Origin of the sequence: Leptospira biflexa serovar Patoc strain 'Patoc 1 (Paris)', from assembly GCF_000017685.1 — a bacterium.
Taxonomy (GTDB): Bacteria; Spirochaetota; Leptospiria; order Leptospirales; family Leptospiraceae; genus Leptospira_A; species Leptospira_A biflexa.
Window position 1 is genome coordinate 115,344 of sequence record NC_010602.1, and the last position, 113,633, is coordinate 228,976.

120 protein-coding genes, 1 tRNA gene and 1 other RNA gene (2 of these 122 cut by a window edge) are annotated in these 113,633 nt (G+C 39.2%); 56 read left to right on the plus strand and 66 right to left on the minus strand.

From position 1 onward, the window contains the following. The 4 genes from LEPBI_RS00565 to LEPBI_RS00580 form a co-directional block, all read right to left on the minus strand. Positions 1-1,356: the 5' portion of a Vgb family protein gene (locus LEPBI_RS00565; protein WP_012476064.1), read on the minus strand. Its footprint begins 438 nt before the window's first position; 1,356 of the gene's 1,794 nt are visible here — the first part of the coding sequence; it begins with the start codon at positions 1,354-1,356; the stop codon falls past the left edge of the window. Beyond that, positions 1,343-2,308: an NAD-dependent epimerase/dehydratase family protein gene (locus tag LEPBI_RS00570; protein ID WP_012387150.1), complete on the minus strand. Its 966-nt coding sequence runs from the start codon at positions 2,306-2,308 to the stop codon at positions 1,343-1,345. Before LEPBI_RS00570 ends, LEPBI_RS00565 begins: the two co-directional genes overlap by 14 nt. A 1-nt stretch (position 2,309) precedes the next feature. Continuing rightward, complete coding sequence (locus tag LEPBI_RS00575) at positions 2,310-3,203, minus strand: bile acid:sodium symporter family protein (protein WP_012387151.1); 894 nt, start codon at positions 3,201-3,203, stop codon at positions 2,310-2,312. Positions 3,204-3,560: 357 nt separating this feature from the next. Further along, the gene (locus LEPBI_RS00580; RefSeq protein WP_012387152.1) at positions 3,561-3,980 is read right to left on the minus strand and encodes a DUF3052 family protein; all 420 of its coding nucleotides are present in this window, start codon (positions 3,978-3,980) and stop codon (positions 3,561-3,563) included. 187 nt (positions 3,981-4,167) lie between these two features. On the opposite strand from LEPBI_RS00580, the gene LEPBI_RS00585 reads away from it, so the two are divergent. Further along, complete coding sequence (locus LEPBI_RS00585) at positions 4,168-5,733, plus strand: methyl-accepting chemotaxis protein (protein WP_012387153.1); 1,566 nt, start codon at positions 4,168-4,170, stop codon at positions 5,731-5,733. A 1-nt stretch (position 5,734) separates the two neighbouring features. Here LEPBI_RS00585 and LEPBI_RS00590 read toward each other — a convergent pair whose 3' ends face one another. Continuing rightward, positions 5,735-6,598, minus strand: a complete 864-nt coding sequence (locus LEPBI_RS00590; protein WP_041769551.1) for an alpha/beta hydrolase — start codon at positions 6,596-6,598, stop codon at positions 5,735-5,737. Between the two features lie 47 nt (positions 6,599-6,645). After that, positions 6,646-7,242, minus strand: a complete 597-nt coding sequence (locus tag LEPBI_RS00595; RefSeq protein ID WP_012387155.1) for a TetR/AcrR family transcriptional regulator — start codon at positions 7,240-7,242, stop codon at positions 6,646-6,648. Between the two features lie 124 nt (positions 7,243-7,366). On the opposite strand from LEPBI_RS00595, the gene LEPBI_RS00600 reads away from it, so the two are divergent. After that, on the plus strand, positions 7,367-7,945 hold the full coding sequence (locus LEPBI_RS00600; protein WP_041769553.1) for an LURP-one-related family protein: 579 nt from the start codon (positions 7,367-7,369) through the stop codon (positions 7,943-7,945). Positions 7,946-8,081: 136 nt separating this feature from the next. Here LEPBI_RS00600 and LEPBI_RS00605 read toward each other — a convergent pair whose 3' ends face one another. Beyond that, positions 8,082-8,645: a dihydrofolate reductase family protein gene (locus LEPBI_RS00605; RefSeq protein ID WP_012387157.1), complete on the minus strand. Its 564-nt coding sequence runs from the start codon at positions 8,643-8,645 to the stop codon at positions 8,082-8,084. A 48-nt stretch (positions 8,646-8,693) separates the two neighbouring features. Next, on the minus strand, positions 8,694-9,131 hold the full coding sequence (gene yiaA / locus LEPBI_RS00610; protein WP_012387158.1) for an inner membrane protein YiaA: 438 nt from the start codon (positions 9,129-9,131) through the stop codon (positions 8,694-8,696). A 126-nt stretch (positions 9,132-9,257) separates the two neighbouring features. Here yiaA and LEPBI_RS00615 point away from each other — a divergent pair, with 126 nt between their 5' ends. From LEPBI_RS00615 to LEPBI_RS00630, 3 genes are all read left to right on the plus strand, one after another. Continuing rightward, positions 9,258-9,734 carry a GyrI-like domain-containing protein gene (locus LEPBI_RS00615; RefSeq protein ID WP_012476066.1) on the plus strand — a complete coding sequence of 159 codons (477 nt, stop codon included), beginning with the start codon at positions 9,258-9,260 and terminating at the stop codon, positions 9,732-9,734. Between the two features lie 368 nt (positions 9,735-10,102). Further along, on the plus strand, positions 10,103-10,762 hold the full coding sequence (locus tag LEPBI_RS00625) for a DUF1554 domain-containing protein (protein WP_012387161.1): 660 nt from the start codon (positions 10,103-10,105) through the stop codon (positions 10,760-10,762). Positions 10,763-10,835: 73 nt separating this feature from the next. Further along, entirely contained in the window at positions 10,836-11,156 is a 321-nt protein-coding gene (locus LEPBI_RS00630; protein WP_012387162.1) for a hypothetical protein, read from the plus strand. A 50-nt stretch (positions 11,157-11,206) separates the two neighbouring features. Here LEPBI_RS00630 and LEPBI_RS00635 read toward each other — a convergent pair whose 3' ends face one another. Continuing rightward, on the minus strand, positions 11,207-11,962 hold the full coding sequence (locus tag LEPBI_RS00635) for an SDR family NAD(P)-dependent oxidoreductase (protein WP_012387163.1): 756 nt from the start codon (positions 11,960-11,962) through the stop codon (positions 11,207-11,209). Positions 11,963-12,229: 267 nt separating this feature from the next. Here LEPBI_RS00635 and LEPBI_RS00640 point away from each other — a divergent pair, with 267 nt between their 5' ends. The 3 genes from LEPBI_RS00640 to LEPBI_RS00650 all read left to right on the plus strand — a co-directional run bounded on the left by LEPBI_RS00640 (position 12,230) and on the right by LEPBI_RS00650 (position 15,191). Then, positions 12,230-13,117, plus strand: a complete 888-nt coding sequence (locus tag LEPBI_RS00640) for an AraC family transcriptional regulator (protein ID WP_012387164.1) — start codon at positions 12,230-12,232, stop codon at positions 13,115-13,117. Between the two features lie 151 nt (positions 13,118-13,268). Continuing rightward, positions 13,269-14,663 (plus strand): zinc metalloprotease, encoded by a 1,395-nt coding sequence (locus tag LEPBI_RS00645; protein WP_012387165.1) that lies wholly within the window; start codon positions 13,269-13,271, stop codon positions 14,661-14,663. A 3-nt stretch (positions 14,664-14,666) separates the two neighbouring features. Next, on the plus strand, positions 14,667-15,191 hold the full coding sequence (locus LEPBI_RS00650) for a hypothetical protein (RefSeq protein WP_012387166.1): 525 nt from the start codon (positions 14,667-14,669) through the stop codon (positions 15,189-15,191). 239 nt (positions 15,192-15,430) lie between these two features. Here the strand turns inward: LEPBI_RS00650 and LEPBI_RS00655 are convergent, their stop codons facing one another. Further along, on the minus strand, positions 15,431-15,859 hold the full coding sequence (locus tag LEPBI_RS00655; protein ID WP_012387167.1) for a hypothetical protein: 429 nt from the start codon (positions 15,857-15,859) through the stop codon (positions 15,431-15,433). Between the two features lie 181 nt (positions 15,860-16,040). Here LEPBI_RS00655 and LEPBI_RS00660 point away from each other — a divergent pair, with 181 nt between their 5' ends. After that, positions 16,041-16,430 carry a hypothetical protein gene (locus tag LEPBI_RS00660; RefSeq protein WP_012387168.1) on the plus strand — a complete coding sequence of 130 codons (390 nt, stop codon included), beginning with the start codon at positions 16,041-16,043 and terminating at the stop codon, positions 16,428-16,430. 13 nt (positions 16,431-16,443) lie between these two features. On the opposite strand, the gene LEPBI_RS00665 is transcribed toward LEPBI_RS00660, so the two are convergent. Together LEPBI_RS00665 and ssrA are read right to left on the minus strand one after the other, a co-directional pair. Further along, on the minus strand, positions 16,444-16,821 hold the full coding sequence (locus LEPBI_RS00665) for an MliC family protein (protein WP_012387169.1): 378 nt from the start codon (positions 16,819-16,821) through the stop codon (positions 16,444-16,446). Positions 16,822-17,320: 499 nt separating this feature from the next. Further along, positions 17,321-17,672: a transfer-messenger RNA gene (gene ssrA, locus LEPBI_RS18790) on the minus strand. A 96-nt stretch (positions 17,673-17,768) separates the two neighbouring features. Between ssrA and LEPBI_RS00670 the strand changes: the two genes are divergently transcribed. The 5 genes from LEPBI_RS00670 (at position 17,769) to LEPBI_RS00690 (ending at position 21,625) form a co-directional block, all read left to right on the plus strand. Next, positions 17,769-18,917: an LIC13341 family surface-exposed protein gene (locus tag LEPBI_RS00670; protein ID WP_012476068.1), complete on the plus strand. Its 1,149-nt coding sequence runs from the start codon at positions 17,769-17,771 to the stop codon at positions 18,915-18,917. A gap of 91 nt (positions 18,918-19,008) precedes the next feature. Further along, a complete protein-coding gene (locus LEPBI_RS00675; protein WP_012387171.1) occupies positions 19,009-19,662 on the plus strand; it encodes an FFLEELY motif protein in 654 nt (217 codons plus the stop codon). After that, the gene (locus LEPBI_RS00680) at positions 19,659-20,387 is read left to right on the plus strand and encodes a flagellar motor protein MotB (RefSeq protein WP_012387172.1); all 729 of its coding nucleotides are present in this window, start codon (positions 19,659-19,661) and stop codon (positions 20,385-20,387) included. Before LEPBI_RS00675 ends, LEPBI_RS00680 begins: the two co-directional genes overlap by 4 nt. A gap of 70 nt (positions 20,388-20,457) precedes the next feature. Beyond that, a complete protein-coding gene (locus tag LEPBI_RS00685) occupies positions 20,458-21,069 on the plus strand; it encodes a hypothetical protein (RefSeq protein ID WP_012387173.1) in 612 nt (203 codons plus the stop codon). Between the two features lie 118 nt (positions 21,070-21,187). Further along, positions 21,188-21,625, plus strand: coding sequence for an LA_2478/LA_2722/LA_4182 family protein (locus LEPBI_RS00690; protein ID WP_012387174.1), 438 nt, complete (start codon positions 21,188-21,190; stop codon positions 21,623-21,625). Here LEPBI_RS00690 and LEPBI_RS00695 read toward each other — a convergent pair. Together LEPBI_RS00695 and LEPBI_RS00700 are read right to left on the minus strand one after the other, a co-directional pair. Beyond that, positions 21,622-22,965 (minus strand): PAS domain S-box protein, encoded by a 1,344-nt coding sequence (locus LEPBI_RS00695; RefSeq protein ID WP_012387175.1) that lies wholly within the window; start codon positions 22,963-22,965, stop codon positions 21,622-21,624. The genes LEPBI_RS00690 and LEPBI_RS00695 overlap by 4 nt on opposite strands. Before the next feature lie 128 nt (positions 22,966-23,093). After that, complete coding sequence (locus LEPBI_RS00700; protein WP_012387177.1) at positions 23,094-23,810, minus strand: MIP/aquaporin family protein; 717 nt, start codon at positions 23,808-23,810, stop codon at positions 23,094-23,096. 134 nt (positions 23,811-23,944) lie between these two features. On the opposite strand from LEPBI_RS00700, the gene LEPBI_RS00705 reads away from it, so the two are divergent. From LEPBI_RS00705 to LEPBI_RS00715, 3 genes are all read left to right on the plus strand, one after another. Then, positions 23,945-25,246: a malic enzyme-like NAD(P)-binding protein gene (locus LEPBI_RS00705; RefSeq protein WP_012387178.1), complete on the plus strand. Its 1,302-nt coding sequence runs from the start codon at positions 23,945-23,947 to the stop codon at positions 25,244-25,246. Positions 25,247-25,387: 141 nt separating this feature from the next. Then, positions 25,388-25,759, plus strand: a complete 372-nt coding sequence (locus LEPBI_RS00710) for a phasin-related domain-containing protein (RefSeq protein WP_004785689.1) — start codon at positions 25,388-25,390, stop codon at positions 25,757-25,759. A 255-nt stretch (positions 25,760-26,014) separates the two neighbouring features. After that, complete coding sequence (locus tag LEPBI_RS00715) at positions 26,015-26,860, plus strand: LBF_0142 family lipoprotein (RefSeq protein ID WP_012476069.1); 846 nt, start codon at positions 26,015-26,017, stop codon at positions 26,858-26,860. A 57-nt stretch (positions 26,861-26,917) separates the two neighbouring features. Here LEPBI_RS00715 and LEPBI_RS00720 read toward each other — a convergent pair whose 3' ends face one another. The 9 genes from LEPBI_RS00720 to LEPBI_RS00760 form a co-directional block, all read right to left on the minus strand. Continuing rightward, positions 26,918-27,514, minus strand: coding sequence for an energy transducer TonB (locus tag LEPBI_RS00720; protein ID WP_012387180.1), 597 nt, complete (start codon positions 27,512-27,514; stop codon positions 26,918-26,920). A gap of 1 nt (position 27,515) precedes the next feature. Beyond that, positions 27,516-27,938, minus strand: a complete 423-nt coding sequence (locus tag LEPBI_RS00725; protein WP_012387181.1) for an ExbD/TolR family protein — start codon at positions 27,936-27,938, stop codon at positions 27,516-27,518. A 1-nt stretch (position 27,939) separates the two neighbouring features. After that, entirely contained in the window at positions 27,940-28,359 is a 420-nt protein-coding gene (locus LEPBI_RS00730; RefSeq protein WP_012387182.1) for an ExbD/TolR family protein, read from the minus strand. Positions 28,360-28,381: 22 nt separating this feature from the next. Continuing rightward, the gene (locus tag LEPBI_RS00735; RefSeq protein ID WP_012387183.1) at positions 28,382-29,221 is read right to left on the minus strand and encodes a MotA/TolQ/ExbB proton channel family protein; all 840 of its coding nucleotides are present in this window, start codon (positions 29,219-29,221) and stop codon (positions 28,382-28,384) included. An 85-nt stretch (positions 29,222-29,306) separates the two neighbouring features. After that, positions 29,307-30,083, minus strand: a complete 777-nt coding sequence (locus LEPBI_RS00740) for a cobalamin-binding protein (RefSeq protein WP_012387184.1) — start codon at positions 30,081-30,083, stop codon at positions 29,307-29,309. A gap of 7 nt (positions 30,084-30,090) precedes the next feature. Next, positions 30,091-30,786 (minus strand): potassium channel family protein, encoded by a 696-nt coding sequence (locus tag LEPBI_RS00745; RefSeq protein ID WP_012387185.1) that lies wholly within the window; start codon positions 30,784-30,786, stop codon positions 30,091-30,093. A gap of 2 nt (positions 30,787-30,788) precedes the next feature. Beyond that, positions 30,789-32,606 (minus strand): TrkH family potassium uptake protein, encoded by a 1,818-nt coding sequence (locus tag LEPBI_RS00750; protein ID WP_012387186.1) that lies wholly within the window; start codon positions 32,604-32,606, stop codon positions 30,789-30,791. Further along, complete coding sequence (locus LEPBI_RS00755; protein WP_012476070.1) at positions 32,603-33,289, minus strand: hypothetical protein; 687 nt, start codon at positions 33,287-33,289, stop codon at positions 32,603-32,605. The genes LEPBI_RS00750 and LEPBI_RS00755 overlap by 4 nt, the downstream gene beginning before the upstream one ends. A gap of 30 nt (positions 33,290-33,319) precedes the next feature. Continuing rightward, positions 33,320-34,630, minus strand: a complete 1,311-nt coding sequence (locus tag LEPBI_RS00760) for an amidohydrolase family protein (protein ID WP_012476071.1) — start codon at positions 34,628-34,630, stop codon at positions 33,320-33,322. 41 nt (positions 34,631-34,671) lie between these two features. On the opposite strand from LEPBI_RS00760, the gene LEPBI_RS00765 reads away from it, so the two are divergent. Both LEPBI_RS00765 and LEPBI_RS00770 read left to right on the plus strand, forming a co-directional pair. Beyond that, a complete protein-coding gene (locus LEPBI_RS00765) occupies positions 34,672-36,003 on the plus strand; it encodes an MATE family efflux transporter (RefSeq protein ID WP_226992837.1) in 1,332 nt (443 codons plus the stop codon). 15 nt (positions 36,004-36,018) lie between these two features. After that, positions 36,019-37,770: a patatin-like phospholipase family protein gene (locus LEPBI_RS00770; protein ID WP_012387190.1), complete on the plus strand. Its 1,752-nt coding sequence runs from the start codon at positions 36,019-36,021 to the stop codon at positions 37,768-37,770. 84 nt (positions 37,771-37,854) lie between these two features. Here the strand turns inward: LEPBI_RS00770 and LEPBI_RS00775 are convergent, their stop codons facing one another. The 3 genes from LEPBI_RS00775 to LEPBI_RS00785 are packed head-to-tail and all read right to left on the minus strand — an operon-like array spanning position 37,855 to position 40,477. After that, positions 37,855-38,859, minus strand: a complete 1,005-nt coding sequence (locus tag LEPBI_RS00775; protein WP_012387191.1) for an SPFH domain-containing protein — start codon at positions 38,857-38,859, stop codon at positions 37,855-37,857. Between the two features lie 15 nt (positions 38,860-38,874). Continuing rightward, positions 38,875-39,405 (minus strand): LIMLP_15305 family protein, encoded by a 531-nt coding sequence (locus tag LEPBI_RS00780; RefSeq protein ID WP_012387192.1) that lies wholly within the window; start codon positions 39,403-39,405, stop codon positions 38,875-38,877. A gap of 1 nt (position 39,406) precedes the next feature. Next, positions 39,407-40,477, minus strand: a complete 1,071-nt coding sequence (locus tag LEPBI_RS00785; RefSeq protein WP_041769557.1) for a hypothetical protein — start codon at positions 40,475-40,477, stop codon at positions 39,407-39,409. Positions 40,478-40,553: 76 nt separating this feature from the next. Between LEPBI_RS00785 and LEPBI_RS00790 the strand changes: the two genes are divergently transcribed. Both LEPBI_RS00790 and LEPBI_RS00795 read left to right on the plus strand, forming a co-directional pair. Next, complete coding sequence (locus LEPBI_RS00790) at positions 40,554-42,389, plus strand: DUF1553 domain-containing protein (protein WP_012387194.1); 1,836 nt, start codon at positions 40,554-40,556, stop codon at positions 42,387-42,389. Between the two features lie 9 nt (positions 42,390-42,398). Further along, a complete protein-coding gene (locus LEPBI_RS00795) occupies positions 42,399-43,694 on the plus strand; it encodes a DUF1501 domain-containing protein (protein WP_012387195.1) in 1,296 nt (431 codons plus the stop codon). Positions 43,695-43,774: 80 nt separating this feature from the next. On the opposite strand, the gene LEPBI_RS00800 is transcribed toward LEPBI_RS00795, so the two are convergent. Next, on the minus strand, positions 43,775-44,299 hold the full coding sequence (locus LEPBI_RS00800; protein WP_012387196.1) for a hypothetical protein: 525 nt from the start codon (positions 44,297-44,299) through the stop codon (positions 43,775-43,777). A 1-nt stretch (position 44,300) separates the two neighbouring features. Next, entirely contained in the window at positions 44,301-45,656 is a 1,356-nt protein-coding gene (locus LEPBI_RS00805) for a porin (protein ID WP_012476074.1), read from the minus strand. A 146-nt stretch (positions 45,657-45,802) separates the two neighbouring features. Between LEPBI_RS00805 and gmd the strand changes: the two genes are divergently transcribed. Next, on the plus strand, positions 45,803-46,819 hold the full coding sequence (gene gmd / locus LEPBI_RS00810; RefSeq protein WP_012387198.1) for a GDP-mannose 4,6-dehydratase: 1,017 nt from the start codon (positions 45,803-45,805) through the stop codon (positions 46,817-46,819). Between the two features lie 121 nt (positions 46,820-46,940). Here gmd and LEPBI_RS19175 read toward each other — a convergent pair whose 3' ends face one another. The 7 genes from LEPBI_RS19175 to LEPBI_RS00845 form a co-directional block, all read right to left on the minus strand. Then, on the minus strand, positions 46,941-47,171 hold the full coding sequence (locus LEPBI_RS19175; protein WP_041769559.1) for a hypothetical protein: 231 nt from the start codon (positions 47,169-47,171) through the stop codon (positions 46,941-46,943). 366 nt (positions 47,172-47,537) lie between these two features. Further along, positions 47,538-47,843, minus strand: coding sequence for an STAS domain-containing protein (locus LEPBI_RS00820; protein WP_012387201.1), 306 nt, complete (start codon positions 47,841-47,843; stop codon positions 47,538-47,540). Positions 47,844-47,891: 48 nt separating this feature from the next. Beyond that, entirely contained in the window at positions 47,892-49,103 is a 1,212-nt protein-coding gene (locus LEPBI_RS00825; RefSeq protein WP_012387202.1) for a Crp/Fnr family transcriptional regulator, read from the minus strand. A 78-nt stretch (positions 49,104-49,181) separates the two neighbouring features. After that, a complete protein-coding gene (locus LEPBI_RS00830; protein WP_012387203.1) occupies positions 49,182-49,712 on the minus strand; it encodes a tetratricopeptide repeat protein in 531 nt (176 codons plus the stop codon). Further along, positions 49,712-50,833: a vWA domain-containing protein gene (locus tag LEPBI_RS00835; protein ID WP_012476076.1), complete on the minus strand. Its 1,122-nt coding sequence runs from the start codon at positions 50,831-50,833 to the stop codon at positions 49,712-49,714. Before LEPBI_RS00835 ends, LEPBI_RS00830 begins: the two co-directional genes overlap by 1 nt. Before the next feature lie 44 nt (positions 50,834-50,877). Beyond that, positions 50,878-51,504, minus strand: a complete 627-nt coding sequence (locus LEPBI_RS00840; RefSeq protein WP_012387205.1) for an NUDIX hydrolase — start codon at positions 51,502-51,504, stop codon at positions 50,878-50,880. Continuing rightward, positions 51,504-52,724 carry a ribonuclease D gene (locus LEPBI_RS00845; RefSeq protein ID WP_012387206.1) on the minus strand — a complete coding sequence of 407 codons (1,221 nt, stop codon included), beginning with the start codon at positions 52,722-52,724 and terminating at the stop codon, positions 51,504-51,506. Before LEPBI_RS00845 ends, LEPBI_RS00840 begins: the two co-directional genes overlap by 1 nt. A 41-nt stretch (positions 52,725-52,765) precedes the next feature. Between LEPBI_RS00845 and purF the strand changes: the two genes are divergently transcribed. The 10 genes from purF (at position 52,766) to LEPBI_RS00895 (ending at position 62,166) form a co-directional block, all read left to right on the plus strand. Further along, on the plus strand, positions 52,766-54,193 hold the full coding sequence (purF, locus tag LEPBI_RS00850) for an amidophosphoribosyltransferase (RefSeq protein ID WP_012387207.1): 1,428 nt from the start codon (positions 52,766-52,768) through the stop codon (positions 54,191-54,193). Beyond that, positions 54,193-54,567 (plus strand): 6-carboxytetrahydropterin synthase QueD, encoded by a 375-nt coding sequence (queD, locus tag LEPBI_RS00855; protein WP_012387208.1) that lies wholly within the window; start codon positions 54,193-54,195, stop codon positions 54,565-54,567. The genes purF and queD overlap by 1 nt, the downstream gene beginning before the upstream one ends. Then, the gene (gene queC, locus LEPBI_RS00860; RefSeq protein WP_012387209.1) at positions 54,568-55,314 is read left to right on the plus strand and encodes a 7-cyano-7-deazaguanine synthase QueC; all 747 of its coding nucleotides are present in this window, start codon (positions 54,568-54,570) and stop codon (positions 55,312-55,314) included. Positions 55,315-55,330: 16 nt separating this feature from the next. Then, positions 55,331-55,945, plus strand: a complete 615-nt coding sequence (locus tag LEPBI_RS00865) for an SGNH/GDSL hydrolase family protein (RefSeq protein WP_012387210.1) — start codon at positions 55,331-55,333, stop codon at positions 55,943-55,945. A gap of 61 nt (positions 55,946-56,006) precedes the next feature. Beyond that, positions 56,007-57,389, plus strand: a complete 1,383-nt coding sequence (locus LEPBI_RS00870) for an MBOAT family O-acyltransferase (protein ID WP_012387211.1) — start codon at positions 56,007-56,009, stop codon at positions 57,387-57,389. A gap of 8 nt (positions 57,390-57,397) precedes the next feature. Further along, positions 57,398-58,525, plus strand: coding sequence for a DUF1574 family protein (locus tag LEPBI_RS00875; protein ID WP_012387212.1), 1,128 nt, complete (start codon positions 57,398-57,400; stop codon positions 58,523-58,525). 193 nt (positions 58,526-58,718) lie between these two features. After that, positions 58,719-59,507 carry a PA domain-containing protein gene (locus LEPBI_RS19355; RefSeq protein WP_012387213.1) on the plus strand — a complete coding sequence of 263 codons (789 nt, stop codon included), beginning with the start codon at positions 58,719-58,721 and terminating at the stop codon, positions 59,505-59,507. Between the two features lie 288 nt (positions 59,508-59,795). Further along, the gene (locus tag LEPBI_RS00885) at positions 59,796-60,086 is read left to right on the plus strand and encodes an NAD(P) transhydrogenase subunit alpha part 2 (protein WP_012387214.1); all 291 of its coding nucleotides are present in this window, start codon (positions 59,796-59,798) and stop codon (positions 60,084-60,086) included. Continuing rightward, on the plus strand, positions 60,086-61,483 hold the full coding sequence (locus LEPBI_RS00890) for an NAD(P)(+) transhydrogenase (Re/Si-specific) subunit beta (protein WP_012387215.1): 1,398 nt from the start codon (positions 60,086-60,088) through the stop codon (positions 61,481-61,483). The genes LEPBI_RS00885 and LEPBI_RS00890 overlap by 1 nt, the downstream gene beginning before the upstream one ends. Positions 61,484-61,494: 11 nt before the next feature. Beyond that, positions 61,495-62,166 (plus strand): response regulator transcription factor, encoded by a 672-nt coding sequence (locus LEPBI_RS00895; RefSeq protein WP_012387216.1) that lies wholly within the window; start codon positions 61,495-61,497, stop codon positions 62,164-62,166. Between the two features lie 185 nt (positions 62,167-62,351). On the opposite strand, the gene LEPBI_RS00900 is transcribed toward LEPBI_RS00895, so the two are convergent. Genes LEPBI_RS00900 through LEPBI_RS00920 form a run of 5 tightly spaced genes read right to left on the minus strand, consistent with a single transcriptional unit; the run spans position 62,352 to position 68,796 of the window. Then, on the minus strand, positions 62,352-63,365 hold the full coding sequence (locus tag LEPBI_RS00900) for a tetratricopeptide repeat protein (protein ID WP_012387217.1): 1,014 nt from the start codon (positions 63,363-63,365) through the stop codon (positions 62,352-62,354). Between the two features lies 1 nt (position 63,366). Next, positions 63,367-64,995 (minus strand): cytidylyltransferase domain-containing protein, encoded by a 1,629-nt coding sequence (locus LEPBI_RS00905; RefSeq protein WP_012476077.1) that lies wholly within the window; start codon positions 64,993-64,995, stop codon positions 63,367-63,369. Next, entirely contained in the window at positions 64,970-66,520 is a 1,551-nt protein-coding gene (locus LEPBI_RS00910) for a spiro-SPASM protein (RefSeq protein WP_012387219.1), read from the minus strand. The genes LEPBI_RS00905 and LEPBI_RS00910 overlap by 26 nt, the downstream gene beginning before the upstream one ends. Next, the gene (locus tag LEPBI_RS00915) at positions 66,520-67,569 is read right to left on the minus strand and encodes a putative peptidyl-prolyl cis-trans isomerase (RefSeq protein WP_012387220.1); all 1,050 of its coding nucleotides are present in this window, start codon (positions 67,567-67,569) and stop codon (positions 66,520-66,522) included. Before LEPBI_RS00915 ends, LEPBI_RS00910 begins: the two co-directional genes overlap by 1 nt. A gap of 12 nt (positions 67,570-67,581) precedes the next feature. Then, positions 67,582-68,796, minus strand: coding sequence for an aspartate kinase (locus LEPBI_RS00920; RefSeq protein WP_012387221.1), 1,215 nt, complete (start codon positions 68,794-68,796; stop codon positions 67,582-67,584). Positions 68,797-68,898: 102 nt separating this feature from the next. Between LEPBI_RS00920 and LEPBI_RS00925 the strand changes: the two genes are divergently transcribed. After that, positions 68,899-69,834: an acyl-CoA desaturase gene (locus LEPBI_RS00925; protein ID WP_012387222.1), complete on the plus strand. Its 936-nt coding sequence runs from the start codon at positions 68,899-68,901 to the stop codon at positions 69,832-69,834. Between the two features lie 8 nt (positions 69,835-69,842). On the opposite strand, the gene LEPBI_RS00930 is transcribed toward LEPBI_RS00925, so the two are convergent. The 4 genes from LEPBI_RS00930 to LEPBI_RS00945 are packed head-to-tail and all read right to left on the minus strand — an operon-like array spanning position 69,843 to position 72,184. Continuing rightward, a complete protein-coding gene (locus LEPBI_RS00930; protein ID WP_012387223.1) occupies positions 69,843-70,352 on the minus strand; it encodes a hypothetical protein in 510 nt (169 codons plus the stop codon). A 2-nt stretch (positions 70,353-70,354) separates the two neighbouring features. Next, positions 70,355-70,663: an LIC13255 family lipoprotein gene (locus LEPBI_RS00935; protein WP_012387224.1), complete on the minus strand. Its 309-nt coding sequence runs from the start codon at positions 70,661-70,663 to the stop codon at positions 70,355-70,357. Beyond that, positions 70,660-71,196, minus strand: coding sequence for an LEA/WHy family protein (locus LEPBI_RS00940; protein ID WP_012387225.1), 537 nt, complete (start codon positions 71,194-71,196; stop codon positions 70,660-70,662). The genes LEPBI_RS00935 and LEPBI_RS00940 overlap by 4 nt, the downstream gene beginning before the upstream one ends. Further along, entirely contained in the window at positions 71,186-72,184 is a 999-nt protein-coding gene (locus LEPBI_RS00945; RefSeq protein ID WP_012387226.1) for a zinc-binding dehydrogenase, read from the minus strand. The genes LEPBI_RS00940 and LEPBI_RS00945 overlap by 11 nt, the downstream gene beginning before the upstream one ends. 53 nt (positions 72,185-72,237) lie before the next feature. Here LEPBI_RS00945 and LEPBI_RS00950 point away from each other — a divergent pair, with 53 nt between their 5' ends. Genes LEPBI_RS00950 through kdsB form a run of 7 tightly spaced genes read left to right on the plus strand, consistent with a single transcriptional unit; the run spans position 72,238 to position 77,252 of the window. Beyond that, entirely contained in the window at positions 72,238-73,032 is a 795-nt protein-coding gene (locus tag LEPBI_RS00950; protein ID WP_012387227.1) for an MlaD family protein, read from the plus strand. After that, positions 73,032-74,111 carry a glycosyltransferase gene (locus LEPBI_RS00955; protein ID WP_012387228.1) on the plus strand — a complete coding sequence of 360 codons (1,080 nt, stop codon included), beginning with the start codon at positions 73,032-73,034 and terminating at the stop codon, positions 74,109-74,111. The genes LEPBI_RS00950 and LEPBI_RS00955 overlap by 1 nt, the downstream gene beginning before the upstream one ends. Before the next feature lie 21 nt (positions 74,112-74,132). Beyond that, entirely contained in the window at positions 74,133-74,348 is a 216-nt protein-coding gene (locus tag LEPBI_RS00960) for a flagellar FlbD family protein (protein ID WP_012387229.1), read from the plus strand. Positions 74,349-74,351: 3 nt separating this feature from the next. Then, a complete protein-coding gene (locus LEPBI_RS00965) occupies positions 74,352-75,134 on the plus strand; it encodes a motility protein A (RefSeq protein ID WP_012387230.1) in 783 nt (260 codons plus the stop codon). A 9-nt stretch (positions 75,135-75,143) separates the two neighbouring features. Then, positions 75,144-75,977: a flagellar motor protein MotB gene (motB, locus tag LEPBI_RS00970; RefSeq protein ID WP_012387231.1), complete on the plus strand. Its 834-nt coding sequence runs from the start codon at positions 75,144-75,146 to the stop codon at positions 75,975-75,977. A gap of 1 nt (position 75,978) precedes the next feature. Further along, positions 75,979-76,506, plus strand: a complete 528-nt coding sequence (locus LEPBI_RS00975) for a flagellar basal body-associated FliL family protein (RefSeq protein WP_002972703.1) — start codon at positions 75,979-75,981, stop codon at positions 76,504-76,506. Positions 76,507-76,511: 5 nt separating this feature from the next. Continuing rightward, positions 76,512-77,252 carry a 3-deoxy-manno-octulosonate cytidylyltransferase gene (gene kdsB / locus LEPBI_RS00980; protein WP_012387232.1) on the plus strand — a complete coding sequence of 247 codons (741 nt, stop codon included), beginning with the start codon at positions 76,512-76,514 and terminating at the stop codon, positions 77,250-77,252. 288 nt (positions 77,253-77,540) lie between these two features. Here kdsB and LEPBI_RS00985 read toward each other — a convergent pair whose 3' ends face one another. The 5 genes from LEPBI_RS00985 to LEPBI_RS19195 all read right to left on the minus strand — a co-directional run bounded on the left by LEPBI_RS00985 (position 77,541) and on the right by LEPBI_RS19195 (position 84,407). After that, on the minus strand, positions 77,541-79,253 hold the full coding sequence (locus LEPBI_RS00985; RefSeq protein ID WP_012387233.1) for a cation:proton antiporter: 1,713 nt from the start codon (positions 79,251-79,253) through the stop codon (positions 77,541-77,543). Between the two features lie 77 nt (positions 79,254-79,330). Continuing rightward, the gene (locus tag LEPBI_RS00990) at positions 79,331-80,827 is read right to left on the minus strand and encodes a TolC family protein (protein ID WP_012387234.1); all 1,497 of its coding nucleotides are present in this window, start codon (positions 80,825-80,827) and stop codon (positions 79,331-79,333) included. Continuing rightward, positions 80,824-82,161, minus strand: a complete 1,338-nt coding sequence (locus LEPBI_RS00995; protein ID WP_187148077.1) for an HlyD family secretion protein — start codon at positions 82,159-82,161, stop codon at positions 80,824-80,826. Before LEPBI_RS00995 ends, LEPBI_RS00990 begins: the two co-directional genes overlap by 4 nt. 18 nt (positions 82,162-82,179) lie before the next feature. Beyond that, positions 82,180-83,490 (minus strand): ABC transporter transmembrane domain-containing protein, encoded by a 1,311-nt coding sequence (locus LEPBI_RS19190; protein WP_012387236.1) that lies wholly within the window; start codon positions 83,488-83,490, stop codon positions 82,180-82,182. 23 nt (positions 83,491-83,513) lie between these two features. Next, positions 83,514-84,407, minus strand: a complete 894-nt coding sequence (locus LEPBI_RS19195) for a 6TM ABC transporter family protein (protein WP_012387237.1) — start codon at positions 84,405-84,407, stop codon at positions 83,514-83,516. Between the two features lie 77 nt (positions 84,408-84,484). Here LEPBI_RS19195 and LEPBI_RS01010 point away from each other — a divergent pair, with 77 nt between their 5' ends. The 3 genes from LEPBI_RS01010 to LEPBI_RS01020 all read left to right on the plus strand — a co-directional run bounded on the left by LEPBI_RS01010 (position 84,485) and on the right by LEPBI_RS01020 (position 86,077). After that, the gene (locus tag LEPBI_RS01010) at positions 84,485-85,090 is read left to right on the plus strand and encodes a YceI family protein (protein ID WP_012387238.1); all 606 of its coding nucleotides are present in this window, start codon (positions 84,485-84,487) and stop codon (positions 85,088-85,090) included. Between the two features lie 73 nt (positions 85,091-85,163). Then, the gene (locus tag LEPBI_RS01015; protein ID WP_012387239.1) at positions 85,164-85,553 is read left to right on the plus strand and encodes a DUF1801 domain-containing protein; all 390 of its coding nucleotides are present in this window, start codon (positions 85,164-85,166) and stop codon (positions 85,551-85,553) included. A 77-nt stretch (positions 85,554-85,630) separates the two neighbouring features. Beyond that, positions 85,631-86,077 carry a GNAT family N-acetyltransferase gene (locus tag LEPBI_RS01020; protein WP_012387240.1) on the plus strand — a complete coding sequence of 149 codons (447 nt, stop codon included), beginning with the start codon at positions 85,631-85,633 and terminating at the stop codon, positions 86,075-86,077. Between the two features lie 93 nt (positions 86,078-86,170). Here the strand turns inward: LEPBI_RS01020 and LEPBI_RS01025 are convergent, their stop codons facing one another. Continuing rightward, positions 86,171-86,803 carry a TetR/AcrR family transcriptional regulator gene (locus LEPBI_RS01025; RefSeq protein ID WP_012387241.1) on the minus strand — a complete coding sequence of 211 codons (633 nt, stop codon included), beginning with the start codon at positions 86,801-86,803 and terminating at the stop codon, positions 86,171-86,173. 203 nt (positions 86,804-87,006) lie between these two features. On the opposite strand from LEPBI_RS01025, the gene LEPBI_RS01030 reads away from it, so the two are divergent. Further along, positions 87,007-87,774, plus strand: coding sequence for an SDR family NAD(P)-dependent oxidoreductase (locus tag LEPBI_RS01030; RefSeq protein WP_012387242.1), 768 nt, complete (start codon positions 87,007-87,009; stop codon positions 87,772-87,774). 96 nt (positions 87,775-87,870) lie between these two features. On the opposite strand, the gene LEPBI_RS01035 is transcribed toward LEPBI_RS01030, so the two are convergent. From LEPBI_RS01035 to LEPBI_RS01045, 3 genes are all read right to left on the minus strand, one after another. Then, a complete protein-coding gene (locus tag LEPBI_RS01035; RefSeq protein WP_012387243.1) occupies positions 87,871-88,521 on the minus strand; it encodes a CAP domain-containing protein in 651 nt (216 codons plus the stop codon). Positions 88,522-88,764: 243 nt separating this feature from the next. Then, positions 88,765-89,238 (minus strand): SRPBCC family protein, encoded by a 474-nt coding sequence (locus LEPBI_RS01040; protein WP_012387244.1) that lies wholly within the window; start codon positions 89,236-89,238, stop codon positions 88,765-88,767. Beyond that, positions 89,225-89,569 (minus strand): ArsR/SmtB family transcription factor, encoded by a 345-nt coding sequence (locus LEPBI_RS01045; RefSeq protein ID WP_012387245.1) that lies wholly within the window; start codon positions 89,567-89,569, stop codon positions 89,225-89,227. The genes LEPBI_RS01040 and LEPBI_RS01045 overlap by 14 nt, the downstream gene beginning before the upstream one ends. 434 nt (positions 89,570-90,003) lie before the next feature. On the opposite strand from LEPBI_RS01045, the gene LEPBI_RS01050 reads away from it, so the two are divergent. Then, a complete protein-coding gene (locus LEPBI_RS01050) occupies positions 90,004-90,495 on the plus strand; it encodes a DUF7738 domain-containing protein (protein ID WP_012387246.1) in 492 nt (163 codons plus the stop codon). Positions 90,496-90,740: 245 nt separating this feature from the next. Beyond that, positions 90,741-91,304, plus strand: a complete 564-nt coding sequence (locus tag LEPBI_RS01055) for a hypothetical protein (protein WP_012387248.1) — start codon at positions 90,741-90,743, stop codon at positions 91,302-91,304. Positions 91,305-91,340: 36 nt separating this feature from the next. On the opposite strand, the gene LEPBI_RS19200 is transcribed toward LEPBI_RS01055, so the two are convergent. From LEPBI_RS19200 to LEPBI_RS01070, 3 genes are all read right to left on the minus strand, one after another. After that, the gene (locus LEPBI_RS19200) at positions 91,341-91,655 is read right to left on the minus strand and encodes a hypothetical protein (protein WP_226992838.1); all 315 of its coding nucleotides are present in this window, start codon (positions 91,653-91,655) and stop codon (positions 91,341-91,343) included. A gap of 284 nt (positions 91,656-91,939) precedes the next feature. Next, positions 91,940-93,955 carry an NAD-dependent DNA ligase LigA gene (gene ligA, locus LEPBI_RS01065; protein ID WP_012387250.1) on the minus strand — a complete coding sequence of 672 codons (2,016 nt, stop codon included), beginning with the start codon at positions 93,953-93,955 and terminating at the stop codon, positions 91,940-91,942. After that, a complete protein-coding gene (locus LEPBI_RS01070; RefSeq protein WP_012387251.1) occupies positions 93,956-94,969 on the minus strand; it encodes a M23 family metallopeptidase in 1,014 nt (337 codons plus the stop codon). Here LEPBI_RS01070 and LEPBI_RS01075 point away from each other — a divergent pair. From LEPBI_RS01075 to LEPBI_RS01085, 3 genes are all read left to right on the plus strand, one after another. Beyond that, positions 94,968-95,705: a SanA/YdcF family protein gene (locus LEPBI_RS01075; protein ID WP_012387252.1), complete on the plus strand. Its 738-nt coding sequence runs from the start codon at positions 94,968-94,970 to the stop codon at positions 95,703-95,705. The genes LEPBI_RS01070 and LEPBI_RS01075 overlap by 2 nt on opposite strands. Then, a complete protein-coding gene (locus LEPBI_RS01080; RefSeq protein ID WP_226992839.1) occupies positions 95,669-96,748 on the plus strand; it encodes a hypothetical protein in 1,080 nt (359 codons plus the stop codon). The genes LEPBI_RS01075 and LEPBI_RS01080 overlap by 37 nt, the downstream gene beginning before the upstream one ends. 280 nt (positions 96,749-97,028) lie before the next feature. Then, positions 97,029-97,532, plus strand: coding sequence for a YceI family protein (locus tag LEPBI_RS01085; RefSeq protein ID WP_226992840.1), 504 nt, complete (start codon positions 97,029-97,031; stop codon positions 97,530-97,532). A 49-nt stretch (positions 97,533-97,581) separates the two neighbouring features. On the opposite strand, the gene LEPBI_RS01090 is transcribed toward LEPBI_RS01085, so the two are convergent. Further along, entirely contained in the window at positions 97,582-98,457 is an 876-nt protein-coding gene (locus LEPBI_RS01090; protein WP_012387255.1) for a molecular chaperone DnaJ, read from the minus strand. A gap of 78 nt (positions 98,458-98,535) precedes the next feature. On the opposite strand from LEPBI_RS01090, the gene LEPBI_RS01095 reads away from it, so the two are divergent. The 4 genes from LEPBI_RS01095 to LEPBI_RS01110 are packed head-to-tail and all read left to right on the plus strand — an operon-like array spanning position 98,536 to position 102,531. After that, entirely contained in the window at positions 98,536-100,251 is a 1,716-nt protein-coding gene (locus LEPBI_RS01095) for an acyl-CoA dehydrogenase family protein (protein WP_012387256.1), read from the plus strand. 2 nt (positions 100,252-100,253) lie between these two features. Beyond that, positions 100,254-101,162: an AEC family transporter gene (locus LEPBI_RS01100; RefSeq protein WP_012387257.1), complete on the plus strand. Its 909-nt coding sequence runs from the start codon at positions 100,254-100,256 to the stop codon at positions 101,160-101,162. After that, entirely contained in the window at positions 101,159-102,055 is an 897-nt protein-coding gene (locus LEPBI_RS01105; protein WP_012387258.1) for a DMT family transporter, read from the plus strand. The genes LEPBI_RS01100 and LEPBI_RS01105 overlap by 4 nt, the downstream gene beginning before the upstream one ends. After that, positions 102,052-102,531, plus strand: a complete 480-nt coding sequence (locus tag LEPBI_RS01110; protein WP_012387259.1) for a DUF4442 domain-containing protein — start codon at positions 102,052-102,054, stop codon at positions 102,529-102,531. The genes LEPBI_RS01105 and LEPBI_RS01110 overlap by 4 nt, the downstream gene beginning before the upstream one ends. Positions 102,532-102,610: 79 nt before the next feature. Here LEPBI_RS01110 and LEPBI_RS01115 read toward each other — a convergent pair whose 3' ends face one another. Then, positions 102,611-105,031, minus strand: a complete 2,421-nt coding sequence (locus tag LEPBI_RS01115) for a 1-acyl-sn-glycerol-3-phosphate acyltransferase (protein WP_012387260.1) — start codon at positions 105,029-105,031, stop codon at positions 102,611-102,613. Between the two features lie 108 nt (positions 105,032-105,139). Here LEPBI_RS01115 and LEPBI_RS01120 point away from each other — a divergent pair, with 108 nt between their 5' ends. The 3 genes from LEPBI_RS01120 to LEPBI_RS01130 are packed head-to-tail and all read left to right on the plus strand — an operon-like array spanning position 105,140 to position 108,084. Beyond that, complete coding sequence (locus LEPBI_RS01120; RefSeq protein WP_012476079.1) at positions 105,140-106,525, plus strand: SLC13 family permease; 1,386 nt, start codon at positions 105,140-105,142, stop codon at positions 106,523-106,525. Positions 106,526-106,573: 48 nt separating this feature from the next. Next, positions 106,574-107,146: a hypothetical protein gene (locus LEPBI_RS01125; RefSeq protein ID WP_012387262.1), complete on the plus strand. Its 573-nt coding sequence runs from the start codon at positions 106,574-106,576 to the stop codon at positions 107,144-107,146. Between the two features lie 8 nt (positions 107,147-107,154). Then, positions 107,155-108,084, plus strand: coding sequence for a CAP domain-containing protein (locus LEPBI_RS01130; protein ID WP_012476080.1), 930 nt, complete (start codon positions 107,155-107,157; stop codon positions 108,082-108,084). A 5-nt stretch (positions 108,085-108,089) separates the two neighbouring features. Here the strand turns inward: LEPBI_RS01130 and LEPBI_RS01135 are convergent, their stop codons facing one another. From LEPBI_RS01135 to LEPBI_RS01170, 8 genes are all read right to left on the minus strand, one after another. Then, on the minus strand, positions 108,090-108,557 hold the full coding sequence (locus LEPBI_RS01135; RefSeq protein ID WP_012387265.1) for an EVE domain-containing protein: 468 nt from the start codon (positions 108,555-108,557) through the stop codon (positions 108,090-108,092). After that, positions 108,557-110,509 carry an ATP-dependent zinc metalloprotease FtsH gene (ftsH, locus tag LEPBI_RS01140; RefSeq protein ID WP_012387266.1) on the minus strand — a complete coding sequence of 651 codons (1,953 nt, stop codon included), beginning with the start codon at positions 110,507-110,509 and terminating at the stop codon, positions 108,557-108,559. The genes LEPBI_RS01135 and ftsH overlap by 1 nt, the downstream gene beginning before the upstream one ends. Before the next feature lie 27 nt (positions 110,510-110,536). Continuing rightward, positions 110,537-111,100: an aminoacyl-tRNA hydrolase gene (gene pth / locus LEPBI_RS01145; protein ID WP_012387267.1), complete on the minus strand. Its 564-nt coding sequence runs from the start codon at positions 111,098-111,100 to the stop codon at positions 110,537-110,539. A 19-nt stretch (positions 111,101-111,119) separates the two neighbouring features. Continuing rightward, positions 111,120-111,755 carry a 50S ribosomal protein L25/general stress protein Ctc gene (locus LEPBI_RS01150; RefSeq protein ID WP_012387268.1) on the minus strand — a complete coding sequence of 212 codons (636 nt, stop codon included), beginning with the start codon at positions 111,753-111,755 and terminating at the stop codon, positions 111,120-111,122. A 17-nt stretch (positions 111,756-111,772) separates the two neighbouring features. Further along, entirely contained in the window at positions 111,773-112,714 is a 942-nt protein-coding gene (locus LEPBI_RS01155; protein WP_012387269.1) for a ribose-phosphate pyrophosphokinase, read from the minus strand. Continuing rightward, on the minus strand, positions 112,711-113,472 hold the full coding sequence (locus LEPBI_RS01160; protein WP_012387270.1) for a sugar phosphate nucleotidyltransferase: 762 nt from the start codon (positions 113,470-113,472) through the stop codon (positions 112,711-112,713). Before LEPBI_RS01160 ends, LEPBI_RS01155 begins: the two co-directional genes overlap by 4 nt. A gap of 27 nt (positions 113,473-113,499) precedes the next feature. Continuing rightward, positions 113,500-113,575, minus strand: a tRNA-Gln gene (locus tag LEPBI_RS01165). Positions 113,576-113,579: 4 nt separating this feature from the next. Continuing rightward, on the minus strand, positions 113,580-113,633 hold the final stretch of the coding sequence (locus LEPBI_RS01170; protein WP_012387271.1) for a 4-(cytidine 5'-diphospho)-2-C-methyl-D-erythritol kinase. It continues 867 nt past the right edge of the window; 54 of the gene's 921 nt are visible here — the last part of the coding sequence; the start codon falls outside the window, past its right edge; its stop codon occupies positions 113,580-113,582.

A 113,633-nucleotide genomic window follows, 5' to 3' on the forward strand; every position in this document is an offset into this window, starting at 1 on the left:
CACACCAATTGTATCCGCATGCAATCGGGTAAACCAAACTTTTCCATTCGGGGCAACATCAATCCCATAAGGAAGTGGCATTCCACTCACTCGTTCATCTACAGGCAATAAATGCATTGGGAAACCCCAGTTCATCAGTTTGATGATGAATCCACTGATCCATAAACTAAAACTTTCTTTTTTGGTTCGCGCGGGTAAATCATAATAATGAAATGTGTTATTTGTGCGATCAAACATCCCCACTTGATTGGAAAGAGCCAAGGTAAACCATACACGATCTTTTTCATCAATGCGGATGGTATGAGGATACAATCCATTTTGAAACATATGGTCTTTAAATTTTTTTGTAAAAGGATCAAACTCTGTAATGCGCTTTTGTAATGATGGTGTGATGAATATATGACCATCAATCGGTGATTCGGCAAGTGAATGTAACCCAACATAGGTTTCATGTTTTTGAAAGGAACGTAACCTACCTGGCAATAGTCCACCCAATTCATCTTCTGGTTGTTTGGGAACTTTATAAACTACCGTTTTACCAGTGTTAGGATTAATCTCCCAAAGTCTGTCTTGGATATTATCGCCGACATAGACCAATCCAGTTTTCTTATGAAATAATAGATCATGCATTTGGGAAAAACTATCTCCCATAGGCCATTCTCGAATCACAGCTCCATACAATTCTTTTCCCCAAGTTCGACCAGGTTTGACTCGTTCCGGGTGTTTGAGCAAATCAACATACGCATTTGCTAAAATACCCGGTAGTTTTTTCTTTGCTTTCCCGTGAGGCCTTGCTCCATATCCCATCATTCGGTTGATGATCTCTTCCCAGTCTCCCTCCGTGAAGGCACGTCTCATAAAAAAACTTCCTTGTTGGTGGCAAAAACCACACTGTTCCAAATAGGTTTTTCGAAGATCCTTATCTTCACCAAACTCAAGTGCGGCGACCCAACTATTTGATGGATACTGCCCTACCAATTGATTGGGATCAGTTATTTTCTCCATACGAAAAGAAACAGAACTACCATTGGAATATGACCTTAGATTCAGATCTTTATATCCAATTTTGCGAAGTCGAATGATTACCTGTGGAGCATAAGGAAACGGGATATTGACTTTCCCATTGGGACTTGTGAACATGGTCACTTCTGGTGTGATGAAAAATTCTAATCCTTCGGGAGGGTAACCATGGTCATCACGAGGTGGGACTTGTGGTTTTTCTGCTTTGATGGTTACCATCACGAGGTCCAAACTTTTACCCGTAATATCTTTTACATCCACTTGAATGGCAGATAACGAAGCATAGGTGCAAAAATAACTAAAAAATAAAACAAAAACAAATTTAGATTTCAACATAGGGAACTCCTTTGGCATTTAAGTAAGCAATGAATGTTTCTTTGGAAGTGTACTTGGGAATGTAACCAAACACGGATTTGAGTTGGTGGTTGGATAACACAGGCCTATAACGTAAAAAATCGATTTGGTCAGGTCCATATTGTGTCAATCGAAGGAGCCGAAGTACCCAAAGGATTGATTGTAAGAATAATGATGGGATAGGCACATAAGGTTTTCGGATCATCTGACTGATCTCCTTCAAACTAAGTGCTCCATCTCCCGCCAGGTTAAAAATTCCTTCTTTCTTTTCGGATATACCTTTTGCAATGATCGCAATCACGTCTTCGTCCCAAATGAATACAAAAGGACTTTTGTGTCCAAGAATTCCCATCACAAACGGTTTTTGGAACATATCAGTGATTAGGTTGTTCACAGTTTTTCCTAAAATCGTACCTGGGCGTAAGATCAATTGTTTGAGCTCTGGGAAAACGGTTCTATATTCGGCGAGTAATTCCTCTACTTCTCGTTTGTGCTTCGAATAAACAAAGGCAGAGTGGCCTCGAATCGGATCTGTTTCTTCGATCCATTCTTTATTTTCTTTATGATAGCCATAAGCAGCTCCCGAACTTGTGATTATGACTTGTTCCGTTTTAGAATAAACAGCACCATCTAACACGTTTTTGGTGCCATGAACATCAATTTTCCATTGGATTTCTTCACTCATTCCGGGTGGAGGATTCAGGATGGATGCTAAATGAACAATGGAATTTGGTTTCCATGATTGGATCAAATCGATGACCGCATTTCGGTCACTGATATCTAGAATTTGAAATTCAAACTGAGGAGATTTCAGCTCCACATTCATCGGTTTGATGTCCGTTGCCAAGATGGACCAATCGGGATGGATTTCTAATAAAGATTGGATGAGTGTGGATCCAATGTAACCTGCACCACCAGTGACTAAAACTTTCAAATTAATTTCCTTCTACTGGTGGGTGATTTTTCCAATACATCACCAAGATCAATCCAGAAATGATATGCCAAATCCCCCAAAAAGCAGCCACCAAAGCCATGTTTGGTTCCGCTTGAAACTGAGTGAGTATGAGTCCTAAAGCAAGTCCTGAGTTCTGCATTCCAACTTCAATTGTGATGGCACGTTTGTTTGATTCATTTTGTCGAAACAATCGGGCGATTAAATTTCCGATGATTAAAGCAATTAAATTATGAAAAACAACAATGATAAAAACAAATCCAAGATTCTCCAAAAAGATTTTCCAATTGCCACCAACGGCCACAATGAGAAAAACCAAAAAAGCAAATGAAGAAATTCTTTTAAAAAATGGAGTGATTTTATGAGCAAATTTGGTGAAAAAATTTCCAAGAATCATTCCGAGGAGAAGGGGAACGAGAAGTAAAACGATCATACTTTTGATGATCATCAAACTATCAATTCGTAATTCTCCTGATCCAGAGATCATCGCATGAGTGACTGGGTTTAAATTTGCCGTTAATGTAAAGTTAAGCGGTAACGTAATGATCGCAAATAAACTAGATACGGCTGTCATACTGACGGAGAGGGCAGTATTCCCTTTACCTAAATGTGTGATGATATTGGATAAGTTTCCACCAGGGCTTGCCGCAACTAATAACATCCCTAGTTCGATCCCTGCAGGAAGGTCTAACATGAGTGTGATGAGTAAAGTCATCCAAGGTAAAATAATCACTTGCCCAATGAGCCCAGACATTGCAGCAACAGGTCTTTGTAAGACGGCCTTAAACGCAATGAAACGAAGTTCCAATGCCACACCAAAAATCATCAGTGCCAACACCAAACCTAATACGATCTGATAATCATTGTTATAATTCATTATTAATTCTTCCTACAGTATCATGATAACCAAACATAAACCAGTTGTCTCGTGAATGATTGTTCATCGGAGTTATATTCTATGAAGGAAAGAAGAGATTCTATCTTTTTTTGTGATCGTAAGGGACCATTCCGAAGTTATTTCTGAACAGTTTGTTTTTATTTGGGGCGGATCCGCTTCTCGCGGACCGGGCTTTCCGTTCCAATCTTTCCTATCGGAAAGGATTTCCACTACAATCCCTTCCGCTTGTCGATTCAGACTCGATCGAATATGTATGGAACTGATTCCAAGAGTATTGATTTGAACTGAATTGAATTGAATTGAATTGAATTGAATTGAATTGAATCTAGATCCAACTCATCGATTGGATTTACGAATCACTAATTTGAGTCCAGACCAAATCTCATCAATGGCACAAACTTTAATGTCGACTAAACCTAATTCTAAAGCAAACTCACGGATCAAATTTTCGTTTAAGCCTGTAGGAACCTTTGAAGATTTTTTTGGCCACGAAACCCAAATCATTCCATTTCCCTTTAGATAAGGAATGAGAGTTGGCAATATGGTTTTGTATTCAGAGATTTGTTTGGTGAAAAAATGAATACAATCCAATTCCTTTTGTAATGATTTCACAATCCTTATGTTTCCAGGCATCTCTCCCCATTCCTTCAGATTTTGATCCTTCGGTAAATGGAGAAACAATAGAATCATATTTTCCTTAAATCCTAATTTTTGAATGACCGACTTTCCTGAGTAACCAACTTGTTGTGTTTTCATTCTAATAGGGATCCTTGGGGAAATTATGTAGGGTTTCATTCGAGAAGGACAAAATCCGATTCTTTGCTAAAAATTTCAAACTCGACAGTAAGAATCATTCGTTTTTTTTAGTAGACTATTGTTGGTCACTGAGAAATTTCTCATGACTGTCTTTTGGTTGAGTTAGTAGGAAATTTGAGGGTATAGAGTGTTAACAATCGCAGATCTTTGGAAACAAGGCAAAATCATCATCAACCGAATTCGATTCGGATTAGTTTTATTATTCCTACTTGCGATGATTGGCGCTAAAGACGAATTCCAACCTAAAATGTTCCTCATTCATATGATAGGGACAGGCACAATGGGATTTTATTGTGCAATTGCATACGTTCTCGAAAGAAAAACAAACCCACCCACTTGGTTTCACAAAATCCTCATCCTCATGGATACTCTTGTTCTCTCACTTACCATCATCTTGGATTGTTCCTTAAGTTTGCAAGAAGCGGAAGCGGCACTTGCCAACGCGGTTGTGTACTTTATCTTTTTCTTTAATGCAATCTATTCTGGGTTCTTAGGAGATCGTAAATTTGTTTTAATCAACTCATTTTTAGGATCCACATTAAGTGCAATTGCTTTGATCGTTGCTGTCAATATTGGTGGAGTCCAACTTTCCGTTGATCCTGAACAATCAAGACAGATCGGTTATGTTGGACTTGCTGGTGAAGTGATGAAACCAATATTTATCATGATCGCGGGATACATTGTAAGTTTACTTGTCCAGCTACTAACAAAGATTAGTTCACTTGCAGAAATCAAAGCAGACGAAGCAGAAGTTCTCTTAAATCAAACCAAAGAACGAAGTAAAGTTTCCGCAAACGCCGCCATCAAACTAGAAGGTTCCATCAGCAATTTTAGTAAATTTGTATCTGACACATCTGTAAAATTGGAATCACAAGCTGCTTCCTTAGAAGAAATCACTGCAGTCATTTCTGAACTATCTAGTTCTTTCGAATCCAATGGTGCCTCAATAGAAGAACAAAACAACAAAGTACAAAATATGGTCGCCGATACTGTGGAACTAAAGGAAACCGTTGATCAAATTTTGATCCAAAGTGAACAATTGGTGGAAATTGCAGAGATCAATAAAAAAGAAAGTATGTCAGTCACAGAAGTAGCAGACCAAACGGCATCCCATTTGGAATCCATCCAAGCATCTTTTGATCAAGTGAACGAAATCAATAACATTGTCGCAGAGATTGGCGAAAAGACCAACTTACTTGCATTAAATGCTTCGATTGAAGCCGCTCGTGCTGGAGATGTTGGGAAAGGATTCGCTGTTGTCGCCAATGAAGTGAGTAAACTAGCAGAATTTACAAAAAATAACGTAAAAAGAATTTCAACTGTTGTCAAAAGTTCAAAAGAAATTATCACCAATGCTCGGAATGCCTCCAAGAATACGGGTGAATTAGCAAAATCACAAATCGATAGACTGAATCAAACATTGGTCCAAATCCAAAATATGAACCAACTTTATATCGAACAAAGAAATACACTATCGTCCATTCTTACGGAACTTTCGCAAATCCGTGAATTATCGAATCAAATTGCCGGATCTACAAAAGAACAGTTGTTAGGTCAGAAAGAAGCATCCAAAGGGATCATCCAACTGGAAATGGAAGTCAATGAAATTAGTCGTGCTTCCAAAGACTTAGAAGAACACATCCAAATGATCAAAGACGAATCAAATAAACTGGCATCAATGAGCCAGAGTTAATTCAATCCCCTGCTTTCAGAAATTGAATGATCTCATCTTTGACACTCTCGGTTCGCAAGATCATTTTGTGGCCGAGGCCTTTTGTTTGCACTAGCTTAGAATGTTTCCATGCGTTCGAAACTGCAATCCCCATTTCCAATGGAATTTCCAAATCATCTTCATCGTGAATCACAAGGAGGGAATTGTGAAATTTTGGTCCCGATTTTCCTAAATCCAAACTACTCAGTGGTTTTTTCACTTTTCTTTCAATTAATAATCGCATCGACTCACTTTCTTCTTCACTCAGTTGGTAATACTCACTGAAATTTTCTCTAAGAATTTCCAATCGTAAGGGAGGGGCAATATAAACCAACTTCTCTGCAACAACACCTAATTCCTGTGCCACGGTTGATACTGCCGCTCCAAAAGAATGTGTGATGATATAATTTGGATTTCCAATGTCTTGGATGAGACGCCTCACCATCTTAGCAGACAATACAATATTGGAATACCTTCCTGAGGAAAATCCATGTCCCGGTAAATCAATGCCAAAAACATTATAACCTTCCGCGATGAGAGCGGGGATGATCCTTGAAAAATTTCCAGTATGTCCATTCCATCCATGTACAAGTAGGATCGTTTCTTTTTCTCCCTTCCAATGAAAGTATTGGATCCGGTGTTCCCTTTCTTGGAATTCTTTTTGTTCTGCAAGTGCCAAAACATCCATTTCCTTTCTGGAAGGTTTTTGCTTTTGGGTGGATAAGAAAACTTGAGCGGCCACATAACCAAAAAACATTGGTTTTTTTCTGGCAAATTCCCATTTTTCTTCCATCGTGATTGGATACGTTCTGTTAAAAGAACGAACGATCGTGCTATTTGATTCCATAGTAAAACCCTCTTTGTTTGATAAACATATTCTCATCTAACCTAATTTCAAAAATCGTATTTATGCCGTTTGATTAATTCGTTAAAACTTTGTTTGGTTCTTTTTTCAGAGTTTTTATCTTCTAATAGTCGATTGTAAAAATGAAAACCTAAAATAAGCCCCCAAATCTCTTGCACCATTTTATCGACATTTGTATTGGCATCTAACTCTAAACAGTCTTTCGCATCCTGGACAAATTGTTTTAATGTATTTTGCCAGGAGAGTTGGGTTTTTTTCAAATGGTCCCTGACAACTCCTGGACGATCGTCAAACTCCGAACTGGATGCCAAAAACAAACAACCACCAGGGAGACTTTCTGTGTTTGCCCAAGACAACCACATTTGGAATGCCATTTTGAGCCTAGCGAGTCCCGGTTTGGTTTTGAGAGCCGGATACACAACATTCCTTCGAAAGAGTTCACTTCCAACCCGAAGGACTTCGATTTGAAGGTTTTCTTTGGATGCGAATTTTGCAAAGAGACCACTTTTAGACATCCCTAATTCATCGGCAAGAGATCCAATGGTAAGCCCTTCCAAACCTTGGACACTTGCCATTTGGACTGCTTTGTCTAAAATCAGAGATTTTGTGTCCTCACCTTTGCCCATAAATAAAAGTACGATCGTTCGTTTAAATTTGTAAAGTATTTTTTTTTAACCTTTGGCCTCAATTCCATCTTTTTCAAATATTTTTTGACTTGAGTTTGGTGGGGTTTTGTTACAATCGTGCCCAATGCAACAGTACACATTTAACAAATATTTTGCTAAAAAAAGTTTTTTAAAAATTTTTGGCGGTGAAATTCGAATCTTTGATGAGAGTAAAAATAAACTTCTATTTTTTGTGAAACAAAAAGCCTTTAAGTTAAAAGAAGACATTACCGTTTATGCAGATGAATCCAAATCAAAAGAACTCTTAAAAATCAAAGCACGGAGTGTCATCGATTTTTCTGCCATCTATGATGTGGTGGATGTGACAACGAATGAGACACTTGGTTCCCTTCGTAGAAAAGGTTTTAAATCCATACTCAAAGATTCTTGGGAAATCCTAGATGTTAAAGATCAAGTGGTGGGTTCCATCGATGAAGATAGTATGTTCAAAGCAATTCTTCGCCGGTTTTTAACCAATTTAATCCCTCAAAAATTCTTCATTACATTCAACAAAAATCAAGTTGGCGTTTTGCAACAAACATTCAATCCATTTGTCCCTCAATTCAATATTGATTTTTCTTCTGATCCCTCCAATTCTCTTGATCGAAGGATGGGCATTGCGAGTGTGATTTTGTTACAAATCATTGAAGGAAGACAACAATAGGTTTAGGATTTGAACCATAGTAAACCAGACCTCCTAAAGGTTGTAATGGTTTATTCACCTGCCATCGTTAGATGGTAGGGATCAAAATCTTCTGCGGAATACATTCAGGTTTTATCGAGGGAGGGGATACTCGGATTTACTTTTTTTCTTGAGGTAGATAGGTTAGGAGTGCACCACCTGTCGAAAGGGGTTTTGATTCGATGAGTGTTAACTCTTGGTTTGGAATTCCTTCTAAAAACAATCGCCTTCCTTTTCCCAAAAAAACAGGAGCTATACAGAGACGGTATTCATCAAATAAACCTGCCTTCATGAACGAAGCTGAAAGGATCCCACTTCCAAACACATACAAATCTCCATTCCCTTCCTGTTTCAATTTAGAAACTTCACCGACTGCATCTTTTACAATGGTGGTATTGTTCCAGTCGGCGTTTTTGAGAGTGGTAGAACAGGCAAGTTTTGGAATTTGATTCATGTACTTCGCGACTTCCCCCTCATCCTCTGGTGCTTTGGTCCAATAAACAGCCATACCTTTGTAAGTTGTAGCACCAAATACCAAATAGTCGGCAGATTTAAGTTGTCTCAGACTGAACTCTTCCAGTTCTTTACCCCAGACAAGTCCATGAAAACTTAAGTCCCAGTTTGTTTGGCCTTCAAAGTATCCATCCAAAGTGATCACATTCCACATGATTAATTTTCTCATGGTTTTTCCTCTGTATTTGATTTTCCCAGTGAATGGACGTTCTGAAGATTAGTTTGGTTTTTTAGGAGATAATTCTGGTTTGATATCTCCTTCTGCCATTCGTAAATCACGGACATTTTTTTGGACAGCAACCGCTGCAAATAAACTTAAAACAAATGAAATTCCAAAGAATCCTTTTTCACTCAAGTTTAAAGTGGCATTCCATAACCCTATGAATAACAATAACAAGGTTAAGGCGACTGAAAACCAACAAAGACCGATGTAGATGTTTGTGACAAATAGTCCTTCTAATTGGTCCCTTACTGTTTTTTGTAAGGAAACGGCTGAAAACAATCCATACATTAAGATGGTGATGTAAAATCCTTTTTCGTTTAACATCATATCCGAATTCCAAATTCCAATGATGAAAGTGAACATTCCGATGAGAAGAGATAACCAAGAAGCTCCAATGAATGCTGCTGAGGGTTTTTGCGGTTGTGCGATCATTTCAGAAGTAGTAAGTATTATTTTAGATTCGTCAAGAATTTTGTATCACGATATTGAGTCTTTCTTTTGGATCATGTCACTTCTGATCATGATTGATTCAAAATACGAGTCTTGGAAACTTTGGTTATGGAATTTAACATCATCACATTGGAAAAAAAATGGATCATAGGAAAATCGGTGGAGATGTCATTGGTGGCAAATCAGACTCCCGATTTATGGAAATCGTTTTTACCAAATATCCAAGTCATACAAAATCGGACATCCCAGGAGTTTATATCAGCTTCAGTTTATCCGTTGGATTACTTTCAGCAATTTGATCCCAAATGCAAATTTCAAAAATGGGCGGGAGTGGAAGTGTCAGCTGTTACCAATGTCGATGGCTTCAACCAATTGGAGATTCCAAGTGGATTGTATAGTGTATTTCTCTACAAAGGATTGCCTAGTGAAGCAGGTGCTTTTTACCAGAATCTATTTATGAACTGGTTACCAAACTCAGGATACCAATTAGACAATCGTCCCCATTTTGAAGTGATGGGTGAACGGTATCGAAATGATGATCCAAGTTCTGAAGAGTTGGTATACATACCAATTAAACCGCGTTAAGGATACGGAGGGCTTGGTCACCTGCCCATGTTAGAGGGAAGGTGACGGGAGCGTGAGCGCACCCCGAAGTAGCCTGGCCCTTTTGGAAACCAATTTTGAAAGTGGATGGGATTGGGAACGCCAAAATCCGATTCTCTTTTTGAATCGAAACCAATGACTTAAGGAATTGATCATCAAACATTAAATGTCCACATAACATTACATAAATGATGAACAGTGATCATCTGAAATTTGCAGACGAGTGTCCACTTTCTTCTTTGGTTACATTCAAACTTTGTTTTCATTCCAAATTTTGAATTTACTAAAAATGATTCAGTACCAGCTGATTTATTGGTTGCTATGGATGCATAAGGGTTTATCATTCATGAATGCGTTTTCTGTTCTTTGCATTCGTTTTCCTTTGTTTCCAATGCTCACCTTCTGAACTCAATAATCCAAGTGATTTTAAATCCGACTCTTTCCGTGAAAGCGAAACGATCCTTTGCCTCACAGGGCAAACCTCTGCTTGCCAATTGGCGATTCCAGTTTGTACCACTTGTCGGTTTTTTTCCACAAGCATCGCCTATAATGGGAACCGAGGGGGGATTGTGGGAGCGGATGCCAAATGTATGAGTGATTCGAAAAAACCTACGGAGCCAGCAAGAGCCGTTTTCAAAGCATTCCTTGTGGATGATGTGAACCGGATTGCTTGTACGACATCGAATTGTAGTGGTGGCGTATCAGAACATACGGATTGGATTTTAAAGCCAAATACAACTTATAAAAGGGCAGTGGATGGAGTTACCATAGTGACTACGAATGGTGAGGGAATCTTTTCTACCCAACCAGGTGATGCAGAAGTTTCAACTGTTAATAATATCTTAACTGGATTCTTTGCAAGTGGTTGGACCACTCGTTCCAGTGGGCACTGTAGTCGATGGTCAGATGATTCAGTCGCAATCACGGGTCATTCTTCGAGTAATAATTTGTTTACCACTGGTGGTGGAGGTTGCAATATTTCTTCCGTCATCCTGTGTGTGGAACAGTAAAATCAGTTTTGTATTTCTTTTTTTAATTCTATTTTGTCTAACTTGGATTCTTTGTTTTATCCCCCAAATTCGAGTGTATCTTCCCAAGGGAAAACTTGTTACACTTCGTATTTTATATACAGAAGGAGCTAGTTTTCTCTGTTTTTGTTTTTTAAGTTGTTCTTATATCGATTACAAAAATAGAAAATACTGGCAAGGAATCGCCATACACGAGTTTGTTCATCAACGCCAACAAAGGTTGTATTCTCCTTTTGTCTTTGGAATTCTTTATTTTGGAGAATGGATGTTTCGAAAGATGTATGACAAACAAAGTTGGGGTGATGCCTATCGAAATCTTCGTTGGGAAAAAGAAGCAGAAGTGGCGCGCCGAGAGTTTGAAGAAAATATTTCTTAACAAATTTGCCCTCTATCACAATAGAGGGCAGTTATATTTTTTATCGAATCTTATAACAAATGTCCTCCTGACACTTCAATGTCTTGGGCTGTCATCCATCCAAAGTCATCAGAGAGTATATTTACGATCACCTTACCAATATCTTCTGGTAAACCAATACGACCAAAAGCAGTTTGGTCGACCAAAGGTTTGATGAATTCTGGGTATTTATCAAACGCTCCATCTCCAAAATTACTATGAGTTGGGCCAGGGGAAACAGCATTCACTCGAATTTTACGAGGTGCTAGCTCATTGGCAAGATAACGTGTCCATGAAGACAGCGCTGCTTTGAGGGATCCATAAATGGAATAACCCACAAAGGCTTTGGAACTGGAGGAACTGGAAGTGTTGACGATGGCACCATTATCTTCCATCAGAGTTACCAATTTTTGTGATAAGAAGATTGGGCCTTTGTAGTTGGTATTTAAAATTTGTTCAAAATACTCTTCCGTTAATTCAGTGAAAAGCATTGGACCACCAATTCCACCGTTATTCACTAAGTAATCAAAGCTTGATCGATTCCAAATTGTAGCGAGTTTGTTTTTGACTTCAGAGACAAAAGGTTCAAACGTTTCTTTTTTTGTGAGATCCAACTTCAGAGCGACTGCACGAACCCCTTTATTCTTTTCGATTTCATTCACAACTTTTTCTGCCCGGTCTTTGTAAGTATTGTAAGTGAGGATCACACCGATCCCTCGTTTGCCTAACTCCAGAGCCGTTGCTTTCCCAATACCATTGCTTCCACCTGTGATGATAGCTACTTTCATAAAATTCTCCTTGGACACTTGAGTGGCAGATGAATCGTCTTTTGAATCCAAACGAATGTTAGTTTTTTTACAAAAGTCGGTTCTTACCGTTTAAGTGACGTTAAAAAAAAATTTAACAGATTTACCTGTTTAGCACAAGATCCGATCTTACTTAATAATTGCCTAAAACTACCACATTGTATTTTTTTGATAATAAAATCGTTATAAAAAATGCATTTATTCTTTTTTTAAAGTGCTTAAAAGTATTATTTATGTTATCCTGGGAATATGCAAAAGTTGGTGAATGAGATCGCTGAATTATGTTGTAGTGCGACCACCAAACCTACATTAACGGGAATCCCACGTGTGTTAATGATCCAAGGTGAAGTTCCGGAACACCAACTTGCTGCTGTTTATGAACCTTTAGTTGGTCTTGTTGTCCAAGGTGGCAAAACGATTTCAATTGGCAGACAAATGGTTCCTATGGAAGGTCCATCTTATTTTGTGATCCCAACAGAAATGCCAGCCACTGGTTCTGTAAGACAGGCAAAGAATGGTCGTCCCTATTTATCTGTAGCACTCCAATTGGATCAAAAAGTGTTACTCGATTTGTTAAAAGATACACCAAACACAGTTGCTTTTAAAAATGATACGGATGAGTTTTCTGCCTGTCCGGCTACTCCAGAATTTTTGGAGGTTTGGTTACGAATGTTACGGTTGATGAAAACGCCAGAACACATTGCCGCATTAGCACCAGCTTATGAAAGGGAAATTTTATACCATGTATTGATTGGCCCAGAAGGATGGCGTCTTCGGCAATTGTTTCAATCCCACCAAAAAGGTTCGAGCATTCACCAATCGATCCAGTGGGTGAGACAACACTTTACTCATTCTTTTGAAATAGAGGATCTTGCAAACAAAGCTTGTATGGGAATCACTACGTTTCATCGACAATTCAAATCCATTACCGGACTTAGTCCCATCCAATTCCAAAAACAGCTAAGACTTCTCGAAGCACGCAAACTTCTAACTTATAGTGGTTATTCCGTCACCGATGCAGCGTTAGATGTTGGTTATGAAAGTACCTCACAATTCAACCGCGAATACACTCGGTTTTTTGGTGCCTCTCCTGCACGTGACACAAAAAGATTAAAAAATGATTCTAATTTCCATTGAAAATGGAAAAAATAAGTACAAATTCGCATCAAAAAGATTGAAGAAAAGTTATCGTTTCGTATGGTTCGCATTAGGTGTTTATAAGCATGCAAAATTTTGCATTTTTTAACATGTTCCTGCAATAAAAACACCAGTTGAGGAAATAGAAAATATGAAACGTAAGATAGCGATTCTCGCTACAATAGCAATTACATTTTTAACCATCGGATGTCCAGGCAAAGGTGGTGGTGGTGGGTTAGATACTAGCCTTCTGTTATTGGGTTTGGCAGTCGGGTCCAGTGCGAATAGCGGCAGTCAGCCGTGCATTCAAAAACGGGAATTAACGGTGCCTGTTGTCGGAAGTACACCCGATTTTTATGATGATGGAAAAACTTTATATTGGTCGGATATGTTGTCCTATACAGCGGGACCTAACAATCCAAATGCGATTGTTTATTTTGAACAGGATCATGGATTTACCGGCGCAGATTTTCGACCGACTCTCTATTTCTTTTATGGAAATGCGAGTTATTCGAATACTTTCAATAATCGAGAAGGCATTCTCGCTGGCCAACATGCGACTTCCATGCACTCTTATGGCTCCAACTCATTTTTTTACTTGGCTTCCGGATCTTTCATCACACCGAATCCTGCATTTTTGAACCAAAGAATCGGTTTGGATTTGAATGGTCCTGTGAATGCAAATTTTACCTATAAAGAAGCAATTTCGTGTAATGTGCCAGCGTCCGAGGATAGGAACTTTTTTACCAGTGGTGGGTCCAGTTCTACCAATGGGTTGAACAAAGTGTGGACCACTCGCAAGAAATTAAACGTAAACATTATCTTTTTACCGAATTCCTACGTAACACAAACTTTGGATGCCATCCAACCAGCCTTGGATCGATTTAAGGAAGTATATGCACAATCGACCGTTGGGATCGACTTGAATTTTAAGGTAACGATTTCCACGAACACAGAATTTTCTTCCATCACTGATGTTGCATCTGAAAATAAAAATCTCCCAGGAGGTTTGATTCGTTTGTACACATCTACTGGTGACTTACAAGATCCAAATGCTTTGAACATTTACTTTGCTTCTGAGGCTGATGGTATTGCTGGGCTTTTAGGGATTGCTGGTGGAATTCCAGGACTTCCTGGATTTGTGGGAACCAAAGCAAGTGGAATGGTTGTGTTTACAGAATCACATAGAAGTAGCGGTGCAGTAGGAACAGTGCTCTCAAATGCTGATTTAACGTTTATTGGAAACACGATTGCACATGAAGCTGGTCACTTTCTTGGTTTATTCCATGTGAATGAACGAACTGGAGCAACAAATGCCTCGGCAATCAACTATGTTGAAGATCCTTTAATTGAAACTCCAAAGTGTATGGCCGCTCATAATGTGAATGGGAATGGTGTCGTTGATATTTCAGAATGTTTAGGCACTGGATTTACAAATTCTGGAGCTTTAAACCTTATGTTTTGGGCTGGTGATGGAGTCACAAATCAAAGTCAATTGACTGGGGAACAAGGATGGGTATTGAGGAGAAACCCGTTAGCGTATTAAACTATGAAACGAATATTTATATTTCTATTAATTGTAACATCGATTGGAATCTACTCCGAAAGTTTGGATCCAATAAAACTGGAAAAAATCACTTCCTTTTTGACGCAAATACGTCATACGAATGATGTGGATTGGAAAAACGGATTGGAAAGTATTGATCCAAATCCAGTCCCTTATTTAGAAAATGTGATCGCATCCAATACTGTTAGAACATATGTCAAAGGGAATGCCATCGAAGCATTGAAAGCCCTACAATCGAATGAAGCCGATACTTTACTGATTAAAGTATTTGGAGATGCAAATGGATCGAAAAACCTTAGGAAGTCTGCGATTCGTGTGTATGCTGAAAAAAATGCAACAGTAAATGAATCAAAGACAAAAGCAGTTTTTTCTACTACCCTAAAGGAAAAAGAGTTTTTGGATTTTTCAACAAAACAGATCGATACTGCCAAAAGTAAAAAACAATTTCAAAAACAAGGGTCGCAACTTGGAAAAACAGATATGTTGTTAAAAAAGAAAACCGACTAAAATTCGTTCAATCGACTCAAAAGGCAAAACTAGAATAGAATTTATTCTAGTTTTGTCTCTATCATTCCTCCCTCTAAACTCACTTCACCTACCAAACAAATCCAACCTTTCGCCTGGGTCTTAGTGAAGGTTATAAGTCCTTTCAAATTCAAATATCGTTCGAGAATGTTTGGGAAATAGACTTCCTCTTCAATCCTACATTCATAAAACGTATGCGCATTGCAAAGATGAGAAATGATTCAGCCTTTATTTTTCTGTAAATGATATAAATTATAAATACCAAGAAATGCAAATGCTCCTGGTATCAGAGGTGGTTTAATCTTAAGTGGAAGGACATCACTTGGTACGGCTGGTTGCAAATGTACGTAGGTAGCGACTAACATAATCATGATGATACTGACGGAAGCTAGACTTAGTATGGTGCGTTTGTGTGGACCAATGATTGGATTTCCTTTCAGAAGGAAGGGAATCAAAAATGCCAATCCAACTAAGATTTCGGAAACAATCCCAAACCAATAGGCTGGCGTTGGCAAACCACTGAATGTGATTTGAGCCGAATACCATCCCTTAAAAGGGTCTACAAATTTCAAAACTCCAAATAAAAATATAGAGATTCCGAGAATCATCGAAACTGGTTTGATTTTCTTTTCCAAGTTTTGTTCTGGCATAGTTTAAATTCCTTTAATATAAAGATTCAGCTAACAAACTGTAGTTTAGACGGTATTGCAAACAGAAATCGAATCAATCTTAAATCAAATTGAAAGTAAATGGATAAAAAAGTTCTAATTCGATCCTTGTTTTTTTAAAATCACAGTTGCAAGTTTCATTTGGATTTCTAAATTTTACTCCATGTCCGCTTCATCAAAACAATCTTTCTTTCATTGGTTTTTAGGATTTTATTTTCGCCTTCTTTGTATCCTTGCTGTTGATTTGGTTGTCACATTGATCAACGGACATGTATTGAGTTTGGCGAGTACGTATCAAAAATCCATTGCGACTTTGATAGGTATGGGTGTCGTTCTATTACTTTTTTTCTTTTTGTTCTCAATCATAGATAGGTTAACAAAGATTGTTTTGAAAATGACCGTGGATATTGGAAATTTTTTGGTCTTTCGTAAAACGGCCGTATTTCTTATCTTATGTGGGATTACTGTTGGAATCTATATGCTTTATTATCATACATGGTTCGGCGTTTGGCCAAAGATTAAAATTGAATCCTTTCTGTGGATGAATCATTGAAGAACAAAATCTATCATTGATTTTGATCATTGGTCATTTCTTTGTATCTATTGGTTATCTCCCAGTCGCCTTTGCCATCAGGCTCCATCAGTAATGCTTCTCCACTTTTTGTCCACCAAACCAATGTTTTGTCATCGGTGTAACGAACTCCTGATGCGGCCATACCTTGATTTAAAGTAACAGAATTCCCATGTTTGAATTTTAGAGTAACAGAGAAGATACCTTTGTCATCGAAAGGATTGTGATACACAGCTGTTATTTTTTGATTGTTTTGGTCTTCATACACTGTTTCAATTTCTTCGTATTCAGGTTTACAATGAAGAGAGATTAGGCAAATCAAAGCTACGATAGAACTCTTAGAAATGAATTTGAATCGATAAGATGTTTTCAATATGATTAACCCTATTCTTTATGTATCTAACGGTAAAGACCAAGTAAAAAAATGAATTTCCAATTTGTTACCAGCCCGTCCCGCTCGAGGTCTCAGGCATCCCGCCTTCGCCACCCGTCGTAAATCATTTGTTATACGAAAATCTTAAAAAAAACCAATCAAACATTTATAAACTTTAGCGTGGTTACCTTAGTGGAGGTGTTTGCTTCGAAAAGCACCCAGGGATGGGTGCGGGCGAGAGCTCTGGCCACGGAGGGCCAGTTGAGCGCGAGAAGCGAATGCCGAAACTGTGGAGACGCCGGGAGTCGGCTTCCACGGTTCTCCCATCCAGGTCGAACACGTTCCAGCCCGTCCCGCTCGAGGTCTCAGGCATCCTGCCTTCGACAGAAACAGCTTCACGCTCCCTATGGGTCGCTACTGTTTCTGATTCTCGCGGTCGTTCGACTCCCGTCGTAAATCATTTGTTATATGAAAATGGGATTGTGATGCTTAAAATAGATTTTGGAGACGCCGGGAGTCGAACCCGGGTCCTATCGTCCTCAAATGCAGCTTCTACACGTTTAGTTTGCAAATGAATTTCGGAAAGACTTACCCTACAAACGGGGGACTCATTCCTATCCTACTTAGAGTTCAATTCGGCCCGAAGCGGGCGACAGATCCGAAAGGTCCTTAGAGAGGTGTCGGTTTCTTGGCCACCTAAGGAAACAGCCATGGAAACCGTAGAGCTTAAAATTAAGCTGCTAGAGCAAATTCGTTATTTGCAGTTATTGTTTTGAAGGTTTTTAAGAGGTCCCTCACCCCTACGTGCCACTGAATCCAAGCCAACAACAGTCGAAACCAATGTCGTCCCCAATTCTTACTACTTAGACGATGATAATCAATCGAATGGTTACGAAAAGCAAAAAAGGTTGAATTGGAGTTTTAGTGTGCTGGAATGTTTTTATCTTATGAATCATTCCCTTCGTCCCTTCCTTTTTGCCGTATTTGCCCTTGTATGCCTAGAATCCTTCGTTTCCTGTTCCCAAAAAGAACATCCTTCTGAACTCGAGATTCGGCTTGCGGTGTATGGCAAAGAAGCTGGGGATCCCATCCGCATCCTTGGTCAAAAACAAATCAATTTGGATGAAACTCCAGAAATGGAAACTTTGGTTCTCTTTCAATCCGGACAAAGCGAGGTTTTATCGGCATTTCGGAAAGAAGGATCTAGTTGGACGTTTTTATGGAAGTTGGAATTTTTTCTCAAAAATTTGGGGCCGATGTATTATGACGGCAAACAAAATGTTTGGCTTCCAGGATCTGTGTCAGGAAAAGAAAAACCGTTGTTTGCTGGCGATTGTTTCAGACGTATCGTTCTTGCTGAACTTCCTGGAGATAATTTTAATTCCGTGTTTGTTGAAGTAATGTCCGAAGAACCACCGTTAGGTTTGTTTTCGGTTCCTATGGGATATAGAAAAGGTAAAAAAATTTGGGACGGTTTCCAACTAAAAGAACATGAAGAATTAAAACGAAGTAAACGTGTAGATTTTGAATACAGCGCGAAGGAAAAATCGTTTCGAATCTTTCCAACCAATCCTAACTATTCGCAGGAATTTGTGTTCAATGGATGGGAAATGATTGCAAACCTACCAATGCAACCTGTGCCATCCTTTATCTCTTTAGATGTGGAACCAAAATTTCAAATTGGAAAAGAATCGCTTGTGACTTTGCAATTAAAGAATAGAGGGAATTATGTGAGTTTAACTTACCTTTCCGTGTCTTTCCCGGAAGTTGGTTCTGTTCGTTTGGTTAACGAAACACAAGGTGTCCGTCTTTATAAAAAAGGTGATATTGTTTACAATGTCGTTCAAAATAAAAAAATCCCGGCCGAATATCCATTACTGGAAGTAACAAAAGAAGGATGGGCCAATCATTTTCGTTATGGAATCAAATTTTATTACACACCAAAATCCACTGATGCTCCAAAAATTTTATTTCGTTCTACGTATAAATTTTACCAAGAAATTATTTCCATTCCCAATCAATATTCCATAGCACCGTATGAAAGAGACCAACAAGGATTTCCTTCGTATATTTTGAATCAAGTGACAGAAAAATGAAATCAGTCTGCCAATCAAATGTCTCAATGAATCAATATGTACTCTCACAAAGATTCGTTTTATTTTATGACGAATGTAAGTTGAAATCGTAATGAAACAAAAATTATCTGAAGAAATCCTCGCGGCCAGACGTGAAATTGTTCGCGCGCAAGTGGAACGATTTCATATATATTATTATGATTTTTTCCATCGGGCTGAAACCATTGAAATGGCGAAATTTTTCTTTGAAACTGTGTATAATTTGGATGGGAAAGAAGAATGGGAAACATTGGCATTTCAAACCTATGACAAAGTAAAAAATATGTTAAAAGAAGGAACTCGGGAAAGTATCGAACGTCTTATGGAATTGAATTTCATCACCGACGATTTAGATATCCAAATGGCAAAACTACTCTTGGCAAAAGGTTGGGTGTATGGAAACGAAATCAACCAAGATGAATATTTTGAATTATTTTGTGAATTGGACAAACGAGACGTACGGAAAAAACAGTTAGAAGTGGTTCTCTTTAATTTAAAAAAGTTTTATGAATTGGCACATAAACCAGTGAGTGCCTATATCATCAAACCGGCAGCGATGATGTCAAGGTTACTTGGAGTGTATCCACTCTTTAAAAAAGTGGAACAAGGTTATTATGCCACGTTACCTGTTCACCAATCTTTGTTTGATGAATTTTATGCTTTGGTGCAAGAGAAAGAGTGGAATTTTTTATATAACGCATTTCCCACTTTAAAAGAGGAATCATGAGAAAACGATCACGTTTTGTTTCCAGAGAAGAAGAACATGTAGAATCACATGATCGTTGGTTACTCACTTATGCCGATATGATCACGCTTTTGTTGGGGTTATTTATCATTCTGTATGCAGTGAGCAAAGTAGACTCCAAACGATTGAATGAAGTGGCAAAAGATATCAAAAGAGGTTTTGGGTTGAATGTAAGTTCCATTGGAGTGATTCTTGATGGAGGTTCTGGGATTTTAGAAGATGATACGATGATACCGAAATCGGAAGTATTTCGACTTTGGGAACGAATTGGTTTTGCACTCAAGGCATTAAAAGAAAAGACAAAGTTAAAACTTGGTCTTGCCGAAACAGAAGAATTGAAATTAACCTTCGCAGGTTCCGATTTAGCCTCAGATGATGTATTAAAAACCGATCCGGATCTAAAATTCGCATTTGAACAATTGGCAATCTTATCCAAAGGAATGGAGATTGATATCGTAGTGCGTGTTCATATCCCCTATGAATCACAAATCGACAAATCGAAATTTCAAAACTCATGGGATTACCATTCGAACCGTGCCTCAATCCTTGCGGAGAAATTAGTAAACGATTACGGAATTCCAAAAGAACAAGTATCTGTGCAAGGTTATGCGATGTTTCAAAAATCAAAAACTTCAGATACACCAGAAAAAAAAGCGAATGAAGAACGAATTGAAATTCTGATACGGAAAAAAGAGACGAAAGAATGAGAAATAAGATTCGTATTGATTGTTACCTTGAATCGTTGAATGAATAGAAAATGAATTGAGAGAAGTTTGAATGAAAAAAGTTATCGTATTTATATTTTTAGTCATCAGTTGTAAGAGTTCAGATCAGATATATCTAAATCAGAATAAAGAAAACTTCACCTCTCTTTTAAATTCAAATTCAATGGAGATTCAGAATTTAATTCCGAAACAATATGAAATGGTATCTGTCAAAAAAGATGGTCCATTCCCTTACAATTATGCATTAAAGAATCAATCGAATGGGGTTGAAATTCGTTATTTTATAAAATCGTATAAAGAAAAATGGGAACATTACCAAGAATTTATTAAAAACAACCCAAATGCTGTTCTTGTGAAACCCAGTGATGAAGGTTATGTACAAGATTTTATACTCAATTTAATGAATTTAGCGGGAGAAAATCCCAAGATTCAATCAAATCCTTTACCAGAAAAAGTTTTGGCAAATACATTCAATGCAAATTGGGGGAGTAACAGTTTATTCGAATTTGATCCAAAACTGAAGTTTAACTATAAATACTGTAATTTAATCGTGCTACATAAGAATGAAATGGCTGATGCCTATATTTATTTTTTAGGCAATGACTATCGTTTGGTACTCGAACAATCAAGTGAACATTTCGAGAATGTAAGATTTAGAAAATAAAATGATTTGGGATATAGAATCAATTGTAGGTTCGTTTTTTTTGAATGCCTTTCTGGAAAATTAACGAATTGCAATTATTTCAAGATCTCCTTCTATGAAGTTATTAAGGCCTTTTTATATGAATTTTTTTTGTCACCGATCCAATTTCAAAACATATCCAAATACAACTTTTGTTCTAATCCTCCTTCTCTTTCTGATTGGCACATTGTTTTCCTGTAAAAAAGATAAGGGGATGAATCATATCGAATGGCAAAATGAATCCTTAAGTTTAACCTCTGATTTATGTAAAAAATTTCGAGAATGTGCCGATACAGACTGGAAATTCATTCCTGAAAATTTAAAAAAATTCACGGAAGGACGACTCGATGAAGCGAATTGTCAAAAACGCTTTCGAGACAGTAACGCATACAAACTCATCGGACATGATCCAATCGAGATCCAAACTGTTTATAAACAATGCCATAAACAAGTGATGGAGATGAAATGTTCGGATTTACAATCCGGAAAGATGAATACGATCAGTGCTTGTGTGACGTTTCAAACGATACAGAATTAGGGCACATTTTTTACCACTTTGTGAATGACATGATCGAGTTCATGAGCACTTTCTAGGATCGAATCATAACAATATGACCTTTCTTCTTCATTCAAATTTTGATCTTCTAATAAATTGATAAGGCCCATAATTCTAGATAATGGTGATCGAATGATGTGTGACTGATACCAAGCAACGTCCCTTAGCTTTTTATTTTGGACTTCAATGGTTGCGTTTTTATCATTTATCGCAGTTAAATCTTGAAATATGAAAATATAACCAGTTTTGTTTTGGCTTAAGATCAAACTAGAACTCAAAAGTACATTCTTATATTGTTTATCTTTTGCAATAGCAGTGAACTCTTCTTGATCAAAAAAAATATTCTCAATTTTTAAGCCTAGATTATCAATATCAATGTTTTCAGAGTCAGTGATACTGATATTTTGAATTAGATTTGATAAATTCAAATTGATTAATTCATCAGATGAATAATCTAAAAGTTTTTTTACATAAATGTTTGCATAAGTAATATCTAGTTTTTTATCAGTAATGATGATTCCAATGGGTGCAAGTTCGGTGATTTTTCTAAATTTTTCTTCACTTTCTTTTAATGAAACTTCTAAACGATTTTTTTCAGATATATCTTTTGCAAAAATGGAAACACCAATTTGTTTTTGATTTCGATCAAAAACGGGATTAAACTTAGTCTGGTAAACGATACTTTCTCCATTAAAACTTTGATATGGAATATCTATGGAAACTTTTTCCCCTTGAATCGCCTTTGCATAACACTGATAAAATAAATTCTCCTTATCAGGAATAAAATCTCTAAAATCTCTTCCAACAAACATTGTTGAATTTGTATTTTTGGTTATGGATTGGGCGCTAATTTCGTTGATTGCTAAAATTTTAAAATTTAAATCAAGTAGGGTAATTGATTCGTCTGTATTGTCTAGAATTGCTTTTAGTTTTTCAGAAAGATCAATGATTTTGAGTTCTGCTTCTTTTTCTGCTGTAATATCCTTTGCAGTTAAAGTCACACCTAACAGTTCATCTTCAATATAAACAGGTAACATTTTGTATTCAAACCAGTACGCAATATTTTCATTTGCAGTATAATTTTGAATTAAAAATGGTTTTCCATTGATCGCTGTTTCAAACGCTTCAAGGTATAATTTTCGATTTTCTTCGATGACAAAATTTGGATAATATAGATCCCCGATTTTGATTTCAATTTGATGAAATTGAAAGAGTACATCTTTAATTGTTTTGTTAAATGCCAAAACTTCATGATTTTTGTTAATTAGAACTATGTTTTCTGGACTATTGTCTAGAATCGCTTTAAAATACTCGGATATCATTTGCGATTACCTTCATGACAATTTGGATTTGGATATAAGACTTCATATCAACTTCACTGTTTTGAACATAGTTGTTGATTGGCCGTAAATTGAGATTCCAATGAGTAATAGTGTGAAAGCAATTTTTTTCATACAATCACCCACCGGATCACCACTGCCGCAAGTCCACCACCCACTAACGGAATCACTACGGGAAGCCAAGCATACTTCCAACCAGAGTCACCTTTATTGGGTATTGGAAGCAGTGAATGGATGATCCTTGGACCAAGGTCACGAGCTGGGTTAATCGCATACCCAGTAGTGCCTCCCATCGAAAGTCCAATGGCCCAAACGAGGAGAGCCACAAAGCCTGTACCTGCGATCCCACTGGCGCCACCATTTAAGGGCGAAAAAATCGCATGGATACCAAGGATGAGAAGGAAGGTTCCGAACCCTTCACTGATGACATTGGAGAGAGTGTGTTTGATGGCAGGTTCTGTGGAAAATACGGCCAAGATTTTCCCTGGGTCTTTTGTTTCTTTCCAATGGGGAAGGTAGTGTAAGTAAACCAAAAAGGCACCGAGGGAAGCTCCAGACACTTGTGCCACTGCATACGGTAAAAAGATCGAATATTCTCCCGATTGGATGCAAACTGAAAGTGTCACAGCGGGATTCAGATGTGCACCAGGGCTACCGAGTGCTTTTGCGACAAGAACGCCAAAACATACAGCAAGAGCCCAAGCCGTTGTGATGGTGATCCAACCTGCGTCTTTGGATTTTGTTTTCTCCAATAAAACGCCTGCGACAACTCCATCGCCTAAAAGGATCAGTACAGCCGTTCCAAAAAATTCGCCAACCAGTTCCAAAATGCCCTCCCCCGGACTTCGATGAGGACTTACTCTGAAGGGACATAGAACATAGAGCAACCTTTTTTGGAGGTGCTTTCTCTCAATTTATTCTAGGATTTTCCATTGAATCATAAATCATGGGAAAATAGACCATGAAAAATCACGCGCTTGAGTATCACTCTAGGTTTCCGAAAGGAAAAACCAAAGTAGTTCCGACAAAACCAACGGAGAACAGTTATGACCTGTCTTTGGCATACTCACCTGGCGTCGCATACCCTTGTCTTGAGATTGAAAAACAACCTGATCTCGTTTATGAATATACCAACCGAGGGAATTTAGTTGGTATCATCACCAATGGAACTGCCATTTTAGGTCTTGGCAACATTGGAGCTTCCGCTGGAAAACCAGTGATGGAAGGAAAAGCTGTCTTATTTAAAAAATTTGCAGGAATCGATGTATTTGATATTGAAATCAACGAAACAGATCCTGAAAAATTCATCACGATTGTAAAGGCCCTTGAACCAACGTTTGGTGGGATCAATTTAGAAGACATCCGTGCCCCGGAATGCTTTCATATCGAAAAAACATTAGACGAGAACATGAAAATCCCTGTTTTCCATGATGACCAACATGGAACTGCGATCATCTCCACTGCGGCACTTCTCAATTCACTTACAATCACTGGGAAAAAAGCAGAAAACTTGAAGGTTGTGATCAATGGAGCAGGGGCTGCTGCGATTTCGATCGCTCAGATGTTGACTCATATCGGAGTGAAACACGAATCCATTTTTATGTTGGATTCTCGTGGTGTCATCAATCACAAACGTACGAATTTACATGAATCCAAACTTCCATTTGTTCGAAACACAGATGCCGAAACTTTAGCAGATATCTTTCCTGGAACAGACCTCTTTATTGGTGTGTCGGTTGCGAATGTAGTAACAGAAGCAATGGTGAAAACCATGGCTGAGAAACCGATTATGTTTGCCCTTGCCAATCCTGATCCAGAGATTCCTTATCCTGATGCCAAACGGGCAAGACCAGATCTCATCATGGCAACAGGTCGCAGTGATTATCCTAACCAAGTGAATAACGTACTTGGGTTTCCCTTTATCTTTCGCGGGGCCCTTGATGTCCGTGCCAAAGTGGTGAACATGGAAATGAAACTCGCAGCGGCATACGCTCTCAGTGAACTCACAAAAATCCCTGTTCCGATCGAAGTATGCCAAGCGTATAACGAAGTGGAAATTCGATTTGGGGAAGACTATATCATTCCGAAACCACTCGACGAACGTGTGTTATACCATGTTGCGCCAGCAGTTGCGGAAGCGGCTGTGAAAACAGGTGTGAACCAAGTGGCCTACCCTGGTCGCGAGGCTTATGTGAAGTTTTTGGAATCGATCATGGCACAACAAAAAGAGCCAATCAGCGCTCTAGAAATCGAAACCGATTGATACAGGGCCGAATTTCCTAGAGATAGACAAAAAAATTTCAAAAAAACTGACCCATCCTAGAAAAAGTACTTGTTTAAATTTGTGCAACGCACATAACAGTATTGTGCATTGCACAAATAGGTGAAAACCAGGAGCTAAATTATGGAAAAACAAATCATGGACATTCTTAACGCGGGAATCGGTCTTTTTCAATCTGGAAAAGAAGGTTTAGAAAAAGCAAAAACACAATTGGAAACTACTTACAATGAGTTAGTATCCAAAGGTGCTTTGGACAATACTGAGGATTCAGTAAAGATCCGCCAATCTGTGGACAAAATCCTAACAGACATTAAAGAATTCTCTAGTGTTGCTGGAAAAAACTACGATGAAACTCGTTCTAAAATCGTAGAAAACTACAACAAAATTGCTGAAGAAATCAAAGCAAAAATGCCTGAAGGAAAAATTGAATCCGTAAAAGCAAAAATCAATGAAGTTGCGGAATCGATCAAAAAAACAGGTGCTGCAAAAGCATAATCATCATTTCTGAAAGAGAGGGTCGGGTTTCCGGCCTTTTCTCTCTTCTTTCGTAACATCTTAAATTCAGTCTAAAATCTCTTTCCTTATTTACTTCCCTTTCTCTTTTTTCATAAGAACCACTGAAGCGTATTCGAATGTTTGATTTCTGTTGCGTTAATGAGCAATGAGACAAGCCATCATTCTATGATTTCGATTGTACCTGCCTCACTTTCCCTATTGACAGACATTTGTTTTTGATGCAATTTGACCTCTATGTTCTGCTCAAAAAAACTGATCTTAGGCTCACTATTTTTTCTTTTCTCTTGTGGTACGGCCGACTTAAGACCACCCCATTTATCTTATGATAAGATTGATCCTGAGTTAAAGAAAAAAGGCATAACAGTAGTTACCAATCCTCCCATCAAAGAATTAAGTCCTGGGGATTGGAAAGAGTATAAACAAGTTCAGTTTATACTTAAAGATGTATGGCATAATCATTTTGTCAGATTTTTTACTCCTATCAAAGAACAAGAAATCAGGATGCGGGTATATTTGGATTTCGAAGCTGATGCCATGCAAGTTGAGTTATTAGGTGGAGAGAAAAAAGGTTTTATCTACGGATTAGAAAAAAAAGTTACTTATCAAATTTCTCCAGAAACAGGGAAAGCTTACAGTGACGATACTGAAGTTAGAATATATCTCGAGTCACTTCGATCTTACCTTACTTTACCATGGCGACTTAAGAACTATCCTATCATCCAATATGCAGGCCAAAAACAAAAACTAGAACAAAACTATGAAGTGGTTTATTTCACATCCGTTCAAATGAATGCCACTCCCGATACAGACCAATATGTTGGTTATTTTGAACAAAAAAGTGGTGCATTGGAATGGTTAGAATTCACCTATCGAGAATTGTTTAGTTTTTACCAAGGTGTTTTGAAATTTGGATTTTATGAACCTTGGAATGGAAAACAATACCCAAGACGGATCACCATCTTAGATCGATTCGAAGATCCAGACTTTGTCCATGAACTCCGAATTGAAAAAATCGAAATCCCAGTGAAACCAATGGAAGAAGTGGATAAGGTTTTGGAATTACCAGAGAAGGGGAAGTGAGATTGGAGCGGAGAGCCCGGTCCACCACTGGAACAGTGGTGGATTCGCCCATAGAGTTTAATTCAATGTAAATCGAATGGGAACAAGCACTTTTACAGTGATGGGTTTTCCTTCTAATACCGAAGGGGAAAATCGTTTTCTGCGATAGACTCTGATGGCTTCTTCTTCTAATCCACCACCTAACTGTTTGCCGACGGAGCGCACTCGTAGCACTTCCCCTGTGTTGGAGATGATCACTTCTAGTGTCATTGTCCCTGTCACACCAAGTGCTTTTGCATCGGATGTGTATTCAGGACGAACGTTAGGTGATAAATCTACGGGAGAGGTTGCACCAGAAACAATTGGGTCGGATGCACCAGCGATACGAGGGTCTTCTTTTTTTTCTTCCTTTTCTTTGTCAGTTAGATCAAAGTCACCATCGGTTGGTTTAGAGTCAGTGCTTGGTTCTTGGATTTGAACGTTGTCAATGAAGGCAACTTCTTCTACAAGGTCATCCAAACTGTCTGTCTCCAAATGAGGTGTGAACCAAAAAAGAATGATTAACGCCTGTATGACGGCAGATATTCCAAGACCCGTTTCCATACGGTAACGATCAATGAATCTATGGATTCTTTCTCGTTTGGATCTTTTTTGTGTAACAACTGTTCCGCTCACGTTACTTACCTTTTAATCCGCCACCTTGGGTGGTCTTGGTAACAAGAGATACCTTTAAGGCACCAATCTCTCGGAGGGTTTCAAAAACACTGTCTAGTTCTTCATAGGTTAAGTCTTGGTCAGCGTGGATCAAAACTTTAAGATCAGGTGTTGTGGAAATTTTGGCTCTGATTTCACTCATCGCTTCGTTCAGTTCCATTTTCACTGAGTTGAAATAAACAGTTCTTTTTTCGTCAGCAGTTAGGTAAAGATTGGCGATCTTTTTGTTTAACTGCTCTCCTCCAGGAACATCTGGTAAATTGATGGGAAGGTCAGGATCGGAATCCAATACGGAGGTTACCATAAAGAACACGAGAAGTAAGAAGGCAATGTCTGCCATCGAACTCACTGGAACTGAAGGTGCGACTCTCTTTCTTCGTAACATATTATTTCTTCTTTCTCACTGAGATTTTTTCAAATCCGCGAAGTTGTACTGCTGATAAAGCATCCAACATCTTTGCATATTTGGTATCACCGGTTGTAACAATGAGTGCTAGTTTGTTTTTCAGATCTGGGATTTCCATTTGGTTTAGGTCATCACGAAATTCTTGTAAACTAACATATTCTTTTGTTCCGAACGCTGAGTTACGCATCTTGTAACGATCTTGAGTGACCAAAATTTCATATACATTCTTACGCAAAAATGGCTGAGGTTCGGATTGTTTGCGAGGAAGAGAAATGTTAAGTCCTTCCTTCACAAAGAATACTGCTGTTACCATAAAAAATACCAAGAGTAGAAAGGCAATGTCCGACATGGATGCTGCCGAAATTTCCTCTATTTCTTGTTTTTTCTTTAACTTGATCATGGTTCGTTACTTACCGTTTGCTTTACGCTTTTTTTCCGGCTTTGAGTTTTAAGTATTCTTTGTAGATTTTGTTTGCTGCTTCTTCTACTTCAGAAGTAAAAAAACCAACTCGGCCTTGTAAGTATTGGTAGAATGTCATCGCAGGGATCGCAACGATCAGACCAGCTGCTGTAGTGATAAGGGCTTCTTTGATACCACCTGCGACCACTTTTGCGTTTACTTGGTCAGCGTTTGCAATCGCATCAAAAGCGTTGATCATACCAGATACGGTTCCAAGGAATCCAACGAGTGGAGCAATTGTGGAAACTGCTGAAAGAACAGTGAGTCCTTTTTCTAAGAGAGTCATGACTTCACCCGCTTCTCTTTCGATACCAGCGGCAAAAATTTCAGGGTCGTTTTGGGAAACTTCCATTCCATTTTTTAAGACATCAGTGATTCGTTGTCCTTCATTCGCTTTTAGGAATTCGTCTACACCTTGCATACCAGAAGCATCAATCGCATCTTGTAAATCTTGGTTGTAACCTTTTCTCACAAGCTTTGCTGTGAAAAAAAAGTACATCCTTTCGAGAATCACTCCAAATCCAACGATGGAAGCGAGTAGGAGTGGCCACATGGACCATCCACCAGTCACAAATAATTTAACGAGCCCGATTTCCGATTCTTGCGGAGCGGATTCTTGTGGTGCTTCAGCGGCAGGTGCAGGAGTTTCAGCTGGTGCTTCTGTGTTTTGCGTAGTATCTGTGCTAGTTGTTGTTGGGGTAGATTGTGCTTCGATTCTACCTGCAATTGTAAAAATTGTGATGAGTGCGATCACAACAGACAAAGTGATGTTTTTCTTTGCCAGGTTACATGAAACGTTCATGAATGTCTCCATATCTAATTGATATGTTTCAAATCTAGTGGATCTCTGTTACATTTAGATGACAGATGGATGACAAAGAGAGTAATTAAGCTGTCAAAAAGAACTCTCTGAGTTTCGGAATCCCTTCTAAAAACAGGGCAGGGCCCGGTTGTAATATAATGCTTGGGTCCATTTCATAAATTCGGTTGTTTTGGAGAAAGCCAGTCGACTGCCACTCGGGTTTGTTCCGGACCCAGTCCCAGTCCATCGCCTTCCCACACCAAGAACCTACGTAGATGTCAGGGTTGGCCTCCCTCACATCCTCCGCTTGGATGATGCGGTCTTTGGCGAGTTTACGGTCTTTGAGATGGGAAAAACAGTCGATCCCACCTGCCAGAGCGACCGCTTCGCTCACCCATTGGATCCCCGTGATGATGGGTTCGTCCCATTCCTGGAAAAACACGGTGGGTCTTTTGGAAATGGATTCATTTTGTTTTTGCCAGGTTTGGATTTGGTGTTTCCAACCATCAGTGATGTTTTTGGCTTTTTCGGATTGGCCCACAATGTTTCCAATGATTTGCATATTGGTGATGATTTCAGCGATGGAACGTTGGTTGAAGATGAGCACATTTAACCCACGTTCAATGAGGTCTTTGGCAAGTTGGCCTTGGATGTCTGAAAAACCGATGACTAAGTCTGGTTCCAGTGAGAGTATTTTTTTGAGATTCCCACTGATAAACGCTGAGACCTTTGTTTTTTCTTCTTTGGCACGGACAGGTCGTTCTGTATAAACAGAAATCCCCACAATCCGTTTTTCTTCCCCCAAGAGATAAATCATCTCCGTTGGTTCTTCTGTGAGACAAATGATTCTTTTTGGACCCATGGTTTTTTTAAGTTTCTAAAAATTTGGAAAGATCGGATTGAGATCCAAACAAAACCACAATATCTTCTTCTCTGAGAACCGTACTCCCGTGTGGGATTCCGAGGATTTTTTCCGTTTTGGAATCGGAGGCACGCTTTGTTTCTTTATCAGTGAATGGACGTTTGATGGTAATCACATTGATATTGTATTTGTGACGAAGGTCTGCTTCTGCAATGGTTTTGTTGATATATCGTTTGGGAACTGTGACTTCTACCACACTGTATTCGTCTGATAATAAAAAACTCGAACGCATCCCCACAAAAGAAAATATTTCCGCCATACTCCTTGCTGCTTTTTCTTCTGGGTTGAACAAGTCTCGGATTCCAAGTAATTCCAAAACCCTTTTTTGCAGTTCTGTTTGGTATCTTGCATAAATTTGTTTCACACCTGATTTTTTTAAACTATCAGCACAAATAATGGAGGTTTCAAAATCATCAGCGAGTGCAATTACCGCATAGTCTACATCGCCAATCCCTTGGGAACGTAATGCGTGTTCATCGGTCGCATCTAGTGTGACGGCAACTGTTACGTGTTCTTTGATGGAATCGATGATGACTGGGTCTTTGTCGATTGCGATGACTTCGTGTCCATCTTCAAAAAGATAACGAACAAATAATTTTCCAAAACTTCCGATACCGATGACAGCGATTTTTTTTCTTTGCATGATTAACCTACAACTACATATTCTTTGGGATATTCGTAAGCGATATGGTCTACTTTTTTAGATAGGGCAATGAGTAAGGTAAGAATTCCAACTCTTCCCACAAACATAACAACACAAATGATAATTTTACCAGAATCGGAAAGATGTGGTGTAAGCCCTCTTGATAATCCTGTCGTACTAAAGGCAGAAACGGCTTCAAAACACAAATCGATAAAATGAGCATTTTCAGTAAGTAAAAGACAGAAGATTGCGATAAAAATAACAAATAGAGATAACACAATGGTAGCACCTGCCCTCGAAATCGTTGAATCAGCAATGGTTCGGTAGTCGATTTCCATACGACTCTTTCCGCGAATTTGATTTGTGATATTTAGTATGGATATTGCAAATGTTGTGGTTTTGATTCCACCACCTGTGGAAACAGGGGAGCCGCCTACCCACATCAGAAAAAATGTAACAAATGTCATAGGATGACCCATAAGACCTAAATCAAAAGTATGGAGTCCACCAGATCGGGTGGTCACTGAATAGAATAATGAGTGGAATAGTTTTTCTTCCATCGAAAATTCTTTTAAGCTCATATCCCATTCTAATAACAAATGAGAGGTCCAACCAAATATTAATAACAAAGCAGACATTCGAAATACTAATTTCGATGTAAGTGACCACCGAAATATTTGATCTCTTGGATGGAATAATCGAGTTCGAATTTGGTAAAGCACAGGAAAACCTAAGGATCCAAAAACAATGAGAAACATAAGAATCGTTAAAAATCCTTCCGAATCTCTAAATGCTTCTGTCGCCATTCCATTTGGCATCAAACTAAAACCAGCGTTGCAAAATGCTGAGATAGAATGAAATACCGAATAATAAATTTTTTCTGGAAATGATACAGGAAAGTTTTTTGGAAAACTACAGAAGAGTAATGTGGCTCCTACAAATTCAATCGCTAATGTTTGTAAGGTGATTTGTTTTAATGTGTCCTTAGCACGACCCATAGTTTCTTCCGAAAGCAGGTCTTTTAACATCAGTGTGTCACTCACGGAACCTTTTCCCGTGAGAAAGATGGAAAAAAAACTTGTGAGGGTCATAAGGCCAAGCCCACCCACTTGGATGAGAAGTAAAATCACAAGTTGTCCCGTGAGCGTAAATTGGCTACTGATATCAAGTGTAGACAATCCAGTGACACAAGTGGCACTGATCGTTGTGAAGAGAATGTCAATGGTACGAACATCTCCATTGGTTGATTTTGGAAAATGTAAAAAACAAACTCCCATGAGAATGATAAAGGCAAATGAACCCACAAATACAATGGAGGGATTTAGTTTTTTTGACTCTCTCTTTTTCGATAGCCGAAAGAAATGGGCTAAATTTGAAAATAAAAACAGAAACTGATTGGCTGATAAAAAGATGAGTGTGGTGTCATCACCGGAGATATGATATGATTTTAAAACAGAGATGATATTTTTTTCATAAATCACCTCAAGGCCTAACATTAGGAGAATTATCAATTCGATTTTATGTAAATCGAGATACTCTTTCCATTTTTTATTTGTGAAAATTAAGTGAAGTGTTTCATAACCAATGAAGAAACTAACCAACGTTCGTATGGAAATGGTTACATACGGTTTCCATTCTACTGGATAATAAAATCCAAAATCTAAAATGAGGATTGCTACCGATAAAAATCCAAAAAAAATATAAAACATCCGACCCATCGGTCGTAAGTGTTCCATATATAATTTTCGAATTTCGAATCGTTTGGATTGTAAGGATTCAAAAATTTGGAGTAAAAAAACGAGGATTCGTTTGAACTTCAAGGTTTAACGTCTGCTAATTGCTTTTTCTTTTCGCGGTGTTCTTCCAATCTTTGTTGGTCCACGTAAACATTGGCTCCCGAAAGACCTGTGGATCCTCCAATGATAATGATACTACCAACAATTGTCTTTTCGACTAAAAAAGCTGATGCTACGGCTACCGAAGCACCGAAAGCAAAAGGAAAAGTCAAAAAGAAGATGATGTAACCTCTTCTGAATTTTGTTTCTTCATAGATGGCATCTTCATCAAATTCTTCTTTTTGTTTTTTCTTTAATTCTTGTTTGGTTCTACTTTTTTGGAGTTGGTTTTGTAATGCTTGTTCATTGATTTCACCAGTGAGAGGATTGATCGGTGAATTTTGTGCATTCGTCAGACTATAAGGATTCATTGCATTCTGACTAGAATTAGAAGGTGTTCGAGAGTTTAGGAGTGCACCAGCACCTGGAATGGAATCAATTCCACTGTATTGGGTTTTTGCATTTTTGGGAGTTGCCAGAATGGGTGTTTCAAACTTAGGAGGTAGAGTGACATCCTTTAAAACATTGGATTCTGGATCAGAATTGGGTATGTTTCTCAAATCATAATTATTGGTGTCATAAAAACCCTCTTTTGTTTGTCCATATAAGGGACCAAACACCAAAGAAAAGGTGATCATCGGCACAAGAATTTGGGAAAATACTCGCATACATTCCAGTTTACCCAAACCACATCAGGGTCAATCCAATTCACGCCCTGAAAGTTTCGTGGAACGGTAGTCCAATGAGACAGAACGTAAAATTTCTAAGTCTTTGTCAGAAACGCCTGCCGTGTGGGCATGATGGTACTCTTCGGCCATCGTGGTTCCAAAAAGCCCTGGGTCATCGGAACCAATGGTGAGTTTCAAATCATTTTGTAAAAATCTTGTGATGGGGTGGTCGATATGGGATTCCAACATTCCAATGTACAAATTGGATGAGGGGCAGCATTCAATCACGGCATTTGACTTTGCAATTTTTGACATCGCATAGTTTTGAAATGTGTGCAAATATTGGGACTGGGTTTCATCAAAGGGAATCGTAAGGATCTCTGTATCTGGTTTTGTTTTGTATTCCTTACGTTTGATTTCTAACTCTTCCTTAGCATAAAACGGACCATAGGTGGTGATTTCATCGAAGTACATCAATTCGTGTTCCACTTGGTCTTTGGCTTCAGAAACAAATTCGGTTCTTTCCTCACCTAAAAAATAATCTGAATCGATTCCAAGCGCAAGTGCATGACCGAGTCGGTGGGCACCATATTCTGCCGATTCTAAAATCCAACGAACCGCAGAGAAGGGAGTTTTGTCACGAAAACTTTCACCCACATGATACAAAATGGAAAGTGCGGTGTTTGGTTCTGCTTTGTTGTCTTTTTGAATGGATTGGAAGAATAATCGTTTGTCTTTGGGAGGGTGGCCTTCTTCAATATGGCAAAAATCAATGCCAACGAGCCCATCTCGGATGACTGATTCTTTCTCCATCCAATTTTTCATCCAATCATAATGCCGTTCAAAATTCAAATCTCTATGTAGCGACATCACAAGTTTCCCTTGGATGGGTTTACCCGCTTTTTTGGCGGACTCTTCCCCTTTTTTCAGCCCTTCCAGGGAAGCCATGAGTTTGGAATAAAAACTTTCTTTCGGTTCCTCTTTGCCAAACATCAAACGGTATTCCGCATAACTGATGTCTTCCAAACTATTGGAAAAAACTACATCATGGGAAACTTCGGTGATTTCTGGTTCATCAAACTTCACTAAGGCGATGATGAGATTGAACTTTGCTTGGAAATGTAGGAATGGGGCCTTTTCTAGGAAGTGGTATAACTTAGCGAACTCGTTTTTATCTGCATAATCGTCAAAAAAAGTGGAAGGTCGAATTTTGGTCCCATATGCTTTTTCGTAAGAATCTAAGTATAAGTGCCATCTAGGATTTGGATTTTTTTTGCCAATGCGAAACAATGTTTCAGGGGGTAAACATCCATAAAGGTGGTTGTGTAGATCGATATACATATAAAAATGACAAAACTATGCTTCACAAAATTAGACGCATCTTGAAGCCAACTCGACTCAATCAGAAAATTCTAAGTTTAGCAATCCCAGTTTTTTTTGGAATGATCAGTTATACTGCCATTATGGTAGCGGATACTGCTATGGTCGGAAAGTTAGGGGAAGTGCCACTTGCCTCCGTTGGATTCGGTGGAATGGTATATTTTTCCATCTTTGCATTCCTCATGGGTGGATCCATGGCCGTACAAATCATCGTAGCACGAAGATTTGGCGAAAAAAATGAAAGAGGGGTCGGAATTACCCTTGTGAATTCGATTTATGTTTCGTTCGTACTCGGTTCCCTCTTATCTTATTTTGGATATCTCTATGCTCCAAGTCTTATGGCTTGGATTGGTGACGATCCAGAAGTAATCGAAGTGGCAGGCATTTATTTATCCTATCGTTTTGTAGGAACTGTTTTGTTTTTTGTTGGTTTCGCCTTACGTGGATTCTTCGATGGAATTGGAATTGTACAAGTTGGTATGATTTCGTCTATTGTCGCTGCGGTGACAAACATCTTCTTTAACTGGTTACTGATTTTTGGAAACTGGGGTTTCCCTGCGATGGGAGTCAAAGGTGCGGCCATTGCATCAAGTCTCAGTTCTATCCCATCTCTCCTTGTTGTTTTATTTTATTTTTTACGCAAAGATGTGATCCAATTCTTTCGATATGAAATTTTTTCCCCTAGCTTAGAAATCATCAAAGAATTGTGCGTGGTAGGATTTGCCCCTGCACTCGAAGGAACGTTAGTTAATTTTGCTTTTTCTGGATTTTATAAAATTGCTGGAATGATCAGCACAACTACTCTCGCTTCTGCAAGTGTGGTGCTAACATGTCTTAGTTTGTCGTTTATGCCTGGTTTTTCGTTTGGAATTGCAGCCACAACCATCCTTGGACAAGCCATGGGCCAAGGGAAAATTCGTCTTGCCTATGAAGGGACAATGCGATCGGCCACATTCTCTGCAATTGTCATGGGAAGTATGGGTTTATTTTTCATCATAGGTGGACCTTGGCTTATCAGTTTGTTTACCGATGTTCCATCAGTCATGAAGGAAGCCTATCCCGCCCTTTGTATCGTGGCTCTCATCCAAGTAGGAGATGCATACCATATGGTGGTCGGTTCTGCACTTCGTAGTGCGGGAATGATGTACTATGTGATGTATGTGTATCTGATCGTTTCCTTTCTCATCATGTTACCACTCGCCTATCTCTTCGGGATAGTACTAAAATGGGGAACAATGGGGATTTGGTCTGCGTTTTTTATTTGGATTTTACTCTTGGCAGTGCTTTTTGTCGGAAAATTTCGTAGGAAGGAGTGGGTGAACATACGAATTTAATAAGGTGAGGGAAGAATGAAACGCACAGAATTAGAACGACAAGCGATACAGAAATTTTTAAAGTCTGTGGAGCTTTTCAAAAAACTTCCCCCATCGGTTCTCACTCGCTTAGCGAATAATGTCCAAGAAAAATTAATCCGTAGTCATGAAGCTCTCTATTACAAAGGGGAGTCTTCTGAATCTATCTATATTGTTCGATATGGCGAAATTCTATTGGAAAATGTAGGTGGTCAATCTCATGTGTATGTGGGATCAGGCCAAGTCCTTGCCGAAAATTCACTCATCTCTAGTTCCAATCATTCTACATCTGCCATTGCCGTCATTGATACACTCGTGTATGTATTGAATGGAAAGTTGTTTTTGCAATTAGCATCCCAAGAAAAAATCTTTGCGCAAAACATCATCCAAATGATGGGAACAAGGATGCGTGAAAATTTAGATCGTTCCAATCTGAAAGATAAAGTGATCGGTTTACGTAGGTTATGTGTTCATATTCCGTTAGAACCTGAATACCATTTTGGAGAAAAGGTAAAAGCATTTTTAGATGAATATGGAGAAGTGACAAAAAAACTCTCCTCGGCCATTCCGATTTCCACTTTCAAAGGGATGGACCCCACTCAAATTTCGGAGTATCTTACCAATCTTCGTAATAAAACACCACTCCTCCATATATACTTTGATGAATCCACATCAAGAGTCGACTTACACTACTTAGTGGTTCAGTCTGACTTTTTAGTATTTTGGGAAGATGATCCCGAAAAATTTTACAAAGAAAAAGAAGAGATCATCCATTTTTGGAAAAGTCGCATTCGTAACTTCGAAGGCCGTGCAATTCGAATGATGGAAAGTGGAGTGAGGAAAAGTTACCTCCCACAAGACCAATCCTTAAAAACCTTTTACCAAAAAGACACTCTTGCACGTTATCTTGTATCAAAAACTAGAGGACTGGCGTTAGGTGGTGGCGGTGCCAGGGCACTTGCACATGTGGGATTACTCAAGGTTTTACATAGAGAAGGCATTCATTTTGATTTTGTTTCTGGTGCTTCCATGGGAGCCGTCATTGCCGCATTGTATGCAAGGAAAAATAGCCCCGAGGAAATCGAAGAAATGGTAAAAAACTTCTTCGGAGGACTCGAAAGTGCATTTGATCCGACTTTACCTGTGGTTGCGTTTTTTAAGGGCAAACGAATGAAACGTATGTTAAAAAAAGGATTTGGTGACCAAAGGATCGAAGAACTACCACTTCCTTTTGCCACATCTGCAGTGGATTTACAAACTGGAAAAGAACATATTTTTGACCAAGGACCGATCACAGAAGCACTCACAAGTGCCATGAGTTTGCCCGGTGCCTTTCCTCCTTACCGCCTCGGCGAAAAGTTGTTAGTCGATGGTGGTATGATCAATAATGTTCCCGAAAATCTCATTCGATCCAAAGGAGCCGACGTGGTGATGGGAATTAACGTATCACCCCTCCAAGAAATTGTGCCAGTGAAACTCTTTGAAGACCGTAATACCACAGAAAAAGGATTCTTTCGTTACATTTGGGACACTCTCAAATACCCACCCATCCTACAAATCATGACAAGGACCATCACCTTGGAAGGAAGGGAAATCACACGCCTCAAACGTCCGAAGATGGATTTGTTTGTACATTTTCATTTGGAAGAGTTTCAGTTATTTGATTTTGCGAGATACCAAGAGATCATTGATAAAGGGGAAAGAGAAGCTGAGGCGAACTTAGCTGAGATCAAACAATTGTTTTCGTAAACTTGGATTTCCAATCCCATCGAACGAAAACCATGTGGAATGTTCGATAGGATTGAAAACAGTATCTGGAAGAATTTTATCTCCTTACATCGAAGAAAGGATCTCCTTTTTCTTCGCATCAAATTCTTCGGCGCTGATAAGCCCCTGGTCAAGTAGGCCTTTCAGTTTGGCAATCCTTGCGGCTGGGTCATTGGCTGCAGGAGCTGCTCCACCAGCTTGGTTTTGTCCACCGCCTTGGTTCATCATGTTGCCCATCATATTGCCCATATTCATCCCCATTCCCATGCCCATACCAGCACCCATCATGCCACCACCTTGGCCTTCGTTTTCTGCGGCAGCTTGTCCAATATCGAACATTTTTTTCTGTTGATATTTATCACCTAACATATCAATTTCAAATTTGTCTGTGATGATTTTTTGGATTCGTTGGTAGTTAGGATCGTTTTGGTCAAAGTTCACCGAAGATACGTTAAATTCGGTTAGGTCTAGTCCATACTTTTCAAATTCTGGAGCCAATTTCACTCGGCCAGCAGTGGAACTTTCATCACGGTATTTGTTGATCTCTACTACCGAAGTATTGTTGTTCAGAATGACTTCGGAGATAAAGTCACCAATCCCACGGACGATGTTTGGTTTTAAAAATTCATCGATGGCTTCGTTTGTGGTTCTGTTTCCCCCTTTGACCACATTCAGTAAAAAAGAGCGTGAATCTTTGACTCTGAATTTGTAGTCACCAAACGCTCGTATATTGAGAACAATTTTGTATTTAGGGTCTTCAAGAGGAATGGGAGTTGTGGTTCCCCATTTCAAAGCCATAATGGATTTGTTTACATAATACACTTCTGCAGTGAAGGGAGTTTTTCCACCAAACGGAAGGTTGACGAGTGCTTCTAAAATGGGAATGTTACCCGTTTTGAGTGTATGGGTTCCTGGACCAAATGTATCTAAAGCCTTTCCTTCTTTGAAAAAGATTGCTTCCAAGTTTTCATCCACAATGAGTTGCCCAGCGGTACTGATTTCATCGGATGGGTATTTCCAAACGATTTCACTTGGGTTTCCTTCAAATTTTATTCTGTCTATTAATGCCATTTTATTTTCCTTAGTTTATGATTTTAAAAAGATTGAGTTTCTTGCTTCAAATTGTGTTTCAAAATCGAGAAACAACTTGTTCACCGCCTCAATTGCGGCTTCTGGGTTTGTGGAAAAGGCTGTGGGAAGGGTTTCCAAAATTTCTTTTTGTAAGTTACCTACTTTTTCCAACATGGAAAAGTCATGATTCAGAACTTTTTCAATTTCAGCTGAAGTTGCTTTGACTCCTGTGCCAAGACCATTCAGTCCATACCCTGCAGATGTGACTTTCATGATGATCCGATCGAGAAGTGTGGTTGCCGAATTGGTTTTTCCGATGTTCTGAATTTGTGCTTTTTGTACAAAACCTTCTTCAAGTTTTCGGAAACTTTCTTTGAATGTCGTGAGAATTCCTCCGAGTTCCTTACGGATGAGTAAATCGGTTTTTTCAAATTCTTGGTTGGCGAGTGCCTCTTCAAATAACTTTGTTTCTTTTAAGAATTTTCGTACGGGGTCTTGTTCATTCTTAAACCGCTCTAATGTTGTTTTTAACCAAGTTTGGTCCATTTTATTCCTCTGCTCCATTTCCATCTAACATCTGTATGTTGTCACAAGTGATATAATTAAAAATGACACTTTTATCTGATTTGTATTGTGCTTTTGGTAAAATGGATTTCCACTTTGCCATATCAAATTCACAATCATGTTTTTCACCTTTGGTTTCCCCACTGGATTCTGTGAAGTGCACCAAATACTTTTCCTCTTTGGGCCCAAGCCGTTCGCAACCAATCGCTGTGCTTGCACATTCCCGGATCTGAGGAGTGGGCCAGTACGGTTCTTGTGTGGTGCCAAATCCTTTTGCTACAGCATTTCGATCGAAGGCCCATTTATCTATGCGGTAACTACAGTGGTCATCATAGACTGGTTCCTTTCGGTATTTGGTTGTACAACTTTCACTTTCGGAAAACGTCCCATCCCCTCGGTCAGAACGAACGGTTCGACAATCTTGTCCGTCGGGGATACTATCATAACTACGGATTTGTCGACTTCTCGAAACACTGTAGGCTCCCATGGGCATAGAATCACACCAATCGGATTCAGGGACAGGTTTGAATTGGTCAATGGCAATGGTGCGGGACCATTCATGGTGAGTGACTTGGAGCTCAACGGTTTCGGTCCATAAAACACCGAGACAAACAAATCCAATCCCACCAAATAAAATCGAACCAAGTAACCAAAGCACCCATTTCGGAGTTTTCGGATGGGGTTTGATGAATTCGGAATTTTGAAAGGCAAGGTCTTCTTTTGCTTTTTGGACGGAATCTTCTGTGACTCCATCATGTTCGGAGCGCAGTTTGACGGACTGGGCTCCATCGAGTGATCCACCACAATTCCCACAAAATGTTGCCTTGGCACCATTGGCTGTTTGGCAAAACGGACAGGTTTTATCTGCGCCGTAATAGATATGGTCTTGGACGGCCACTTTGTCTTCCTCTTTTGGGAAGTACCTTCTATTTGGGTCTTGGGTGGCACCACAATTAGGACAGTGCCTATGTGTTTTTCCGAGTAATTTTTTGGAACCACAGAATTCGCAGTCCCAAAGCATTTCATAGATTTTTTCTTCTGCCATCGCAACCAAGGTTTATCCGGAAAAAATTGACTTTTGCAAGAAAAATATTTTCAATTCGCAAAATCCAACATAGAATCTTTCCCATATGAGAATGGTTTTAATTCCGATACGAAGTTACGTTTATCGAATCCTTTCAGTATTACTCATCATTGGTTCCTTGAGTTATGTATCCTCCCGATCAAAACAGAATGCAGTTCATCCATTAGACCAAATGTATGTAAAAATATCACCTAACATAGAAAAGTCGGACAAAAAGACGATTTATCGGCGATTGTCCCTCCAATTACGTGGTGTGATTCCGAATGTGAATGAATGGAAAGAATTAGAACATTCGAAAGAAGAAACGTTGGAATCCTTTGTTGTCAGTTTTTTGAAACAACCTGAATTTGCTGAATATTGGGGATCCAAATTCGGTGCCATGTTACGGGATAAATCCAAAGGGCGTAAAATACCCACGGGTGCTTTCTTTTTATACTTAGCAAGTTCTCTTCACGCAAACAAACCCTATGATGTGTTAGTGACAGAGATGATCACATCCACTGGTTCTGTGAAAGAATCACCACAAACCATGTTCTACATCCGTGACGGTGCTGACCCTTTGCAAACCGCTGAGTATGTGGGAAGGTTGTTTTATGCAAAACGAGTGGCTTGTGCTCGTTGCCATGACCATCCTTATATTTCAGATTTTACAAGAAGGGATTATTATACACTCGCTGCTTTTTTTAGCCAACAATACTTTCGTGATGGAAGTTGGGAGGCAAATCGTTACGGAAAAACCTTAAGTTATGTACCAAGAGAATTGGAAGTCCATTTACCAATGGAAGACCAAAAAAACCTCCAAGACAAAAACAATGAATGGAACCGAGAGAACTGGAACAAGTGGACCGACGAACAAAGAAAAGACTACCAAAAGAAACACGAATTGGAATTTGCCACTTTGTTTTATGAACCAAAACTCGGACTTCGGTTCCCTCATACCGATGATGCCCCAGGTGGTGATTTGGTAAGGCCTAAATTTTTGGATGGAAAGGAAGCCAAACTAAAACCAGGTGAAGATCGGAGAAAAATATTTGCCAGTTGGCTCACAGACAAATCCAATGATCGGTCCCGAAAGGTCATCATCAATCGAGTTTGGACAGAACTCATGGGATGGAGTTTTTTTACACCACTGGATGATTGGAATGAAGACACTGTGGTGCAAGGCGAAGAAATTCTTAACCATCTGGATGCTTACTTCTTAGCAAACAAACTGAAAATAAAAGAACTAATATTGTACATTGTGACTTCGAATGCCTATGGCCGAACGGTAACCAAGCAAACAGCAAACCTTGATCCGATTCGTTACTTCTCTCCGCAAAGGTTAGACAGTGACCAACTATTGAATTCCCTCATTCGAGTTTCGGACCTACAAAAGTTGGGAAACATTCGGGAACGAAATCTTTCCTTTTTTACCAATCTGATAGGGCAAAAACCTTATGACCTCACGGGTACAGGAAAAATTCGGATCCCTTTAGACAATCTCAAAGAATTCACAAATGCAGTAGAAGTGGAACGTCCTGCACCTTACCATTCCATTCTTGCGGTATTTGGATCTGGACAACGAGTGGATATCGCAGATGATATTTCTGAACTTACCATCGAACAGATGTTAACATTGATGAATGGCCGAGTGGTGGGAAAACTTGTTTGGGACTTTGGAAATAACCAATCCCTTGTGAAGGCTGAATTTGACCAAACGAAATCGATGAACCAAGTGATCCAAAATGTATACTTTCGGTTACTTGGGCGCTTCCCCACCAATGGCGAATGGGAAAAAATCAAATCCTACCAAACCAAACCTGATACGGTTTTTGACAAAGACCTGTTACAAGATATCTTTTGGGCTCTCCTGAATATCCAGGAATTCCAACACATCAATTAAGGAATCATCATGGACCGCAAAGAATTTTTACAAAAATCAATCTTAAGCCTTGGGATGGGATCTTTTTTATTTTCCCAAAATCCATTTATTTCCCTTCGCGCAGAAGATGAGGAAAAAGAACCAGAATCCATTTCCCTTCCTTCCAAAGTGAAGTCTGTGATTTTCATCGAGATGATGGGGGGAATGAGTCATGTGGACACACTTGACCCAAAACCAAATAGTGCATTTTCCAAAGTGAATGCAAGTATTTCGGGTCTTTCCGTACTGGAACCATTTTCACTTACCGCCAAACAACTGCATTCGATTGGGATCATTAGGTCCACTTGGAGTGAAGAGGGGGATCATGGTTTTGCTCAAATGTTACTGGGAACAGGCTACCGTATGACAGAAGCCATGGGATTTCCAGACATTCCTCATTTTGGATCCGTTATCGCTTATGCTAAAAAAGCAAAAGTCAAATCATCGTATTTTCCAAGTTATGTGACAATTGGTGGCAGAGGTGGAAAAAATGGAAACTCTGGTTTTTTAGGAATTAATTATTCTGGTTATCATGTAGGCAATGTCGATGAACCCATCCAACACTTAAACCCATCTTATGGTAAGTTTTCAGAAGAACGAATCTTACGGAGAAAGGATTTGGTTTCGTTTATGAACGAAGAATTTTCTAAATCATTTCCAACCAAAGAAGCAATGCATTGGAAAAAAATGTTAACAGCCTCCGAAGAATTTCGTAACTCAAAAGACATTGATAGTTTTCGGATCAGTTTGGAAGATGAAAAAACAAGAGCCCGTTATGGCACCACTTGGCAAGGAAAGGCCATGTTACTTGCAAGACGCCTTGCCAAACAAGAAGTTCCCTTCATTCATATCTCCATTGGGGGATGGGACACTCATACTGGCAACAAAGCACAAATCACAAAAATTATGAAAGAAACGGATATGGGAATTGCTGCTCTCTTAGAGGACTTAAACCAAACCGGCCTCATCAAACAAACGTTATTTGTTTTGACTAGTGAATTTGGAAGGACACCCGATGTTGGATCGAGAGATGGGCGTGACCACCATCCCAAAATTTGGTCCACACTCATAGGCGGTGGTCCCTTTCAAAAGGGTTTTGTATGGGGAGAAACAGACGAACTGGGTGCCAAGGCAACAAAACCAAACGAAGCTGTCCATGTGAGGGACCTCGTTGCTACGATTTACAAGGCGGCAGGTGTGGATCCCGATGGAGAACTGATCAATTCCTTTGGTAGGCCCTTTTTACTCACCACCAAAAAGGCAAAACCTATCGAAGGATTGTTTTGAAGGAAATAGGCCGTATCACATGGTTTAGGTGATTCGTTTGGTAGAATGAAAAATATCTATTTTCAATCTTGCCAATCGGATCAATTTTTTTGTGCTTTATCGATGCATACATAAGCATTGGTTAGAATGGTATCGATAGAGGTAACACGGTCCGTTGGATTCAGATAGGTTTCTGTAAAAATGGATCCAACTGCTTTGTTCTGGCAATCCGTCATGGCAAACTCTTTGGTATCATTGGGTTTCACGTAAACGATCGTATTTACCTTCGTGGTATCCCCATTGGGTTGGTAGCGACAAACTCCAATTAGGTTTTGTGTCGAACATTTGGAGCTTGATTTAGTATACCCTGGTGCACAAGTCAGATCTTCTTTGACAACTGCATAAGATTCGATGCAAGACGGACTATAATTGGAAGAACCTGAACAAGATCCTAAAAATTGGAAACTACCACTAAAACCAGTTCTTCCCGCATTCAAACTTGCAAGGTACATAGTTTGTAAACATTGGTTTTGAGTTTCTTTGATTTTATCTTCTCGTTGCGCTTGGCAATGGAAAAGAATTGTAATGAAAAAGAATAATGGAAAAAAAAGAATGAATCGTTTCATTTTAATAAAATACCTGTATTTGAGTTCGGACTACATGATCCCCTTCTGCAGCGGTTGGGGTACCGGTATAATAAAAATAATCGGTTTGCCACTTGAGATTGTGTTCGGCAAAATAATAGGACAAGGCTCCTCCCACTTCACGAGAATACTTCAAATTGGGATCAGTTTCTCCGAGTGGCCTAAATTCACCAAATCGAACCACTAATTCATATTGGTTGGTAAACAAATACCCAAGTTGGACAAAATGGCCTTGCCCACTTCGAGAATATTCTCTCGAAAGTGCAGAACTTACGGTTCTTTCCACATAAGCCGTGTTTGCTCTACGCCACAACCATTCATATTGAAAGGAGAATCCCATCCATTTGAAATAAATATCACCTGCCGCATGACTATAGTTGAATTTTGCAAAACTATATTCAGTACCATGTGTACTCAAAGCTCTGTCTGAGTTTTTGTTATAAGCTCCTGAGACACCGAAGGAAATTTTTGGATCTTTGTAACGAGCAAAATCAACCTCAGACAACCAATCATTATCCGAACCTGATTTTGACATCCCACCAAAAGGAGAAAAGGTCAATCGAGCAACAGTCAAAACACCTGGAGTTTGTCTTTCGACTCGGTTACGGCCTTGGCCACCAAAAACTCCTAAATAATAAGCAAACATTCGTTTGCTGCCAAATAGATCCTCTGAAAAAAGGTAAGCTCCCACATCACGATCTAAGTTAAATTCAGCAGTGACCGAAGACCGATCCACCGTTTGTAAGGCACTCGATGAATTCCAACGTTGCCTGCTAAATGGAATTTTCATTTGTCCAAAAGCAACTTTTACATCGCGGTATTGGTTGTAGATGATATTGGCATCCCGTAAGGTATTACGCCTTTGGCTTTCCATATCCCGTTCTGCAAAACCCAATTGTAAGTTCACAAGCCAGGTATCGTTGAAAAGGCCCGCCTTCAATTGGAGTCTTGTCCTTCTTACAAGGAAGTTGGTTGTGTCTTGGGATGGATCAATTTGGAAACTTTGGTTCCCTTGCAGTTGGGATCGAAACCGAAGTTGGATATTGTGTTTCCCGTCATTTGAAGTCCCACGGATCCCTTTCCCAAGACCCGTTTCCCAATTGGATTTGTTTTCGGATGGCGCAGTGACAGTCCCTGTGGTTGTCGGATTTGGGTTTGTAACATTTGTATTCGATGGTTCCTTTCCAGATGAGGTCACCTCCTTTGTTTCAGCAACCTTGGGTGGTTGTTGGTCTTTGGAGGCCTCTGGTTTCTCTTGGGAAATCAGGGGAAATGTGGAGAAAGATAGGGCAATTGCCAGAATCGGGGAAAGGAGGAGGGGACGGAAGCGCTGTAACATGTTCGTAATAATTGTAATAATTGCCAAAATGTGAAGCAAACGGGAAAAGGCAAAGGGAATTCGGTGGGTATTTGCAGATAATTCATCGTCCCCATAGCAATTTTCCTTTTCTTTCGAAAGTATTTTAAAAAACTGTTCTCTGATCTATGAAAAAAGCACTCATCACGGGAATCACGGGCCAAGATGGTTCCTACTTAGCAGAACTCCTCCTCCAAAAAGGATACGAAGTCCATGGTATCGTTCGTAGAACGAGTTTGTTCAATCGCAATCGGATTGAACAACTCCACGGAAACCCAAACCTATTTTTGCACTATGGGGACCTTACCGATTCATCCAATTTGAATCGAATCTTAGAAAAAATCCAACCATCCGAAATTTACAATTTGGCGGCACAGTCCCATGTTCAGGTTTCGTTTGAAGTGCCAGAATATACGGCAGAAGTTGATGCTGTAGGAACTTTAAGGATCTTAGATGCCATCAAACAAACAGGCATTAGCTCAAGGTTCTACCAAGCTTCTACTTCTGAGTTGTATGGTCTTGTACAAGAAGTGCCACAAACAGAAAAAACTCCATTTTACCCACGTTCCCCTTATGCTGTCGCAAAACTCTATGCCTACTGGGCAGTTGTGAACTATCGTGAAGCTTACAATTTACATGCATCCAATGGAATTTTATTCAACCATGAATCTCCAAGACGTGGTGAAACCTTTGTCACTCGTAAAATCACTCTCGGTGTTTCTGCCGTCAAAGCAGGAAAACTTCCTTTCATCACAATGGGAAACATTGATTCCAAACGAGATTGGGGTTATGCACCAGATTATGTTGAGATGATGTGGATGATGTTACAACAAGACAAACCTGATGATTATGTTGTTGCTACCAATGAAACACATACAGTTCGCGAATTCATCGAAGAATCTTATAAGATTGCAGGTTATGAAGTGGTATGGGAAGGCAAAGAAGACAATGAAATTGGAAAGGACAAAAAAACTGGCCAAGTTCTAGTCAAAATTGATCCAAAATACTACCGACCTACAGAAGTAGAACTTCTCATTGGAAATCCAGAGAAGGCAAAACGTCAGTTAGGTTGGGAGCCAAAAGTAAAGTTCAAAGAACTTGTCAAAATTATGATGGAAGCGGACTTAAAGGCACAAGGATTTTAGGCGAATCCTGAATTTAAAAAAAATCATGAACAACAATAGGATTACTAAAAATCCTATTGTTGGAAGACCGTTGAATTGATTGAATAAAATCAAATTCAAAGAAACACCACTGGCCAATCCACTAAAGGGATTTGTAACGATTGACAAACTCTTGGTTCACAGCTTTAACAAATTGACTGACGAGAAGAACAAAAAAGAAAACCACTAGCACAAGTGGTGGCATCAAATCATCAGCGGGAACCACCCATTTTGGTGGACCATATAGCCATTCGGTTCCCAGCACACGGTAATAAAAATTCGATCCCAAAAATAAGAAAGTAGCCAATCCAATAAAAAACCAACGAATCATCATGTTTTTTCTAGGAAACATGATAAAAGGGACAATGGAAAAGAGTAAAAACCCAAGAGGAGCTGGGTCATCTGCTTGGAAATAAGTTAGAGAAAGGATATGAAAATTACTCGCAAAGCACGAGCTTCTTCGTCACTCAAACCTTTGGTAAGTTTTGCCAGTTGTATCCGATAGGATATTTTTTGAAGGCGTTTGAACATAGGGGAGAATCAAAACGCAAAGGGTGGAAAAATCAAATCAAATTGGGAATAGAAACATTCGAAGAAATGGAGTAGGAGATGCCCCCAAAGGAATCTCAAATCATAATGTTAAGATCGGAAAACCAAATGGGGTAGAAAGTGAAGCGCGTATTACGATATTGTAATGGAATTAGATTCCAAAAAATTGATCTAACATCAATTTCTTTAGAGTTTCTTTCAATTTATCTTGGATGTTTACAATTTTGACTGTCATTTTCTTTTCATCTGCTTTGTTTTTGAAGGAAAGCAATCGAGAGATCCCAAGGGAACTCACAATCACTACTTTTTCCAAATCCAAATAGATCTCTTGGACATTCTTTTCTAAAATATCCGCGAGAATTTCACGCAATTCAGGTGCATTTCCATCCAAAATCTGGTCCATAAAACGAACGCGGATCGTGTTTCCTTTTTCTTCGACTAGTATCTTATCACTCATATTTCTTTGGCCTCTAACATTAGTCAGGAGAATTCAGATGGCAAGAAGTTATTTCAACTTCTTCAGCTTATTCTCCATGTTAGCCTTCTTATGATAGAATTGGACGAGTTTTTCTAGCTCTGCCATATCAGAACAAACAATTTTTCCCATATCCATTCGAATAAATTTATTATTTTTCATGATATCGGAAATGATGAGTTCGTCTTTCGGATCCGTGAGACCGACCATTTTGAGTAAGTCCTTGGTACCAATTTCAAAATTATAAGCTTGTTTGGGTGCCACTTTGATTCGGTTTTTTTCTGCCAACGTCATCAGTGTATCGACAATGCGACCTTGAGGGTCTTTCAAAAGTAAATTTGCTAATTGTTTGTAATCAATCCAAATCCGTTCTGATAAAAGGGTAATGAGGCGAGTGGCCAGTTGCGGTTGTGCTTTTACCATTCCCTCGAAGTTTGCTTTGTTGATGGCAAGTAGTTCTACATCACCCGCTGCCACTGCCGAAGCAGAGCGAGGTTTGTTATCAAGGATTGCCATCTCACCAAAAATGTCTCCCGCTTGGAGGACAGCGAGCATCACTTCATTTTGGTTTACGATTTTGGAAATTTTTACCTTCCCACTTTGTAAAATGAATAATTCCTTACCAGGTTCATGCTCACAAAAGATCATCTCGCTGTCTTTGTAGTTCCGATTGAATTTTGTATAATCAATGGGAGCGGACTGGAATGCTTGGTTCATGGTTTGTAATCGCAGTTTTGCCTGCGGTACAAATTGACCATTGGGAAGGTGTTTTAAATAACTTTGGTATGCAAAGGTGGCATGAGACGTGTTTTGCTGTTGGAAGTAGTATTCCCCAATCTTAAACAGTTCGTTTGGATCTTCTTCTACTGCGTTTCGAAAGGATAACCGAGTGATGGTGGTATCAAATTGTCGTAACTTCATGGAGAAGAAACGTATGATATTCATTGCCACAGCTGTGGATTTTTGGATGAGAGTCCCGAATTGGTCGTAACTCACAGAGATTAACGATACATTCGTAAGGGAAGTTGCTGATTCAATTTGAGGGTGTTGGCTCATCGCCGCCACTACACCGAAAAAGTCACCAGGTCCTAAAACCTGATTGGGGTCTTCTCCGACAACAGCCGTCTCACGCGTGACACGTACTTTTCCCTCGCGGATGATATAGAAATTGTTCGCATCCTTTTTCCCCTCTACAATGATGTAGGAGTTCGCCGGGAAAGTAACCATTTGAAAAAACGACATTCTTAAATCTCTGGACCCTTTTTGCTCAACGTGCCTAGTTTATTATCGGAGATCCCTAGGGCAATATTTTCGTAAAAATTACTTATTTTTACTCTCTCCTAAAATTTCCATCTGAGTCAGTTCTAATTCTGCTTCTTGAGCAATTTTACTGGAATACGTATTTTTGATAATGTCCTGAAAAATCTGATATGCCTTATCTTCTCGGCCCATACGCACATAGGCTTTACCAGAGATTAAATAAGATTCGAGACCTTCTTCTGTATTCGGATATTCTTTATAAATTTTCAGTTCATTTTCGGCAAGGGCTAAAATGTCGCCAGTCATTCGGTAATTGGCGCTCAATGTTTTCCGGACTTCTCGCGTTTTGGGATGTCCTGGGTATAGGATCAAAAAACTTTTGCAAGTTTCCACTGATTGGTAATGGTTCCTATCTTCTAAAAATTCCTTGGCCTTTTGGAAAAGTAAGTCACCTTGTTTGTCCCTCTCTTTGGCAAAAACAGTTTGTGTGGAACGTTCTGCTTGGAGGGAAAGAAAAGATCCCGTTCCAAAGAAAATAAGGAACAAAAGTCCAAACGAAAAACCCAGCCATTGTTTAGAATTCTGTCTCATTACCTATCATTTCGGTCAAAACCCGGTTTCTCGTGAATGGGTTTTTCCACAGATAAGGCAATAATTTTGGGAACTCCCGACATATCCCAAAGTTCTAGGGATGATTTCAGCCGTTTTCCAGTGGGAAGCGACAAAACGAATCGACCCTTTCCCTCTTTCCCTTCCTTTAATTCCACCAATTGTTTGACTGTGTCTCCCATCCTTCGTTCTCTCAGCGGTGGAATGGGAAAACTCCTTCGTTTTTCTTCCTCAGGGTAGAGGTACAGTTGGATCATGTATTGGGTGGGATGTGTTGCCGAATATTCATAATTGACAATGTATCCATTTTCAGATCCTTCCTCATACGGAAGGATGCTCACAATTTGGATCATCCCTTGGTTTGGGAGAGTCGGAATCGGAGCCACTGGAGAAACCTTCACTGGAGGAGAGAGTGATGGAATTGTCGATTCTTTGGTTTCCAGATGGGCAAAAATCCTTTGGAAGGAACGGTCGTAGTCTTCTGGCGTTTTGAGCGGAAAATAATTTCCATCCCCAAGGATCGAGAGTCGTTTTAAGTCTTCTTCCCCTTTGGGATCAATGTCTATGCCTAGGATCTGCAATCGAAATTTTTTTCCTGATTGTCGTAAGTTGTACAAAACTGATTTTGGGTCCCCTTCACAACTTTCCACACCATCGGATATGAATATAATTTCAGTTTCCAATTGATCACTCAAAAGGTATTCACCTACGACTTGTAAGGTTTGGGCAATAGGAGTGGAACCGGCTGGCACAATAGTCGTCAGTTTTTGACTCACAATGGAGGCTCCCCCCTTTTGGATGGGGTGGTAGAGTCTTGCTGATTGACATCCTGCAATCCGATTTCCATAGGCGACAAGTCCCACACTGGCATCTTTCGGAAGACCACCTAACACCTGTATGAGTTTTTCTTTGGCAACCGCCATCCGAGTTTTTCCATCCCATTTTTCGGACATGGAACCACTGGCATCTAAGATGAAAACATAACGTTTGTTATGATTTGATTGGGGTAAAAGTGAAAGGTGTAAAAAGAATAGGACAACAGGAATCAGAAGAAAAATAATTTTGAGTGGGAATTTCCCACACCCCACCATCTGAGATTCCATTTGTTTTCGCACTTGTACAAGATCGGCGAAAAATCCATTTCCCCTTAGAGGGATTTGGGGTCCAAATATGGCGGTTTTGTGAGGTTTGGTTGCACAATTTGGGGAGATCGATCAAATGGAGAGTGTTCTTTTAAGAATCGTAAGATCATCTCACACGTGGCACCCCATAAAAGACCATCTGGTAAATCAAAATAATAGGCAAAATGGTTTGGTTCTCGACCTGGGATTTGGATCGCATAAAAGGGTCTCGTCCAAAGATCAGAAAATGGTAAGAGGATGATCCTTTCCACTTCGTCTTTGTTTTGGGAAAAAGTAAAATCACCATCATACTTTGCCAAAAAAGGGGTGATGTGAAACCCAGTGCGAGTGTGTAATCCTTGTAATTTGCCTAAAATATCGAGCGCAGTTCGTTCCACGCCCATTTCTTCTTCCCATTCCCGAAGGGCAGTGACAAGCAAATTGGGATCAGATGTTTCCATCACTCCCCCAGGAAAGGAGATTTGTCCTGGGTGACTTTTTAAGTGTTTGGCACGTTCTGTGAGAATGATCCCCTCTGCAGTTTCTTTGGAACCAAACAGAGGAAAGATGACACCGGATTTTGTTTCCGATGTATCAGGGATTGCATCGAAGTCCCTTGAAAGTTGATTTACAAAGGACTGGTAGGGTAACATCAACCCTCGTCTTTCGAGTTTTGGTTTTGTTTTTTCCTACGTTTGGCTACAAATGCTTCTTTGGAACGGATGGCAACCAATCGGTTGATCATCGAATCAAAAGGGAGTCCTTGGATGGCAGCAAGTAAACTTGGACCATAGTTTTGTACTTTCCAATCAGAGAATACATTCAGGGCTTTTAATTCTTCTAAGTTTTTAGGAGCTGCTCTTAAAACAGTGATGAGTTGTTTATTGGATGGTAAAAGAGAATGTTCCATTCGTCTAGCACGCATAATGCGAAGACGCCATTTTTTAGCGTTTTGGAATTTATGATTTTCATCTTCGTTTAAATCTTCCCCATGTCGTTTGGAGAGTTCCGAAGTATCAATAGGATCATTGTATTCCGCAATGAGTAATTTATAAATCTCAGTACCATCTTTTTTTCCAAACCATTCAATACATTTTTCTTCGTTTGGTTGTTCTTTGACTGATTGAGATAATCTGTCATTATTAAAGACGCGAAAACTTGCTTTGTTGATTCGTTTTGCTTTTTCATCTCGGTAACGAAGTAGTTCTAAAATTTTTCGACGTTCGAGAGGGGTGAAATTGAGAATGTCAGGAAATTTTCCAAGGGAAAATCCTTCCCCTTCCTTGGCTACGTAATCTTCCGAAGCAATGAAATCAAATTCAGACTTGGCTTCATCATACAAAGACCTGCGTTTGAGATCTTCTTCCATTTTTAACCAAATGGATTCTAAATAGGCTGTGTCGAGGGCGGCATACTTGAGTTGTTGTTTTTGCAGAGGGCGAATTTCCCAATTGGACTTTTGTTCCACTTTGGAAAGGGTTACCTTGTGGTAGTGTTCCACAACAAATGACAACGAACTTTGTTCCAAAGACAATAATCGAGAGCTGATCATCGTATCCGCCGTGTTCACAAATTTGAACCCAAAGTCACGTTTGAGGGCTTTGATGTCATCTTGTGCGGAATGGAAGATTTTCAGAATATTGGGATCTTCAAACAAAGGACCCAAAGCTGACAAATTTGTGATTTTTAGCGGGTCTATGAGGTAGTTTTTGCCATTGGAATTGATCTGAATGAGACAAACTTTGGGATAATATGTGTAATAACCCGAAGACTCTGTGTCAATCGACATGATTTTGGACTGCCTTAGATTGATCAGGGCCAAATCCAAAGCTTTTGCTGTATCGACGAGAATATAGTTGGAATTGATTTGCATCTAATTGGGATTATGGAAATACTGCAATTGTCATTCTAACAATGATTCTCCAATCTGACAAACCAAAAGAAGAATGTGCCATATACGGCATCTACAATAGCAAGGAAGCTGCTAATTTTACCTACCTAGGTTTGTACTCAATGCAACACCGAGGCCAGGAGTCCAGTGGGATCGTATCCACCGATGGTTCCCACTTATACCGGTATGCCAATATGGGCCTTGTGGCAAATATCTTCACCCAACCGAAGATCAAAGAGCTCATAGGGGATGCGGCCATTGGCCACAACCGGTATTCCACAACGGGGGCGAGTTTTTTACGAAATGCGCAGCCCGTCCGAGTGGAATCTCACTTGGGACCTGTGGCACTTGCCCATAATGGAAACCTTGTCAACTCTTGGGACATCCGAAACCGGCTGGAAAGGGATGGATCCATCTTCCAAACCACCATTGATTCGGAAGTGATTGTCCACCTGATGGCGAAAAGCCATAAAACAGACCTACTCGAAGCTCTCTGTGAATCTCTTGCCCAGGTGCGAGGGGCCTATTCGTTGTTAGTATTAACTCCTAGATATCTAATCGCGGTCAGGGATCCGAATGGGTTCCGACCACTTGTCATGGGGAAACGATCTGACGGAGCCATTGTCTTTGCATCTGAAACTTGTGCTTTTGACATTACGGATACAGAATATGTGAGAGATGTGGAACCGGGGGAAATGGTTGTCATCGACCATACAGGCATGCGTTCCCTCTACCCATTCCCCAAGGCAAAACCAAGTCTTTGTATTTTTGAATATATCTATTTCGCAAGACCTGATTCCTATATTTTTGAAGAATCTGTCTACAAAGTGAGAAAGTCTCTCGGTCGCCAATTAGCGCGTGTTATGCCAGTTGAGGCCGATGTAGTCATACCAGTCCCAGATTCCGCAAACATTGCCGCCCTTGGTTACAGTGAAGAGTCCGGGATCCCTTACCAAAGTGGATTGGTTCGTTCTCATTACATAGGTCGAACCTTTATCGAACCGGACCAAAAAATCCGAGACTTTGGAGCCAAAATCAAATACAATGTGGTAAAGGAAGTTGTGAACGGAAAACGAGTGGTCATCATCGACGACTCGGTAATGCGTGGAACCACAAGCCGTAAAATCATCAAAATGATTCGAAATGCTGGTGCCAAAGAAATCCATTTTCGAGTGTCCGCACCTCCAACGGTGGCTCCTTGTTATTATGGAATCGATATTCCAACTCACAAAGAACTCATTGCATCAACCCATAGCATTGAGGAAATCCAGAAATACTTACGTGTGGACTCCCTCGCCTACCTTACGTTAGATAGGATGCACAAAGCAGTGGAAGGCCACAAAGGTGGTGGATTTTGTGATGCTTGTTTTACATCCAATTATCCAGTAGAATTCCAAGACCACGCGGGAAACCAAAAGTCACTATTTACGGAATACGCAACGGAAGAGTGATGGAAGAGATCGAACTTTCCAAAACCTTTGGTTTTGAAGCTGCCCATTTTTTACCGAATGTTCCAGAAGGACACAAATGCAAACGGATGCATGGCCACAGCTTTCGTTTTGCAGTGTATTTAAAGGGTGAAATTGATCCCCATACAGGTTGGATCATGGATTTTGGGGAATTAAAATCGATCGTAAAACCAATCTTAGATGAACATTTGGATCATTATGTATTGAATGATGTTCCTGGTTTAGAAAATCCAACCAGCGAAAACATTGCTGTTTGGCTTTGGAACCAACTGAAACCAAAACTTCCCTTACTCGATAAAATCACATTGTATGAAACTTGCACGAGTTCTTGTGTGTACAGGGGTCCAAAAAAGTAAATGGTTTCCATTCTGGATTCCTCTTTCAAATCTAAAACTGAAAAGAAAGGTGCCATCGTACTTCTGTCAGGTGGACTTGATTCAACGACTTGTTTGTATTTGGCTGCCAAGGATTTTGGATATCCTAAAAATAAAAAATTACCACTCCTAGCTCTTTCCTTTGATTATTCTCAAAAACATAAAATAGAGCTGACCAAAAGTAAAAAAATCGCAAAAACCCTTGGGATCAAACATGTGATCCAAAAATTGGATCCAGGATTTTTTTTAGGAAGTTCTCTCACTGAATCAAAAATTAAGGTAAGGAAAAACGCCAAATCACTATTTAGTGGTGATGAAACAGAAATTCCGAATACCTATGTTCCTGGACGTAACATTCTCTTTTTATCTTTTGCTTTATCACTCGCAGAAGGGCATGGGTATGATTCGATTTATATTGGAGTGAATGCACTCGATTATTCAGGTTATCCTGATTGTAGACCTGAGTTCATTGATTCCTTCCAAAAGATGGCAAACCTTGGGACGAAAAAAGGGGTGAGTGGGACAGGGGATTCGATCCAGATCAAAACACCTCTCCTTCATTTGGGTAAAAAAGAAATCATCGAACTAGGAATGTCAGTCGGAGCTCCTCTAGGACTCACACATTCTTGTTATGATCCTGTGAGTGGAAAACCATGCGGCAAATGTGATTCTTGTATTTTACGGGCCAAAGGATTTTTGGAAGTTGGTTTGAAAGATCCGGCGTTGTGAAGGATAAAAATACGAAATGCGCAAATTGGTTCTCCTCATCCTCTTATTACCATTTGTACAATGCGATAAAACCAAAACATCGAATGATATGTTTCTCATTGGAATCTTCCGACCAACATTAGGGATGTTTGGTGATAGTATTATGGCATTGTGGCCAGCTGAAGAACAACTCAAACCATTTGTTGTTGTTAAAAATGCATTTCCTGTAAGAAAATCTTCCGATATTCTCTATTCGATCCAAACTGACCAATCCAGGTATCATGCATGCATTTATAATGGAGGAGTGAACGATTTTTTAGGAAATTTCTCCCCAAACCAGCTGGCAATTGAATCTACAGTACAAAATCAAATCCAGGCACTCACGTCACTCCAAGGCAAATGTGATCATATTCTCGCGATCAATTTTTGGTATGTTGAATTTCCTTGGCCAACGGAAGCTGTGTTGAGGTTGAATCAATTGATGAAGGAAAGGATCAATTTTGTGCCACGTTTGGATACAGAGGTTATGATCAAAAGCTCAGATTTATTAGATGGAGGTCATCTAACAGATAGAGGTTATCAAAAACTCGCTGATAAAACTTTGGAACATTTTGAAACCAGGATTCCTTGGATTGATTTTTTACCCAGATGATAAAATGTATTTACTTAGGCTAAGGTAATTCCGACTATTAACTAATTATTGGGATACCACAGTGTTATTTAACTCATTTGTATTTGTCGTATTTTTTGTATCATTATATACCATCTATTGGCAACTGAATTCTAGATTTCAAAAACTGACCATTTTAATTGGCTCCCTAATCTTTTATGGGTATTGGGATCTTTTGTTTTTGTGCCATTTTCTCTTAATTGTTTTACTCAATTACGCATTTTATAAGATCACAAATTATAAATTTAATAAGATTCAAATTACAGGTATTCTTGTATTTAATTTATTAAATTTAATCTTTTTTAAGTATTTTTACTTTTTAGTAAATATTATCAAAGATTTGTTTGGATACCAACAAATTACAGAAGTAACTTCTTTTTTACCGAACATAGTGTTACCTCTTGCGATTAGTTTTTATACCTTTCAAATTTTAGCATTTCAAATTGATGTATATAGAGGAAAAATTCAATCATCAGTATCGGCTATAGATTTTACAATTTTCATTATGTTTTTTCCTCAATTGATTGCCGGTCCAATCATGAGGCATACAGATTTTTTCAAACAATTACACAGCAAAAAAAGATTTTTGGAGCTTCCTTTCAATGCAGGTGGTTACCTCATCTTGTTGGGTGTTTTAAAAAAAGTTATTGTTGCGGATAATATTTCTCCATTAATCGAACCATTCTTTAGCCATCCTGAAAATTTTAATTTTTTAAGTGCTCTTTTGTCTGTTTATGGCTTCGCAATCCAAATCTATTGTGATTTTTCCGGATATTGTGACATTGCACGAGGTTTGGCATTATTGCTTGGATACGATATTCCCGTTAACTTTAATGCACCTTACTTTTCTACTTCATTAAAAGAATTTTGGCAAAGGTGGCATATCACCCTTTCACAATGGTTGCGTGATTACCTTTACATTTCGTTAGGTGGAAATCGATTTGGAAATATTCGAACTTATTTTAATTTAGTAGTCACTATGGTGTTAGGTGGTTTGTGGCATGGTGCGAACTATACTTTTTTAGTATGGGGTGCATTACACGGAATGTATTTAATAGTAGAAAGAGTTTTGACAACTAAGAAAGAAAGTACTACATTTCATTTCGTTAAGCTAGCAAAAGGAATCATTGTATTTCATTTGGTCTGTTTTGCGTGGTTATTTTTTAGAATTGAAAGTATTCAAGATTTTCAAACTATTTATCACAATTTAATTCAGCAATCTGGAATTGATATTGCTGAAATTCCAAAATTGTACCGATTGATCGCGATTGGTTTTTTGCTTCATACGTATGAGTATTTCCAAAGAAATGTAGCGATACAATTCAAATATAGAAAAATGTTTTTGCCTAGTTTAGCGATCATATGCGGTATACTAGTGTTAACGTTAACTTCAAATTCATCTCAGTTCATATACTTTCAATTCTAGGAAAAACGATGAAATTAAAAAAATTCCGCATTTTATACTTATTTTTGTTATTTTTTGCCATTGATAAATTGGTTTTGATTCCTTCTGTAAGGGCTTTTTTGACAAGTGAAGAAGTTGGAAATCCATATATTGAATCTTTTAAAAATCTTAATGCAGATTATTTAAATGACGATCGATATAAAGACAAAAAGAAAATATGGGCATTCGGAACTTCCCGATCTTTTAGTTTTTATCAATATGCTTCCATACCTTATATTCAGAATTCAGAATATATCTCTAACCAACAAAAAAAGGAACTAGAAAATTATAAGGTTTATACTTTCGCAGCACCTGGTTCCAATCCATTGATCTATTTTACACGATTCAATCAATTGTTAGAACAAAACTACAAACCCGATCTTGTATTTTTAGAAGTTTCCGCTTTTTCATTTAATAAAAACAATCGTTTTACCAATATTACCTTGTTAGAAGGGGTTCCATTGGAATTCGCCATGGCACATTTTAACGAATTACCAAATGATTTTGCCAAAGAATATTTTTTCTCCCGATTATTTAGTTTGAGTCGTTATAAAATTTCTACAAAAGCGATTTCTGCCAATATATTTGGAACAAAAGATAAAAATATGGAAATGTTAAAGAATTTTTTGCCAGCTAACTCTGGTTCTGTTGATCCATTTGCAAGTGCTTTTGATACAAAAACCAATCGGGAAGAATATCCTTATAGTCCAAATAACTTCAATGATTTTAAGAATTATCCAAATAATGATATGGATAAGTATGTCAAAGTATCAATGTTAGTGGATGTTTTAAAAAAGGAATTTTATGGAAATTTTACAGATAATCAAAACAATTTCCAATTTTTATCAAATATCATCAATCGATGCCAAAAAGAAAAAATCCCTGTGGTTTTATGGATCCCAAAGGTGCACAAAGAACTCAATGATTTTTATCATTCAGCAAATTTTTACCCTCAATGGAAAATGAAAATCCAAACGTTAGCAGAGCAAAAAGGAATTCGGTTTATTGATCTGAATGAAGATGGCAAAATCAAATGCGATTATTTCAATGACGCCGCTCATATTTCTGGAAGGTGTTTGCCAGAGATCGAAGCAAATGTTTTAGGAATTCCTAAGTAGTCTGAGTAAATGGAAGAATAATGATGTTTTTTTAATTCAATTGATTTTTGGGAAAAAAATTTCAGAAAACCGCTAAAAACGTTCTAAAACATCCGAAAAAACGTAATTAACGTTTTGTGAAATTGACAGAACCTTTAAAATCATTGCTAAATCCATCGGTATTTCCATTCATCTATGTTAGGTGGAAATACAAATGAAAACGTTTATTTTAATTATTATCTCTTCACACTTGTTTTTTGTGAATTGTGAAACTGCAAACAAAGAGAATATAGGTATTGTATTAGCTTTACTGAATGCTACATCTCCTTCCAATACTGGAACTGAAACAGGTAGTGGAAACAATAGCGTAACCGTAGATTTTGCTTATTCAATGAGTGATACAGGTGCTGGAATCCCAATCTCTATCACACCAACTAGTCTACAACCTGCGACGGGACTGAATTTTTCAGTTTCTCCTAGTTTGCCTGCAGGATTAAGCTTAAATTCAGTAACTGGTGCGATTTCAGGCACACCAACTTTGTATGCAGCAAAAATTGATTATGATATTACTGGTCAAATCAACCAAAGCTCTAAAACATTAAAAATCAATTTTGGTGTGAGCCAACTGACAAATGATCGACTGAGTGAAACCATACCTTCTCGGCCCATTGGACTGAATTTGACCTACAATGTGACAGGTCAGCTGATACAGGCCAACCCAATTGATGCATGTGCAGCGATTCAAAACAATGTTACTGGAAAAGTGGTTTTAGTCCGGAGAGGAACCTGTGGCTTTCAAGATAAAGTGTTAAATGCACAAACTGCTGGAGCCATTGCAGTCATCCATTATGATAACAACGTATCAAACAATGTACCGATCGTAAATCCATACCCAGATCCAAATTTAATATCAATTCCTACCACAATTATCTCAGGTAATGCTGGAACAGATTTAGTTGATAGCTTAGCAACGTTTAACACCAATGCGACGCTCCGAAGGTAGCGTTGATTGGATCTAGTTTGATCTTTTAAATCTCAAAACCTATCTCGGCCATTTGCTTGGCCTTGATTCGTTATCTGCCTTTAAGACCCAAAATCTGATAAGAGCAAAATCGCACGTCTGGAAAGTCATTCTTTGGACAAACTCATTTTGATTCCATTTTCGATTTCGGAATCAGATTCTTTTGCTTAGAAATTTGATTCAAAATGTAAGTTCTGGCATTAGTTTACGGAAAATTCCCTAAAATTTTGTTTCCAAAATGGCCATTTTTTCCATAACTACTACTAGTTTATGGAAATATTTGTTACAGCCGTCACGATTTTCGTCCTCGCGATCTTCGTGGGATTTGAAATCATCACAAAAATCCCTCCCATCCTCCACACCCCACTTATGTCGGGTTCCAACGCCATTTCCGGCATCACTTTGATTGGGGCACTGTATGCCGCAGGGATCCAAGAGAGTAATATGACCAAAATTTTAGGATTACTCTCGGTAATTTTTGCCACTATCAACGTTGTGGGTGGATTTCTTGTCACTCATAGAATGCTTGGCATGTTTAAGAAAAAGGATGCACCAAAATAATGGAACTCATTAGTATTTTAAATCTCGCTTACCTCATAGCATCCATCCTATTCATCGTAGGAATCAAACAACTCGCGCATCCTAAAACAGCAACTCGAGGAAACTTCCTTGGTGCCCTTGGGATGCTCATTGCGGTTGTTGCCACACTTTTTGACCGAGAAATTTTATCGTATGAGTGGATTGCGGTTGGGGTTCTCATCGGTTCCGTAATTGGGATCGTCCTTGCGATCAAAATCCAAATGACTGCGATGCCACAGCTTGTTGCCGTATTAAACGGATTTGGTGGTATCGCTTCCGTTTTTGTCGCTGGTGCAGCATTACAACTCTCTATTCCTAAATATCAGTACGCAGTCAATTACCAAGAAATTGTATCGATCGTGTTTTCCGCCATCGTAGGTGGGATCACCTTCTCTGGAAGTTTTATCGCTTTTGGTAAGTTACAAGGTTTTATCACAGAAAAAGCAGTTCGTTACCCAGGTGACCAACTGGTCAAAATTCTCGTAGGACTGACAGCAGTAGGACTCGGTGTTTACGGATGTTTGGAACCAACTGACGAATCGATCTATTGGATTCTCAGTGGAGTCAGTTTATTTCTTGGGATCTTCCTTGTGATTCCGATTGGTGGAGCTGATATGCCAGTTGTGATTTCACTCCTCAACTCCTATTCCGGTATCGCTGCATCTGCTACAGGATTTGTTCTCAACAATAATGTTCTCATCATTGCAGGATCACTCGTTGGTGCATCTGGAATCATTCTTACACAAATTATGTGTAAAGCGATGAATCGTAGTTTGACGAATGTTCTTTTTGGTGGATTCGGGGCTGTCGCTACAGAAATGAAAGATGATGGCGATTTTTACTCAGGTAAAGTGAAGTCAACGAGTGCCGAAGAAGTGGCAATGTTACTCGATGTAGCAAGAAGTGTAGTGATTGTTCCAGGATACGGAATGGCAGTTGCACAAGCACAACATACCGTGAGAGATTTATACCAATTACTCACTGCTCGTGGAATTGATGTTACCTTTGCAATCCATCCAGTTGCAGGTCGTATGCCTGGTCACATGAACGTTTTACTTGCAGAAGCAGATATTCCTTATGATCGATTGAAAGAGATGGACGAGATCAATAGTACTTTCGAAAATGTTGATGTTGTGATTGTGAATGGTGCCAATGATGTAACTAACCCTCTTGCAAAAACAGATCCAAAATCTCCAATTGCTGGAATGCCGATATTGGATGTTGGAAACGCAAAAACGGTAGTTGTGATCAAAAGAAGTTTGAGTCCAGGCTTTGCTGGAGTTCCTAATCCATTATTCATTGCTGACAACTGTTTGATGTTGTTTGGTGATGGTAAAAAGGCAACGCAAGAAATGATCGCAGCTTTAAAAGAATCTTAGAGTCGGAAGTTATGAAAAAACAAGTCTATATCGTTGATGACCATCCTCTTGTAGTAGATGCACTACAAAACCTAATTGCTAAATCGGAAGATTTAGAGTGTATTGGAAGTGCAGATAATATTGAAAAAGCATTTAACGATATAGAACAAATGCAACCGACATTGGTTCTGATTGATATCCAACTCAAACAAAACCAAAATGGTTTGCAACTTTTGAAACGTCTGAGGACAACATTTCCAAATATTGCCGTCATCATTATCAGTATGTTGACGGATGATACTTTTGTGGATCGTGCATTTAAATTAGGTGCGATGGGTTATGTTTTCAAAGAAGACACAACCACACAAATTGTAGAAGCAATCCATACCGTTCTAAAAGGTGATTATTTCGTGAGTTCATCCCAAGCGACAAGGCTCCTTGGGCATCTGTATCGTGCATCCCAGAAAGACGAAAAGGATCCAATCGATAGATTGTCCAATCGTGAATTGGAAGTGTTTCTCATGATTGGAGAAGGTATGCCGGTGAAAGAAATCGCAGCCAATATGGGCCTTGCCCCATCTACAATTGAAACCCTACGATCTCGAATCAAATCGAAACTCAGCATCACTGAAAACGAAAAATTGATTCGTGTAGCGGTTGAGTGGAAGTATACCCAAGCCAAAACTGATATTGTCGTTTCTTAAAAATAAATCCAATTCGTTTTAGAATATAATTTTGATCGATTAACTTCTGAATGGAATTGGAATTGATTTCTGAACAAATCTTCAATCCGAATCTGATTCATTAAAATTTTAACAGAAATGGTTGTCTTACTTACAGAAGGACTTCGCCATTTTGCAGACCTTAGACAGTTTGGAAACGTATCCCATTAGTAACGCAATTTAAAATTATGGTACAACAAATCTTTTCCTTCACGGGAAGAGAGTAACATTCTGTACGCTTCTGCAATTTTGGATTCATTTTGAGATTGTTTTTGGATGAAATGGAAAAAATCATTAGCTCTTTCATCAAAACCTAAATTGAGAAGTAAGTTTAAATAAAAGCTTTGATCATATTCGTCAGCAAACGGAGAGTAGGCGATAGGCCGGAGCAAATTCTCAGCTTCTCGCCATTTACGCATTTCAAAATAACAACGTGCATATACTTTTTTTTCTCTCCAACCAAGAGCTCTTGGATTTTTTAAATAGGTGAGAGATTTTTTCGGATCTTTGTCCATTAGATAGACAACCCGGCCCATTAAATGGGAAGCTAACATGTGTTTCGGATCTTGTTCCAAAATAGATGTGAGTTCATTTTTGGCTTTCTCCACTTGGTTCAGTTCCAAGTAGGTTTTTGCCAAAATCAGTTTGGCTTCATTGTAATTGGCTTTGTATTCTAATGATTTGTTTAAGGACGAGATCGCATTTTGAAAGTCTTTTAGAATATAGTAAGAAAGTCCTAAGTTATAATGATAAAATGGATTGTAAGGAGAGATTTGGTTGGTTTCGAGCCATGTTTCTTTTGCTTCTGCCCAACTATCTTCTTGCGCATAAATCATTCCTAAAAGGAAACTAGCAGCCTCATGGTTTGGTTCTTTTTTTAATGCCTTATTCAAACTTTCTTTGGCTTCTTGCCATTCCATTCTGGTATAGAGCAAACTTCCATTCAGATAGTCGTATTCGGCAAAGGGTTTATAAACTTCTGTTTGGATTTTTTTCCATTCCGCATCTGCCAAAACAAACTTACCATACCGAAGTGCGTTGATGATATTACGACTTACCTTTTCGATTTCAATCTTTGCATTGATCTCAATCGATTCCTGGTCTTCTGCATCTGCAGAAATGGAAACTAGTGAAAGGAAAAGTAACAGGAAAAACAGTAGAAAGGTTTGAGTTTTTTTCATATCAATTTGGAACAATGGTATTTAACCAATTTAAGATTTGTTTATGGGCATCGCGAACATAATTGATTTTCTTTGTTTCCGTTTTGTTCGGAAACGTTTCAATTTTAGAAAGATCTGATAACTTACCAACATAAGGGATGCCTAATTCTTTTTCTGCATAACGACCTAAAGTATCATGGATTTCTGAGATTCCAATCAATGATACTTTTTTGCCTTTCACAACGGCTTCCATCATCGTTTGCCCAAAATAAGTCAATATCCATTCGGATGAGTCCATTTCTCTCAAAAATTCCAGATACGAAATCCTAGGGATAAAGTTGATATTTGGATCCTTTGGTTTGGTTCCACCAATTCGAAGTACAAATTGGAATATGGGAGTTTGGGAATCATTAGAAGTGTTAAGGAATGGTAATAGGTAGTTGTCAATTTGTTCTGATTGTTTTTCTTCCAATTGTCCAGCATAAACTAAAAGTTTACCTGGGATTTCTTTTTGATTACTTTTGAGTTCTGATAGTGGCGAACTGAAATAAGAAAGTAAATTCTGATTTTTAATCGGATGAGAAGGATGGGGTAGAAAAAAAATAGCGTTTAGATTGTTAGGTGGATGGTTAAGGTTATCGATGTAAAACGTATTTTGAATTGGAAATTCTGTTTCTCTTAGATCCAATATATGCGGAATTTCTGATTCTTTTTCATCAAAATGATCCATCAATTTGACTGCATATCCATTGATTTGTAAAAAAATAGATAAAGACTTACAGCGTTCAAAATGTCCGTATCCATAAAAACTCGGGTTCCCATAAAGAATGTTCACTTGTTTCTTTAAATTTTCATTTTTAGGTAAATCAAAAATCACTTGCTCCACATTGGCATTGATATCAAATAAATTTGGATTGGTTTGGAATAGTAGGTATACCTCATCTGCTCCAAAGTTAGGATTCTTATCTCCTAAAGTGTTCCAAATATTACAAATCAATTGATAATCTTTCCATTCATCTACGGTAATCCGAAGTTTAGAAATTTCTTTAAACTGTTTTTGAAACATTGAATCGTTTCGTTGTAAATGAGGAGGAGAAAGACGATATTGTTTATGGATATCTGGAAATTCTTTTATATGCAACGAAACATGTTCCTTGTGCCGTTCCAAATTTGTACTATCTGACTCGTAAAACAAGGACTCTGCAGAAAAACATTCTACTCCCATTCCCAGAGGAAGGCCTAGCATTGATAAACTATAATAAGTATCTTTAATTTCTAAAACGGCCTCATATAGATACCGAATGGAATCTATATCAATAAATGGATTATCAGCTGTTAGCCGAAATATGTGTTCTGCCCCAAAATGTTTGCTAGCCTTTCGGAATCTATCTCTGACATCCAATTCGGAACCGCAGAAATAAAGGTAACCTCGTGAATTTAAAAATTGAATGGATTCCTCATCAGATTCTGGAATCAAAAATACGATTTGGTTTTTTTCAAAGACAGTAGAGAGGCGGCGATGGATATGATCCAAAAATGTAGAATTAGAACCTTCTGGTATTGGTTTTAGAATTTTTTTAGGAAATCTTGTGGAGCCAAGTCTTGCCTGGATGAAGGCAAAACTATTATGCGTTGAAGGTGTACCACTCATCACAATTCAAACACGGAGCGGGGATTAAATCATGTTCACCGTTGAAACTATGGCGAAACGAATCCAATCCTTTTTTCCAAACTTCAGACAAAGACTCAGAGAGAAGATTACCGATCATTTCTGTCTGGTTTTGTTTGCAAATAGAAACTTCACCAGATACGGAAAGGTAAATATCACGAATTAGGTGCCAACAAAAATCTCTATGAATCGGTGTAAGGTCACTCACTCTTCGTTCAGGCAACTTCCCAGCAAAACGATTGTATTTTTGTAAGATGATTTGAATCCCTTTTTTCTCAAAAAAAGTAAAGTAAGGATCAATTTCATCTTCCACTTCTTTCATTTTAATCATTTGAACATAAAGAGAATTTTGAGGAAGGATCTTCGAAAGTGAGTCAATTGATTCTAATACTTGAGATAGTTCATTTTTTCCATACAAAGATTGGTATGTATCTTCTTTTAATGTGGTTACATTGGTTATGATACAAAGTTTTTCTTTGAGTTTTGGGTCCAAATCATTGATGAGAGAAAACAACTGATCCACATTTTTGTACAAAGCTGTTTCAATGATGAGTTCTTTGAGTTGGGAAAGTGTGAGAATTTCTTTGACTATGGCAACAAAATTTGGATGTAAAAGTGGTTCCCCATTTCCTGACAAACTAATGGTGATAGGAGAGGTTAATTCATTCTGGAATCGATTGATAATTTGTTTTGTAACATCTAACGATACAAAACTTCCATCATTTGATTTATCTATAAACTCGCGTGGACAAAATACACAGGCGAGCTCGCATCCTTTATAAATCTCCCACTCTAAATATGATGGGAAACTGCGATACAATTCAGGGTTTTGTTTTAAAATTGAAAGTAGGTTCTCATAAGGAACATCCTCCGCAATTTTTTGTAACCCTTGGATGAGCATTTTCGAACGAGGGGAATTGAAACGGAAATCCAATCGTAATTGGCGCAGATCAGGAGATTGGAAAAAAATATCCACATCGTATTGATTGATATTCTTTAGAAAAAATGAGTGAATATCGGTTGTTAGATGGTCTGGCAACGAAGTTAAAAATTCTCTAGTGATGACGGTGGGAATGAGTCCTGGTGGAATATTTTCAGAATAAGAATATTGGCTAAAAAAGTTTTTATGACGGTTCCAAATTTTTTCTGTAAGTTTAGGATCTAAGATTGGAGAAATACCGGTAAAATATAAAAAACAAACTTCATCCCATTCTGGATCTTTGAATACAGATTCAGGAAGCAAACTTCCAATTTGTTTGATGAATTCAATTTCAGAAGGTATGGATTCGTAAAATTCAAAAAACTTTGTTTGTGATCCAGCCTCTAACATTGATTTTATTGGCTTCGAAACATTCATATGAATGTTAATATTTGGAAATACTTTATGTAGTTTTTTAAGAAACGAATCAACAAGATTCACATCAAAATTTGATTCTAAAAATGTAAGCGTTGGGCTGTCTAAATAAACAACCGCGAAACTGGGATGATATTCCTTACGGTTTGTCATTAATCTGAATTGTACTTCTCTTCTGGGTTACTGATATTGTGTTCTTTGATATAAATTGGATCAAAGATGGTAATGGATGTATTTTTTCGAGTGGCAACGACCCATTCTTCAAATGAAGTTTGTTCCTTCTCGCGAAACAAAAAACCTTGGATCCCTTTTCGCACTGCATCCAATGGTGTTGGTCTCATCCCTTCGATGTAAACCAAACAATATCGTTTTCTATCGTCACGGAATACTTCCGAAAATTTTCCCTGACCACCAACTTGTGCTAATACGGAAGCAGTGGTAGGTTGTGTTTTATATAATTCAAATGTAGGCACATAATTGACAAGTCCACCATTCAATCTGTAACGAGATTCATTTCTTGGGCCTGAAGCAACAAGTTTGAAAAAGGAAGGATCTTGTAAGGATTTGTTTCGGATTTCGGTGAGTTCGTTGAATAATCGTGATTCTTCTTCGATGGAACCATTGGCCGGAGAAAATACCAGTTCACGAAACTTAAATTCATTCCCCACTTTCGCCTTGTTTTTGTTATACCAAGATTGAACTTCTTGTTCAGAAGGTAAAGGTGGACTGACTTTGATTTGTAAAAGTTGTCCTTTTTTGATTTGGTAGGGAAGGTCATCTAACCAAACATCGTACGGTAGATTAAATTGTGACTGGACGGATTTTTTAAATTGTTCCAAATCACTGATTCCTTGTGCTTCCATCCTCTTTTGGATTTCAGCTTCAATTCGTTTTTCGTTTACTTGAATGGATTCTTCGTCGGCAACATTGTCGACGACGGCTCGGTCAATTAAGAAGTCGATGACCTGTGAATGTAGGGATCCTTTTTTGCGGTAATTTGGAAAAAAGCGAGAAAGGTTTTTGTATCGTTCCACACCTTCTTCATAATCCAAAGTGGATATGGATTTTGGTCCAACGATGGCAAGGACAGCATTCAGCGACTCATAGGAGCCGAGTGGATTTGTAGGGACGGTGAGGGAAACGCTAACAACCGCAGCAAAAATGAAAACGAAATAACGTTGGAATCGAGGTCTCTTTTGCATACGGTCATAAATCTACCCGATAAAGGTAGTGTGTAAAGCTTTTACTGCGTCTTCCGCTTGGTTTTGTTTGATGACACAAGAAATTTTGATCTCAGAAGTCGAAATCATTTCAATGTTGATATTTTTTTCTGCTAAAGATTGGAACATCTTTGCGGCAACCCCAACATGTGATTTCATTCCAACACCCACAGCCGAAACAATCGAAATGTTTTCGTCGATTTCTGCTTTGCCGTTGCCGTGTTCTTTCGCATAAGCTTCTATGATTGGTTTTGCGGCCGTGATATCTTTTTTTGCGATGGTAAAGGAAATGGTATTGATTCCATCTCTTGGTGAGGATTGGACTATGACATCAACGATGACATCCTTGTTGGATAATTGGGTGAAAAGGTCGGCTGCGATCCCTGGTTTGTCTTTTACATCTGCAATGGTAACACGCGCTTGGTCCCCTTTCGCTGTCACTCCGCTCACTTTCATTTTTTCCATAATTTTATCCTCACTCATTACTAATGTTCCCGGTTTGTCATGGAAACTAGATCGTACGTGGATTACCACGTTGTAATTCATTCCTAATTCAACACTACGTGAATGAAGGACTCCAGCTCCAAGGCTTGCGAGTTCTAACATCTCTTCGTAAGTGATTTGTTTGTGCATTTTTGCCGTTGGGATTTTTCTTGGGTCTGCTGTATACACGCCATCCACATCGGTATAAATTTCACATTCGTCAGCACCGAGAGCCGCTGCGAGTGCTACAGCCGAAGTATCACTTCCCCCCCGTCCTAAGGTGACAATATTTTCGTCTTTGTCGATTCCTTGAAATCCTGCAACGATTACCACCTTTCCCTTGTTAAACGCTTCGTCGATCCTAGAACGGTCGATCATTTCAATTTTTCCATTGGAAAAGTTGCCATCGGTTAAGATTTTTAATTGGGATCCAGTAAAGGATTGGGCTGGGACTCCTAACTCATTGAGAGCGATGGCAAGTAATGCGATCGAAACTTGTTCTCCCGTAGAGAGTAACATATCCATTTCACGTTTCGGAGGATTTTTTGAGATTTGGTCAGCAAGGTCTACGAGTTCGTCAGTAGTATGTCCCATTGCAGAAACAACAACGGCAACCTTTTGGCCTTCGTCGTGGTAACGTTTGATGCGTTTGGCCACGTTTTTAATTTTAGTGGTGTCACCAACTGAGGTTCCACCGTATTTTTGGACAACGATTTTCGATGACATGGGTTTATGGACAGGGTAGGAGAGGCAAATCGGGAATCAAGTAGAATGAATTTTTTTGCAACCAATCGAGCTCGGAAGACTCCAATGAGTATAGGTTATTGAATGAATTCTGCATCTTCTTCGGTGGAACCTGTTGTCAAAGAACAGGCACCTTTTCTTTTTCTAGTTTTATTTTTCCTCGTCCAAGCGACTGTCTTATTGGTATTTACCGTCCCGTTTTCCTGGAATTTGGTTTGGGTTGCTGTCGGTTCTTATTTCCTTCGTATGTTCGGGATTACTGGTGCTTACCACCGTTATTTTTCCCATGCCTCTTTCAAAACATCTCGGGTCTTTCAATTTGTTTTGGCCTGGATTGGAGCAATGTCCATGCAAAAAGGTGCCCTGTGGTGGGCGGCACACCATAGGAACCATCACAAATACTCGGATACCGAAAAGGACATCCATTCTCCGAGCAGAAAAGGTTTTTGGTATTCCCATATGTTTTGGTTTTTAAGAGATGATTACAACGACTACGAAGCAAAGCTCATCCCTGACTTTTACAAATTCCCCGAACTCAGATGGCTTGATCGTAACCATTGGATCCCACCGTTAACGTACGCGATCCTCTTGTATGTTGTTGGTGGATGGGGTTGGCTTGTGTATGGCTATGCGGTTTCGACATTCATTTTAGGCCACGCTACATGGACCATCAATTCACTTTCTCATGTGTATGGTTCGGTTCGTTATGAATCGAGAGATACAAGTAAAAACAATGTTTGGCTTGCCTTACTCACGATGGGTGAAGGATGGCATAACAACCACCATTACTATTGTTCGTCGGTGAACCAAGGTTTTTATTGGTATGAGATTGATGTGACCTATTACATCCTGAAAGTACTCAGTTGGTTTGGGATTGTTTGGGATTTAAAAAAACCTCCTAAAAAAGTGTTGGATGAAGGGATGAGTCGTGACCTAACAAAAAAACAAGAGAAGATGGAAGCTTCAAAAAACAGAGCTGAGGCAAAAAACAAAAAGAAAGTGGAAGTCCTATCTGCTTAAATGACTTTTTAAACGCCCAATCGTTTGCGTATGTCTGCTGGGATACTTTGGATCGAATCATATCTCTTTTTTTTTCCACCCGGCAGAGATACATAATAAAAACCATTGATCATTTCTAAAAAATAATCCTCTCCTTTTTCACCTAACGAACGATTATCAAGCTCTTTCACCATTTTTTGGTATTTGGTGGGGAGCAAATTCCAATTCATATAATTGGTGACAACTCCTTGGTCATTGACTGTATAAGCTCCGTCTTGGTGGAGGATTTTTGTACCATTATAGTCAAAAATTTCCATCACCTTTAGGTTGTTATCTTTTGATCCTTTGGAATCTTTTTTGGATTTTCCATCAGCAGTTCGATTGGGATCGTCGGATGAGGGTCCTGGTTTGGATTTTGGATTGGAAGTTGATTCTTTTTTACGTAACTTTCCAAATAAAATTAAAAATACTCCAGCAAGTCCCAGTGCAACAAAAAGAAAAATCTCTGCTGTGGATAAATCAAATAAATAACGTAACATAATTATCGGAAGCTTGTTCCAATCACCTTACATGGATCAGGCGTAAATCCCTCGGTATTCCAACTTGGGCAACTGGTGAGTTCAATTGCCCGAAAACAAAGTTTGGCATCGTCAATTTTGACCCTACCTAAAGCAAGGGAACCAGGTAATTTATTGGCTCCACAGGCAGAGTTTTTGAGAGCATAATTTTCAAAAATTTTTTGATTTCCTTCGGTGGCAGAATAAAACAAATCATCTCGATTTTGGATACAATGGAATTGCATACAACAAACAAACATTAGCAGGAAACGAGGCAAGGAATTTGAATTCATTTTTTCAGTTTGATGCGAGAAACTTCTCGTACAGGAAGAGGTAATTTCCCAAAAACGCTATCCACTTGGACAGTTCCATAAATTTCAAACTCTGCTGATTCCCCTTTTTTGGCGGCTTCTGCAAGATGATTGGCTAAACTCAAAAGTTTGGGAAGGATAGATCCTTTTTGTTCCGGGACAAGTTTGAGAACAACCAACGTTTCCGAATTCGGTTCCACTTCAACAGGGCTCTGGTTTTGGAGTTTTCCAATGTATTCTTTCCCATTTTTGGTCACAAGTTCGATGTCCAAATCAAATTCGTAAATGCTCACCTTCGTTGGATTGGGATTGATCACCGAAATTTGTGGGTATAAATCTAATAAGGGAATCAAAGGAAAACTAGGATTTGGTTTCAGTTCGACTCGAACATCCACCAAATCAAACTTACACGCCTTTAAACTATCTAAATTTTTTTTGGTATCGCTGATACAATGTGAAATTGTAAACGATACAAAAGCCGTGATCCAAAGGAATTGGAAACTTTTACGGACCAAAGACTACCTTCCCTTCTGTCATGTGTTGTTTATAAAATTCTAATCCTTCTTTAAAATCTTCAAACTTAAATCGTTTGTTGATTTTGGTTTGGAAAACTGTTTTTAAATACGTCTGTGCTTCTTTTGCTTGTTTTTGAAACTCTTCCAATCCTATTTCATAGATCCAAGAGGATAACCAAAAACCTTCGATCTTTTTGTTCTGAAACAACATGATTCCAGCATTGACCGCAAATGGTTTTTCTGACAACGCACCGTAACAAACAATTTTTGATCCATAAGGCATACATTCCACAAGGGATTGTGCTGTTTCTCCGGCCACTGCATCGATTGCATAAGTTGCATTTAGCTTTTTAGAAATTTTATATAAATCTTTTTGGTAGTTGGGAGAAGAGGAGTTGAGAATATTTTCTGCTCCAATGGCCAAAAGGTTATCCTCTTGTTCTTTTTTTCGCACAACATTGATTAGAGGGATTCCTTTTTCTTTGCAGAGGCGAACCACCATTTTGCCAAGGGCACTTGCGGCGGCAGTTTGGATCATGGCTCCATGTCCTTCTTTTTGGCAACGAGAGACCATCGCCCAGGCGGTCATTGGGTTTACAAAAAAACTAGATCCTTCGTCCAGTGTGACACCATCCACTAACGGCAAACAGTTGTCTTCTGTTGTGATCATATATTCGGCCCAAGACCCATCATTTTGTGGGGCAACACAAGAGACAGACATTCCCACTTTGAGTGTTTTGATTCCTGATCCGACTGCATCCACGATCCCACTCGCTTCAAATCCTGCAGAAACAGGTGCCTTTTTTTTGAATCCGTACAATCCACGAATGAACATTAGGTCAGATGGATTGATGGGCGAAAGGTGGATTTTGATCCTTACTTCGTTCTCTTTCGGGGTTGGAATTTCTTTTTCACGGAGTTCCAATTGTGGTTCGGATTCATCGTATTTGAGAATGGTGACTGCTTTCATCTCATCCCATTCACTCATGTAAAATCTGCTTGCCAACTCTTTCTTTTGAAGGAAATTACTTTGAGTCCCCCGTGAAATCAAAAAAAATAAACAACGAAACCATCACAGGTATCATTTTTTTTTCTATTTTGGTTTTTGCATTTTTCACAACTGTCATCCAACCAGACAGACCTACCAAAAAATATCCATACAGACTCTCTTTATTTTATTCTCGCATAGATGGGATCAAAGAAGGGACAGAAGTGCGAATCCTTGGAATCCCAAAGGGGTATGTGGCTCATATTGATTCCAGACCTCTTATCGATGTTCCCGATCGTCGATTTCTTGACCATAACATGGATCATGCGATTGAACTTCATATTGCGTTAGAAGATCCTTTAACTCTTTGGGACAATTATGAAGTTGATTTTCAAACCATTACCTTGTTTTCAGGACGGATCATCAATATCAACCCAGGAAGTTCAGACGGGAAACGCCCCTTTTTCAAACCAACCTTCCGAGAAGGAGAAAAATCTCCTGATTACTTACCTTCAGCAAGGTATTTTGATGATTTTTTCAAGGCAACGTCAGCTACAATGGAAGAAAACAGATCGGACCTCAGACAAATCACATTGGATTTTCGCTCCATCACCGATAAATTAAATCAAACAGAAGGTACGATTCCAAAAATCATTGGAAGTACTGAAATGTATGATGAACTTCTTGCGACGATCAAAGACGCGGAAACCATCGGAAAAGAAGGAAGAAGGTATATGGAAAGTTCTAGAAATTTAGAGAACACCATGCCAATTCCATTTTTAATTACAGCATCATATTACGGCCGTACAACGCCAATTACAGGAAGAAGGATAGGACCACAGGATTAATGAAAGTTGCTATTATACATGATTGGCTTACGGGTATGCGCGGTGGAGAAGTTGTTCTTGATAGTATGTTAAAGGCCTATCCTGAAGCTGATTTGTTTAGTTTGTTTTATCAAAAAGGAAAACTCAACGCACGGATAGAAGATCGAAAGATCACAACCGCGTTTACTAACAACCTCCCATTCAAAAAAAAATACTATCGGTATTATCTGCCGTTATTTCCCACAGCCATCGAATCACTTGATTTAAAAGGATACGATGTGGTGATCAGTTCTTCTCACTGTGTTGCCAAAGGGGTGATCCCACACCCGGACACGTTTCATTTGAGTTATGTACATAGCCCAATGCGTTATGTTTGGGATATGTATTATGATTATTTTCCAGCAAGGAAAGGGTTTAAATTTTTTCTTTTACAATCCATTGCTAATTATCTCCGAACTTGGGATGCAGCATCTGCCAATCGTGTTGATTTTTTTACATGTAACTCGCATTTTGTGGGACGAAGGATTCAAAAATACTACCGTCGCGATTATAAGATCATTTACCCACCTTGTTTGCCACAAGACTTTCGTGTGCATGACAATTCCAAAGATGATTATTATCTCATGGTCTCTGCCTTTGCTCCTTATAAAAAAATTGACCTTGCGATTGAAGCGTTTCGGGAAAATGGAAAACCACTCATTCTTGTGGGTGGTGGCCAAGAAGAAGGAAAACTAGTGAAAAATCTCCCAAAAAACATCCTATGGAAAAAAGGTCTACCACGCCCAGAAGTGATCGAACTCTACAAAAAGGCTCGTGGTTTCATCTTTCCGGGGATGGAAGACTTCGGGATCACCCCCGTGGAATCGCAGGCCTATGCCACACCCGTCATTGCCTATGGGAAAGGTGGGGCCTTGGAATCGGTCAAAGAGGGGAAAACTGGTGTGTTTTTCCAAGAACAGACAGTTAAATCCTTAAATGAGGCCATCAAACGTGCCGAAAAAACCCAATTCAAACGTTGGGATTTCCAAAATTCCATCAATCGATTCACGGAAGAAAAATTCGTAAGCGAAATTCGAAAGGTAGTCGATAGACATAAATAGAAATCTCTGAAGGGGGATCTCTTGGTCATTTTACATCGACTCAAAGGTGCGGAATTTGTTCTCAATGCAGATTTAATTGAGACCATTGAAGCAAATCCAGATACGATCATCACTCTTGTGAATGAAAAGAAATTCATTGTACTAGAGTCCGTGGCGGAAGTTGTGGAAAAGGTGGTGTCCTACCAAACTAGGATCCACAATCTCCCCCAAGTCAAAGAGAAGACCGAGGAAACGTAAAAAATGGATATAGCTACAGTCATTGGTTTGGCCTTAGGTTTGGCCTTGATGTTACTTGGGGTTGTCTCGGGGGGTCTTTCCCTTACCGACTTAATTGACATTCCCTCAGTCATGATTACATTTGGTGGTGCCGCAGCGGCGACCATCATTTCATTCCCATGGACATCGACCATCGGTGTGGGAGCTGTCACCAAAAAAGCCTTCCAAAACCCTCCCTCAGATTTACCAGGACTCATTACGACACTTGTGAGTTTCTCTGAAAAGGCGCGTCGTGAAGGTTTACTTGCCTTAGAAGATGATATCAATGAACTTCCAGAAGAATTTTTAAAGAAGGGAATCCAACTCGTTGTGGATGGAACAGACCCTGAACTGGTTCGTAACATTATGGAAACCGAAATTGGAAACACGGCAGCCCGGCATGCTTATGGTCGTGGTTGGTGGGATGCTTACGCTGGTTTTGCGCCAGGGTTCGGGATGCTTGGGACCCTTGTGGGTCTTGTGGGGATGTTAAAGAACTTAGGTGGTGGGGATGCAAGTGCGATTGGACAAGGTATGGCGACGGCCCTCATTACCACATTGTACGGATCCCTCGCTCAGAACTTATTTGCAGCTCCCGTTGTAAGAAAACTGACACGCAGATCAGAAGATGAACTTGTGATCAAACAAGTCATGGTAGAAGGAACGTTATCCATCCAATCAGGGGACAACCCTCGGATTGTGAAAGAGAAGTTGGCGAGTTTCTTAACTCCTGCAGAACGAACTGCACTCAAAGACGACGGAGATTAAACATTAGTCATGGCGTCTAAAAAAGAAAAATGTCCTGAGTGTATCCAAAAAGTTCCCGAGTTCATGGCAACTTACGGGGACATGGTGACACTTCTCCTTTGTTTCTTCATTCTTTTGTATACTACAGGGAAAACAGATGCAAAGGAGATGCAAATCATCCTCTCGGCATTTAAATCGACCACTGGATTTTTTACAGGTGGGCAAACTCTTTCCAAAGGATCATTGGAAGAGATGGGAATGCAAATCGAATCTTTACCATCACAAGTGGTAGGACGAAACCTTTCCAAATCCAAAAAGGATGCACAAGAAGTTTTTAAACCGGAAGTGGAAGCAGGTAAGGTGCGCATCTCGGAAAACGAAAGAGGGCTTGTGATCTCTCTTGTTGGTGCTGATTATTTTTATCCAGGTTCCGCTATCCTAACGCCTGCGATCCGAGAAACTTTACGAAAAGCAGCAGGACTTATCAAAGGACTCGAACGATTTGTTCGTGTGGAAGGGCATAGTGATGATGATGCCGTGAATCCAGTGAGTCGTCCAGGTCGTGAAGAAAGGGAATATATCAATAACTGGGATTTGGCGGGTGCTAGGGCCGTGAATGCCACTGTATTTATGATCAATGCAGAAGAAATTGAACCAAGTTGGTTCCAAGCGGTTAGTTTTGGATCCTATAGACCTCTCGTATTAGAAAATGAAGGTACACCAGAAGCAAAGGCTTTTAACAGAAGAGTGGATATCATCATTTTAACAGAGAAGTCTACCAAACGAGGACCAGGAGAAAGTAAATACGGTCTCCCTGACACTCGTTTGCCGAACACAGAAACAAATGTAGAAGGAGAATTTTAACATGGGTGACCGTGAAGTAGATGAAGAAGAAGGTGGGTTAGCCGAAGGTAGTTCCGCCTCTGCCGGGATGTCCCCCATTGTAAAATGGTTATTGTACATCGCTGCTGCCATTTTTGGGATTATCATTGTAACCGTTATATCGATGTTTGTTGCTCAAAAGACGGCAACAAGTGTATTCAAACAACAAAAGAATATCTCTCTTGTGAAAGCTCCCCCTCCTTTGGAAGTTTACACATTCCAGGAAGAGTTTCGAGTGAATACTTCTGATGTAGGTGAGTCACATTTTGTGAAGTTAAAGATGTCTCTTGGATTTGAATCGGGCCAACCTGCACTATCTGCAGAACTTGCGGCACGTGTGGCTCAAATGCAAAACATCATTAACTTAGTGATAGCTCGAAAAACAAAAGATGATTTAAAATCCATCACCAACCAATTGGATTTACGTGAGGAAATCAAAGCCCACTTAAATCACATTTTGACGAATGGAAAAATCAAAGAGGTTTACTTTACCGAGTTCTTAGTAAACTAGGACCTATGTCCGACCAAATTCTCGGTGTGATCCCTGCACGCTTTGCGAGCACACGATTTCCTGGAAAACCACTGGCCCTCATTGGAACCAAACCAATGATCCAGTGGACCTACCACCACGCATCCCTTTCAAAGTCTTTCCACCGTTTGGTGGTCGCCACCGATGACAAACGAATCCATGATGTGGTATTGGGTTTTGGGGGTGAGTCTGTTCTCACAAGCCCCGATCATCCCACTGGTACCGACAGAATCATTGAAGTAGCAGAAACCTATCCCAATTACGGAATCATCGTGAATATCCAAGGGGATGAACCCGGAATGGAAGCTTCCTTAATTGATGGAGTGGTGGGTTTAAAAACCAAACACCGAAATTGGGAAATGACAACTGCCGCCGTGCCATTTACAAGTGCAGAAGATCCAAAAGACCCTAACAAAGTTAAGGTGGTTTTTGACAATAAAGGACGAGCCAATTATTTTTCTCGTTCACCGATCCCGGCCTCCTTTAAGGGAGAAGCGAAGTACCATCGTCATTTAGGCATTTATGCTTACGAACGTGACTTCTTAATGAATTATAACCAACTCCCTCCATCCGATTGGGAAACGGTAGAGTCTCTGGAACAACTGCGTGCCTTACAAAATGGATCAACCATTGGGGTGTATCTTTCTGACAAAGCCAATCTTGGTGTGGATTCGCCGGCTGACTTAGAAGTGGTGATTACAGAATTTAAAAAGAAAGGTTTACTTTAGATAGCAAATTCCATTCGATCATTGGATCGGAAATAAGTAGCAAAAAAATTAAGCTTTGATTTCTATCTCAATCGTTTCCCTTTTCCTTTACTTTTCCACGGCTAACAATTGTTGTGTTTGGTTCTTTGCTGGATCAGTGATCGGGTCCATTTTTATCAAAAGAGACAAGCCGGTAATCTGTTACCGGCTTGTTAGAATTAAGGTTCTAAAATGTTTTGTATTTTTATTTCAACTTTGTTTCAGATAGTTTGATTCTGTCTTAGTTTCGTCTGAATTAATTTGTAATGATTACACTTCTCTTTCATTATTTCTCATCCCTCGAGAAATGTAGTCGTATAAAAATTCACCTGTAATCACACCAGGAATGATCACTTTTTGAGCTCCATCCGCTACTAATTTTTTTGCTTCTCCAGGTTCATCGCTCGTCAAAATGATTTTGGCATTGGGTGCGAGTTTACTAAGAGTAGACAGCAAACGATTGTTATTTGTTCCTTTGAGAAAAGAATCAGAGATGGTACAAATCACCATGGATGCGTCATGTAATCCAATGTGGGATAGGGAATCAGGATGTGCCAAGTCCGCATAGGCCCACTGGAATCCTTTGTTTGTGAGTTCCTCTTTAAAGGCAGGATTGTAGTCAGCGATGATGATCCGTTTGATAAGAGATGGTGATAAGTCCTCCAAGTATTCCACAAAGGCACGAGCGATTCGGAAATAACCGAGAACAATGATGTCTCGCACCATCCCATCTCCACCATGCCCTCCATGACCACTTTGCCCAGATGGATCGGCCGATCCTGATTCCTCTGTTTGGTCAGTGATTCCTACTCTTGCTAACAAACGTTCTAAGGTAGCGGCAATGTTATGGTTGAACATGATGATGTAAGTTGATAACACAGAAGCAATGATCGTGGAAGTTAAGATGACTGCTTGTAGTTTAGGAGTGATGTGTTCAAAACCAGCACCTAATGCAAGGATCACAAGAGAAAATTCAGAAATTTGCGCAAGGTTCAGAGCTGTAAGGAATCCATTACGAACTCCCTTATTGAGTTTGATGATGACAGGGGCAATGGTAATCATCCGAACAAATAACATAAGTGCAATGATCGCTGCAGAAAGCCCAATGACTTCTAAACTTGGGAGGGGGACTTTAAGACCAAGTGCCACAAAGAAGAGGGTGACAAAGAAGTCTCGGATTCCGATGAGTTTGGAAATCACATCCGCACCATAAGGAAATGCCGCAATGCTCATACCCGCAACGAGAGCACCCATTTCTTTGGAAAGACCAGCTTCTCCTGCGATTCCACAAACCAAAAAACACCACATAATCGAAGTAAGAAGGATTAACTCAGGGCTACTCGCACAGGCTTTGTATAATTTGGCGAGTACGTAACGACTGACACTGAAACTAAAGGCGATGAGTAATACAATGATCCCAACAGAAGTGAGGATTTTTAAGATTTCAGGGTTGTTTAGGTTTGGTTGGACCCCCATAAACAAAATGGCCCAAATGTCTTGGAATACTAATACTCCCACGGTCAATTTTCCTGAGAGAGTGTTGATCTCTACTTTGTCCTGTAAGAGTTTCACAACAATGAGTGTAGAACTCAAAGAGAGTGCGACGGCGATATAAAGAAGATCAAATTTTTCCGAACCAATCGAAAGGCCAAAAAATGGAAACACGGAATAAACAAAGGCAACAGAAAGTGTGAATTGTAAGATACCGAGAGTGAACATCGCCTTTCCCATCTTGGCGAGTTCGGCGAGATTGATTTCAAGACCGATGATGAAGAGTAAGAGGATGAGTCCAATTTCGGATATGAGTTCGATACTCGCTTCGTTTGTCACAAGTTCGAATCCCATTTCTTTTCCAAGCATTGCCCCACCGATAATATAACCTAAGATTAACGGCTGTTTGAGAACCCTTGCAATATGACTCAATACTGTTGCGAAAATGATACTCAGACCAATGTCTTGTAAAAGTGACTCTTCCCCGTGCATAGATACCTTCTTTAGGGAAAAGTTTAGGAATTCCTTGAGATGTGAAAGTCGTTTTTTTTTCTACAGAAGATTTACGACTATGGAGTGGGAGAATTTTGTAAGAATGTAGCAGTGGATGCTTGGAAGTTGGCAACAGCTACGTGATGATCGTACAATGCCTTAATTTCACGCACCGCCGCTTCGGCACTTGTTTGTTCCCGAATATTCACAAATAAGAGAGTCGAATCCCCTAAGGAAAAACGTTCTCGTTCCATCTCCTCCAATTTACGGGCTAGTTCCACTTCACTTTGAGTGACAGTCACACGTTTTGCCGAAGCAATCACTTCTGAGATGGCATCCTGTACTTCTGTTTTGATTTTATCTTTTGAGAATTGGAGTTCTTGGTCAAGTTGTGCGATTCTTGCTTCTGCCGCTCCAATCATCCCACGAGGCCGCCTCGTTTGGATGGGTACATTGAGAACAAGGGATGCTTCCAGTTCTGGTTTGGCCCTCGTGACAGAACCTGGTCCAAAGTCTTGTGATCCTGCCACCACGAGATCCACTTGGGGTTTGAGTGAATTGTATCCCATGTCTTGGTCTACGCGTGCCTTTTCCCGTTTGAATTCGTAGTCTTGGATTTCGGGACGAAACTTCCATGCAATTTTAATGCTTTTGTCGAGTTCCAAACCTTTATAGTCGATGGGTTTTGGAAATCCGATGGGCAACCGATCGGTAGAGGGAAGGATCAAATTCCCATCAGCCGCCCGAAGGAATAAGGACAAATCAATTGCGGCTTTTTGCATCTCACGTTCTGCAGAAACAAATTGGGATTCCCTTTGTAAAATCGCACGGTCATTTTCTGTGCCTTCCATTTTAGGAATGTCACCTAACTTGATTCGTTGGGTAATTTGTTGTTGTCTACTTTTTGCTATCTCTAACAGGTCTTTGTTGACGAGAAACTCCTGTCCACTCGCGACCCATTTCCAATACCGTTTGGTGGCTTCTTTGATGACTTCAATTTTTAGTTTTTGGATGGATAACTCGGCAAGTTTACGATCAATGTCTGCCTTCCGAAGGTCGGCTCTGTTTTTATCAATCTCACGGTTACGCATCAGGGGAACAATCGCACCAGCTCTCACCTCCCCATAATCATTGGTTTCGCGTTTGCCATCATACACTGGAAATTTCCCACGTCCTATGCGATATCCTGCAAAGAAGGAAGTTCCTCCGAGTGGAGTTGGTTTTTCAAACACTGTATCTGCAGCATTGTTTGTATAGTAACCTATGGGTTTTGTTGTTCCCATGGATTTGAATTGTAAATCAAACGCACCTTCGGCGGCCAAATAATTGTATTCAGTTTCAGTTAATAGTTTCTCTGCTGCAAGAACAAGGGGATAGGATTTTTCTACTGACTTTAAAAGTTCAGAAAGAGTGAGAACTCCAGGTTGTTGGTTGATATAATCTTGCGAATAGATGTTTGGCCCATGTAAGGATTCGAAAGGGTCTTTTGTTGGATCCGCTTCCAATAAAAATGAAAAGAACATTCCGAATGGGCATAAAAGCGCAAATAAAAAAGAATTTAGATGCGATTTCATTTTCCTTTGTCTCCTCCACCATTCTCATCTAACAACGATTTCATTTCAGGATCATCCATTGGCAAATTTGGTGGGAAGTCATTGAACCTTCTCCATAATTCATAACCAACACTCACACGATTGAGAAAGATCCAACCTTTGGCACGAACCCCTTGTCTCAAGTAACGGCTAGAAGGCCATTGGCGGTCATCTCGGTCAGGGACAACGAGAACACGGAAATTTCCAGATCCATTGTCTGTGATGTCAACCAGTTTCACTACCCCACCGAAGGTTCCTACAGCAGTTTCTGGCCAACCACTGATTTGTAAAACAGGGTAACCTTGGAATTGTAAACGAACCTTTCGTCCTTCGCCAACGAGTGGTATGTCATTGCCTGAGATAAAAAGTTCCACTGCTTTGTCTTCAGCATCCGGTACTAAGATGGCAACTCCATCCCCTTCCTTTACTTGTTGGGTATCTGGGTTCACGAGGATTCGCATGATGATCCCATCTCTTGGCGCAAAGATTTCTTGGTTTTCTTGTCTCGAAAGTCGCGCTTCTAATTTGGGTAGGTCTTCTAAGACCCTTGCCACTTCGGATTGAGCGGAAGCAAGGGAAGCCTTGGCATCATTGATGGATGCTTCCGCATCTTGTTGCACCTTTCCCGTATCACTATTCAACGCACGTTCTTCTTTCACGGCCGCATCGTAGGCTGCTTTGGCTCGGTCAAGGCCTGTCTCAGCATTGGTATGGTCCAGTTCCGCTAGTTCCAAAGTTCGTTTGGAAGTGAGTCCTTTTTCCCATAATTGTTTTTGACGGTCTAAATTCAAATTGGCAGTTTTGAGGGCAGCTTTTGCAGCATCTACTGCCTGTTCGCTGGCTCGCACTCGATCTTTTGCCATCATCCTGCGAGAGTCAGCAGCATTCACCGCACTTCCCATGGAAGAACGTAAACTTAATATCCTAGAACGAATGTTGTCTTCTCTAGACCTAGCAGCCTCTAATCGTTGTAAGAGGGCATTTTTTTCTTCACGAATCCGGTTGATAAAATTAGGATCATTGTCTGAGATATCAATGATCGGATCTCCCTTTTTAACACGTGTCCCTTCGTGGACATGCCATTTGACAACACGTCCACTGATAGGAGACTCAATCACTTGTTGGCGGTCAAGTGGTGCATAAGCAACCACTCGTCCAAAACCCATCGTAGTTTGTTGCCAAGGCACATAGAGTAAAATGAGAACACTTAAGAAAAATATTATGGTGAGGATGTAGGCTAAACTTTGTGCAGGAAGTGCTGTTTGCACCAACCGGTAAGAAGGTAGGTTTTTACGAAGTTTCCATTTTGGTGACATATTAGTGTTCATAGTTGTTTATGGATTCACCTTTAATGAATGAGAATCATCTTCCAACTTTAAGATTTGGTCCATTTGCCCAAGGATGGTTGGTGACTTGGACACAATGAAAACTGTTGATTCTCGATTTTTTTGGAGTAAATGTTTCAAACAAGAATTTAACAAGGGTGGTGGCAATTGGTCAAGGATTCCATCAATGAGAATCAGTTTTGGATTTCCGATAAGAGCCCGGGTTAAGGTAAGAACTGCAGATTGTACATTATCAAAAGGATGGCCAAACGTTAACAGCTGTGTGTGAATACCATGAGGTAAGGATTGGATGGTTTTCCAAAGTCCAAGATTGTCTAAAAGATCACGGATTGTGATGAGAGAAATTTCTTCTCTTCCAACTCGGATGTTTTCCAATATAGTGCCTTCAAAAATTTCATTCCCTCTGACAAGAACAGTGTAGGTTTGGATTTGTTCCTTGGACACTTCGTGGATGTTTTGGTGATTGTATTCCACAATTCCAGAATTTGGTTCCCTAAGGCCACTCAGCAAATCAAGTAAGATATGGGCATCATAAGGTGTGTTAGACGAGACACCGATGGCTTTTCCTGCTTGCACTTTTAAATTGAACTGAGTGAAAATTTTATGTCCATTGGCAAGGGAATAATCGATTCCCGAAAGTTGGACTTGGATAGGACCTTTCGGAATTTCGAAAGGAACTGTTTTTGCCTTTAGTGTAGGCAAATGGAAGACAGAATTGATTTTATCCACAGCCGCAATCAAACTATAAAAACTATCGAGTTGTTTTCCGAACTTGGATATATCGCTAAGCACCTTTGCGATGACAAGTTCTGCGGCCACCAACTGTCCGATGGTCAATTGTCTATGGATGACAAGATACCCACCAATACCAAGAACAATCGCACTGGCTAACGCTTGTATGCCGACAAGTCCAATGATTTGTTTGATATAAACGGAAAAGTATTTTTTACGAGCAAATAAGTAATCACGGATAAGGGAATCCGCTTTTTCGATGGCAAAATGAGAACCAAACGTTGAGTGGAATAAGGCTGAATGGCGAGAAATTTCTTCGAGCCATGCTGCTACTTTGTATTTTTCTTTGGATATTTTAATATAATTTTCTGAAGCTGGTCTACCCAATTGGTAGATCACCAGATACCCTCCTACAAACAAGATGAAGAGAGAGAAAACAATGAAAATGGGGTGATAAAAGGAAATGAGCACAAATCCGATCACAGTGGTCAAAATTACGGCTAGCCCATCAACTAACAAGGAGTGTATGGACTTTTGGATGGTCATGGTATCAAAAAACCGATTCACAAGTTCTGGGTTGTGGTGTTTGTCTAAGGCATCTTGGCGGATCCTTGGAAACCGAACGGCAAATTCCGTTGCGATCCGAACAAAACACGGCGTTGTAAAATTTCCACTACATAAATCTGAATGGTTTGCATAGCACCTGCAAATCCTAGAAAAAATACAACTAACAAAGTTAAGATGATAACTGGTTGTAATAAAACTCCAAAAGCTACTATGTTAACAAGTGAAGAGGTTGCAACGGGAACAACAAGGGAAAGGATTCCAATTCCTATCCCATAAATAAAAACAATCCAAACATCTTTTGATTCAATCCGAATCAAATGGTAAATTTGTTTGATGGCATTCTTTAATGCGGAAGAAGTAGAGTGAATTTCCTTTTGAGATGAAAAAGGAAATGTTGGTTCTGCAACAATCCAATCCACTTCATCTTTTGTTGTTTTGATTCCAAATAATTTGAGAAAGTCTTTTTCGGAAACCCATTCCTCTTCTCCGACGTAATTGTGCAGTGGTCGGATGAGGTATGATGATGCGTGATAACCGATGATTGCATAAATTTCAGGAAGCCCAAGATCTTTACTTTTGATTTGGAATAAAAAGGGAGCATCCTTTGTGATATAAGTTCTGATATCCAAAATGGATTTTTGGACAAAGTTGAGTTTGATTTGGTATTGGTGGGAAGCGGCGATCAAATAATCGAGAAATTCCAATTTTGCTTCATGCGGGAATTTGCTCCGAAGGGAACGAAACCCTTCCATGATCTGACTTGGAACAGATTGGATGCTCAATGATTCTGCTAAAAAGTCTAAAATGGACTGTGCGAGGGATTCTCCCCTGGAAAGTCGTATGGGGAGTTCTGTCTCCTTTGCTTTGAAGAGTTGGTTTCGGAAATGTCGCACCAACGATTGTAATAATTTTAACATGTGAATTTTATTTCGTGCTTTAGACTCCTCTTGACAAAACTTTGTTTTTGATTTTCCATCATTCAGCAGAGGTTTCTATGAAAATTTTTTATTCTTTTTTAGCACTATTGATGGTCGGTAGTTTCGGGTCAATTGATGCACAAGAAAATTGTGTTTTTGAGTATGATCCTTCCCAAACGAGTTTAGAATGGACGGCGTTCAAATTTACAGAAAAAACAGGTGTTAAAGGTAAGTTTGATTCCATTCGAGTGGTAGGAAAAACAAAAGACAAATCAAAGTTTGGTGTCGCTGAGAAAATCCGATTCCAAATAGACAGTTCGTCCGTCAATTCTGCAAATCCCGATCGAGATGCCAAAATTAAAAAGTTTTTCTTTGGATCTGTGAAAGGAAACCAAAAGTTAATGGGAAACTTTTCTGAAATGACAGTTGGAGAAACAGGTACGGCAAAACTCAACCTACAATTTGGAAAATCCAAAACATCTGTTCCAGTCAATTTTGTTTGGAAAGAAAATACAGTGGAAGTCACAGGTACTGTGGACGTGGCCTCTCTTGGTTTGGCACAAGGTTTGGGAAAATTGAATGCAGAGTGTAACGATTTGCATAAAGGTGCAGATGGCGTGAGTAAACTTTGGCCCACAGTTGATGTAAAAGTCGTGTCTACTTTGAAAAAAACATGTAAATAAAATGAATTGTTGGCCGACGATTCGCATAACGATGATTAACAAAGAGTAGTTCTTTCAGTAGGAAGGAAAGTCGATGGAACAAGATATCAAAGCCAATCACAATTCACAATCACCAGAAGATTTGGAAATTTGTAATCTCTTGTATGAAGTGATTTGCGCAAACCTTCCGAAATCAGAACGCAAAATTTGGCATGCCCATCCTGTTTGGTTTTTGGATGGAAATCCAATTGTTGGGTATAGTAAATTAAAGTCCGGTGTTCGCCTCCTTTTTTGGAGTGGGCAAAGTTTTGGGGTCGAAGGTCTCACTCCAGAAGGAAGTTTCAAAGCGGCCGATGTTCGTTATACAGATGTGAAACAAATCAAAAAAAAAGATCTGAAACTTTGGTTATCAAAAGCCAAAAAGATCCAATGGGATTATAAAAACATCGTCAAACGAAAGGGAGTATTGGAACGATTAAAATAATTTTAATAGGAACTCGTAATCCAATTTAATCGGAAAGGAATGTACCAAGAGAGTTAAGAATTCGATCGAAAGGAAACATGGAAAACGTAGAAATCAAAAAACTAACTTCCTCTGATTTGGAACAATTCCTCGAACTCATTCGGGTATTCGAAGATGTGTTTGAGATGAAAGAGTTTCAAATGCCAAAATCAAATTACTTACAAACCCTTTTGGAACGTGATGATTTTTTTGTCTTTGTTTCAGTTTTGGAAGGCAAGGTTGTAGCTGGACTCACCGCCTATTTATTACGACAATACTATTCAGAAAGGCCACTCGTTTACATTTATGATTTAGCAGTACAATCGCATTTGCAAAGAAAGGGGATTGGTAAATCTCTCATTGCATCGATCAATTCCTATTGCAAAGAGAAAGGGATGGAAGAGGTCTTTGTCCAAGCGGATTTGGCTGACGACTATGCTTTGGATTTTTATAAAGCAACGGGTGGTCGGCCAGAAGATGTGGTGCATTTTTATTATCCACTTTAAATTCAATATCATTGGAAAGATTGGAGCGGATAACGCGGTCAATGTTAGTAAAAGACAAAGATCAACTAACCGATGCGAGGCGCCCCAATGCATTTAACCGGGAATTTTTAAGGCAGGCATCACCACTTGGTCAATGAGTGCGATAAACAGAGCTTTGTCGGGAGGTTTACGTTCGATAAGAGCTCGGTAGGTTGCCATGGAGTTTAATACTTTACAAACAAGTTCGACATTTGCCTTTTTAGAAATTTCCCCACGTTCCATGGCCCTTTGGATGAGGGTTCGGTTCACTTCTGTCCAGGGACCAAAAATTTCCGTAATCCCCTTTTTTTCAATTTCTTCATCTAACCAGAAAGTACCGAGACCTCCGAGTACTCTAAGTTTTGCATTGGCCTCTTCCATCGAATGGGGTTTGAGGATGGCTAAAAAATCATTGCGAAGCGAACCTGTATCGGGAATTTTTTCGAGTTCTAATTGGTTCCGATTCATCCAAATCAAAGCATCTTTGACAAGTTTGACTTTGGACGGCCAACGTCTGTAACAAGCAGCCTTTCCAGTTCCCACTTTGGTCGCAATTTGATCCATCGTCATTCCATCAAAGCCTTCTTCGGCTAACATCTCTAAGGTAGCATTCAAAATTAAGGCATCCAGAGAAGGGTCTCGTTTCCTACCCATGACTGGTGGTTGTGGGGCTTTTTTCGGAACAGTGACTCGTTTTTTCTTTTCCATTCGATTCTGATTATAACATAAAAAATGATTTTGAAATCAAAGGGAATTATCTTTTTACCAAATTTTTTTATTGACCAAAGAATTCTTGATTTTCAATGTCCAAATACGATACTAACCAGTTCCGATACTATTTGGTTCCGTAAGTAGGCTCGGGCCAAATGGAAATCGGGAACATGTTTAGATTTGAGTAGGAGTGTGAAACGATGGATTCAAAGAATATGCGCATTGTCCTTGTTACCGGGGCAAACCAGGGGATAGGGTTCCAGGTAGCCAAAGAATTAGCAATGAAAGGAAAGAAAGTGCTCTTAGGGTCTCGCGATAAAAAACGAGGGGAAAAAGCGGCAAAAGAGATTGGGAATGGATGTGTCGCCATCCATTTGGATGTAACGGATCGAAAGTCGATTCAAGATGCGAGTGAGTTCATCCGACGAGAATATGGTCGACTCGATGTGTTGGTCAATAATGCAGGTATTTCCAATACCAGGATGCAAAAACTGGGTTTATCCATGCATGAATACATGGCGTCAACTCGGGCAAGCATCGCATCGATTGATGAAATGCGCGTTGTTTGGGATACCAATGTGTTTGGCGTACTTACCGTGTACCAGGCGATGTTACCTTTGCTTAGGGAATCTAAAGATGCTCGGATTGTAAATGTCTCAAGCACATTAGGATCGCTCAATCTGAATGCAGACCCTAATTCCGATTACAGTTCCTTTTATAGTCCAGTGTATGCGGCATCAAAAACGGCACTGAATGGAATCACACTTTCCATGATGTTGGAATTGAAAGACACATCGATCAAGGTGAATTTAGTATCGCCAGGTTTTACCAAATCGGCCCTGACTAATTTCGAAGGGTTTGAGAGCCTTGAAGATGGGGCACGCGAAGTGGTGAGGGTTGCCGAACTTGGACCAGAAGGACCAACTGGTACCTTTACGACTTGGGATAACGTGTTAGTTCCTTGGTAATGGACGAGAGAAAATCTAAAATTGAAACTAACGTCAATAATCTAAGACGTTAGTTTCAAAATGGATGACACATGATTCATCACAAACTGTTTCATTCTATCGGATTGTGGCAAATACATTGGTCCAGTAGTGCGAATAACTCGCGTTAATATTGACACTCTCGCGAGCCGTATAACCAATCCCTACATGAGTGTAGTTACAATTTTCCATATTTTCTCGGTGTCCAGAGGAATTCCACCACTGGTCAAACGTTCCTTCGGCAGAAGCTACACCTGCTGCAATATTTTCACCAGCTCCGACATTCAAACCTTCTGCTCTCACGCGACTACTTGGTGTGGAACCATCTTGGCCAGTATGAGAAAAGAAATTGAACCGAACCATATTATCATTGTGTTTTTGTGCGGCAAGGTTCAGTGCTGGGTGTGGTGATGTGGATCCAGAGCATTGGGAAACATTTAAAAACGTTCGTGTGGTTCCATTGGAAAACGTATAAGAACCATTCCTTCTATAGGTTTCCAAAATTTGATAAAAATCTAATGCTTTGCCTGATAAGGTTCCTGATGAACTAGAGGCAATGGCAACAATTCCAAGATAAAGTGACTGGTTCTCTTGATTTTCTTTTTTTTGACTCTCACATTCTGTTTTTAACGTCATGGTATCGATTGGGCAATCGGCTATATTTTGGATGCAATTGCTTAAAGAGAATAGGAAAATCAGTATAGCGATGAGGTATAAAAATTGCTTCATGATGACTGTTTAAAAAATGGATCTATAAAGTCACCTAACAAAGTTTCAAAGATTGAAAATGGGAAATTTCTTTCCATACAATCGGTAATCAAATTGTCATTTGATACAAATGATCATTAAAATAGATTTCCAAGGATGAGGGCTTTGCTACTAAAAATTAGATCCATAACTTTTTTGCTCTCATCTATAGACAATTGCAGATAAGGCTATGAATCTGATTCTTTGATCTTTTTTCTGAATTGATTAAGATACTTTTACATGACCTGCAAGTGGGAATCCCGATTCCAAATATGTTTTGAGATTGGAAAGAACACTTGGCCATCCTGCAGAAATACCATTGTACATCTGTGGGTCTAAGTCTTCGTGGTTGACAACCAAACGGACGAGCCCATTGGCATAAGGTTCAATGTCGAAGGTGACACGAGAATGTTTGGATTCGTCGGAGATTTCCTCCGGTCTTGCCCATGTGATCACAAGTTTGTTAGGTGGGTTTACGACGATCACTTTTCCCATAAGGTCAACTGTTTTCGCATCGTCCATTCTTACATGTTTCCATTCAGAACCTACCTTCCATTCTGAAACATTGACGTGTGCTGGATTTTTTGCCAGTGGATCCGACCAATACTTTTTTGTCACCTCTGGATTGGTGATGGCATTCCATACCTTTTCTGGTGTGCTTAGAATAAAAGTCACATAAACGAAGTTACGTGGTTCCATGATTTTCTCCTTCTAATTGTTTTTTTAAATCGTGCATAAAACCTAAACGATTCTCTTCAAATTTCCGAACCCATCGTTCATACACTTCGTAGATCGGAACTGGGTTGATGAAATGTAGTTTTTCACGCCCTTTCCAAATAACAGTTATGAGGTTGGCATTGATTAAGATTTCAATGTGTTGGGTTGCTGATTGCCTTTGCATTTCAAGTTCTTCACATAATTGGCCGAGAGTTTGTCCATTTTTCGAAAAGAGTAAATCAAGAACCTTCCGTCGATTCGGATCGGCCATTGCTTTGAAAACCAGATCAGTTCCTTTTCCTTCTTTGGGCATTGGAAATAATATGCAGGTATTTGCCTGCATGTCAAGGAAGAAATACAGTTTAATTGGGAAAAAGTTGAGAACCAGTGGAGAAATCGTTGGAAATCGTGCTGGGATTAGGTGATGAGGCGGAGTTGAAAATGACACATCGCTTCCATTGCATTTGATGGGGAAAGGTAGAGTTGTACCCAATTACAGATTTCGTCGTCTAATTGCAATTTTAGATGGTTAAACGAACTCAATCCTATTACTTGAGAATCGACATCGAATATATAGAATCTAAAATAAAATGAAAAAGAATCATACTTTAAATAATGATGTAGTGTCTATCAAGAAATTTATAAACAATCAAAACAGTATCTCATTAAATATAGTTTTGAATATTCTTTCTTGATCTTTGAGGATTTAAAAATCTTATAGGAAGACAAACAAATCCAGGAATTTTAATGAATCAAAATAAATTACAATCGTTGATGTTATGCCTCCTTTTCTATTCAAATGTTTCTGTTTATCCCGTAACTCCAGAAACCATACATATCATCATCTCAGAAGACAAAACCATGTTATCGGAATGGGAGATACCTGAGGAGCTTACCTTAGATACTTTAGAGAGTAAGATCGGTACACATGATAGAACAAATGAAACGGAAGACAGCATCAAGTATATTTGGGATCATTTAGGGATCGTTGCAAAATTTAGCAAAAACTCAAAATTTTTAAATAAACTAACAGTTTTTTATGCAACAACCTTAAAAAATGAGGAACCAAAACAAAATTTCAAAGGGAAAATGAACTTTTTTAGTTCTGATCCAAATCAAAAAGTTGAAGCTACCTATAAAGGTTGGATTTGCCGATTTAAACTTGGAAATAGAAGTTTATATGGTATATGTAAAGGTGAAAATAGAAATTTAGAACAAATTGATATTCTTTCGAAATAAAATCTATTTTCTAAATACATTCGATGATTCTGCAAGATTCATATAACGAATGTATATCGAAAAAGAAGATTGAATTCAAAAGGAGCCTATCTTGGACAATGATGATTTTTGTTGCGTCATGAACAAGTATTTTGATTTCGTGAAATTTGTTTTTATCATTGCAATTCCAATTCATGTTCCAAAATGCATCTAACGTTCACAATGTGTGAATTGCTTGAAGCAAACATTTTTTATAGGAAAATAAAATGAAATTACCTAAATTTATTTTGAGCTCTATTTTACTTCTTTCTATCTCTGCCTTCGCAAATCCTAATCCTCGTCCAATCATTCAAAAAGATAAAAATGATTGTTGGGTCATTTCAGCAAGTGCTGTCATCGAGAGGGGGAAATCCAGTCCAGCTACAGATGTATTGCTGATTCCAATTTTTAAAGGGTCGGGAAATCCTGTTGAATATACCGAACTCAGAAAGATAACGGATCCGCAATACAAAGGGGAATCCATTATGCAATTTTGTGCATGGAAGGCGAAAGGTCAAAGGCGAGAGGATGTTTTACTTGAAATCCTTAAATTTTACAAAACGAGTCTTTTAGCGGATAAGGATATCTATCAGGCTGATAATGTTGATTCGGATGGAACAACAGCGGAACTTACCTATCAGATAAAAATTGGAAATGCAAGGGGAAGTATTCGTTTTTTGATTCCAGATTCAGAACGTTTGGATTGGGATTCCAATCAGCTACAAAAATTAAAAATCAAAAATACAAATTCACCTATTTACTTTAGTATCGGTATGGGATTCCCCAATTGATGGTAAGAAAGAATTGTAATTTGAGAAAGTATTGATTTAACTCCGTTTCCCACGAAAGAGTTTCATCAAATCTCTCTGAATCAATCTACATTCATATCGAAAAAACAATAAACTAATTCCGTAAATGAGGATCATCATTGAAGATAAAATAATTTTATCTTTCAGTGGTTTGTGTGATATGATCGAGTTGAGTAAAAGGATAAAGAAAAAAGTAATAAGTACTGCCAATGCAATGAAAATATTGTATTCCATTCTCAGTTTTATCTTTAGGAATAATTTTTCTTCATGCATTGTAAAGTTTACAATGATGAATGGTTGGAAATCATTTCGATAGTCTATCTTCCTATACATCTTAATTTGAGTTCCAACTATTTCCTCAATATGATAATTGGATTTTCCAAATCTTAATAATCCTTTTTGATCCGTTCTATTAATTATCGCAGTCAGATCTTCAATGGACAATTTTGAGCTTAAAGAAAATGTTTCAAAATGGATGGGGTATTCTTCTAAAATGAAGCGTATGAAAATTTTTTTGAGCCTTTTAAAAACAAGATTTATTATATGTTTTAACAACATAGGACTTCACTGATTTCAATAATTCAAAGAAGCGACCTTTCTAGGATTGCACTCCTCCATTAATCAATCGCTATCCCTTCCTGTTTCAATAAATCCAAAAACTCTGACTCCGTGACAAGTTTTACACCCAGTTCCGTGGCCTTGTCCAATTTGGAGCCGGCGCCTGGGCCGTAGAGTAAGTGAGTGGTTTTAGAGGAAACACTTGTTACTTTTTTGCCACCATGTTTCGTAATGAGGTCCATGGCAAGGTCACGAGGTTGGAAGTTTTCAAAACTTCCTGTGACACACCAACTTTGACCAACAAACGGTTGCAAGTCGCTTTTTTCGGTTTCGTCTGCTTGGAATTTAAGTCCGAGTTTCTTGAGCGTGGCGACTAATTTCAAAGTTTCTTTGTCTTTGAGATGAGTGAGTAAAGCTTCGATGGTTCTTGGGCCAATTCCATGAATGGCTTTTAGGTCTTCGTTTGCTGTTTTGGATTTGGAAAGGGTGAGGAGTTTGTCCCAGGAATCATATCCATTTTCAATGAGAATTTCTGTGACTTTGGGGCCTACTTCATTTAGGCCGATAGAAGGAAGTGTGAAACGAAAGTCTTTTTCTTTGGATTTTTCTATGGCATCGAATATGATTTTGACTGATTTTTCACCAAATCCATCTAACTCAAGTAAGGTTGGTTTATATTTTTCTAATGTATATAAATCGGGAATGTCTTTGACCCAACCTTTCTCAAAAAAAATCTGAATTTGCCTTTCCCCGAGACCTTCGATGTTCATCTGTTTTTTACTACAAAAAAAGATGAGTTGGTTGAGCTTTCGTTCTGGGCAATGCCTGTTTGTGCAAAAGAAATCCACTGAATCGTCCACTTTCGTTAACTTTGTGTTACACGATGGACATTGGTTTGGTAGGACAAATATCGTTTTTGGTGGAAAGGTCACTTTTTCCACGGCAGGAATGATTTCTCCTCGTTTGGAGATCAGTACTTTTGCTCCAATGCCGGCACCGAGTTGGTTAATATAGTCTTGGTTGTGTAAGGTGGCGTAAGTGACCGTGGTTCCTGCAAGGGAAATCGGAGTCACTTTGGCACGTGGCGTGACTTTTCCTGTGCGACCAATGGCAAAATCAATTTCTTCGATCGTTGATTCCTTGAGTAAGGCATCAAATTTAAATGCCCTTGCCCACCTTGGAGAATGGCTTGTTTCACCCAAACTTTCTCGTAAGTTCAACGAATCCAATTTGATGACAAGTCCATCGACGGGGAATGGCATTTTATCTTTCTTTTTGCGAAAGGATTCAATTTCTCTTAGGAGTTTTTTACCAGTAAGGATCGTAGTATCTGGTGCGAGAGGGAATTTTTCTTTTTTTAATAAACTTAAAATGTCTTTATGAGTATTGATCCCTTTTCTAGAGCTAGAAAAATAAACATCATATACATAGATTCGTAACGGACGTTTGGCGACATCTAATGGGTCTTTTTGTTTGATCGAACCTGCCGCCAAATTCCTAGGATTGGCAAACTTGCCACCATATTCTTCGTTGAATTCTTCAAAATCAGCGAAGGTCATAAAAATTTCTCCGCGGACAGTCAGGTTCATCTCTTCAGAAAGAGTATGTGGGATGGTTGAAATGGTTTTTACGTTTTCTGTGACGACATCACCGATTCCACCAGAACCTCTTGTCACACAATTGGTGAGTTTTCCCTTTTCGTAGTATAACAAGATAGAGGCGCCATCAATTTTCCATTCCAGGGAATAGTTTTCTTCGATCCCCGTTTTTTCTAACCACTCTGAGAGTTCGGTTTCGTTATATGTGTTTTCTAAGGATAATACAGGTACTTTGTGTTTGAATTTGCTAAATTGGGGGCTTAGGTCAGATCCTACTTGTGCGGTGGGAGAGGATACGTCAGCTAAATCTGGATTTTCACTTTCGAGTTTTTGGAGTTCTTTGACAAGGATATCAAATTCTTTGTCAGTGATGACAGGTGCATTTTCTTTGTAATACAAATCATTATGACGACCAATTTCTTTACGAAGTGTAATGATTCGTTTTTTAGGATCCTCGGCTTTTGTTTTTTTAGCCAATCAGTAAACTCCAGCTTGCATGTACTGTTCTGGATCGGTTTTTCCTTCTTCCGAAATGAAAATTTCATAATGTAGGTGAGGCCCTGTTACGTTACCAGTGGCTCCTACTTCTGCAATTTGTTCCCCAGCTTTTACTTCTTGGCCTGACCTTACATAAATTCTAGAACAGTGACCGTATAACGTACTAAAGCCGAAGTCATGTTGGATGATGACATGGTGGCCATACCCAACATTGGAATAAGTGACACGAACCACACGACCAGGTGCAGAAGCATATATTGGTGTACCCGTAGCATTTGCCATGTCCAAACCGTCGTGGTATTCCCAGTAACCAGTGGTAGGTGACTTACGCATTCCAAATGGAGAAGTTAAATTATACGAATACATGGGATTGAAGAGGGGAGATCTAGAGAGAATATCTGAACGTTGGTATAAAAATTGAAAATTGGCTTCCACCAAACGTTGGTAATTGTCCATTCGATGTTTCAATCGTCTGAGTTCATAGATCTCATTTAGATATTTTCGTCCCACATCTAATTGTTTGTCCTCTTTTTCTTCTTTTTGGAGTGTGTCGATTGCGGAAGATTCAATCCAATCTTCCGTTGGGATTTTTAAAAGTTCGTCATCTTGTCCATCAATCAAAGTGAAGAGTTCCAACATGTTTTCGTTCAATTTAGAATACTCTTCTTTCATTTCTTCTAATTGGTTCGCATGGGTGATGTAAGTATCAAAATAAGTTCCGTATATTTTGGAGAGTTGGTTGATTTGTGTTTGAGTATTATTGGAGCGAACAATTCCAAAAATTGCTAAACTCAATAGACCTAAAGTGAGGCCTAAAAAAAATAGGATGGTAAAGTGGGAAATTTGAAAGTGGAAAGAACTGTCATAACCATGAGGAATGACAAGAATGGTCATCCGTTGGTGACCTTTTTCTTTCACCTTATCAATCTGTTTCTTGATTTTCGGATTGTCTTGTGAAAAAACAGACGTAATCTCTTTAATTTTTTTCTTCATGACGAACCGCGATTCCTACATAAATAAGACGCTCCGATTCCTTTCCAGGGTCAAGTGGAAATCCCTGTTTCTGGGTTTCATACTGGTTTTTGGAATTCTTGGTTTTGTCTCATTGGCTTCCAATTTAGGATTTTGGATTGTCTACCAGAACTCCATTCACACAAACAATCCCTCGGAAATCCCTGAAGCAGAAGTGGCGATCGTTCCAGGAGCCGCTGTGTATGGAAAAATTCCTTCTCCCATCCTCATGGACCGACTGGTCTGTGGATTGGATTTGTACAAACAAGGTAAGGTCAAAAAGATTTTACTATCAGGTGATAACGGAAAGTCGGATTACAACGAATTAAGGCCAATGTTGGAATACATGTTGTCCCATGAAGTCAGACCAGAAGATATATTTGTAGACCATGCTGGATTTCGGACGCTTGATACTTTGATCCGAGCCAAAGAAGTGTTTTTGGTGAAAAAGGCAATTTTTGTAAGCCAATCCTTCTTTTTACCACGAGCGATTTATTTAGGTAAAGAACTAGAACTCGAGTTATACGGTTACGAGTGTAATTTGCGAACGTATAAAAAAGAAACTTATTATTTGTTTCGTGAATTTTCTGCACGTATGCTCGCTTGGTGGGACATTCAATGGGACACTCCACCCAAATACTTGGGTGAACCGTATCCAATCGAGGGAAGTGGGATCAGTACTTGGAAAGGATCTATTCCCGTATCAATTCCCAAATGACTGTTTCTAGAAAACATAATCTCCTTTCGATTCAAACGATGATTGTTAGTTTTGTTTCCATTGGAATCTTTTCTTGGATACCCAAACAATTGTTCTCCTCCCAGATGGAAGCAAAGGTGTTTAATTTTGGATTTTATCATTTAAGTTTAAATCCATGGACAAATAGTACACCGTTAGATCAGTTTTTGACACCATGGTTTCTTTGGGTATCTAGACTCGTGAATCGTCCTGAAGATGTTGTTCTTATACTGGATTGCATAACAATCTTTTCCGGTGTTTTTCTTGTTATGTATTTTTCACATCGAGTGCATTGGTCATTTGCGTTAGGTTTATCGTTTTTACTCTCTTCATCTCCCCTTTTTTTAATTTTTCAAACATGGCTTGGTTTTTCTGATCCAATCACATTTTTACTAATCTCCTTGTATCTGATTCTTTTATATAGTGAATTGAAAACGAAGCTAAAAGTTTTTTTGTTATCACTGGTTTTATTTTTAGGACAAACAAATCATTTTTTTCAAGTATTAGCCATTGTTTCCGTTCTCAATGTTTCTTTTTTGATTTATCATAAAGAAAAAATCAAAGAATTGATCTTTGTCATGATGTTAGCTTTCTTCATGTATGTTTTATTTTTGATTTTTATATTGAATCATACTGCGATTGTTTGGAACCAAACGCGTGTTTCTGTATTTTCTCAGATGTGGGGGAAAGAATTTATACGCATGAACACGTCTGAACCATTCCTTGGAACTCTCGGTCTTTTTCATGGTTTATGGCCAGTTGTCCTTTTTTTATTGATTCGAATGCCAATTTCAATTTTAGCCTTCGTATTTTGTTATTTAATTTCGATGTTAACTTATGATACGGGGCGTGTATTTGCGATTTTAACCACACCAATTTTCATTTTGTTTTCCATTGAAAATTGGAGAAAAGCCACCATTTCAGAACAACGTGTATGGTATTTTTTAACGATTTTGTCTCCATTGATTTGTAGCTTCTACCCACTTTTTTATAAATGGGACGGAAAGATTATTTTTTTGCGATGAAGACTTACATAAAAGAATGTTAGTCGTATGTGATAACTTTCGTAACTTGGTTTGCGAAAATTGAATGCAATCGTTCGATTCAATGTGAGTGCCATTTGGGATGGTCTTATTTTTTTTATGAAAAAATAGGAAACAGATCTCTAAAATGGATGCGAAAGAATAAAATTTTTTAGTCCAATCTTCACACACAGTCTATAGCTTCTATTGATAAGGTAAGAAAATGGTTTTAGAAATGAAAAAGGTAATTGTGATATGTATAATATTTTTGCTTGGATTTCAAATGGAGGCAATAGAAGTTTCAAAAAAGAAAATCGAGTTTTTTGTCGAACATTCTGCTCAAAATGTAACCGGTATCTGTAATGAAATCCAAATGGAAAATCCAAACATACAATCGGTAGGTGGTCAGTATCGTTTAAAATCTCCCTTTGAAATCAAAATCCCCTTATTAAAAATTACTTCCGGTGATTCCGATCGTGATTCTCATATCCAAGAAATTTTAGGGTATCCAGAGTCCCAATCCATCCAAGTCAAAGTCGAATCCATTCACATATCAAAAACAAATGATCCATCTTATTCCATCAAAGGGAAATTAGTGATCCATGGTAAAAGTAAAGATTTTGTTACAGATGTCAGTGTGCAGGTTTTGGAATCTGGTTTTTTACAAGTGGATGGAACATTAGTCGTTCGGTTTTCTGAGTTTGATTTAGAAAATCCATCGTTATTATTTTTGAAAGCGAAAGATGAAATCCAAGTGAAATACCGATTTGAATTACGAATGAAATGATATGGAATCATTTTTCACAACTGTTTTTCGATCCTTTGCAATGGAGGGATTAACTTCCGATTAGTTCTACCAATCGATTGTATTTTAAGATGATCCGTTTTGTCATCTCTTCCCCTTTTTTATTGATGTCTGGGTGGTACTTTTTTAAAAGTTCTTTGAATTTCTTTTTTACCTCAGTGATATTAGCACCGGGCTCCAAATCAAAAAAAGCAAGTAAGTCTTTTACTTCTGTAGTGACAGTTTGCACTATTTTTTTCTTCTTTTTCTTTTTGGCCTCCCTGAATCGTCCGTATAACTCATAGTAGGTGCGATCTCGAAATTCTCTTGTGATATCTCGGAAATTTAAGATTTTTGTTGGGATAAGACTTTTTAAGTATTCGTATAAAAATTCTTCGGCTCCATATTCTGGATGGATATCAAATTTTTCTAAAAATTGGTGGATGGACCTTCTGACAAAAAAATCAATTTCAAATTTATCCATAAGATAGGAATCTACAGCATCATCAAAATCAATTGTGGCAGCAGTTAATAGTAGGATTAATTCTTGGTCTAATTTGTGATTGGCGATTGTTTTTTGGATGAGGGATTTATAGGATTCACGAAGTTCATATAACGGTCGTTCGCTAAAAAAAATGCCTCCTTTTAAAAACTCTTCGGCAACTTCATCTAATTCTAAATTCCAGGCTAAAAAATCGACAAGAAGATCTCCATCCACCTCATGGAATCCTCCTGATAATGTCATTTGGGGTTTGGCAGATTTGAATTGGTAAACTTTGCGAAGGCACTCTTCTTTCCGAATTTCAAGGAGTTCCGAAAGACGATCGTAAGACAAAAACCACTGCATGGATTCGGAAACATTTTGCAGTTCAAATATGACATCGTGCAAAATCTGTTTGGCCTTTTTTGTTTCCGCTTTTTGGACCATAAACTATCTCTGAAACCAATTTCAAATCGGGGTGACTTTTTTGCTAGTGAATCCTATTCCTTTTTTTGAACTGGAGATATGAGTCACCATATTTCTGAACATCCTTCCTTACAACCGTTTGATATTTCTGAGTACAAAGGCCTACGAGGTAAAAATTTTTACGATATGGACCCTGCCTTGCAGAGAATGGTGGATCGTTATTCTGAATCTTTTGACCCAAAACACAAACTGGCCATGGTGGAACACATCCGAGAGTATGGGGAGCTAGTCGGTGGGATTTTAGATGAACTTACCGAAGAATGCCACAAGGAAGGAAAATACGGTGAAGTGGTCAAATATGATCGCACTGGAAAACGAATCGATTTTATCAAATACTCAGATGAACAAAAACGTGCACGGAAAATATCTTATGACCATGGAGTTGTGAATTTAGACTTCCATCGAGAATGGAACTATGAATTCACACATATTCACCGTTATGCGCTCACCTATTTGATGAATTTAAATGGTGAAGGTGGAGTTGCTTGTCCATTGGCCATGACCGATGGGATGATCCTTGCTCTAAAAAAAATTGGAACCGAAGAACAAAAGAAAAAATATCTCCCTCTCGTTGCTGGCAAAGGAAGTGATTCACATTTTATGGCAGGCCAATATGTGACAGAACGTGTGGGTGGTAGTAATGTTTCGGCCAACAGGACGATAGCGAAAAAACTACCGAACGGCAAATGGGAGTTAACCGGCGAAAAATGGTTTTGTTCCAACCCAGGTGACCTTTGGGTGACTACGGCCAAAATGGAAGGAACAAACACGGTTGGAATGTTTCTTGTTCCTAGGATCAAGGAAAATGGCGAATTGAATGGCCAGCACATCCTTCGCAAAAAAGACATCATCGGTTCGCGAGGTAAGATCACTGTTGAGATCATTTATGATAAAGTAGAAGCAGAAGAGTTTGGTCGTCCTGGCCATGGGCTTGTGAATCTGATTCGTTACATCATCAAAACATCACGGCTCCATGTGGGACTTGGTTCATGTGGAAACGCAAGAAGGTCGGTCATGGAAGCATCGGAATATGCAAAATTTCGGACTGCTTATGGTAAAAAAATCTTAGAATTCCCTTCCTTTGTGAAAACACTTGCAGAGATGCAAATTTTACAAACAGCAAATTGTTTTGTTAACTTTCGTTCGGTAGGACTTGCGGAGAAGGGAGATGATGCGGCAGAAATCACTGTCCCACTTTTAAAATACAAATCTTCATCGCAAGCAAGTTACATCACACAAAAAGCAATCCTGACGTTAGGTGGGAATGGTATCATTGGTGATTTTTCCCCTCTGCCAAGATTACATAATGATTCCATTATCAATGAAACTTGGGAAGGCACCCACTTGATCATTACTGATCATTGTTTGCATGCCTTACAAAAACCAAAGGTGTATGTCGCTTTCCAATCACTCCTAGAGGAACTCACCAAAAATACGCAGAGCATTTCTGAATTGTCGAATGTATATACCCTTTTCCAATCCAAACGCAAAGAATTGGATCATTGTCTGAAAGAAGAGTCCAAAGAATGGAAAGATATGAATCGAGTTTATATTGCAGATCTCACATACCATGTGTTAGCACTAGCAGAATGGATTGAACAATCGGTTTTTGATGCAAAGAAAAAACTTCCAAACAAGTATCTATACTTTGCGAAAGGATATGCGGAAATGGTTCGCGATGGACTAGAGGCACCAAGACAAAAAGAAGGTGTGTTCTTTGATCCCAAAGCTCTTGAGACCTTCTTATCCTTTTAAAGATGGAAAATTTTTTATTACTTGGAATCTGTTTTGGGCTGGGGTTACTCTTTCGAAGGTTTCCTCAGTTCCCCGAAACCACTCCCAAAGTTCTCAATGGTTTTATTTTATATGTCTCTTTACCTTCCCTTGTTTTGTATCATGTACACGAGTTAACAGTTGGTGTCAGCGCAATTTTACCAACTTCCATGCCTTGGTTAGTATTTGGATTTGCTCTATTGTTTTTTTTGGGACTGTACAAACTAAAGGTCATGTCGTTTCAGACGACTGTTTGTTTAGTGCTAACGGCAGGTCTCGGCAATACTTCTTTTGTTGGGTTTCCACTGCTCGAGGCTTATCTTGGAAAAGAATCACTAGGGTATGGAATTCTTGCGGACCAATTGGGAACCTTTATGGTTTTGAGTTTTCCTGGAATCATTTTAGCTTCTATCGCAATGGATGGAAAATGGCACTTTTATACTTTGGTCAAACGTGTCCTCGGATTTGCTCCCATTTACGCTTTGGTTTTTGCAATCCTCACGAGACAGTGGGAGTATCCGAGTGCTCTCAAAATCGTGTTATTACGATTAGGTGACACTTTGACACCGCTTGCTCTAGTATCTGTGGGATATATGTTGGACCTAAGAACCATTGCTGGACATGGAAAGTATTTACTTTTGGGATTGGGGTTTAAATTGGTTTTAGCGCCAATCCTTGTTTATTTTGTTTATGCAGAAGTGAGAGAAGATCAGTTACTCTTTCAAACAATTTTATTAGAATCAGCGATGGCGCCAATGGTGACATCCACAGTCATCACGATTGAAAAAAACATTTCTCCTCATTTAGCAAGCCTTATGTTAGGCATTGGAATTCCAGTTTCGTTTCTAACGACATATGGTTTGAATTTACTCATAAAAGGGAATATCATTTGAATATTAAATTTTTATTACTTTTGATCTTAGCAATGGTTTCTTGGGGGATCTCTTGGCCCATTGCAAAGGTGATTGCTGGAATGGTTCCTGTTCCTGTCCTAGTGTTTTGGCGATTCCTTTTTACCTTCTTATCAATAATACCATTACTTCTTGTTATGCGAATCACGATTCGATTAAAGACCGGCAAGGATTATTGGAATGTTTTGATCGGTGGAATCATCTACACACTTTATAATCAGTTTTTCTTTTTGGGTTTAAAAAACGGATTACCGGGTGCAGGAGGTGTCCTTGTCACCACTTTGAATCCAATTGTGACCTTTTTTATCGTATTTCTAATCCAAAAAAAATCAATCTCCAAACGACAGGTATTAGGTCTCTTTTTTGGATTCATTGGTGGGCTTGTGATCTTACAAGTTTGGAAAATTAGTCTCGATTATCTTTTGTTATCTGGTAATTTGTTTTTCCTTCTTTGTTCATTTGTGTGGGCAACTCTTTCTCTCAACAGTCAAAAAACGGGCAAATCCATGTCTCCCATCACGTATAGCTTTTATGTTTATGGGATCGGTTCTATCTTAGAACTTTTGTTTTGTTGGAATGATCCAAGTTTTTGGAAGGTTTGGGAATTTGGTCCTTCCTTTTGGTTTGCGATTTTTTATCTGACAGTAATCTCGACAACATTTGGAACAACCGTATACTTTTACGCGGCCACAAGGCTTGGATCTGAAATAGCGAGTAGTTTTATTTTCATTGTTCCACTTTCTGCCTATTTAAGTAGTTTTCTGATTTTGGATGAAGTGATCCAAGTCCCAGTGATTATAGGTGGTGGTTTGGCAATGTTAGCAGTTTATCTGATCAATTCGAAACATAAAAAGAAAGAAGAGATCATACCATGAAGCAGATTTCTTGGAAAAAATGTTTTAAGATTTGGTTGTACAATTTTTATCCACCTTACCTTGGTGCAGGGATTCGGATTACACAAATCGCCACGGATTTATCTTTTTTCCAAGTGGAAATGAAACTTAAGTTTTATAACAAAAACTATGTCGGTGTTCATTTTGGCGGGTCTTTGTACTCCATGTGTGATCCTTTTTTTATGTTAATCCTATTGGAACAATTGGGTTCCGACTTTATCGTATGGGATAAAGTGGGATCGATGAACTTTGTGAAACCTGGAAAAGGGAAGGTGACGGCAACATTTTCGATCCCAGAAGAAAAAATCCAAAAGATCAGAGAAGAAATTGAAACAAAACGAAAGGGAGAGTTCCTCTTTACGACGAATGTTTTGGACGAAGAAAATGAGATCGTCGCAACTTTGGAGAAAACCATTTACATCCGAAAACGAGGAAGGTTGCCCATTCAGAATGTATAATTCACATTCTAAGGAGTGATTGTTTCCTTCCCTTTCATCAAAATCAATTCATTGGACGATTGTATCTGAGATACTTTCGTTAATACTTTTTATCTTCGTCTTCTGGTATCATGCTTGCGTAATAGAGGATGAGCGCATCATTTTTTGAATGAATCATACGATTGGCTTCTTCGATCATTTTGCGTTTTTCTAGGATTTTTTTACCTTTTTCCCAAATCTCTTCTGGGTCACGAGTCAGGTAATTCCCTTCATGGCGGGAAATAAAATCTTCAACTAACATTGTACTCTGTGACAATTCGATTGAATAATCATTTTCGACCAAAATTTTTGCTACTATCTGGTTTGGTAACAATTTATGATATTGTTTCCAACCTTTCGTGATACGGTAACTGAGTTCAATCGTCGGATCTTCTGTATGTGCATATTCTGATATAGGAATTGGATCACAAAACTCAACATAAACATTGGATCGTTTTGCAAGAAAACCTGCCATACCCAGTTCTTCAGGCATATTACAAAACTGATTGTCTTCTGGAACTGTTTCGTACGAAACAGAAATAGGAACAATGACAATCTCTGTACCAGAACTACGGAAGGCGTTCACTGCGGTTGTGAGTAAACCAGTTTTGACTGGAACAATCGCGCCAGTTCTTGATCTAGTGCCTTCTGGATACACTAGTGATGGAATTCCTTGTTCGAGCATCACTTGGGAATATAAGGTGAGGCATTCAAGATACAAACTGTTCCTTGTCCTCTCTCGATCGACAGCATAAGCACCAAGTGATTTTAACATCCATTCCCAAAATGGATTGGACATCAAATTGATTCCTGCCGCATAACGAGGGACTGGTAGACCTAAATGGAACAAAGAATAAGCCACTTCAACGGAATCAAGATGAGATCTGTGAGTTGGCGCATATAATAAATTGTATTTGGAAGACAGAGCTTTGACCACTTCTGTTTTTCCACCAATGTGCGGGATCATGGAACCCTTTAAAAATCCACCAGAAAACAAACGGATAGGAGCTACAAATCGTAAGACCGATTCACGAACAGTAGGGCTATAATTGTCGGCGATTTCATTTACATAGAATCGAACTAATTCTTTGATTAAAGTAAGTTCTTCGTCTTTCTGGCAGTTGTGAAATCTTTGCCAAATTTCGACTTCCGATTCAAACTTTACTTCATCTAACTTTTGTTTTTTTCGTTTGGCTTTGGTCAGTCTTTTTTGTGTGGATTCGATGACTGCAGAAGATTGTTTTTTGACACGTGAAATTGTTCCCGGTACATTACTGATTTGTTTTAAGATACGATCAACAAGTAGGGTATGGAAATCAATTCCCGATGTTAAGTTGAGACCCACTTTTTTCTGCACAACAAGTGGTATATTTTTAGCTTCTGTTTTTTTACCGCAGATAAGATCAACAAGTGCACCCGGCGGTTGTTTCCGAGTTAGTACATCAAACAGAGTTCTATGTAGGGTAAAGGGTAGTCGAATCTCATTGGCAAGTTCGATGAGGATACTCAATGCATACGTTCCTTCCACATTATCATGCCATTTAGTCGATTCTCTTTCAATGAATGATCTTGGTGCAAAAAAGATTTCGATTCGATCTTTGAAACTTAATTTTTCCCCACCAGTCAAAAGTTCGCCGACAATCTTTTGTCCAAACCCACGGTTCCTACTTTTGTTACTCGTTGCTGTTGTGATGAAATCGGCAAGTCCAGATCGACCCATGACGGTGTCAGGTCTTGCACCGTAACGCATTGCGAGGTCTCGCACTTCTTGAAAACCAACAGATAAAATTTCCCCTAATAGATTTGCACCATAACGAGGGAGTAAGGAAACAATTCCACTCGCGATGGCCATGGGATTTTTGGCAACACCCACAATCTCCATACCAATCACATCATCGGTGATGGTTGTATTGATATAATCAGATGTATAAACCTCTGAGAGATATTCTGCCGTTGTTTTTTCTGTTGAGCCAATATTGAAGAAACTAAATTTTTCCTCTAAAATTTCACCGAGTAGAGAAGGACCGTTCACAACGGCAACAGATGCATGATTAAAATTTCGTTCACCAAGATAATTTTGTAAGTATTGTGAGTAGGTGACAAAACCTGATTTTTTTCGATTTTTGGAATCCAAAATCCCTTTCGTTAAAAAGGAAAAAACATAATTGTTAAATGGTTCGAGGACTTCTATTAAACCATGGACACTATCCAAAAAGGAACGAGAGGGAACTGCCACGTGAAAAGCCCAATCATCTCTTCCAAATGAATCCAAACTAGAAACAATGTCGATATGATCGGGAAGTTCAATTGTCTTTCCCATAATTTCTGTTTGGCGGCGCTTCTTGAGTACTTCGACAAATTCTTTGTCAGGAATCCACAAAGTAATGGAATCATACTTTTCTGCCAGTATGGAAGCGATAATGATCCCCATTGGGCCACTACCCAAAACTGCTTGTTTTAAGTCGTTATAAGATATTTGCATAAAAAATGAACATTTAGAAATTTCGGGAAAGTCTCATTGTATTTGTTTGCTTGAAACGAATTGAGTCTATCGAAAAAGTATCAGGTGAGTGTAAATCGTCAAGTCACAATGATTCGAGCAGGCCTTCTATTTTCGACGCTTTCCATTTTTCCCGCCCTGCTTGGTTGGTACCAACTTTGGTTTGGACTCACCCCCGCCCAGGAAATCAATGTAGCCATTGCACTGGTCGTTTCTTACCTATGGGTCACAGAACTCATCCCCTTATATGTCACAGGATTTTTGGTTCTTTTTTTGGAACTGATTTGGCTTATTCCCGGATGGGGGCCTGGAGCTCCAAAAACGATTACTTTTTTGTCCTGTTATTTTTCTGAGACCATCTTACTATTCTTAGGTGGATTTGTGATCTCAAGTGCCATTCGTTTTTATGGACTGGATGTATCAATTGCTTCATTTGTGATCAAAAATACGAAAGGTTCAGTATTTTTCCTCGTTTTATCTTTGGGATTTGCAACCGCCTTTCTCTCTTGTTTTATGAATAACACAGCAACCGCTGCCATGATGTTGGGTCTTGTTTCATCGATGATGAAGTCTTTAGAGGAATCGAGTCCTCTTCGAAAATCAATTTTGTTTATGGTTCCATTTTCTGCCAACTTAGGTGGGATTGGAACTCCAGTCGGAACCTTACCCAATGTCATTGGGATTGCGTATTTACAAGAAAAAGGATTTCAGATTGGTTTTTTAGATTGGATGGCATTTGCATTTCCCGTATTCATTTTATCCGTCTTTTTACTAGCTGGAATCTTGTACATTGTGTACTTAAAAAAAGAGACTGGAATCCAATCGATCCAACGAATCCAAGTCCAAGAACCAAATTCGAATCACTCTCGCAAAAAAAGGTATCTTTCCATTTTAGTGATTATTTTCACCATCATTGGTTGGATCACTTCCGATTGGCATGGTATCTCCAATGGAACGGTAGCTTTATTTCCTGTGATTGTATTTTTTGGATTTTCACTTTTGGATTTAAACGAATTTCGAAACTTATCTTGGGATGTCCTCATCCTCATGGGTGGTGGGATTGCGCTCGGAAAGGCATTTGAGGAAACAGGGCTTGCCAAACATTTTGTGAGTTTATTTATGTTAGGTGATTCTAGTCAGCTAGGATTGTTTTTATTTTTTTCCATCCTTTCCCTTTTACTTTCTTGTTTTTTGAGTAATACAAGTGTTGCCAATTTGATTTTACCCATTACGATGGGTCTTCCTACAGACCTCATTTTGCCCGCAGCCATTGGTGCGACGATAGGTGCTTCCCTCGCGATGCCTTTACCTGTTTCCACTCCACCCAATGCACTTGCCTTTAGTTATGGCGGGATTCGAAGCCTTGAGATGGTTAAAATTGGGGGGACCATATCCATTTTGGCTTGGGTCATATTCACTTTGGTTGGAGGGTTGATTTTGCACCAATTGTCGATTGTCGATTTTTCCAACTTTTAAAAAAAAGACTTTTCCTTCTTTTCTCATCCGTTAGCCTTCTCTCGGATTATGATTCGATTCCGAAATTTTTCTCTTTTCTGTTTATGTTCCGTTTTTTTCCTCCAATCTTGTTATAATTATATGAGTGAAGATGTTCCCATCATCACGAGGCCTGATTTCAAACAACCCATTCCTCTTTTAACCATTAAAGTCTCCACCCCTGAGAATAATAAAAACAAAAGGGAAATCACAGCCCTTTATACGAAATACCTTTCGGAAACGGGTTACTTTGGACGGGTTCTTTCAGACGGAGTGCGAGCCAACCACCATATCGATTTGTATACTAGTGAAGTGAATGAATACGAACACTTTTGGGTCTCCTCCATCTCAACTATTTTTATGATTGGAACAGCTGGTTTATTACCTTCCATCTATTCAAAAGAACGTGTGTTACATGCTGATTTTTATTTGAACGATAAGTTAATTGGCCGAGAAAAATACAGACAAAAACATTCTACCCTTTTCGGAATTCCATTTATGTTTATCTGGGAGACTGGAATCAAAGAAGCGAAAACCATCCAATACAACAAAGAAAAAAATCTAATCCACAATGTTGTCCAAGATTATAACCGGTATTTATAGGAGTTGTTATGAAGTTACAAAAAAATGGATTTCGAAATCAAATCCAAAATCAACAAGGAAACCAAATCCAATCACGTAATCTTAATTGCAATTGCGATCGCAAAAACGAAATTCCTTTCATCAAAAGTAAAAGGGAATCTCTGGTTTTATTCATCCTAATCGTATTGTTTCTATTCACTCTCTGCAAAACTCCAGAAGTCAAAAAAGCCCCAGTTGTGGTTGTGGAAGAACCGAAAAAAGTAGAGCAAGTAGTCGAAAAACAAGATCCTAAATTGGCTTTTTTGGAAAGTATCGAAGACGGAAGGGAACTTCCCGATTCTGACAAATGGAAAGTAGAACAATATGATGCCTTTAATGAAGATACATTTCCTTCTTACGGGCCAGCAAATGCCACGATTGATTTTGCAAAGGTCGATTATCCTCTGTTAAATGCTGCTATTTTTTATGTAACTTCCAAAGAAAGAAAACAATTAGGACTCCGACCATTTAAATATTCAGAGCGATGTGAACAAGCAGCCTTTGGACATGCACAAGATATGGTGACCTATGATTTTTATTCGCATAATAGCACTGTGAATGGGAAAGAAACCCTTCGCGATCGATTGGATTTGGTTGGAATTTCTGAAACGTATTCCGCAGAAAATATCATCAATGCCTTTGGAATCCAATACCAAAGTGGAAGGCCTGTATTTACGCCAGTGCAAAATGGTGGTCCCTTCTTTAGTTACACCAAAGCTGGCTCTCCGATTCCAAACCATACGTATTTGAGTTTAGCAAAGGCAGTTGTGGAAGTTTGGTTCAATTCACCAGGTCATAGAAAGAATATATTAAATCCCGAATTCAATTATATGGGTGCGGGAGCATTCTTTTATAAGGATAAAAAATTCTTTGATGTGGACAAAGTGAAAGCTGTCCAGGTGTTTACAGCAAAACCATAAGCGATTTACTTAACTGTAACGCCTGCTAGTTTTGTAACAATTTCAAATTCCTTTTTGGTGACAGGTTGGATCGAGAGTCTCGATCCTTTTTGTGTTACCACCATTTTTTCCAAACCTTTTGTTTGCTTCAAGGATTCCAGTGGAATCAGCTCTTTGAACTTTGTATGAGGTTTGAGATGGACACCAAACCAACGAGGTTCTGGCCCTTTTAATTTTGGATCAAAGTATTTATGATTGGGATCAAATTGATAAGGATCGGGGCTCGCTTCTTTGGCGACTTCGGCAATGCCCACGACACCTGGTGGTTCCAATCGGCTATGATAAAAAAGAACCAGATCACCTATCTTCACTTCATCGCGAAGGTAATTACGTGCTTGGTAATTTCTGACCCCTTCCCAATACGAGAGTTTTTCTCGGATTAGGTCATCGATCGAAAAAACATCTGGTTCTGTTTTAAAGAGCCAATACTTCATTAAGCCGAGTAAGCTGGTTTGGTTGCTGAAGTACCTTTTCCTTTTTTGGATCCAATCCCTGATTTTGAAGCAGAGAATTTATCAAAAGAAGGTTGGACAATGTCCATGAGTTCCTGTGCATCAATGGTTTCTTTTGCAAGAAGAGCTTTCGCAATGGCATCCAATTTTTTTTGGTTTTTCTTCACTAAGTCACGACCTTTGTCGAGACAAGTTTGTATGATACGTTTTACTTCTTGGTCAATCATTGCCGCAAATTCTTCCGAGTAAGGTTTACTTGTATGACCATAGTCCCTTCCCATAAAAGGAGAAGTTTCCCCAGATCCGTAATGAATGGTTCCTAGTTTTTCAGACATACCCCATTCACATACCATACGACGTGCAATGTTTGTTGCTTGTTGGATATCATTAGAAGAACCATTCGAAGGATCACCAAAGATCAGTTCTTCGGCAATGTATCCACCCATAGACATCACAATCCGATCCAAACAATAGTTCTTACGATAAGAATGTCTGTCTTCCACGGGAAGGGATTGGGTAAGACCAAGTGCACGACCACGTGGGATGATGGTAACTTTGTGAACGGGTTCTGTATATGGCAGTAAGGTGCCAAGAAGGGCATGGCCTGCTTCATGGTAGGCTGTCATCTCTTTCTCTTTGTCAGAGATGAACATGGACTTTCTTTCTGGTCCCATCATCACTTTATCGCGTGCTTCTTCGAGTTCTTCTTGGGTCACACGTTTTTTGTTACGACGTGCCGCAAGGAGGGCCGCTTCATTGATCAGGTTGGCAAGGTCAGCTCCCGTAAAACCTGGAGTCCCACGAGCAATGGAATTGAGAGAAATATCAGAAACTAAAGGTACTTTTTTGGAGTGAACGGCCAAAATCTCTTCACGGCCTTTTAAGTCAGGAAGGTCCACGATCACTTGTCTGTCAAAACGACCTGGTCGGAGGAGGGCTGGGTCAAGGACATCCGCGCGGTTTGTTGCCGCCATCACAATGACACCTTCGTTCATTTCGAATCCATCCATCTCGACTAACATCTGATTGAGGGTTTGTTCTCTTTCATCATGTCCACCACCGAGGCCTGCACCACGAAGGCGACCTACCGCATCAATCTCATCGATGAAAATGATACAAGGTGCATTCTTCTTTCCTTGGTCAAAGAGGTCTCGCACGCGCGATGCACCCACACCCACAAACATTTCTACGAAGTCAGAACCAGAGATGGAGAAAAAAGGAACACCAGCTTCACCAGCGACTGCTTTTGCGAGTAAGGTTTTACCAGTTCCTGGAGGGCCCACAAGGAGAACGCCCTTTGGAATCCTTGCACCAATGGCTTGGAATTTTTTTGGGTCTTTTAAGAATTCAATGATTTCGAGAAGTTCTACTTTTGCTTCATCACATCCCGCCACATCATTGAATGTGACTTTGACTTTTGGGTCTACATTCATTTTGGCACGAGACTTACCAAACGTAAATGCTTTGTTACCCGATGCTTGGAGTTGGCGCATCATGATGAACCAAATGATTCCCAGTGCAAATAACCAAGGGATGATGCCTGAAACCACACTCCAAAATTTATTTTCTTCTGTGGACTTGGCAGTGAAACTGAGTCTGGACTTACGAAGTTTCGTCACCAAATCATCGTTCACCTGTGCTACGTTGGTTTTGAATGGTTTTGGTTTATTGTCCTTACTAATTTCTGGAATGTACCAACCTTCGATGAGTTCTTTATCGATGATGATTTGTTGTTTTGTGGATAAATCTTTCCCATCTTTGGAAGTGATTTTCCCTATGGGTTTTTTCCCCTCAATGGGTTCGACCATATTCAAAAAATCGGAATAACTGATTTCGTCGGGTTTACCGGCAAAGTCTTGGCCCTTGTAAACCGTTGCCAAAATGACAAGGAATACGAGTAAAAATAGGAATACGGTTTTGATGTTTTTATTCATGTAAGACTTCCGATGATTAGACTAAAATCAAAGGTGATATTTCTGAATCACTTCGTCAATATCCCCCATGGATATGGAACGAATCGCCGCTTCGGCGTCATTGATGATCTGTATCAAACTCAGGTTCTCTAATGGCTCAAAATCTTCACGTAAAAAATCTTCTCTTTTTTTCGGATTGAAGCTTGAATTGAGAACACCGATCCGAATGCGGATGAAATTGGGAGAACGTAATGAGACAGAAATCGAGTTTACCCCGGGATTTGAGTCATTTTCTCCACCTTTCGTGACAACAATTTGGCCCAGTTCCAGTTCTAGATCTTCATGGATGACGACGATGTCTTTGACTTGGATTTTGAGAAAAGAGGCAATATAAAGGACAGACTCACCAGAGAGTTCGCTGAAGGTTTGTGGTTTGAGTAAAACCACTTCGTCCCCTTCAAAGTCACCTCGTCCGATGAGCGATTTTTTCTTTTTAGTTTTGATTTCGATGCCAATGTTATTGGCAATGACATCGAGAATCTTAAAACCAATGTTAGATCGATTGTTGTTATATCTATCGCCAGGATTTCCTAGCCCTACAATTAACTTCATTGGTTCCTAAAAGTAGTTCTTACTTCTTAGCGCCTTTTTTAGCAGCTGGTTTCCCTTTTGCGGCATCAGCTTCTGCTTTTTCAGCACGTTCTGCAGCAAGGATCGCTTTCGTTTTGTTACATGAAGCAACAATTGGATCGCCATTCACTAAAATTTCCCAAGATTGTGGGTGTGGGAGTTCAGAAACTTTGATCATCATTCCGATGTCAAGTCCGGTCACATCTACAGTGATGACATCAGTCAAATCTTCTGGAGTGGACTTCACCTTGATTTCGTGAACGAGGTGTTCGAACTGACCACCGGCTTTGGATCCTTTTGCCACACCTGTTGTTTTAATGGCAACAGTGGTTTGGATTTTTTTGCCAGGAGTTACTTTGTAAAAGTCAATATGACGAATTTGGCCAGTGTGAGGGAATCTTTGGATTTCCTTTACGAAAACTTTTTCCGATTTTCCGTCGAGTTCAAGGTCAATGAGAGTTGCCTTACGAATCCCGGAGTCGATGAGTTTTTGGATTTCTTTTTCGACAACACTTGCCGATTTTGCCTCACCGCTTCCGATGATGTTAGCCGGTACTAAACCTTCCACACGCATTCTTCTGGCAGGACCTTTTCCTGTTGAAGTTCTTGGTTGTGCTTTGATACTGATTTTTTCCATGATTATGTTCCTTAAAGTTATGAAAACAGACTAGAGATTGATTCTTCGTTATGAATCCGCTCGATGGCTTTAGCAAAGAGTGGGGCGATCGAGAGCGTTTTCAAGTGATTTATTTTTTTGCTCTCGGGAATGACAATAGAATTGGAGAGGACAATCGGATTGAATTTTGCCTCGTTGAGTTTCGAAGGAGCTTCGCCGGAAAGAACTCCGTGAGAAGCACAACACAATACCGATTTTGCTCCATTTTCGTAGAGGGCAGTGGCTGCCTTCGCAATGGTTCCACCAGTATCGATCATATCATCAAGTAACAAACAGTTTTTGTCTTTGATGTCACCTATCACATGCATGACGACTGACTCATTTGCTTTGGGTCTCCGTTTGTCGATGATGGCAAGAGACCCGTTTACTTTTTTCCCAAAATTACGAGCACGTTCCGCTCCCCCAGAATCAGGGGATACAATCACAAGATCATCCATTCCAAGTGAGTTGATGTACTCAGCAAGAACTGGTGAAAAATACAAATGGTCCACGGGAATTCGGAAAAAACCTTGGATTTGGTCAGCATGAAGGTCCATTGTCAGGACACGGTCAGGACCCACCGTTTCGATTAAATCGGCCACCATACGAGCCGAAATGGGAACTCTTGGTTCCACCTTTCTGTCTTGGCGACCATACCCATAATATGGGATAACGGCAGTAATGCGACGAGCAGAGGCCCTTCTTGCTGCATCAATGATGAGTAGAAGTTCCATTAAACTGTCGTTAGCAGGGTAGCTTATGGATTGGACAACAAATACATCGCGACCACGGACATTCTCTTCGATTTTGACAGAACTTTCTCCATCTGAAAATCGCTTCACAGAGATTTGGCCATTCGGAATCTTTAAGTTTTTGCAGATTTCTTCTGCTAAAGGTCTATTTGCATTTCCAGAAAATACTACAACTTCGCTAGGATTCATACTCCAACCAACCCATTATCTATATATTGTTTCGCAAGAGCCAAATCATCGGGAGAATTGATTCCATGGCTTTCTAAAGCATTGGTCAAAGTTTGTGCTCCAACCTTTTTCCCTTCGTTTCGGAAAATTTTGATCACGTCTGTGAGGTAATATTCTTTTTGTGCGTTATTATTTCCAATTTGTTTTAAGGCACCAAAAAGATCTTCTGTATTAAAACAATAGGTCCCCGTGTTCACTTCATTTACGGCTTTTTCTTCGGGGTTTGCATCTTTTTCTTCTACGATGCGTAAGAGACTTCCATCATCGGAAGAACGAATGATCCGTCCGTAACCAGTTGGATTTTCCATTTTTGCGGAAAGGACAGTGGCGACATATCCATGGGATTTATGGTGTTCGATCAGATTGGAAAATGAAGATGATGATATGAGCGGTGCATCACCGCAGGCAACAATCGTGTAACCAGTATATGGTGCAAGTTGTTTCTCAGCTGAAATCACAGCATGTCCAGTGCCTAGTTGTTCTGTTTGTTCTGCAAATTCAACACCGGGAAAGGATTTTGCAATGTCTGTGACAATGTCTTTGCGATAACCGACAACGACAACCTTGCGGTCTATTCCGGCAGTTTCAATATTACGGAGGACGTGGAGTAAAAGTGGAGATTCGTTCAGTACAACCGCAACCTTGGGAAGCTCACTCTTCATTCGAGTTCCTTTCCCCGCCGCCAAAATAACAGCAGTTACAGTATTATGTGGGTTCATCGTTCTTTCTATCGGATCTTTTAAAACTGGCTGGCCTGCTAGGATTCGAACCTAGGGAATGGCGATACCAAAAACCGCTGCCTTACCGCTTGGCTACAGGCCAGTTTCTAAAAAGAGAACGTTCGAAATTCCATTTTCGGGAACCTAAGAGAGACATTGGG

Bases quoted from the DNA above. Each gene is read 5' to 3' on its own strand.
- LEPBI_RS00875 (WP_012387212.1), top strand. From the start codon at position 57,398: ATGAAATTAAAAAAATTCCGCATTTTATACTTATTTTTGTTATTTTTT.
- LEPBI_RS00660 (WP_012387168.1), top strand. From the start codon at position 16,041: ATGTCCGCTTCATCAAAACAATCTTTCTTTCATTGGTTTTTAGGATTT.
- ftsH (WP_012387266.1), bottom strand. From the start codon at position 110,509: ATGAATAAAAACATCAAAACCGTATTCCTATTTTTACTCGTATTCCTT.
- LEPBI_RS00625 (WP_012387161.1), top strand. From the start codon at position 10,103: ATGCGTTTTCTGTTCTTTGCATTCGTTTTCCTTTGTTTCCAATGCTCA.
- yiaA (WP_012387158.1), bottom strand. From the start codon at position 9,131: ATGATCGCACAACCGCAAAAACCCTCAGCAGCATTCATTGGAGCTTCT.
- LEPBI_RS00715 (WP_012476069.1), top strand. From the start codon at position 26,015: ATGTTCTGCTCAAAAAAACTGATCTTAGGCTCACTATTTTTTCTTTTC.
- LEPBI_RS00635 (WP_012387163.1), bottom strand. From the start codon at position 11,962: ATGAAAGTAGCTATCATCACAGGTGGAAGCAATGGTATTGGGAAAGCA.
- LEPBI_RS00945 (WP_012387226.1), bottom strand. From the start codon at position 72,184: ATGAGTGAATGGGATGAGATGAAAGCAGTCACCATTCTCAAATACGAT.
- LEPBI_RS01130 (WP_012476080.1), top strand. From the start codon at position 107,155: ATGAAGTTACAAAAAAATGGATTTCGAAATCAAATCCAAAATCAACAA.
- motB (WP_012387231.1), top strand. From the start codon at position 75,144: ATGGCGTCTAAAAAAGAAAAATGTCCTGAGTGTATCCAAAAAGTTCCC.
- LEPBI_RS00780 (WP_012387192.1), bottom strand. From the start codon at position 39,405: ATGGACCAAACTTGGTTAAAAACAACATTAGAGCGGTTTAAGAATGAA.
- LEPBI_RS01150 (WP_012387268.1), bottom strand. From the start codon at position 111,755: ATGGAAAAAATCAGTATCAAAGCACAACCAAGAACTTCAACAGGAAAA.
- LEPBI_RS00890 (WP_012387215.1), top strand. From the start codon at position 60,086: ATGGAACTCATTAGTATTTTAAATCTCGCTTACCTCATAGCATCCATC.
- LEPBI_RS01010 (WP_012387238.1), top strand. From the start codon at position 84,485: ATGAAAATTTTTTATTCTTTTTTAGCACTATTGATGGTCGGTAGTTTC.
- LEPBI_RS01110 (WP_012387259.1), top strand. From the start codon at position 102,052: ATGAAGCAGATTTCTTGGAAAAAATGTTTTAAGATTTGGTTGTACAAT.
- LEPBI_RS19355 (WP_012387213.1), top strand. From the start codon at position 58,719: ATGAAAACGTTTATTTTAATTATTATCTCTTCACACTTGTTTTTTGTG.
- LEPBI_RS00805 (WP_012476074.1), bottom strand. From the start codon at position 45,656: ATGTTACAGCGCTTCCGTCCCCTCCTCCTTTCCCCGATTCTGGCAATT.
- LEPBI_RS19175 (WP_041769559.1), bottom strand. From the start codon at position 47,171: ATGATGATTCGTTGGTTTTTTATTGGATTGGCTACTTTCTTATTTTTG.
- LEPBI_RS01160 (WP_012387270.1), bottom strand. From the start codon at position 113,472: ATGAACCCACATAATACTGTAACTGCTGTTATTTTGGCGGCGGGGAAA.
- LEPBI_RS00595 (WP_012387155.1), bottom strand. From the start codon at position 7,242: ATGGGCAAAGGTGAGGACACAAAATCTCTGATTTTAGACAAAGCAGTC.
- LEPBI_RS00680 (WP_012387172.1), top strand. From the start codon at position 19,659: ATGAGAAAACGATCACGTTTTGTTTCCAGAGAAGAAGAACATGTAGAA.
- LEPBI_RS00600 (WP_041769553.1), top strand. From the start codon at position 7,367: ATGCAACAGTACACATTTAACAAATATTTTGCTAAAAAAAGTTTTTTA.
- LEPBI_RS00835 (WP_012476076.1), bottom strand. From the start codon at position 50,833: ATGGAATCTCAGATGGTGGGGTGTGGGAAATTCCCACTCAAAATTATT.
- LEPBI_RS01100 (WP_012387257.1), top strand. From the start codon at position 100,254: ATGGAAAATTTTTTATTACTTGGAATCTGTTTTGGGCTGGGGTTACTC.
- LEPBI_RS00710 (WP_004785689.1), top strand. From the start codon at position 25,388: ATGGAAAAACAAATCATGGACATTCTTAACGCGGGAATCGGTCTTTTT.
- LEPBI_RS00900 (WP_012387217.1), bottom strand. From the start codon at position 63,365: ATGAAAAAAACTCAAACCTTTCTACTGTTTTTCCTGTTACTTTTCCTT.
- LEPBI_RS00590 (WP_041769551.1), bottom strand. From the start codon at position 6,598: ATGGAATCAAATAGCACGATCGTTCGTTCTTTTAACAGAACGTATCCA.
- gmd (WP_012387198.1), top strand. From the start codon at position 45,803: ATGAAAAAAGCACTCATCACGGGAATCACGGGCCAAGATGGTTCCTAC.
- pth (WP_012387267.1), bottom strand. From the start codon at position 111,100: ATGAAGTTAATTGTAGGGCTAGGAAATCCTGGCGATAGATATAACAAC.
- LEPBI_RS00735 (WP_012387183.1), bottom strand. From the start codon at position 29,221: ATGAACGTTTCATGTAACCTGGCAAAGAAAAACATCACTTTGTCTGTT.
- LEPBI_RS00985 (WP_012387233.1), bottom strand. From the start codon at position 79,253: ATGCACGGGGAAGAGTCACTTTTACAAGACATTGGTCTGAGTATCATT.
- LEPBI_RS00730 (WP_012387182.1), bottom strand. From the start codon at position 28,359: ATGATCAAGTTAAAGAAAAAACAAGAAATAGAGGAAATTTCGGCAGCA.
- LEPBI_RS00575 (WP_012387151.1), bottom strand. From the start codon at position 3,203: ATGAATTATAACAATGATTATCAGATCGTATTAGGTTTGGTGTTGGCA.
- LEPBI_RS01070 (WP_012387251.1), bottom strand. From the start codon at position 94,969: ATGAAGAAAAAAATTAAAGAGATTACGTCTGTTTTTTCACAAGACAAT.
- LEPBI_RS00975 (WP_002972703.1), top strand. From the start codon at position 75,979: ATGGGTGACCGTGAAGTAGATGAAGAAGAAGGTGGGTTAGCCGAAGGT.
- LEPBI_RS00820 (WP_012387201.1), bottom strand. From the start codon at position 47,843: ATGAGTGATAAGATACTAGTCGAAGAAAAAGGAAACACGATCCGCGTT.
- LEPBI_RS01125 (WP_012387262.1), top strand. From the start codon at position 106,574: ATGATTCGATTCCGAAATTTTTCTCTTTTCTGTTTATGTTCCGTTTTT.
- LEPBI_RS00675 (WP_012387171.1), top strand. From the start codon at position 19,009: ATGAAACAAAAATTATCTGAAGAAATCCTCGCGGCCAGACGTGAAATT.
- LEPBI_RS01015 (WP_012387239.1), top strand. From the start codon at position 85,164: ATGGAACAAGATATCAAAGCCAATCACAATTCACAATCACCAGAAGAT.
- LEPBI_RS00695 (WP_012387175.1), bottom strand. From the start codon at position 22,965: ATGATATCCGAGTATTTTAAAGCGATTCTAGACAATAGTCCAGAAAAC.
- LEPBI_RS00935 (WP_012387224.1), bottom strand. From the start codon at position 70,663: ATGAATTCAAATTCCTTGCCTCGTTTCCTGCTAATGTTTGTTTGTTGT.
- LEPBI_RS00990 (WP_012387234.1), bottom strand. From the start codon at position 80,827: ATGAAATCGCATCTAAATTCTTTTTTATTTGCGCTTTTATGCCCATTC.
- LEPBI_RS00995 (WP_187148077.1), bottom strand. From the start codon at position 82,161: ATGTCACCAAAATGGAAACTTCGTAAAAACCTACCTTCTTACCGGTTG.
- LEPBI_RS00645 (WP_012387165.1), top strand. From the start codon at position 13,269: ATGAAACGTAAGATAGCGATTCTCGCTACAATAGCAATTACATTTTTA.
- LEPBI_RS01055 (WP_012387248.1), top strand. From the start codon at position 90,741: ATGAAATTACCTAAATTTATTTTGAGCTCTATTTTACTTCTTTCTATC.
- LEPBI_RS00910 (WP_012387219.1), bottom strand. From the start codon at position 66,520: ATGACAAACCGTAAGGAATATCATCCCAGTTTCGCGGTTGTTTATTTA.
- LEPBI_RS00740 (WP_012387184.1), bottom strand. From the start codon at position 30,083: ATGGGTCCAAAAAGAATCATTTGTCTCACAGAAGAACCAACGGAGATG.
- LEPBI_RS00845 (WP_012387206.1), bottom strand. From the start codon at position 52,724: ATGCAAATCAATTCCAACTATATTCTCGTCGATACAGCAAAAGCTTTG.
- LEPBI_RS00690 (WP_012387174.1), top strand. From the start codon at position 21,188: ATGAATTTTTTTTGTCACCGATCCAATTTCAAAACATATCCAAATACA.
- LEPBI_RS19195 (WP_012387237.1), bottom strand. From the start codon at position 84,407: ATGTTAAAATTATTACAATCGTTGGTGCGACATTTCCGAAACCAACTC.
- LEPBI_RS00885 (WP_012387214.1), top strand. From the start codon at position 59,796: ATGGAAATATTTGTTACAGCCGTCACGATTTTCGTCCTCGCGATCTTC.
- LEPBI_RS01030 (WP_012387242.1), top strand. From the start codon at position 87,007: ATGGATTCAAAGAATATGCGCATTGTCCTTGTTACCGGGGCAAACCAG.
- LEPBI_RS00895 (WP_012387216.1), top strand. From the start codon at position 61,495: ATGAAAAAACAAGTCTATATCGTTGATGACCATCCTCTTGTAGTAGAT.
- LEPBI_RS00930 (WP_012387223.1), bottom strand. From the start codon at position 70,352: ATGTTACGTTATTTATTTGATTTATCCACAGCAGAGATTTTTCTTTTT.
- LEPBI_RS01045 (WP_012387245.1), bottom strand. From the start codon at position 89,569: ATGCCCAAAGAAGGAAAAGGAACTGATCTGGTTTTCAAAGCAATGGCC.
- LEPBI_RS00650 (WP_012387166.1), top strand. From the start codon at position 14,667: ATGAAACGAATATTTATATTTCTATTAATTGTAACATCGATTGGAATC.
- LEPBI_RS00755 (WP_012476070.1), bottom strand. From the start codon at position 33,289: ATGCGAGTATTTTCCCAAATTCTTGTGCCGATGATCACCTTTTCTTTG.
- LEPBI_RS00790 (WP_012387194.1), top strand. From the start codon at position 40,554: ATGAGAATGGTTTTAATTCCGATACGAAGTTACGTTTATCGAATCCTT.
- LEPBI_RS00640 (WP_012387164.1), top strand. From the start codon at position 12,230: ATGCAAAAGTTGGTGAATGAGATCGCTGAATTATGTTGTAGTGCGACC.
- LEPBI_RS00655 (WP_012387167.1), bottom strand. From the start codon at position 15,859: ATGCCAGAACAAAACTTGGAAAAGAAAATCAAACCAGTTTCGATGATT.
- LEPBI_RS00770 (WP_012387190.1), top strand. From the start codon at position 36,019: ATGAAACGCACAGAATTAGAACGACAAGCGATACAGAAATTTTTAAAG.
- LEPBI_RS00965 (WP_012387230.1), top strand. From the start codon at position 74,352: ATGGATATAGCTACAGTCATTGGTTTGGCCTTAGGTTTGGCCTTGATG.
- LEPBI_RS00580 (WP_012387152.1), bottom strand. From the start codon at position 3,980: ATGAAAACACAACAAGTTGGTTACTCAGGAAAGTCGGTCATTCAAAAA.
- LEPBI_RS00955 (WP_012387228.1), top strand. From the start codon at position 73,032: ATGAAAGTTGCTATTATACATGATTGGCTTACGGGTATGCGCGGTGGA.
- LEPBI_RS01035 (WP_012387243.1), bottom strand. From the start codon at position 88,521: ATGAAGCAATTTTTATACCTCATCGCTATACTGATTTTCCTATTCTCT.
- LEPBI_RS00925 (WP_012387222.1), top strand. From the start codon at position 68,899: ATGAATTCTGCATCTTCTTCGGTGGAACCTGTTGTCAAAGAACAGGCA.
- LEPBI_RS00865 (WP_012387210.1), top strand. From the start codon at position 55,331: ATGCGCAAATTGGTTCTCCTCATCCTCTTATTACCATTTGTACAATGC.
- LEPBI_RS00725 (WP_012387181.1), bottom strand. From the start codon at position 27,938: ATGTTACGAAGAAAGAGAGTCGCACCTTCAGTTCCAGTGAGTTCGATG.
- LEPBI_RS01085 (WP_226992840.1), top strand. From the start codon at position 97,029: ATGGAGGCAATAGAAGTTTCAAAAAAGAAAATCGAGTTTTTTGTCGAA.
- kdsB (WP_012387232.1), top strand. From the start codon at position 76,512: ATGTCCGACCAAATTCTCGGTGTGATCCCTGCACGCTTTGCGAGCACA.
- queC (WP_012387209.1), top strand. From the start codon at position 54,568: ATGGTTTCCATTCTGGATTCCTCTTTCAAATCTAAAACTGAAAAGAAA.
- LEPBI_RS01155 (WP_012387269.1), bottom strand. From the start codon at position 112,714: ATGAATCCTAGCGAAGTTGTAGTATTTTCTGGAAATGCAAATAGACCT.
- LEPBI_RS00745 (WP_012387185.1), bottom strand. From the start codon at position 30,786: ATGCAAAGAAAAAAAATCGCTGTCATCGGTATCGGAAGTTTTGGAAAA.
- LEPBI_RS00920 (WP_012387221.1), bottom strand. From the start codon at position 68,796: ATGTCATCGAAAATCGTTGTCCAAAAATACGGTGGAACCTCAGTTGGT.
- LEPBI_RS19200 (WP_226992838.1), bottom strand. From the start codon at position 91,655: ATGTATAGGAAGATAGACTATCGAAATGATTTCCAACCATTCATCATT.
- LEPBI_RS00915 (WP_012387220.1), bottom strand. From the start codon at position 67,569: ATGCAAAAGAGACCTCGATTCCAACGTTATTTCGTTTTCATTTTTGCT.
- LEPBI_RS00615 (WP_012476066.1), top strand. From the start codon at position 9,258: ATGGAATTTAACATCATCACATTGGAAAAAAAATGGATCATAGGAAAA.
- LEPBI_RS01020 (WP_012387240.1), top strand. From the start codon at position 85,631: ATGGAAAACGTAGAAATCAAAAAACTAACTTCCTCTGATTTGGAACAA.
- LEPBI_RS01075 (WP_012387252.1), top strand. From the start codon at position 94,968: ATGACGAACCGCGATTCCTACATAAATAAGACGCTCCGATTCCTTTCC.
- LEPBI_RS01040 (WP_012387244.1), bottom strand. From the start codon at position 89,238: ATGGAACCACGTAACTTCGTTTATGTGACTTTTATTCTAAGCACACCA.
- LEPBI_RS00825 (WP_012387202.1), bottom strand. From the start codon at position 49,103: ATGTCGTTTTTTCAAATGGTTACTTTCCCGGCGAACTCCTACATCATT.
- purF (WP_012387207.1), top strand. From the start codon at position 52,766: ATGATTCTCCAATCTGACAAACCAAAAGAAGAATGTGCCATATACGGC.
- LEPBI_RS00685 (WP_012387173.1), top strand. From the start codon at position 20,458: ATGAAAAAAGTTATCGTATTTATATTTTTAGTCATCAGTTGTAAGAGT.
- LEPBI_RS01095 (WP_012387256.1), top strand. From the start codon at position 98,536: ATGAGTCACCATATTTCTGAACATCCTTCCTTACAACCGTTTGATATT.
- LEPBI_RS00830 (WP_012387203.1), bottom strand. From the start codon at position 49,712: ATGAGACAGAATTCTAAACAATGGCTGGGTTTTTCGTTTGGACTTTTG.
- LEPBI_RS00670 (WP_012476068.1), top strand. From the start codon at position 17,769: ATGAATCATTCCCTTCGTCCCTTCCTTTTTGCCGTATTTGCCCTTGTA.
- LEPBI_RS01090 (WP_012387255.1), bottom strand. From the start codon at position 98,457: ATGGTCCAAAAAGCGGAAACAAAAAAGGCCAAACAGATTTTGCACGAT.
- LEPBI_RS00705 (WP_012387178.1), top strand. From the start codon at position 23,945: ATGAAAAATCACGCGCTTGAGTATCACTCTAGGTTTCCGAAAGGAAAA.
- LEPBI_RS00795 (WP_012387195.1), top strand. From the start codon at position 42,399: ATGGACCGCAAAGAATTTTTACAAAAATCAATCTTAAGCCTTGGGATG.
- LEPBI_RS01115 (WP_012387260.1), bottom strand. From the start codon at position 105,031: ATGCAAATATCTTATAACGACTTAAAACAAGCAGTTTTGGGTAGTGGC.
- LEPBI_RS00760 (WP_012476071.1), bottom strand. From the start codon at position 34,630: ATGTATATCGATCTACACAACCACCTTTATGGATGTTTACCCCCTGAA.
- LEPBI_RS00775 (WP_012387191.1), bottom strand. From the start codon at position 38,859: ATGGCATTAATAGACAGAATAAAATTTGAAGGAAACCCAAGTGAAATC.
- LEPBI_RS00905 (WP_012476077.1), bottom strand. From the start codon at position 64,995: ATGAGTGGTACACCTTCAACGCATAATAGTTTTGCCTTCATCCAGGCA.
- LEPBI_RS01050 (WP_012387246.1), top strand. From the start codon at position 90,004: ATGAATCAAAATAAATTACAATCGTTGATGTTATGCCTCCTTTTCTAT.
- LEPBI_RS00605 (WP_012387157.1), bottom strand. From the start codon at position 8,645: ATGAGAAAATTAATCATGTGGAATGTGATCACTTTGGATGGATACTTT.
- LEPBI_RS01120 (WP_012476079.1), top strand. From the start codon at position 105,140: ATGATTCGAGCAGGCCTTCTATTTTCGACGCTTTCCATTTTTCCCGCC.
- LEPBI_RS01135 (WP_012387265.1), bottom strand. From the start codon at position 108,557: ATGAAGTATTGGCTCTTTAAAACAGAACCAGATGTTTTTTCGATCGAT.
- LEPBI_RS00840 (WP_012387205.1), bottom strand. From the start codon at position 51,504: ATGTTACCCTACCAGTCCTTTGTAAATCAACTTTCAAGGGACTTCGAT.
- queD (WP_012387208.1), top strand. From the start codon at position 54,193: ATGGAAGAGATCGAACTTTCCAAAACCTTTGGTTTTGAAGCTGCCCAT.
- LEPBI_RS00800 (WP_012387196.1), bottom strand. From the start codon at position 44,299: ATGAAACGATTCATTCTTTTTTTTCCATTATTCTTTTTCATTACAATT.
- LEPBI_RS01025 (WP_012387241.1), bottom strand. From the start codon at position 86,803: ATGGAAAAGAAAAAACGAGTCACTGTTCCGAAAAAAGCCCCACAACCA.